We start from the raw sequence: 115343 nt of genomic DNA on the forward strand, positions 1-115343 counted from the left end.
CGTCGGCACCGGCGGGCCGGAGAACTGATCGGCGGCCCACAGCAGGAACGGGTTGCTCGCCAGTTCGGTGGTGGCGACCTCGTCGTAGTAGGCGCGCATCTCGGCCACGGTGGCCGGCACATCGGCAGCGTCACTGGGCAATCCGACATCGGCCATCGCACACACCGTGCGCCACACCACCTCGCGCTGCTCGTCGGAGAAGTGCTTGCCGTAGACCGCGGTGTATCCGGCGTAGAAGATGTTCAGCGAGGTGGTGCCGACCCACTTCCACAACGCAGGGTCCAGCGCACTGAACCGTTCACCGGCGAAATCCCCCTTGCCGACCCCGTGTACCGCGCCATGCTTGCTCTTCAGCCGTTCGGCGGTGGCGCGCCGGTCGGTCTCGTCGGCGAACGCGAGCGGTCCGTTCCACAGGTAGCTGTTGATCCCACGGTCGGTGAAGTTCGCCGCGAACCGACCGCTGGCGTCGACGGCGGCCGCGACCTTGCGGTAGGCCACCTGGTCCAGGGCGAGCCTGCCAAACAGACCGAAGGCCAGCGGTGTGCCCATCCACCAGCGCACGTCAGCGGCCAGTTCGTGGTGTGGTTGACCGGGATCCCAGGGTCTGGGCGAGGTGTCCGCCTCGACCCGTTGTGCCGTGCTCGTCATCGCCGGAACCCCCATCCGAGAAAACAGGAAACATCTGTGTGCAGATTGAGAAAAACAGCGTAGAGCCGCTGTGTCAAGATGGTCCGATGGCGGTCTCGCGGCGCTACGGCGGACAAACTGCCGTCGACCGGGTCGCCGAACGACGCGCCAAGTTGCTCGCCGCCGGCCTGGAGTTGATGGGAACGCGCGGTATCGCCGGCACCACGGTGCGCGGTGTCACGGAGGCCTCCGGTGTGGCCGCTCGGTACTTCTACGAGAGCTTCGCCGATATCGAGGCGCTGCACCTTGCCGTCTACACCGAGGTCATCGAGGAGGCGGCATGTCGGTCGGTCGCCGCGCTGGAGCAGGCACCCGATGATGCCCTGGCACGCACCAGGGCGGTGCTCGGCGAACTGGTCGACCTGATCCTCGGCGACCGGCGTAAGGGCCGGATCCTGGTGTTGGAGGCCACCGCCACACCGGCTTTGGGTCGGCGTAGCCTCGCCGAGTCGAGCCGGTTCGCCGGCATGCTGGCCGCCACCGCAGCCGGTGGTGACCCGGCTGCGGCGGCCGACGGGCTGCCGACCGATCTGCGGCTGGTGTCGCAGTTCCTGGTCGGCGGGGTCACCGCGTCCATCGGAGCGGTTCTGCTCGGTGATATCGACCTCGACCGCGAACACCTGGTCGACGTGCTGGTATCGCTGTTCGAGGCGATCCGCGCGGCCGCTCCCGGCTAACTGAGCTTGATGGCGGCGAGCTTCACTTCCCTTGCCGCCGTTTCCCATTGTGCGAGCGTGGGCAGTCGATCACCGGCGAACACCAGTCCCATCTGACGCTGCGCCTTCTTCGGCCCGTAGGAGGTGGCGATCCGTTCGGCCAACGCCGCCACCGCGGCGGGGTCGCTGATCAACTCGCCGCGCATCGTGGTGGTCTTGCCACTGTAGGACACCTGCGCGTCGGCACCGTCGCGGAAGTTGTACTTCCACTGCGCCTCCAGCAACACGTACAGCACACCGTCGAGGTGGTGCGCACTGACAGGCGTGGTGTACCGCCTGCCCGTCTTGCGGCCGGTGAAGGACACCAGCATGAAGTCGCCGATCAGCGCGCCCAGCGGGGTCTTGAGGGCGAATTTCAGCGTGGGATTGATGATCCGCAGCACCAGTTCGGGCGGGTGGGCGGCATCGACGGCCGGCTGGTCTGGCATCCACCCACGGTAGCCGGGAAGGGATCGGGCTGAGCTGGGATCCGGCCTACCAGCGCGGACTGGCGAGTGTGAAACTCGGATCGACGGTCTGCATGTAACCGGTGTCGTCCCGGTCGCGGATGCCGCAGGTGAGGTACTGCTCATGCAACGCGGCCAGCGCGTCCTCGTCGATCTCGACGCCCAGGCCCGGTCCGGTGGGTACCGGGACGGAGCCGTCGACGAACCGCAGCGCGCCGTCTTCGATGACGTCCTCGGTCTTCCACGGCCAGTGCGTGTCGCAGGCGTAGGTGAGGTTCGGTGTGGCACCTGCCAGGTGGACCATGGCCGCCAGGCTGATGCCCAGGTGCGAGTTGGAGTGCATGGACAAACCCAGCCCGAAGGTCTCGCAGATGCCGGCGAGCAACCGGGAGCGCTGTAGCCCACCCCAATAATGGTGATCGGAGAGAACGACTTTCACCGAATCCTTCGCAACGGCCGGTTTGAGCTGATCGAAGGCGACGACGCACATGTTGGTGGCCAGCGGCAGGGGGGACTCCCTGGCGACCTCGGCCATCCCGTCCAGTCCGGGTGTCGGATCCTCCAGGTACTCCAGAATGCCTGCCAGCCCGGCGGCGACCTTGATCGAGGTCTGCGGCGTCCACGCGGCATTGGGGTCAAGGCGCAGCGGGACACCGGGGAAGGCCTTGGCCAACGCCTCGATACCGGCCATCTCCTCTTCTGGAGCGAAAACCCCACCCTTGACCTTGATGGCCGTGAAACCGTATTCGTCGATGATGCGGCGCGCCTGGGCGACCAAGCCGTCGGGGTCCAGCGCCTCGCCGAACCGGTCTGGCTCGGCACCGGGATGGCCTGCCCACTTGTAGAACAGGTAGGCGCTGAACGGTACGGCGTCACGCACCTTGCCGCCCAACAGATCCGACACAGGTCTACCCAGTGCTCGACCCTGCACGTCCAGGCAGGCCACCTCGAACGGAGAGAGCACCTGGTCGACCGCGCTTGCGGTGGTGATCATGCCCGCGGTGCCCACCGCCGCATCATCTCCGGCCAACGCCACCGCGATCGCGGCACGGATCTGGTTGAGCGCGAACACGTCCAGACCGGTGATGGCCGCGGCTGCGGCGTTCAACCGGGCCAGATGGTGGGTGTCGGCATAGGTCTCGCCGAGACCGACCAGACCCGCATCGGTGTCCAGTTGGATGATTGCCCGCAGCGCGTAGGGCTGGTGCACCCCAACGGTGTTCAGCAGCGGGGGGTCGACGAAGGCGACCGGGGTGATCCGCGTGCCGGTGATGCGGATGGCGCTCACGAGTTACACGGCTCCGCTCAGCGCATCGGCCAGCACGGCGCGACCGGCTGCGACGATCGAGGCCAGTGTCGCGACATCCTCGGCGCTGGGCATCACCAGCGGCGGGCGCACCGATCCGGCGGGCACACCCTCCATCGTGACGCCGGCCTTGACCAGCGAGACGGCATATCCCGGGACCGTGTCGCGCAGTTGAACCAGCGGGATGAAGAACGCGTTGAGCAGCGCGCTCGTCAGCTCGATATTGCCCGACTCCAGTGAGTTGTAGAACGCCAGCGCAAGGTCCGGGGCGAACGCGAACGTCGCCGAGGAGTACAGCGGCACGCCGATGGCGCGGAACGCCAACTGGGTCGTCTCGGCGGTGGGAAGACCGTTGAAGAACAGGAAGTCCGGGTCGACCTGGGCCTTGACGGCGGCCACGATCCGCGCCACCTGGTCGAAATTACCGGTGCCGTCCTTGAATCCGACGACATTGTCGATCTTGGCGACGGCAACAGCGGATGCCTCGGTGAACTTCGCGTTGTTGCGGTTGTAGACGATGACCGGCAGTGTGGTGGCGCCGGCGACCGCGGCGACATAGTCCACCAGGCCGGGCTGGGGCACCTCGACCAGGTAGGGCGGTAGCAGCAGGATGCCGTCGGCCCCCTCTTCCTGTGCGGCCAGCGCGAAGGCCTTGGCCTGGGCCACCGACCCGCCGGCTCCGGCGTACACCGGAACACGTCCGGCGATCACCTCGACGGCGGTGCGCACCACGGTGCGGAACTCGCCGAGTTCGAGAGCGTGGAATTCACCTGTGCCACAAGCGATGAACACACCGCCCGGGCCGGCCTCGACACCCTTGGTCAGGTGCGCCGAGAGCGCGTCGACGTCGACCGCACCGGAGGGGGTGAAGGGGGTGACGGGAAAGAACAGCACGCCGTGGAACGTGGGACGCATAGTGGAAAGCTCCTCGAAATGGTGGTGGAGGGGTAGGTCAGTCCTGTGCGAGCCGGCCGTCGATGCGCCGCCACAGGTGATCGGGATTGTCGTCGGCAACAGCGCTGGGCAGCAGCGATTTCGGGACGTTCTGGTAGGCCACGGGACGCAGGAAGCGTTCGATCGCGCGGGCACCGACCGATGTGGTGCGCGAGTCCGAGGTTGCCGGGAACGGGCCGCCGTGCACCATCGCATGGCACACCTCGACACCGGTGGGCCAGCCGTTGAACAGGATTCGCCCCGCCTTGAGCTCGAGCAGCGGAAGCAGTTCACCGGCCGCGGCTTCGTCGGACGCATCGGCATGCACGGTCGCGGTGAGCTGCCCCTCGACGCCGGCGGCGACGGTGTGCATCTCGGAAGTGTCGGCGCATCGCACGATCAGGCTGGCCGAGCCGAACACCTCGGCCTGCAGCTCCTCGCTACCCAGGAAGCTCTGCGCATCGGTACTGAACAATGCCGCCTGCCCGCAGGTCTCGATGGCACCGGACTGACCGCGTGCAACCAGTTCTGCTTTCTTGCTGAGCATCTCGACACCGGATGCATAGTTTCCGGCGATGTTCGGGGTCAGCATCGGGGTGGCGGGCGCAGCGGAGATGGCCTCGCCGGCCGCGGCGACGAAGGCGTCGAGCCCTGGGCCGTCGACGGCGATGATCAGGCCCGGATTGGTGCAGAACTGCCCCGATCCCATGGTGAGCGAGCCGATGAAAGCCCTGCCCAGCTCCGCACCGCGGGTGGCCAGCGCGCCCTCGAGCACGAACACCGGATTGATGGAACTCATCTCGGCGTACACCGGGATGGGCTCGGGACGTGCGGCGGCGGCCGCCATCAACGCCGTTCCCCCGGAACGGGATCCGGTGAATCCGACGGCCTTGATATGCGGGTTGGTGACCAGCGCGACGCCGAGACCCGGTCCGCTGCCGAACAGCAACGAGAAGACGCCGGCGGGCAGGCCCGACTCGGTGACTGCCGCGGTGACCGCGCGCGCCACGATCTCCGAGGTGCCCGGATGGGCGTCGTGCCCCTTGACCACGACCGGGCATCCGGCGGCCAGCGCCGACGCGGTGTCACCACCGGCGACCGAGAACGCCAGCGGGAAGTTGGAGGCGCTGAACACCGCGACCGGGCCCAGTGGCACGAACCGCTGGCGGATGTCGGGACGTGGCAGCGGAGTGCGGTCGGGCTGGGCGGTGTCGATGCGGGCACCGTTCCAGCTGCCTTCGCGCAGCACCTCGGCGAACAGCCGCAGCTGGCCGGTGGTGCGGCCGACCTCGCCGGTGATTCGCGCGGTCGGCAGACCGCTCTCGGCGACGGCGCGGGCGATCAGCGACTCGGCGACCGCCTCGATATGGGCCGCGATCGATTCCAGGAACCGGGCGCGCTGTTCGGCGGTGGTGGCGCGGTAGGCCGGGAAGGCCTCAGCGGCGGCCGCCGCGGCGGCCTCGACATCGGTGGTGTCACCGTGGCGGTAGACCGGTTCCAGCGGCTGCCCCGCTGCCGGGTCGAAAGCCCGAACCTCCTGGCCGGTGCCCGTGACGGGTGTCCCGGCGATGATCATCTGTCCGGTCAGCTGGGTGGGAAGAGTCGCAGTCACACCAGCAACGGTATGGAGATAATCCATACATGTCCAAGACCGTTTCGGTGGGCACTAATGCAGAACTTGGATAGGTCTGCAGTCGTGGTTCAGGCGACGGCGCGGTGCCGCTGCGACAACAGATCCAACACGGTGCGGCCCAACTCGGCGAGATCGGGACCGACCCCGGACGCGTCGACCAATGTCACCCCGTCGGCGACCCCGGCGGACTCGATATCGGCGATCAGACCGGCCAGACCGTGCACCGTCCCGGCGTAGCGCACGCCGTCGACCGCGCCCAGCGACGCGTAAGCGGAGCGGATGTCGGGCGCGACCGCGACCTGGACATCGAGGATCACCGCCACGTCACCGTCGTCATGACGCAGTCGGGTCCGCGCCCGCTGCGCCTGCTGCAGGTCACGAGCCGATACCCGCACCACGGGGTCAGCCCCCGAGGTCAGCTCACTCCACGTCTCATCTGCCACGAATAACCGCACAAGGCCACGTTAGGAGCGACGCACACCGCCGGCCAATGGTTGCGATCAGCACGACCAGAACGCAACGTCCGGCAGCCGCGCGCCGCGTGTGGACGGGCCACCGGGCTTCAGTAGCTTTATAGCCGTGACAGCAGCGGAAGCCGGGCAGGCCATCCCTTCCCAGTACCTACTCGCAGAAGCCGCTGCTCCCCCGCGGACCCTGGTGGACATCCTCTACGACACGGCGCGCCGGTTCCCGGACGCGCCGGCGATCGACGACGGCGAGGTCCAGCTCACCTACGCCGAACTGATCGGCGATATCGAGGAGAGCGTGCAGTGGCTGGCCGCCCGCGGTATCGGCCGTGGCGACCGGATCGGTATCCGGATGCCGTCGGGCAGCTATGCCCTCTACACGGCCATCCTGGCCACCCTGGCCACCGGCGCCGCCTACGTTCCCGTCGATGCCGACGATCCCGAGGAGCGGGCCGCCCTGGTCTTCGGGGAGGCCCAGGTGGTCGCGATCATCACCGAGGCCGGCCTTGTGCGCGGTCCCGGTTCCTCGCGCGGTTGGCGCGCCGCTCCCCCGTTGACCCGCGATGACGCCTGGATCATCTTCACCTCCGGGTCCACCGGAACCCCGAAGGGCGTGGCGGTCACCCATCGCAATGCGGCCGCCTTCGTCGACGCCGAGGCACAGATGTTCCTGCGGTCGGCACCGATCGGCCCCGGTGACCGCGTGCTGGCCGGGCTCTCGGTGGCGTTCGACGCCTCCTGCGAGGAGATGTGGCTGGCCTGGCGCAACGGCGCCTGCCTGGTGCCCGCCCCGCGGTCGCTGGTGCGCAGCGGAATGGATCTGGGTCCGTGGCTGGTCAGCCGCGACGTGACGGTCGTCTCGACGGTCCCCACGCTGGCTGCGCTGTGGCCCGCCGAGGCGCTGGAGGCGGTCCGGCTGCTGATCTTCGGTGGCGAGGCGTGCCCGCCCGAACTGGCCGAACGTCTGGCCGTCGACGGCCGCGAGGTCTGGAACACCTACGGTCCCACCGAGGCCACCGTCGTGGCGTGCGCCGCCCCGCTGGACGGCCGCTCCGCGGTCAGCATCGGGTTGCCGCTGGCCGGGTGGGATCTGGCGGTCGTGGACAAGCAGGGCAACCCGGTCGGTCTCGGGGAAATCGGTGAACTGGTCATCGGCGGCGTCGGCCTGGCCCGCTACCTCGATCCCGAGAAGGACGCCGAGAAGTACGCCCCGATGGACACCCTGGGCTGGGCCCGGGCCTACCGCAGCGGTGACCTGGTGCGACTGGAGGCCGACGGGCTCTACTTCCAGGGCCGCGCCGACGATCAGGTCAAGGTCGGTGGGCGCCGGATCGAACTGGGCGAAGTCGACGCCGCGCTGGTCAACCTGCCCGGTGTCAGCGGCGGGGCGGCCGCGGTCCGCAGGACGACCAGCGGCACGCCGCTGCTGGTGGGTTACATCGCATCCGCGGATCCAGCCTTCGATCTCGGTGCTGCCCGCGCGGCGTTGGCCCAGGCGTTGCCCGCCGCCCTGATTCCGCGGCTGGTGCTCCTCGACGAACTGCCGACCCGCACCTCGGGGAAGGTCGACCGCAACGCGTTGCCCTGGCCGCCGCCGGGCGCCGCACCGGAGGACGAGCCCGACCTCGGCGGCACGATGGGCTGGTTGGCCGGGCTGTGGCGCGACGTGCTGGCCGCGCCCGTCGACGGGCCGGAGGCGGACTTCTTCGCCCTCGGCGGCGGCTCCCTGTCGGCGGCACAGCTGGTCACCGCAGTGCGCGGACGATATCCGCAGGTGACCGTCGCCGATCTGTACGACCATCCGAGGCTGGGGTCGCTGGCCGGTTACCTCGACGAGCTGGCTCCGCCACCGGAGGTGGTGCGCCGCGATGTGCGACCCACCCCGCTGGTGACCCAGATCGCTCAGATCGCCTTGTCGGTCCCGCTGGCCACGCTGACGGGGTTGCAGTGGGTCATCTGGCTGGCCGTCCTGAACAACATCGCCGCCGCGATCGACCTGGTGCCATGGGCGAACACACTGAACTGGTGGTGGCTGCTGGCCGGCTTCCTCATCTTCATCACCCCGCCGGGCCGGATGGGCATCGCGGTGCTCGGCGCACGGACCCTGCTGTCGAATCTGCAACCCGGCAGCTACCGCCGCGGCGGATCGGAGCACCTGCGGGTGTGGTTCGCCGAACGGCTCGCCGAGGCCAGCGGAGCGGAGAACCAGGCAGGCGCGCCATGGCTGGTGTATTACGGTCGCGCCCTTGGCAACTCGATCGGCAAGGGTGTCGACCTGCATTCGGCACCGCCGGTCACCGGCATGCTGACCATCGGGCACCGCGCTTCCGTCGAACCCGAGGTCGACCTGACCGGACATTGGATCGACGGGGACATCTTCCACGTCGGGCCCATCAGCATCGGCACCGATGCGACCATCGGCGCCCGCACCACACTGTTCCCCGGCGCGACGGTCGGCAAGAACGCCGACGTGGCTCCCGGCTCCGGTGTCGTCGGCAAGGTGAAGAACGGGCAGTACTGGAAGGGTTCGCCGGCCGCGAAATCCGGTAAGGCCCGTCACCCCTGGCCCGACGAGCGCCCCGGCCGCGCGCCGTTGTGGGTGGGCATCTACAGCGTGACATCGATGTTGCTCGGCGCTCTGCCGTTGACGGCGCTGGCAGCCGGCCTGGCGGTGCTGGCGTGGGCGGTGCGCGGCACCGCGAGCCCGACCGACGCGTTGGTGCCCGCGCTGGCATGGACTCCGGTGGCCGCGCTGGTCGCGTTCAGTGCCTACGCGGTGCTGACGGTATTGGGCGTCCGGCTGCTCTCGCTCGGCCTCACCGAGGGGTATCACCCGGTGCGCAGCCGGGTCGGCTGGCAGCTGTGGGCCACCGAACGACTGATGGATGCGGCGCGCAACTACCTGTTCCCGATGTATGCCAGCCTGCTCACGCCGTGGTGGCTGCGACTGCTGGGCGCGAAGGTCGGTAAGGGCACCGAGATCTCCACCGCATTGTTGACCCCGAAGTTCACCGAGGTGCAAGACGGGGCATTCCTGGCCGATGACACCATGGTGGCCTCCTACGAACTCGGCGGCGGCTGGATCCACGTCGCCAAGGCGACCATCGGCAAGCGCGCCTTCCTCGGCAACTCCGGTATCACCCAGCCCGGCCGGCGGGTTCCCGACGACGGCCTGGTGGCGGTGCTCTCGGCCGCCCCGCACAAGGCCAAGGCCGGGTCGTCCTGGCTGGGCAGCCCACCGGTCCGGCTGCGCCGCCAACCGACCGCGGCCGACGCGCTGCGCACGTTCAACCCGTCCACCGAGTTGAAGATCAAGCGTTCGGTGGTCGAAACCTGCAGGCTGATCCCGGTCATCGTGACGTTCCTCATCGGCGTCGCGGTGCTGGGCGCGCTACACGCCCTGGCAGGCACGATCGGCTACGGCTGGACGGCGGTGGCAGGCGGAGTGGTGCTGTTGGTCGCCGGGGCCGTCGCCGGGGCGATCGCGGTGGCGGCCAAGTGGCTCGTCATCGGCCGGATCACCGCCATCGAACATCCGCTGTGGTCGTCGTTCGTCTGGCGCAACGAGGTGGCGGACACGTTCGTCGAGACGGTCGCCGCGCCCTGGTTCGCCAGGGCCGCCACCGGCACGCCGATCATGAACATCTGGCTGCGCGGACTCGGCGCGAAGATCGGCCGCGGCGTCTGGTGCGAAACCTATTGGCTGCCCGAGGCCGACCTGATATCGCTGGGCGCGGGCAGCACCGTCAACCGCGGTTGTGTGGTGCAGACCCACCTGTTCCACGACCGGATCATGCGGATGGACACCGTGATCCTCGACGAGGGCGCCACGCTGGGTCCGCACTGTGTCGCGCTGCCCGCCTCACGCATCGGCGCGGGGGCCACCATCGGTCCCGCCTCGCTGGTGATGCGCGGTGACGAGGTCCCGCCGTGGACCCGCTGGCAGGGCAATCCCATTGCCCCCTGGACGAAGTCGAAAAAGAAGCGAGCCGAATGAGCAGTGCCAAGAAGGTCGCGAAGAAGACGGCACACAGTCCCCCGGTCATCGACCCGTACCTGCCTCGCAACGGCAACTTCGGCTACCGGGTGTCACGCTACGAACTCGACATCGAGTACAAGGTGGCGATCAACCGCCTCGGCGGCACAGTCACCGTCACCGCGGTGACCCTTGCCGCGCTGCGTGCCTTCACCCTCGACCTCTCCGATGCGCTGGGCGTGTCGAAGGTGACGGTGAACGGCCGCCGCCCCAACAACTTCCGATGTCATGGCGGAAAGCTGCACATCACCCTCGGTGAGACGTTGCCCGCCGGTGCGGCGATGACGATCGTGGTGCGCTACGGCGGCACACCCAGACCGCTGCGCACCGTCTGGGGCGAGGTCGGTTTCGAGGAACTGTCCAACGGTGCGCTGGTGGCCGGTCAGCCCAACGGTGCCGCCTCCTGGTTCCCGTGCGACGACCATCCCTCCGCGAAGGCCAGTTTCCGCATCCGGATCAGCACCGACAGCCCCTACTACGCGTTGGCCAACGGGGAACTGTTGTCCAAGCAGACCCGTGCGAGCCTCACCACGTGGACCTATGAACAGGCCGAACCGACCTCGACCTACCTGATCACGTTGCAGATCGGCGACTACACCAGGCACCGGCTGAACAAGAGCCCCGTCCCGATGCACGCGGTCCTACCGGATCGGTTGCGGCGCAACTTCGACCATGACTTCGGCCGGCAGACCCAGATGATGAAGTTGTTCATCCGCCAGTTCGGCCCCTACCCGTTGGAAACCGGTTACACCGTCGTCGTCACCGACGACGATCTGGAGATCCCGCTTGAGGCACAGGGGCTCTCCATCTTCGGTGCCAACCATTGCGACGGCCGGCGCAGTTCCGAGCGGTTGATCGCCCATGAGCTGGCCCACCAGTGGTTCGGCAATTCGGTGACCGCGCGCCGGTGGCGGGACATCTGGTTGCACGAGGGCTTCGCCTGTTACGCGGAGTGGCTGTGGTCCGAGGAGTCCGGCGGGCCCAGCGCCGACGAACGCGCCCGCAACTATCACCGCAAGCTGGCCGATTCACCGCAGGATCTGCTGCTGACCGATCCGGGACCGACCGACATGTTCGACGACCGGGTGTACAAACGCGGTGCGCTCACCCTGCACGCCGTGCGCAAGACCATCGGTGATGACAACTTCTTTGCGCTGCTGCAGGATTGGACCGCCCGCTACCGGCACAGCACGGCGGTGACCGATGATTTCACCGGCCTGGCGGCCAACCGTGCCGACATCTCGCTGCGCGGGCTGTGGGACCGCTGGCTGTACTCCACCGACCTCCCGGACCTGTGACCGACGGCGGCTCCGCACTGCCCGCACGCGGGCCGGTCACGCGGGCCAGCGTCACCACGGTCGGAATCGCCACCGCCTGCACCGCACTGTGCGGGTACGCGGTGCTGTATCTGGCCGCCCGCAGCCTGGAGCCCGCAGGCTTCTCCCTCTTCGGGGTGTTCTGGGGGGCATTCGGTCTCGTCAGTGGTGCGGCCAACGGGCTGCTGCAGGAGGCCACCCGCGAGGTGCGGGCCGCTCGCACGCCGAGCGCACCCGAAGCACCCCGGACCCGGCCGATGTGGCTGGCCGTCGGCGTGGGCATCGGCGCGGCCGCCCTGATAGGCGTGACCGCACCACTGTGGTCGGCCCGGGTCTTCACCGAGCACCAGTGGCTCAGCGTGGCGCTGCTCAGCATCGGGCTCGGCGGATTCTGCCTGCACGCAACGCTTCTGGGCATGCTGGCCGGCACCGATCGATGGACCCAGTACGGCTCGCTGATGGTGACCGACGCGGTGACCCGGGTGGCGGTCGCGGTGGCGGCGTTCGTCTTCGGCTGGGGGCTCGCCGGGTTCCTGTGGGCCACCGTCGCCGGCTGCCTGGCGTGGCTGATCATGCTGGTGTGCTCCCGAGGCGCCCGGGCGGCGGCCGCACTGACCTGTGCGGGCAGCGCGCGCACCTTCTTGGCGGGCGCCTCGCATTCGGTGGCGGCGGCCGGCGCCAGCGCCATCCTGGTGATGGGATTCCCGGTGCTGTTACAGGCCACCAGTTCCGAACTCGGCGCCGCGGGTGGAGTGGTGATCCTCGCGGTCACCCTCACCAGGGCTCCGCTGCTGGTGCCGCTGACGGCCATGCAGGGCAACCTGATAGCGCATTTCGTCGATCAGCGGGACCGCAAACTGGGTGCGCTGCTCACCCCCGCGCTGGTGGTCACCGCGATCGGCACGATCGGCGTCGCGGCGGCCGCGGTCGCCGGCCCCTGGTTGCTGCACACCGCATTCGGGCCCGAGTATCAGGCGAGCGGGGCGCTACTGGCCTGGCTGACCGCCGCGGCCACCGCCATCGCACTGCTCACCCTCACCGGCGCCGCGGCCGTCGCGGCCGCACTGCACCGCGCCTACGCCACCGGGTGGATCGGCGCCACCCTGGCCGCCGGCGCACTGCTGCTGCTGCCGGCGGCGCTGGAGACCAGGACCGTCATCGCGCTGCTGTGCGGGCCCGTGGTCGGCATCGCGGTGCACATGTACGCGCTCGCCCGATCCTGATCCATGACAGCATGAACCCGGCTTCGGGTCCCCACACGAGGAGAGATATGTCCTGGCTAGTGACCGGCGGCGCCGGGTACATCGGAGCGCATGTGGTGCGCGCACTGAAAGCCTCGGGCGCCGATGTCGTCGTGATCGACGATCTGTCCACCGGTATCGCCGGATTCGTGCCTGACGGCGTCGAGCTGGTCACCGCCAACCTGCTGGACCTCGACACCGTCACCGCGACGCTGGCCGACCACGCTGTCAGCGGGGTGATCCACGTCGCGGGTTACAAGTACGCGGGCGAATCGGTGAAGTACCCGTTGCACACCTACCGCCAGAACGTCACCGCGATGGCCACCCTGCTGGAGGCGATGGCGGCCACCGATATCGACCAGATCGTGTTCTCCAGCAGTGCCGCCACCTACGGCACCCCCGACGTCGAGATCGTCGACGAGCAGACGCCGACGGCGCCGGAGTCGCCGTACGGCGAGAGCAAGCTCATCGGCGAGTGGCTGCTGCGCGATGAGGCGCGGGCACGCCCACTGCGGCACACCAGCCTGCGCTATTTCAACGTCGTCGGTTCCGGCTCGGTCGACCTGTACGACCGCAGCCCGCACAATCTGTTCCCCAAGGTGCTCGACATGCTCTACGGCGGCCGCATCCCGCAGATCAACGGCGGCGACTACGCCACCCCGGACGGCACCTGCGTGCGCGACTACGTCCACGTCTCCGATCTGGCGGACGCCCATGTCGCGGCGGCGCGCAGGCTGGCCGCCGGTGAGCCCGTCGAGCCGGTGTACAACCTCGGCAGCGGATCGGGGACGTCGGTGCGCGAGATCATGACCGCGATCCGGGACGTCACCGGTATCGATTTCGAGCCCGCGGTCACCCCGCGCCGGCCGGGTGATCCGGCCCGCATCGTTGCCGCGGGCACCCTGGCGGCGCGCGATCTGGGCTGGCAGATGCGGCATTCGCTGACGGATATGGTCGCCTCGGCGTGGGCGGCCCGCCAGGCCGTCGGACAGGACTATCCGACCGCAGGCTGAGCGACTCGGCGGGCGTCCGTACAGTCGGCTGCGATGAAATGGGTCCCCAGGGTTGCCGCCGCGTTGATCGCGGCACAGCTGGCGATCCGGGCGGTGCTCGCCTTCGGTGGCTACTTCTACTGGGATGACCTGATCCTGATCGGCCGGGCGGGCACCCAGGGGCTGCTGTCCGTCGAGTATCTGTTCGACGATCACGACGGGCACGTGATGCCCGGGGCCTTCCTGGTGGCCGGGGCCATCACCCGATTGGCTCCGCTGGAATGGTTCTGGCCCGCGCTGAGCCTCGTGGTGCTGCAACTGCTGGCCTCGCTGGCCCTGCTGCGCGTACTGCACCTGATCCTCGGGTGGCGCCCGGTGCTGCTGGTCCCGTTGGTGTTCGCCCTGTTCACGCCGCTGACGGTGCCGGCATTCGCGTGGTGGGCCGCCGGGCTGAACTCGCTGCCGATGCTGGCCGCACTGGCCTGGGTGTGCGGGGATGCCATCCAGCTGGTGCGCACCGGCAACCGGCGTTACGCGGTGACCGGGGTGCTTGTCTACTGCGGGGGCCTGCTGTTCTTCGAGAAATCGGCGGTGATCCCGTTCGTCGCATTCACGGTGACCGCCCTGCTGGCGTGGGTGAGCCGGGAACCGCTTGCCGCCGTGTGGCATCGGGGAATCCGCCTGTGGGTCGGGTTGCTGGCGGCCACCGCCGGTTGGATCGGGGTCTACCTGCTGGTGGTCGACCAGAAACGGTGGACGCTGGATCTGGGCATGACCGCCGAACTGTGGTGGCGCTCGGTGACGCACGGGATCGTGCCGGGTCTGGCCGGTGGGCCGTGGGACTGGCAGCGCTGGGCCCCCGCCTCACCCTGGGCCACGCCGCCGGTCACGGTGATGGTGCTCGGCTGGATTGCGCTGGCGGCGGTGGTGGCGGTATCGCTGGCCCGGAAACAGCGGATCGCCGCGGTATGGGTGGCCGCGCTGGGCTACGCGCTGGCCTGCCAGGTGCCGATCTATCTGATGCGCTCCTCGCAGTTCACCGCGCTGGAACTGGCGCAGGCCCTGCGCTACCTGCCCGATCTCGTGGTGGTGGCGGCCATCCTGGCCGCCGTCGCGCTGAGCGCTCCCAACCGGCCGGGATCGGCATGGCTGGATACCTCCCGGGGGCGCACCGCGGTGGTCTGTGCCCTGGCCGTCGCGTTCGTCGGTAGCAGCCTGTACTCGACATCGACATTCCTGCGGGTGTGGCGGGACAGCCCGGTGCCGCAGTACCTGCACAACGCCGAGGCCGGCCTGGCCGACGCGCCGCGCGGGACGCCGCTGCTCGACCAGGAGGTCGATCCGCTGATCATGCAGCGGGTGGCCGCGCCGGAGAATCTGGCCAGCCTCATGTTCGCGCTGTTGCCGCAGCGCCCCGAGTTCAGCGGCACCACCACCGATCTGAGGGTGCTCGACAGCACCGGCAGGCTGCGCGAGGCGCTGGTCACCTGGGTGCGGTCCATCGTCGCAGGTCCGATCCCCAACTGCGGGTATCTGGTGCAGACCGATGCCGACGTCACGATGCCGCTGGACGGGCCGCTGCTGCCCGCCGACTGGACCGCCGAGATCAACTACCTGGCCAACAGCGAAGGCTCGCTGACGATGTCGCTGGCCGAGGGCACACCGGTGAAGGTGCCGACCCATCCCGGGTTGAACCGGGTCTTCGTGCGGTTGTCCGGCGCCGGTGACTCGATCACGGTCAGCGCGAACACCGCGGCGCTCTCGGTGTGCATCGCGTCGGGACCGGTGGGATTCGTCGCTGCCCGCTGACACCGGCGTGTGCTGCCCCCGACTTGTCGGTGCCCGCGCCTACGGTTGACTGATGATCTCCTCGGACTCGCGGCCCTCGACGGTGGCGCCGTGCAGACACTGCGGCATCGAGACCGTGTGGTTGCAGACCGTGTACGGCGGCTGGCACCTCTTCGACGCCGCCGAGTTCCCCACCGAGGACAGCGCGGCCGGTAACCGCTTCGCCATCCGGCGGCTGTCCCGGCAGGTGGTGGATCTCGACGATGTGTACGAGGGCAGGTGGCCGGCCACCTGCCTGCACCTGCACCGGTTCGAATGTCCGGCCAGCTATGACGACGCGCGCTTTCATCAGCGCAGGCCCCGGCAGGCCAATGAGATCGACCTCGATGATCTGTTCGGCCGCCTGGCCGAGCGGCGGGAGGCCCGGCGCCGGGCGGGTTAGGGACGCGGCGCGATGAGTCGGCGGGCCGCCTCGATGGCCACGCCGCGGCGACGCGCGGTCTCGACCGCGCCCTCGGCAACGGCGTCCGGGTGCGGTAGATGCGCCCAGGCCAGCCCCGCCGAGAACAGCAATACCAGCAGATCCGCGGGCCGCCAGCTCGGATCGACGTGACCGTCGGTCTGCGCCGTGCCGATGGCGGCCAGTGCCGCCTCCATGGGCGGCGCATCCTCGAACTCCGGTGCGCCCAGGTCGAATCCCTCCAGCCTCGCCCAGGTGACCATGCGCAGGTGCTCAGGCCGACGGCAGGCCAGGTCATAGACCTCGCCGACGAACTCGGCGACGTCGTCCGGACGTAGCGTGGCCGAACGGAAGAATTCGGCGCCATCGGTGAGGAACACCTCGCGGAACAGTGCCTCCTTGTTGCCGAAATGGGCATAGAGGCGCTCCTTGCTGGCATGGGCGGCCCGGGCGATTCGATCGATCCGGGCGCCTGCCAGACCGTACTGCGCGAACTCGGCGCGCGCCGCGGCGAGGATATCGTCGCGAAGCTCTGTCTTGCGTCTCACAGCCAAAGCATAACCAGACGAACCAGTTCGTTCGGTATTGTGTGGATATGTCCGTCATGACCGACACCGCCAATCTGATGAACCAGCCCGACCGCATCCGTGCAATACGGCGGGCCGTCGAGACCATTGCCGACGGTGCAGCACCACTGGTCGACTTGTGCCGCCCTTATGTCGATGGACTCGATAACCTCCCTCGCGATGGCCGATTCCTGCTGGTGGGCAACCACACTCAGTCCGGGACCGAAGGGCTGCTGATTCCGTATGCGGTGCGTCGCGAACTCGGCACGCTGGTCCGACCGCTCACCGACCGCGCCTTCGGCAGGATGCCCGGCCCGGCGGCAGATCTGCTGGCCGCCTGCGGCGCCACCGTCGGCGCACCCGAATCCGCGCGCGAACTGATGCGCCATGATCAGCCGATCCTGGTCTTCCCGGGCGGTGGCCGCGAGATCGGCAAGTTCAAGGGTGAGGAGAACACCCTCAACTGGCGGGGCCGCGCAGGGTTCGCCCGGATCGCCGCCGAGCACGACTATCCGATCGTTCCGGCCGGACTGATCGGTGGCGACGACGTATACCGGAGCTTCACCACCCGCGACGGGGCATGGGGCAGGTTCAGTGCGACCCTGTCGAGCCATCTGGCGGGCAAGCCCGATATGGCGATGCCGCTGGTGCGCGGGATCGGCCCGACAATGATCCCGCGGCCACAACGGATGTACCTGCGTTTCGCCGAGCCCATCGACTCGACCCGACCCGCCGGGGTCGCCGCTGCCGAGTGGGCCGAGACGGTCAAGACCCGTACCCAGGAATCCTTGGAAGCGGTGTTGGCCCAGCTTCTTCAGATTCGCGCAGCCGATCCGTACCGGCAACTGAACCCGCTGGCCTGGCGTGATGCCGTGCAGCCATGAAGACGTGTGGTCATCAAGACGTGTGGTCATCAAGACGTCGAGCGACCAAGACGTGGAGCCACCCAGGGGAATCGAACCCCTGACCTATTCATTACGAGTGAATTGCTCTACCGACTGAGCTAGGGTGGCGCGCCTGCCTGGGCAGGCCCGACGAGTCTACGACAGCCCCCGCCCGCGGCACGAATCAGTTGCCGTTCAGACGCGCAGCGCCTGTCCGACCGTCGCGACCATGGCATCGACGGCGAACTTGGGCTTCACGTTCACCGCGAGCGCCTCCCGGCACTCCAGGACAGCCTCTATGCAGCGCAGCAGCCGATCCGGTGGCACATGGGCGGCCATCGCGCCGACCCGCTCGGCCATGTCCGGGTGATTGGCCGTCACGGTTCCCGCACCCGCCGACACCACGAGCGCATCACGGAAATAGGTCGCCAGATCCATCAACGCCCGGTCGAGCGCGTCCCGCGAGGCGCGGGTCTGGCGTGATTTCTGCCGCTGCTCCAGCAGCTTCATCGCCCCTGCCGCACCGCGCATCGCCCCCGCGGTGCCCTTACCGGTGCCCCCGGCGCCCAGCGCGGTGCGCAGTTCCTCGGTCTCGACCTCGTTGCGGTCCACCGTCTGAGCCTTGGCCTCGGCATCGGCGGTGGTCACCAACTCCTCGGCGGCCGCGTACGCGCGGGTCGGCGTCGCCGCGTCCCGCGCCAGCCCGAGCGCTCGCTCGCGGCGCTGCCGGGACTCCGGATCGGTGGCCAGCCGGCGGGCCCGGCCCACGTGTCCACCGCTGACCGAGGCCGCCCAGGCCGCGACGTCGGCCGCGATCCCGTCGCGTTCGGTGAGCACATCGGCGATCGCATCGGTCGGTGGTGTCACCAGCGCGACGTGCCTGCACCGTGACCGCAGGGTCACCGCGATGTCCTCGGGATCCACCGACGGCGCACACAGCAGGAACACCGTGGACGCCGGCGGCTCCTCCACCACCTTCAGCAAGGCGTTGGCCGCCCCCTCGGTGAGTCGGTCGGCGTCCTCGACGACAACGATCTGCCAGCGTCCGGTTCCCGGCCTGCGCGAGGCGATCTGCACGATCTCCCGCATCTCCTTGACCGCGATCGACAGGCCCTCGGGGATGATGCGGCGGACATCGGCGTGCGTACCCGCCATCGTCGTGGTGCACGCGCGGCATTCCCCGCAGCCCGGAGCACCCTCGGAGGTGCACTGCAGGGCCGCAGCGAAGCACACCGCGGCCACCGAACGCCCCGATCCCGGCGGGCCGGTGATCAACCAGGCATGTGTCATCCCGCCGGCGGTGAGTGCACTGTGCGATCCGACGGCACGGGCCGCCGAAGCGGCCGCCACCAGCTCTTCCTCCACGTGGTGTTGGCCCACCAGAGACGAAAAAACACCGCTTCCCACACCTGCACCCTAGTGCCCCACAAGGACACGACACGGCGACAGCGGCGCCAGAGGTCGCAACCGACCGATACGGTAAACGGGTGAGTGCGGAGGCCATACCGATCGGGCGCATCAGTGCGTTCGTCCGATGGGTGGCCCGTACCCCCTGGCCGGTGTTCCTGCTGGGCATGGTCCAGGCCGACATCATCGGTGCGCTGATGGTGCTGGGGTTCCTGCGTTATGCGCTGCCCCCGGAGGATCGCGTGCAGCTCCAGGAGCTGCCCACCTTCAACCTCACCGTGTTCCTCGGCTTCCTGTTCGTATCGTTCAGCATCGCCGCCTACGTGACATTGCGGCTGCTGCTGCCGGTGATCCGCTGGCAGCGCCGGGACACCCTGATGGGCGATGTGGCTCCCATCAGCGAGGTCGCCCGCGCACGCGCGCTGAAGATGCCGTTCTATCGCTCGGTCATCAACGTCACCAACTGGCTGCTGGGCTCGGTGGTGTTCATCGTCGCGAGTTGGCCGGTGGCCAGCCGGTCGGCGCCGGTGGTCGCGGTGGCCTCCGCGCTGGGGGCCACGACGGTGGCCATCATCGGCTACCTGCAGTCCGAGCGGGTGCTGCGCCCGGTCGCGGTGGCCGCGCTGCGCACCGGTGTGCCGGAGAACTTCCGCGCGCCCGGGGTGATCCTGCGCCAGGTGCTCACCTGGGTGCTGTCCACCGGCGTGCCCATCCTGACGATCGTGCTGGCGGTGGTGGCCAGCAAGTTCGAGGTGCTCAAGGCGCCCGCGGACAAGCTGGCGACCCCGATCCTGTTGTTGGCCATCGCCGCACTGCTCATCGGGTTGGTCGGCACCGTGCTGGTGTCCATGTCGATCGCCGATCCGCTGCGCCAGCTGCGCTGGGCGCTCGGGGAAGTGCAGCGCGGAAATTACAACGCGCACATGCAGATCTACGATGCCAGCGAACTGGGCCTGCTGCAGGCCGGCTTCAACGACATGGTCCGCGACCTGGCCGAACGGCAGCGCCTGCGTGACCTGTTCGGCCGTTATGTCGGCGAAGACGTGGCCCGCCGGGCGCTGGAGCGCGGCACCGAGCTGGGCGGCCAGGAACGCGACGTGGCAGTGCTTTTCGTCGATCTGGTCGGTTCGACACAGCTGGCCTCCACGATCCCGGCCGCCGAGGTCGTCAACCTGCTCAACGAGTTCTTCCGGGTCATCGTGGACACCGTGAACAAACACGGCGGCTTCGTCAACAAGTTCCAGGGTGATGCCGCCCTGGCCATCTTCGGCGCGCCCATCGAACACCCGGACGCCTCCGGTGCCGCGCTGGCGGCGTCGCGTGAACTGCACGACGAGCTGATCAACGTGTTGGGCCAGACCGAATTCGGTATCGGGGTGTCGGCGGGCCGGGCCATTGCCGGGCACATCGGTGCGCAGGCCCGATTCGAGTACACCGTGATCGGCGACCCGGTCAACGAGGCCGCGCGCCTGACCGAGCTCGCCAAGCTCGAGGAGGGCCACGTGCTTGCCTCGGCGAATGCGGTCAGCAGCGCCGTCGATGCCGAAGCGCTGGCCTGGGACGTCGGCGAGATCGTCGAACTGCGGGGCCGGTCGGCGCCCACCCAGCTGGCCAGGCCCGCAGTGCGCGCCATCGCCCACGCGCCGCAGCCCGAGCCCAGCAGCTGAAGCCTTCCGGCTAGGCCTTCTTGGCGGCCTTCTTGGCCGGTGCTTTCTTGGCGGGAGCCTTCTTGACCGCCGCCTTCTTCGCGGTCGTCTTCTTGGCCGCAGCCTTCTTGGTGGCCTTCTTCACCGGACCGCGGGCACGCCGATCGGCCAGCAGCTCCGAGGCGCGTTCGTCGGTGATCGAGAGGACATCGTCACCCCTGCGCAGGCTGGCGTTGGTCTCCCCGTCGGTGACGTACGGTCCGAACCGGCCGTCCTTGATGACCATCGGCTTACCCGAGGCGGCATCGTTGCCCAGCTCACGCAGCGGCGGGGTGGCCGCACCCTGACGGCCGCGCCGCTTGGGTTCGGCGTAGATCGCCAGCGCCTCGTCGAGGGTGATGGTGAACATCTGCTCTTCGGTCGCCAGCGAACGAGAGTCGGTGCCGCGCTTGAGGTATGGCCCGTAACGGCCGTTCTGCGCGGTGATCTCCTCACCGTTGGCGGGGTCGACGCCGACCACGCGGGGCAGCGAGAGCAGTTTGAGCGCGTCGTCGAGGGTCACCGTCTCCAGATCCATGGAGCGCAGCAGTGAGCCGGTGCGCGGCTTGGGCCCGGTGGGCTTCTTGCCCTTCTTCGCCGGCGAGCCCGCGCTGCCGTCATCGGGATCCTCGGGTTCGGGCAGCACCTCGGTGACATAGGGCCCGAAACGTCCGTCCTTGGCCACGATCTCGTGCCCGGTTTCCGGATCGACGCCGAGCGAGCGACCCTCTTGCGGTGTCGCAAAAGCCTTTTCGGCGAGCTCGAGGGTGAGTTCGTCGGGTGTCAGCTCGTCCTTGAGATTGGCGCGCTGCGGCTTGAGTTCACCCGGGTTGTCCGGGTCTTCGATCATCCGCTCCAGGTAGGGGCCATTACGTCCGACGCGCACATTGATGGCACGACCCTGGTCATCGTCGAAGAGCTTGATGGAGTTGACCAGTCGCGCGTCGATCTCCTCGAGGTTGCCGCCGACCAGCTGCTTGAGCCCACCGGCCCGCGCGATCGAGCCGTCCACACCATGCTCGCCACCGAAGTAGAAGTTGTTGAGCCAGTTGGTGCGTCGCTCGTTACCGGAGGCGATCGCGTCGAGCTCGTCCTCCATCGCGGCGGTGAAGTCGTAATCCACCAGCCTGCCGAAATGCTGTTCCAGCAGGCCGATCACGGCGAAGGCGACCCAGGACGGCACCAGCGCACTGCCCTTCTTGTGCACGTAGCCGCGGTCCTGGATGGTCTTGATGATCGAGGAGTACGTCGACGGGCGACCGATGCCGAGTTCTTCGAGCGCCTTGATCAGCGAGGCCTCGGTATAGCGCGCGGGCGGGCTGGTGTTGTGCCCGTCGGCGGTCAGGTCCGCGGCATCCACCCGCTGCCCCTGGGTCAGATTGGGCAACCTGCTCTCGGCATCATCGGATTCACCGCCGGCCTGATCGTCGATGCTCTCGACATAGGCCTTCAGGAAGCCGGGGAAGGTCAGGGTGCGACCGGAGGCGTTGAAGACGACCTGCTCACCCGAACTGGCGGCGCCGGCGATGCGCAGGCTCAGCGTGGTACCGCGGGCATCGGCCATCTGCGAGGCCACGGTGCGCTGCCAGATCAGCTCGTAGAGCCGGAACTCGTCGGCCTCCAGTGCGCTGTGCAACTGGCCGGGGGTCTGGAACACGTCACCGGACGGGCGGATCGCCTCGTGCGCCTCCTGCGCGTTCTTGACCTTGCGGGTGTACTGACGCGGCGTCGGGTGGACGTACTCCGCGCCGTAGAGGTCCCGGGCCTGGTTACGGGCGGCATTGATCGCCGACTCCGACAGCGTCGTGGAGTCGGTACGCATATAGGTGATGTAGCCGTTCTCGTACAACCGCTGCGCGATGCTCATCGTGCGCTCGGAGGAGAACCGCAGCTTCCGGCCGGCCTCCTGCTGCAACGTCGACGTCATGAACGGTGCGTAGGGCTTACGGGTGTAGGGCTTCTGCTCCACCGAGGACACGGCAAGCTGCGCACCACGCAGGCCGTTGGCCAGGCTGGTCGCGCCCGCCTCGTCGAGGACGAGCACTTCATCGGGCTTGCGAACCGCACCGAGGGAGTCGAAATCACGTCCGGCCGCCACCCGGCGCCCGTCGACGGTATTGAGTTTCGCGGTGAACCGCGGCGGGGTGGCCTGCGGATCGGACACGCTGGCGTCCAGCTCTGCGGTGACATCCCAGTATCCGGCGCTGCGGAACGCCATGCGCTCACGCTCGCGCTGCACGATGATGCGGGTCGCCACCGACTGCACCCGACCTGCCGAGAGCTTGGGGGCGACCTTCTTCCACAGCACCGGGGACACCTCATAGCCGTAGAGGCGGTCGAGGATGCGGCGGGTCTCCTGGGCGTCGACAAGGTCGATGTCCAGGTCACGCGGGTTCTCGGCGGCGGCCCGGATGGCGGGCTCGGTGATCTCGTGGAAGACCATCCGCTTGACCGGGACACGCGGTTTCAGCGTCTCCAGCAGGTGCCAGGCGATGGCTTCACCCTCGCGGTCACCGTCGGTGGCGAGGTAGAGCTCGTCGACATCCTTGAGGAGTTCCTTGAGCTCGGTGACCGTGGCCTTCTTGTCCGGACTCACGATGTAGAGCGGTTCGAAGTCGGCGTCGACGTTCACCCCGAGCCGCGCCCACGGCTCGGACTTGTACTTGGCAGGGACATCGGCGGCCGCGCGTGGCAGGTCCCGGATGTGGCCGCGGGAGGATTCGACTATGTAGTTGGAGCCCAGATAGCCGGCGATCTTGCGCGCTTTGGTCGGCGACTCGACAATTACGAGACGCCGAACGGTACCGGTGCCTCCCCGGCTCCGGTCGTCGTCAGCCACCTTCTCCTACTCTCCACTTCTTTGTTGCCTGGCGGTATCTGTCACCGCAGGCAACTGACAATTTCGCATCCAGGACGGGCATGTGCAAACTGGCTCGCCCGTCGGACCGCCTCATATTCGCGGCCAATGTGCAAACGCGTCGGCATCACCGGGGGGTTCCCCGACGTTCTCGACCAGGCGCGACAGCCGTCGTCGACCGCTCACCCGCAACGCCGGACGCGACCCGCGGGTACCGATCAGTGTCGGTGCGATTCCAACCCGCATCAGCGCCGATGCCAGCGTGGCATGGGTGTCGGGCGCATGCGGGTCCAATCCCAGCAAGTACCGGTCGTCGGCCTCGGGAACCCCGGCGGCCAGCGTCCAGGCACGCAGCGCACGCGGGCCGGGCACCCAACTGCCCGGCACCGTCTTGACCGCGCCGCGCGTCCAGGCTCCGGCGATATCGACCACGCGGGCGTCCAGCGCGGTGCGCACCAGGGGGTTGTCCTCCTCGGTGCGGGTCAGCTCGGGGGTCAGCCCGGTTTCGGCAATCATCTCGGCAAGACCCTGGGCGCGCCACCACCGGTCGACCACCACCGACAGCCGCGCCTGCCCACCGACGGACACCACCTGTCCCTGGGCGGCCAGCAGGCCGGTCAGGTCAGCGATGGTCGGGGGCACCGACTCCGCCGAGAAGAAGGACAGTTGGCTCACATGTTCGACACTATCCGTGGTGGCCGAGACCTCGGTGCAATGGCACGGTCGGATACGAAAACACCCCCGGCCGGGCCGGGGGTGTCTTCGGTGTTGCGTTGGCTCAGACGGCGCGGACGCCGGTCGCCTGGGGGCCCTTGGGGCTCTGGCCGACCTCGAACTCAACCTTCTGGTTCTCCTCCAGGGTGCGGAAGCCCGACCCCTGGATCTCCGTGTAGTGGACAAAAACGTCAGCGGAGCCGTCCTCGGGGGCGATGAAGCCGAAGCCCTTCTCCGCGTTGAACCACTTCACAGTTCCCTGTGGCATCTTTCGTACTTTCCTTCTCTTACCGGGTGCGGTCCACCGACGTCCGGTGTACCGGGCCCGTTCCGACCGCTTACCAACGCGTGTGTCGTCGGAACTCGACCCGACCTACAACCCTCGCAGGAACCGCGATCGCAACGACGATCCTGCGGGTGCAAAAACACGAACACAGAAGCTGCGACCACGTCCAGTCAACCACGTTCAACGCGCCAGCAACAGTCTCGGCACGATCAAGTAGTCAACAATTCACCTGGGGATACATGCTGGTGAACAGCGAAGGGAGCGTCGTGTCTGGGTCAGTGCGCAATACCGGATCCGATTTCGGTCGTGAGCTGCTGTCCTGTGCGATGCGGGGCACTCCGGCCGACGAACATCCGATCCGTCATGTCGAAGACATCCCACCCCGGCGCGGCGCGACCCTGCCCTGGCCGGCGTGGGCCCAACCCGAGGTCGTGGCCGCCTTCACCGCACGCGGCGTGCACACCCCGTGGTCGCACCAGGTGGCCGCCGCCGACCTGGCCCACGACGGACGGCACGTGGTGCTGTCCACCGGTACGGCCTCGGGCAAGTCGCTGGCCTACCAGCTGCCGATCCTGACCACGCTGGCCGCCGAACCGTTGGCCCGCGCGCTCTACCTGTCCCCCACCAAGGCGCTCGGGCACGATCAGCTGCGCGCCGCGCACAGCCTGTGCGAAGAGGTGCCCGACCTGCGCGATGTCGCGCCTTGCGCCTACGACGGTGACGCGGGCACCGATCTGCGCCGCTTCGCCCGCGAACGCTCCCGGTGGATCTTCTCCAACCCGGACATGATCCACCTGTCGCTGCTGCGAAACCACGCCCGGTGGGCGGTCTTCCTGCGCCACCTCAAGTACATCGTCGTCGACGAATGCCACTACTACCGCGGCATTTTCGGCTCGAATGTGGCGTTGGTACTGCGCAGGCTGTTGCGACTGTGCGCGCGATACTCCGGGTCGCCGACGGTCATCTTCGCCAGCGCCACCACCGCGGCCCCCGCCGAGACCGCCGCCCAGCTGATCGGTGAGACCGTCACGGCGGTGACCGAGGACGGCTCCCCGCACGGCGGGCGGACGGTGGCACTGTGGGAGCCCGCGCTGCTCGAGGACCTGGTCGGGGAGAACGGCGCGCCGGTGCGGCGGTCGGCCGGGGCGGAATCGGCCCGGGTGATGGCCGACCTGATCGCCGAGGGTGCCCGCACCCTGACCTTCGTGCGGTCGCGGCGCGGGGCCGAACTGACCGCCCTGGCCGCGGCGAACCGGCTGGAGGAAATAGCCCCCGACCTCGCCGACCGGGTCGCCTCCTACCGGGCCGGCTATCTGGCCGAGGACCGCCGAGCGCTGGAACACGCGCTCAGCGAGGGCGACCTGCGCGGGGTGGCCACCACCAACGCCCTGGAACTTGGTGTCGACATCGCCGGGTTGGATGCGGTGGTGCTGGCCGGGTTCCCCGGCACCGTCACCTCGTTCTGGCAACAGGCCGGGCGGTCCGGCCGCCGCGGCCAGAGCGCACTGATCGTGCTGATCGCCCGCGACGACCCGCTGGACACCTACCTGGTGCACCATCCGCGCGCACTGCTGGCCAGACCGATCGAGAAGGTGGTGATCGACCCCGCCAACCCGTATGTGCTGGGGCCGCAGCTGCTGTGCGCGGCGACCGAACTCCCGCTGACCGACGCCGAGGTGCGGACCTGGGATGCCGAGGAGGTCGCGCGCACCCTGGTCGACGACGGATTGCTGCGCCGGCGTCCCAACGGCTGGTTCCCCGCGCCCGAGATCGATCCGCACCCTGCGGTCGACATCCGCGGCGCCTCCGGTGGACAGATCGCGATCCTGGAATCCGGTACCGGCCGCGTCCTCGGCACCACCGGAACCGGCCAGGCTCCGGCGTCGGTACATCCCGGCGCGGTGTATCTGCACCAGGGTGAGAGCTACGTCGTGGACAGCCTCGACTTCGAGGGCGGTATCGCGATCGTGCACGCCGAGGACCCCGGGTACACCACGGCTGCAAGGGAAGTCACCGATATCGCGGTGACCGGAGTCGGTGAGCGTCGCTCCGTGGGTCAGGTGACCGTCGGTGTCGTGCCGGTCTCGGTGTCGAACACCGTCACCGGATACCTGCGGCGCAGGCTCGATGGTGAGGTCATCGACTTCATCGAGTTGGACCTGCCGACCAGGACACTGGAGACCGTCGCGGTGATGTGCACGATCACTCCGGAAATGCTGTACGCCAACGGGATCGACCCATTGGCCGTGCCGGGTTCGCTGCACGCGGCCGAGCATGCCGCGATCGGGTTGTTGCCGCTGGTGGCCAGTTGCGATCGCGGCGATATCGGCGGGGTGTCCACGGCGTCCGGGCCGGAAGACGGTCTGCCGACCATCTTCGTCTACGACGGTTACCCGGGCGGCGCGGGATTCGCAGACCGTGGATACCGGCAGATGCAACTTTGGTGGGAGGCGACGGCGGCGGCCATCGAGGCCTGCGAATGCCCCGCCGGTTGCCCGTCGTGCGTGCAATCGCCGAAGTGCGGCAACGGTAACGATCCGCTGGACAAGGCCGGCGCGGTACGCGTTCTGCGCATGGTGCTCGGCGAGCTGGCGGCACACTGACACCGCGTTGCCCCCGGCAGAAGACCCACCCCGCGTCGGCCGTCTCGCCATGGTCCGCGGCGCCCCACCAGCAACGCCGATCACACTTCCCGCATGCTCAAAACGGTCGGACAACGCGATCCGTTTTCAGTCCCGGCGAACCAGGTGCAGTCGGAAATTACCTCGTCAACAGACCCCCTGCAACCCGTTTTGACGCCAGCGACATCGAGAAAGCGCGTCCGAATCAGTGCCCAGCAGCAAGTTCCGACGGATTCCGCAGCATGAGCAAACACCCGGCAGCGGTGCCGGGGCCGGTTAAACTCACGGGCATGGACCACGACTGGCTGCTCGTGGAGACACTGGGTGACGAACCCGCCATCGTCGCCCAGGGCTCGAGGACCAAGAACCTGGTCCCGATCAGTACGTTTCTCCGCCGCAACCCGCACCTGATGGCCATCCAATCAGCCATCGGCGAGACGGTGCGCGCCGGTCACGCACTGACCAGCATCACCCCCAAGAACGACCGCGTGATCCGCACCGAGGTGGTGCACATGTCCGACGGGGTGATCCACGGCGTGCACCTCTGGATCGGCGAACCCGGCGCCGATCCGCCGGACCGGCCGATACCCGGACCGCTGAAATGGGATCTGACGGCCGGAATCGCCACCGACACTGCGGAATCTCTGCACAACGCGGGTCGGGACGCCAGCGTCGAGGCGACCCAGGGCCGCGCCTTCGCCGAGGACCTACCCGCCAGGGCTCTCAATCCCAACGAGTCGAAGGTGCTGTCCATGGTGATCCGGGCCAAACCGGGCCATGTGCTGTGCAGCACGTGGAACATCACCGACTTCCGGGGTGAGCCGATCACCGTGGGTTTCGTGGCCAGGGCGATCTCCGAGGAGCAGAACGACGGCAGCCAACGGTTGATATGCCGAGCGATGAACTGGCGCAGCGTCGTCGAGGGACCGGTGGTGCGCCCCGATGATCTGGCGCAACGGATTCTCAACGGCCTTGCCGCGCCCGGTGTGCACCGGGCGATCGTCGACCTCAACCACTGGCGGCTGCTCAAATGGCTGGACAAGCCGTGCCCGTTCTTCGACTGGCGGGCCGGCGAACAGGGCGAAACCGTCCTGCACCCCGGCGACGAACGCCACGTCCTGGCCATGGCACAGGAATTCGTCGACGGGCCGACCGCCCGGGTACTGCGACTGCCCGCCCACGGCGGCGGGTTCACCCCCATCCACGTCACCGTGAACCGCATCGAACTCGACGACGACACCTACGCGGCGCTGATGTCGATGCGATTGCCCACCGACGAGGAGATCGCCGCCACCGAGCAGGAGGCGACCGCGGTGGAGGGTGCACAGTCCGGCACTCGCGCGGCACTCAAATCGCTTCTGCGCCTGCGCAAGATCACCGGCCAGACGGACTGAGAACAGAATCGGCCGGCCCCGCCCTGGCCTCCGCCCTGGCGCTGCGGCTGGGCAGCATGGTGGTGGCTGTGACGCTGACCGCCACATCCAGCCCGTCCACAATGCACTCGACCACCGCAACATGGTTCGATTCGGCGACGGCTTGTGCTGCCGCGCAGGCACTCTGGCGACCGGAAGGCACGGATGCGGCGCCCGCGAGGGCGGCCAGATCGGCCCCCGATTGCGCGCGGTGGCGCGCCACCACCGCCGAGCCGAGCACCAGCACCCCGACGGTCAACGTCAGCAGCACGACCATCAGCGCGCTCGCGATCAACGTCGCCGAGCCACCGTCCTCACCGGAACTGCTCGGCCATCGCCACTGCATCCCCGGAGATGACGATCCCTGGCAGCAGTGCCGTCGCGGTGCTGACGCGCACCACGACGAACGCACCGTCGCGCTGCGCCGAGATCGTCGACCCGCTCGGCCCGACCCGGCGCGCGGCGGCGACCCCGTCGTCGCCGCGGGCGAGCAGTCGCGCCGCCTCCCGCGCGGCGTCGACACACCGGATGTGCAGGACGGTCGCGTTGATACCGGCAAGGCACACCACCAACACCGCGACCAGGGCGGCGATCGCAAACGCCGCCTCCACCGTGACACCGCCGTGATCATCGCTCAGACACCGGTGTTCAGAGCGCGGGTGATGATGTTGGACAGCGCGGTCACGATTGAGTCGCCGGTCACCACGGTGTAGAGGATGGCACCGAAGGCGGCGGCGGCGATGGTGCCGATCGCGTACTCCACGGTGCTCATCCCGGACTCGTCGGCGGCGGCCACCATGACACGGGCCTGCATCCTTCGGATCATGTTCTGCAGCATGCTTTCTCCTTCTCATCGATTACAGGCCTGACATCAGGTCACCGGCCAGCCCGGCGACCACCGGGACGATTCCCAGGCAGACGAAGGCGGGCAGATAGCACAGCCCGAGCGGTCCCGCAATCAACACCGATGCGCGCTCGGCGGCGGCATCGGCGGCCGAACCCGCGTCGATGCGCACCTGGTCGGCCAGTTCGGCGATACCGTCGGCCAGTGCCGCACCCGATACCGCCGAGCGGCGAGCCAGCCTGGCCAGCACCGCCCCGTGCGGGTCGGCGGTACCACCGGGGTCTGCCCAGGCTCGCTCCGAACCCGCGCCAAGGACGAGTAGGTCGGCCGCGCGTATCAGCTGAGCACGCAGCAGAACCGGTGCCAGCGGTGCGGCCGCCGCAGCGGCGGTCGCGGTCGCCATACCCGCCGAAAGGCAGGCTGCCAGGACGTCCAGACACGATGCCGCGGCCAGCGGATCATCGGGCAGCTCCGGCACGCACCGCATCGGTGCCCGTATTCTGTGTGCGGGTCCGGCTCCGATCAGCACCGCCGCCGCGAGCAGCACCGCGGCCACGCTCATGACCCCACCGCCGTGATGATGCGGTCCGACCAGTAGAGCCCCAGGCAGGACAGTGCCACTCCGATCAGCAGGATGACCCCACCGGGCCCGCCGGCGACCAGGAACCGCACGGGCTCGGCTCCGATCAGCTGTCCCAGCAGGATTCCCAGCACCGGCATCCCGGCCAGCACCGCGGCGGTGGTGCGGGGTCCGGCCAGTCCGGCGTCAAGCCGCAGCCGGAACCTGTCGCGCTCGACGATGTCGTGCTGCGCGGCGCGAAGCAGCGTGGCGATCGCAAGGCCGTGATGGTGTGCCAGCTGCCAGCAGAGCGCCAGCCGTCGCCATTGCGCGGGGATGGCGGAGGTCGCGGCCACCGAACTCAACCCGATGGCGATATCGGCGCCAAGACGCCCGTGCGCCGAGACGGTCCTCAGGCGGTCCCCGACCTGACCACCGACCTCACCGGCCGCCGCGGTGAGCGCGGCCACGGGGTGCGCGCCGACCCTGAGCTCTCCGACCAGGATGTCCAGCGCATCGCGCAATTGCAGCGCCTCCGAGACGGCCGACCGGCGGCGCGCCGCGCGTCGACGACGGTGAGCCACCGTGGCCGCCACCAGCAGACAGGCCAGAACGCCCGTCGGCTCCCACCAGAGCATCGCGAGCACGGTTGCGGGCGCACCCAGCCACGCCGGCGAGATCTGCCGCCGTCGACGAGGTCTCGTCCGAGGCCCGAGTCGATGACCGGCCGGCGCCGGCAAGACGAGCAGCGCCGCCGCCAACAGCATCACCGCCACCGTCATCGGATGCCCGCATCATCGAGCCGGTGGCGCAGCGCGTCGATACCGTCGCCGAACCCGTGTCGCAGTTGCCAGGCGGTGCGCGCGCCGACCCAGCCATCGTGATCGCGTTCGACGACCGCGATCTCGCGCACCCGCCGGATCCCGTCGCGGTCGCGCCCGACGTGCACGACCACCTGGATCGCGGCGGCCAGCTGGCTGTGCAGCGCGGTGCGGTCCAGTCCACCGAGCCCGGCCAACGCCTCCAGCCGCGCGGGCACCTCGGCGGCGCTGTTGGCGTGCACGGTGCCCGCGCCTCCATCGTGACCGGTGTTCAGCGCGGTCAACAGGTCCACCACCTCGGCGCCGCGCACCTCGCCGACCACGATCCGGTCCGGCCGCATCCGCAGTGCCTGACGAACAAGGTCACGTACCGTCACCGCACCCACGCCCTCGACGTTGGGGCCGCGGGCGACCAGCTTCACCACGTGCGGGTGTTGGGGCGCGAGTTCGGCCGCGTCCTCCACGCAGACCAGACGTTCGGTGTCGGCCACCGTTCCCAGCAGCGCCGACAGCAGCGTGGTCTTCCCTGCGCCGGTCCCCCCACAGACCAGGAAGGCCAGGCGGGCCGCGATGATCCCGGCCAACAGGTCCGCGGCGGGCTCGGCGATCGCTCCGGCGGCGATCAGCGCAGCCAGATCCTGGCGGGCCGGTCGGAGCACCCGCAGCGAGATGCAGGTCCCCGCGGCCGCCACGGGCGGCAGCACCGCGTGCAACCGGACGGGATCGACCCCCATACAGCTCAAATGACCATCGACCCAGGGTTGGCTGTCGTCGAGTCTGCGTCCGGCGGCCAGGGCGAGACGCTGCGCGAGCCTGCGCACCGCGTCCTCATCGGGAAAGCGGATGCCGCTGCGCCGCAACCCGTTACCATCGTCCACCCAGACCGCGTCGGGCGCCGTGACAAGGACATCGGTGGTACCCGAGGCACGCAACAACGGATCGAGCAGGCCGGCGCCGGTCAGCTCGGTGGCCAAACTGCGCATGCTGCTGAGTACTTCGGTGTCACCGAGCAGGCCACCGGATTCCGCGCGGATGGCGTCGGCGACCACCGCCGGTCGCAACGCGGCCCCGTCATGGGCTAGGCGTTCCCGCACCCGCTCGATCAACTCGCTCATGCGGTGTCCTCGCAAGGGTCGCTCATAACCCTGCCCCCACCGGTTGTCTGCGCAGCACCTGCAACACCCGCGCGGCGGCGAGGGCCAACGGCGACCGAGCGGCGAGCCGGAGCCCACCGCGCTCCAGCGCGCCGGACAGTCCGGGCTGCGGACGCATCGCCGCAAGCAGCGGAAGACCGATACCGTCGGCCAGGTCCGCAGCCCGCAGCCCACCGGGTGCCGGCCCGCGCACCACCAGACCCAGATTCGGATTGATCTCCCTCGCCCACCGGGTGAGCGCGCCGGCGGCGGCCGCCGCGCGCACATCGGCGGGTGCGATCACGACCACCAGATCCGCCGTGCAGAGCACTGTTTCGGTCACCGGCGTAGCTCGGCGGGGGATGTCACAGACCACCGTGACCCCCGCGCGGCGACCGGCGTCGACGACCGCCGATATCGGCCCCGCCGCGATCTCCCCACCGCTGCGTCCGCCGGACAACACCGTCACCGTGCGCGACGTCGGCAACGCCCCGCGCAGCGCGTCGAAACTCAGCCTGCCCGCCCGCACCGCGAGATCCGGCCAGCGCAGACCGGGCACGCCCTCGGTGCCCATCGCAAGGTCTATGCCTCCGCCCCACGGATCCGCGTCGACGAGCAGTGCCGAATCCGCCGACTGCGCCACGGCAGTGGCGAACAGTGATGCGCCCGCTCCGCCGCACCCACCGATGACAGCGAGGACACCGCCGTCGCGACCGCCCGGGCCGGGGTCGGCGGCCGCCGCACCGAAGGCGCCGACAAGGTCCTCGTCTTGGTCGGGCAGCTTGAAGAAGTGTTGTGCGCCAACGGCTGCCGCGCCTCGCCACTCCCACACCCCGGCATCGTTCTCACCGACCAGCAGCACGCGATCCCGTCGCGGCAGATCCAACTCCGCGAGGCGATGTGCGGACCCGGCGTCGAGAACGACGGCGCGCGCGCCGAGCCAGGCCGCCCGCCCCGACGGACGTTCGGCATGCACCACCGGCAGGCCGGCGGCAGCGGCCACGCGGTCGATCTCCTCGCGCAGGGAGCCGCGCTCGACCACGGCCAGCAGGGTTGGGTTCGACGTCACCCCACCAGCCTGTGAGGACGCACCCGCACCGCACCAGTGCCACACGCACATCTGTGGATGAACCGGCGATTGTGGATAGACCAAAAGACTGAAAACGGCGTTCCGCAACCTCGCAGGAGGTTTCGGCGCCGAGGAGAGGACGGAAAAAGTCCGGAAAAAGGGACGACCCCCGCCAGGGGGGGAGGAGGCGGAGGTCGTCGTGTATCAGCCCCGGGGGGTCGGGCTGATCCACACTCGGCTAAGGCCGAGTGATTGCCACTATACACACGGATTCGCCGCGCAGTGCAAGTAGCGGACGACCGAATTCGCAGGTTGTGTCGAAAATCCTGCAGATTGCGACAGGTGTCGTGAGCTGTCACTTTCCCAGCATTGGGAAAGTACTGCCGCGCCGCGGGCGCCTATGCTGTGACCTGTGACGGTACCCGATGGTTCTGCTGATTTTGCCACCGCGCCCGATCCCCCAGTACAGGGCGGTCAGCCAGTTCGCACCGCGGCGTTCTTCGACCTCGACAAGACGGTCATCGCGAAATCCAGCACCTTGGCATTCAGCAAACCTTTTTTCGACCAGGGACTTTTGAACAGACGTGCGGTACTGAAATCCTCGTACGCCCAGTTCCTGTTCCTCATGTCCGGCGCCGACCATGACCAGATGGACCGGATGCGCACCTACCTCACCGATATGTGCAGCGGCTGGGACGTGGATCAGGTGCGATCCGTGGTCGGCGAAACCCTGCATGGGATCGTCGACCCGTTGGTCTTCGACGAGGCGGCCAACCTGATCGCCGACCACAAGCTCTGCGGGCGCGATGTCGTCGTGGTGTCGGCATCCGGCGAAGAGATCGTCGCGCCGATCGCCGCCGCCCTCGGCGCAACCCACGCCATGGCCACCCGCATGGTCGTCGAGGACGGCAAGTACACCGGAGAGGTGGCCTTCTACTGCTACGGCGAGGGCAAGGTCGAGGCCATCCGGGAACTGGCCGCGCGCGAGGGCTACGCGCTGGAGCACTGCTACGCCTACTCGGACTCGATCACCGACCTGCCGATGCTCGAGGCAGTCGGACATCCCTCGGTCGTCAATCCCGATCGCTCCCTGCGCAAGGAGGCCGGCCAGCGCGGTTGGCCGGTACTGGCCTTCACCCGGCCGGTATCGCTGCGCGACCGACTCCCGGCACCCTCCGGCGCAGCCGTGGCGACCACCCTCGCGGTGGGGCTGAGCGCGCTCGCAGGCGGTGCACTCACCTACACACTGCTCCGGAAGTTGTTGCCGGCCACCGTTACCCGTCGGTAGCTGAGAGCGTCCTCATAACGATCGAGATTCACCCCCGTTTGATACTTGATGTGACCGCGGTCACGGAGTACAAAGGAGTGCACGGAGCTCGACAAGGCCAAGGCCACACCGGAAGAGAAGGGGTGATCTCCCGAGTCGAAACTCCTAGCACGGATCACCGGAACCCACGCGGAGCTCAAGCCGCGATACAGGCAGAAGCGTTGTGGGCCTGCGGAATCACGAAAAGCGAATGACGCGACAACCCCTTGGGTGGGGTTGCGCCCATAGCGCAACGTGAGAACGCCGAGGCCACCCACACAACCCACCTCAGCACGCTTGGTAACCGGGAATCCGTGCTAGCGGGCGACGAGCCGTGACCGACGCAAGTGGGTCACGGAGCGTCGCCCGCTTCATTTGCTGGGTCGGTCGCGCGCGGATTCCGCAATCGACAGTGCCTCCCGCGCTCCGGCGTGCAGCGCCTGACTGCTCAACACCAGCCAGGCACCCAATCCGTTCGGCGTGCCCGAGGCGAATCCACGCGCGGCGGCCCGGTAGTTCCCGGACTGCTTCATCCAGAACATCTCCGGCACCCCGAGTCCGTGCGGATCCAGCCCGCTGGACATCGTGATCAGTCGCGACACCGCGCGCGCCACCACACCGTCGGCCGAACCGAAGGGCTCCAGGGTCAACAGTTCACCATGCGCGACGGCGGCCAGCACGAAGGCGGGCACCGATGTGCCGCCGGTGACCAGTTCGGCCAGCATCTCCAGCCGTGGACCCACCTCGGGCGCCGAGCGCGGCCTACCCAACCGGTCGTCGTCGACCAGGTCCGCCGCCGCCAGCGAGTGCAACCGGGCCAACGCCTGCAGCGGCGCCCGCTGCCACACCTGCGTCAACGCGGTCGCGCCGCCCTCCAACGCCTCGGACACCCGCAATGCCCCGGCCAACACCGCATCGGGTTCGCCGGACTCGGACAGATTCAGTGAGCCGCCGTCGAGCACCGAGCTCGCGCGCGCCGCGCGCAGGGCCGCCTCCGCCGCGGTCGCCGGCCAGCCCCGCAGATTGGTGCGGTGCCGATGGGCCCGGCCAAGCGCCTCGCGCGCCTCGTCACCGGCGGCGGCCACTCCTTCCAGAGCCACCAGCGGGGCGAGCGGATCGGTGTTGTTCGGCTCCTTGCGCGAGCGCTCGTCGGTCATCCGGACAACGCTAGCCGACCGCTGAGCCTGCAATCCCCGACGTTCGGCGCAGTTCGGCAGCCGTCCGCAGCGCATCTTGTGACGCTCCAACGCCGCTGCAACCTTCGGTGACTACGCTCACACCCATGAGCGAGACGACAGCGACGCAGACCGGCGTGCCCTCAGCCTATCCCCCGCCCGCCGAGTTCGCGGCCAATGCCAACGCCACGAGCGATCTCTACGATCAGGCCGAGGCCGACCGACTGGCGTTCTGGGCCACCCAGGCCGACCGACTGTCCTGGGGCACCCCGTTCACCGAGGTGCTGGACTGGTCGAACGCGCCGTTCGCAAAGTGGTTCGTCGGCGGCAAGCTCAACGTCGCCTACAACTGTGTGGACCGCCACGTCGAGGCCGGCAATGGTGACCGGGTCGCCATCCACTGGGAGGGCGAGCCCGTCGGCGACGCCCGCACCATCACCTACGCCCAGCTCCAGGACGAGGTCAACCAGGCCGCCAACACGCTCGCCGAACTCGGCCTGACCGCAGGCGACCGGGTGGCCATCTACATGCCGATGGTGCCCGAGGCGATCATCGCGATGCTGGCCTGCGCACGGCTGGGCGCGATGCATTCGGTCGTGTTCGCCGGCTTCTCCGCCTCCGCGCTCAAGGCCCGCATCGAGGATGCCCAGGCCAAGATCGTCATCACCTCCGACGGCCAGTACCGCCGGGGCAAGGCCGCACCGCTGAAGACGGGTGTCGACGAGGCATTGGAAGGCCTCGGCTCCGACAGCCCCGTCGAGCATGTTCTCGTGGTGCGCCGCACCGGGATCGACGTGCCGTGGACCCAGGGTCGCGACCTGTGGTGGGACGAGACGGTGCCCAAGGCATCGGTCGAGCACGCCCACGAGTCCTTCGACTCCGAGCACCCGCTGTTCCTGCTGTACACCTCCGGGACCACCGGCAAGCCCAAGGGCATCGTGCACACCTCGGGCGGGTACCTGACCCAGGCGTCCTACACGCACTCGGTCGTCTTCGACCTCAAGCCCGAGACCGACGTCTATTGGTGCACAGCCGATATCGGCTGGGTGACCGGCCACACCTACATCGTGTACGGACCGCTGTCCAACGGAGCCACGCAGGTGGTCTACGAGGGCACCCCGGCCTCCCCGGACGAGCACCGGCACTTCCAGGTCATCGAAAAGTACGGCGTATCCATCTATTACACCGCCCCCACGGTGGTCCGCACCTTCATGAAGTGGGGCCGCGAGCTCGCCTTCGAACACGACCTGTCCAGCATCCGTCTGCTGGGCTCGGTGGGTGAACCGATCAACCCCGAGGCGTGGCGGTGGTACCGGCTGGTGTTCGGCGCCGACAAGACCCCGATCGTGGACACCTGGTGGCAGACCGAGACCGGGGCGATCATGATCTCCCCGCTGCCCGGGGTCACCCACTGCAAGCCCGGTTCGGCCATGACACCGCTGCCCGGCATCTCGGCCAAGATCGTCGACGACGACGGCAACGATCTCGCCCGCGCCGTCGACGGGGCCGAGCAGACCACCGGATACCTGGTGCTGGACAAGCCGTGGCCGTCGATGCTGCGCGGCATCTGGGGCGACGACGAACGGTTCAAGGAAACGTACTGGTCGCGCTTCGCCGAGCAGGGCTGGTACTTCGCCGGTGACGGCGCGCGCTACGGCAGCGACGGTGAGATCTGGGTGCTGGGCCGCATCGACGACGTGATGAACGTGTCCGGACACCGCATCTCGACCGCCGAGGTGGAGTCCGCACTCGTCGGGCACGCCGGGGTGGCCGAGGCCGCCGTCGTCGGTGCCACCGACGAGCACACCGGCCAGGGCATCTGCGCGTTCGTCATCCTCAAGAGCCACGCCGCCGAACTGTCCCACGAGCAGATGGTCGACGAGCTGCGCGCCGAAGTCTCCAAGGAGATCTCCCCGATCGCCAAGCCACGGGAGATCCACGTCGTCCCGGAGCTTCCCAAGACCCGTAGCGGCAAGATCATGCGCCGACTGCTGCGCGATGTGGCCGAGGGCCGCGAACTCGGTGACACCTCGACCCTGGTGGACCCCAGCGTCTTCGAGGCGATCCGCGCCAGCAAGTAGCCGCCGGCAATCGGTCAGGCGATCGGCACGAAGCCGGCGCCTGGCCGATTCTTGGCGGTGATATCGGTGAGCACCGAGGACATCGACATGGTGACCGCCGGGGTGTGCAGCGGGATGTACTGCGTCACGCACGTCGGTAGATCCTCGGTGAACGCGCCGTGGATCATGCCGACCAGCCTGTTGTTGACCGTCACCGGCGCCCCGGAATCGCCGGGCTGGCCGCAGACCTGGTTGAGGATGGTGCCCGGATCCTGACCGGGACCCCATGTCACACCGCACGAGTAGCCGGTCGTGCGACCCAGCTTGCAGGCCACTTCACCGAACGACGGGTCCGGTCCCAGTCCGTCGATCCGGAATCCCTTGACCGTGTTCACCGGTTGCACCCGCTGCGGGTCGAATTCGATGACCGCATAGTCCAGGTTGTCGTTACCGGCGACCATGACGCCGAGCGTTCCCGCCGTCGGCACGCCTTCGGCGGCGACCACCGCGCCCGGCCCGCCGCAGTGCGCCGAGGTGAACCCGATCAACTTGCCCGCGGAGTCGTGGCCGATGGCGGTGAGTGTGCAGTAGGCGTGACCGTCGATGACGATCCCCGATCCGCCGCCGAGCGGAACCGGGCCGTCGGCGTGGGCGACCGGGCTCAGCGCGACCGCCAGGGGCGCCAGGACCGCAAGCGAAACAGTGCGCGCAATGGACTGCCAGCGGTGTCTCAACATCTCCCCGTTCCTCGGCTGGGCGCCATTCTATGTGGCGGAGCCGCCACCTCCTCGGACTGGAGCCCTCTCCCCGTCGCTTCGCTCGCCCTGAGATCTCTCCCCGTCGCTTCGCTCGCCTCAGAACATGGCAACATAGCCTCCTATGAGCACCAGCGACCGCAAGAACGGCGTACCTGCCACTGTGACGTCGATTCCGCTCGTCGACCCGCACGCCCCCAAGGCCGACCCCTCCATCGGAGATCTGGTCAAGGATGCGACCGCACAGGTGTCCACCCTGGTGCGCGCCGAGGTGGAGCTCGCCAAGGCCGAGATCACCCGCGATGTGAAGAAGGGCCTGACCGGCAGCCTGTTCTTCATCGCGGCCCTGGTCGTGCTGTTCTACTCGACCTTCTTCCTCTTTTTCTTCATCGCCGAGCTGCTGGATACCTGGCTGTGGCGCTGGGCCGCGTTCCTGATCGTGTTCGGCGTGATGGTGCTGGTCACCATCGCGCTGGCGCTGCTCGGCTATCTGAAGGTGCGGCGCATCCGCGGGCCGCGCGAAACCATCGCCTCGGTCAAGGAGACCAAGGAGGCGCTGACGCCGGGCGCGGACAAGCCCGCCGAGGCCGCCAAGCCGGCCATCACCACCGACCCCTCCGGCTGGTAGCCGCTTCGCCATGCAGGCGCGGCCGGACCCGTCGGTGGTGCGCATCGATGGGCCCTGGCGCCATTTTCAGGTCCACGCCAACGGTATTCGGTTCCACGTCGTAGAGGCCGAGGAATCCCCCGAGACCGAAGGCCGCGGGCGGGCCGATCGCCCACTTGTCATCCTGTTGCACGGTTTCGGCTCGTTCTGGTGGTCGTGGCGTCACCAGCTGCACGCTCGGACCGACCATCGGGTCGTCGCGGTCGACCTGCGTGGTTACGGCGACAGCGACAAGCCGCCGCGCGGTTACGACGGCTGGACACTGGCCGGGGACACCGCGGGTCTGATCCGCGCACTCGGCCACAACTCGGCCACCCTAGTCGGACATGCCGACGGCGGCCTGGTCTGTTGGGCGACGGCCCTGTTGCACCCGCGGATGGTCGACGCCGTCGCCCTGATCAGCTCACCGCACCCCGTCGCGCTGCGCTCGTCGGTGGTGGCCGACGCCGCCCAGCGCCGCGCGCTGCTGCCCTGGCTGCTGCGCTATCAGCTGCCGCGCTGGCCCGAACACAAGCTCACCCGGCACAACGCCGTCGAGCTGGAACGGATCATCCGCGACCGCGCCGGTCACGGCTGGGTCGCCACCGAGGACTTCGCCGTGACCATGCGCCATCTGCGGCAGGCGATCCAGATCCCGGGAGCGGTCCATTCGACCCTGGAGTATCAACGCTGGGCGATGCGCAGCCAGATCCGCGGCGAGGGCCGCAGGTTCATGCGCTCGATGGCCCAGCCGATAGATATCCCGCTGCTGCATCTGCGCGGCTCGGCCGACCCCTACGTCCTGGCAGATCCGGTGCGCCGGTCGCGGCCGTATGCACCCGATGGCCGATTCGAACACGTCGACGGCGCAGGGCATTTCGCACACGAGGAGAACCCGGGGGTGGTCAACACCGCGCTCGCCGACTTCCTGGCCGCGGTCTACCCGGCCTGACCGATGCAGACGCCGGTCGGCACCGGCGCGGTGTTACCCACCTGCATGCGCTGCGGCAGCACCTGCTCGGCGGTCAGCACGAAACCGGTGTCGGCGTCATCGACAGCCGCACCGAAGACGACGCCGAGGACCTTGCCGTCCTTGTCGACCATCGGACCACCCGAATTGCCCTGCTTCACCGTGCCGCGGATGGTGTACACCGTCCGGTTCACCGTCGTCGAGTTGTAGATGTCGGGACCGTTGAGTTCGATCGTCTCGCGCACCCGCGCCGGGGTTGCCGTGAAATCGCCGCCGCCGGGATACCCCATGACGATGGCATCGGTGCTCGGCGCGGCCTCGGAATCGTCGAAGACCAACGGCACCGACGGCAGCTCCGGCACCGCGAGGATCGAGATGTCCTGGTTCGGGTTGTAGGAGACCACGGTGGCGTCGTAGGTCTCACCGTTGACCTCGACGGTGACCGTCTCGGCGCCGGCGACCACGTGGGCATTGGACATCACCCGGTTGGGCGCGATGACGAATCCGCTGCCCTCCAACACCTTCTGGCAGCTGGGCGCGACACCGCGGATCTTGACCACACTGCCGCGGACGGACTGCACCACCGGCGAGGTCGCCAACGCCGCATCAGGTGCGTCGACCGCGACGACCGGGGTGCGGCTGAACGGCTCGAGCACCGCCGGAAGACCCGAGGTGTCCAGTAATCCGGCCAACCGGGCAGGCACCTTCTGCAGCCATTCCGGCGCCAGGTTGTTGACCTCGGTGAGCACCTTGGAACCGCGCACCGCGCCGGCCAGGGTGGGCTGGCTGGTCAGCGGCGAGGCCAGCAACCACGCCGCGATCAGCACCGTCACCAACTGCAACGCCGACCCGATGATCGAGTCGACGACGCGCAGCACCGGATTGCGCAATGCACCACGCACGGCCCTGCCGAGCACCACACCGGCGATCTCGCCGATCACGACCAGCGCCAGGATCAGGAAGAGGGTGGCGAACAGCTTGGTGCGGGGCCCGTCGATGTTGCCGACCAGATGAGGTGCCAACAACACACCGGCGACCGCGCCCAGGACGACGCCGATGAAGGACAACAGCGATCCGAGCGCGCCGGAGCGCCAGCCGGACACCGCGGCCACGAAGGCGACGGCAAGGATTGCGAGGTCAAGCCACTGTGCGGGAGTCATCGTTGGGCTTCACCGTACTGGCTTGGCGACGACACCTCGGCCATTGCCTCCTCCAGTTCGCGCACGTCGTCGGTATTCCACGGTTGTGCCCACCCCGCGACGTCCAGCAATGCCGAGATCACCTGGCCGGTGAAGCCCCACACCAGCATCTGGTTGAGCAGGAAGGCAGGTCCGGCGAAACGGCTGGTATTGGCCTGGCGGTAGACCATCAACCGGTTCTCCGGATTGATGAACGCCCGCAGCGGAACCCGCGCCACGATGGCGGCCTCGGCCGGATCGACAACGCGGACCGGACCGGGGTCAGGTGAGTACGCCAGCACCGGCACCACATGAAAGCCCGTCGGGGGAATGAACATCCGATCCAGGACGGCCAGCGGCGTCAGCCGGGTGGTGTCCACCCCGGTCTCCTCACGGGCCTCGCGCAGCGCGGTGGCCACCGGGCCGTCGTCCTCGGGGTCGGACACGCCGCCGGGGAAAGCGGCCTGCCCGGAATGGTTGCGCAGCGAGGATGCGCGGACGGTGACCAAGAGGTCGGTTTCCGGCGGCGGGCCGCCGATATCGCCACGCGGCGGGCCGCCGAGATCGCCACGCGGCGGGCCGCCGAGATCGCCACGCGGCGCATCGGCGGGTCCGGAGAACAGCACGAGCACGGCGGCGTCGCGTTTGGTCCCGGCCCGCGTCGCCGCGGCATTGGCGGTGTTGATCGCGGCCAGCACGTCGGCGGGTGTGCGGTTTCGGTAGGCGTCGGGCACGGCGGCGACGTTGTCGAGCAACGGACGTAGCCAGCCCGGCGCGGCGTCCGGGGAGAGCTCAACCAACGGGCACCCCTATCAACGGATTCACCGCCGCGGCGATCTCGTCGGCATCGGCGAACGGTCGCGGCAGAATTTCGGCCACGCTACCGTCCGTGCGCAGCACCACGGTGGCAGGCATCACGTTGGGCACCTTGAGCGCCGCGGCGACCAACCGGCGGCCGTCCTGCAGCGTCGGCAACCGCACCCCGAGCTCGGCCAACCGCAGCAGACCGGCGGATTCGTTCTCGTCCTGATGCACCGTCACCACCATCACCCGCTCACCCATCCGGCGTTGATACTCCTGCAATGCGGGCAGTTCGTCGGCGCACGGGCCGCACCAGTAGGCCCACAGATTGAGCACCACCGGACGGCCGGCCAGCGCCGCCGCGACATCGACGGATGTGCCGTCACCCGCGCATTCCAGGGTGATCCCGCGCAGCGGCTCGGGTCCGTCCCCGGTACCTGCCGGGCAGGGCGGCAGATCCGCCCGCTGCCGGGGCCCGGCCAGCGCCTCCGGGGTGTCGGCGGCCCGGTGATCACGCGCGGCGGGGGCCTGGGATGCGACGGATCCGGTGGGATCGGGTTCGGTGACGCCCAGCTCCCGCCACAGCGCGTAGCCGAGGGCGACGAAGACGATCAGGACCGCGACGGTCCACCGTGCCGAACGGCTCACAACCCGGCCAGTGCCAGCAGATGGTCGGTTTCCGGTCCCTTCACCAGGGCCGCCGCGGTCGCCTTGTCGGTCGGGCCCGCGCCATAGGAAGGACAGTCCTTGGCCAGCACGCACACCCCGCATGCGGGCCGTCTCGCGTGGCACACGCGGCGACCGTGAAAGATCACCCGGTGGCTGAGCAGGGTCCACTCGCGCCGTTCGATCAGCTCGCCGACGGCGTGCTCGACCTTCACCGGATCTTCCTCGGCGGTCCAGCGCCAGCGCCGCACCAACCGCCCGAAATGGGTGTCGACCGTGATCCCGGGGATATCGAACGCGTTGCCGAGCACCACATTGGCGGTCTTGCGCCCGATACCCGGCAGCGTGACCAGTTCCTCCAGCGTGCGCGGCACCTCACCGTCGAAACGCGCCTCCAGCTCGGTGCCCAGATTGATCAGCGAGGTGGCCTTGTTCCGGTAGAACCCGGTCGGCCGGATCAGTTCCTCGAGCTCGGCGCGGTCGGCCTGCGCGTAGTCCAGCGCGCTGCGGTACCGCGCGAACAACGCCGCGGTGGTCAGGTTGACCCGCTTGTCGGTGCACTGCGCGGAGAGGATGGTGGCGACCGTGAGTTCCAACGGGTTGGTGAAGTCCAGCTCGCAGTAGACGTGCGGGAAGGCCACCGCCAGCGTTCGGTTCATCCGGCGTGCGCGGCGCACCAGGCCGAGGTGGGTCTCTCGATCCCAGGCGGCCTGCGATTTGCTCCGGGCGGTGCTGGCGGTCACCCGGACAAGGGTACTGACGGTGCCTCTGACGAGCCCTGACGGGCCGGTGCCGACCGGTGACAAAACGTGATCCCACCGAGATGTTCAGCGTGTTTACTCTTCGATGTGTCGTGGTTGCTGGTGTGCTTCATCCCGGGGTTGCTCATGCTGGCGACCTTCGGGCTCGAGCGACTGGAGTCGGGCCTCGAGCGCGATACCGCGGCGGTTCGCCGCAGCGACGTTCGCGAGCGCACCCAACCGATCCGGCAGGTGCCGCTGGAATACGCCGGATTGCCGACTCGCCCCGCACCTGCGCGGCGGGCCAATCCGCAGTTTCCGGCGACCCGCCAGGCCAATCGTGTGTAGCGTTGGCTCGTCGCCGACATGCCAACCACTAGACTGAATGCGCTAACCAGCTAGTCGGTTGGCCTGTGCATGTCATATCACTGGATGAGCTTAAGAGGGGCAACGTGGACGAGATCCTGGCCAGGGCCGGAATCTTCCAAGGGGTAGAACCCACCGCGGTCGCTGCGCTGACCAAACAGCTGCAGCCCGTCGACTTTCCGCGCGGACATACGGTGTTCGCCGAGGGCGAGCCCGGTGACCGGCTTTACATCATCACCTCCGGCAAGGTGAAGATCGGCCGACGTTCCCCCGATGGCCGGGAGAACCTGCTGACGATCATGGGCCCGTCGGACATGTTCGGCGAGCTGTCGATCTTCGACCCGGGCCCCCGGACCTCCAGCGCCACCACCATCACCGAGGTGCGCGCGGTGTCGATGGACCGTGAGGCGCTGCGCGCCTGGATCGCCGACCGTCCCGAGATCGCCGAGCAGCTGTTGCGCGTGTTGGCCCGCCGCCTGCGGCGCACCAACAACAACCTCGCCGACCTGATCTTCACCGATGTGCCCGGCCGGGTGGCCAAGCAGCTGCTGCAGCTGGCCCAGCGCTTCGGCACCCAGGAAGGTGGCGCCCTGCGCGTCACCCACGACCTCACCCAGGAGGAGATCGCCCAGCTCGTCGGCGCCTCCCGCGAGACCGTGAACAAGGCCCTCGCCGATTTCGCCCACCGCGGGTGGATCCGGCTGGAGGGCAAGAGCGTGCTGATCAGCGACTCGGAGCGGTTGGCTCGGCGCGCGCGATAGTTCTTCACCCGATTTCGGCGCGGTTTCGTTCGCTCAGCGAGCGTTTCCGCGCCGAAATCAGTTTCTGAGGTAGTCCAGCTGCGCCTGCGTCGACTTCTCCGCGGCGGGCCACAGCTTCTCGTCCACATCGGTGTAGACATGCGCGACGATCTGCTTGGCCGTGGCGTCCTCCCCCAGCTCGCGCAAGGCCGCCCGGACCTGGTCGAGTCGGTCGTGCCGGTGCGCCAGATACTGCGCCGACACCTCGGCCAGGTCCGCCAGATCGGGGCCGTGTCCGGGCAGCACCCGCAGCTGACCCAGTCCCTGCAGCCGGCGCAGCGAATCCAGATACGCGCCAAGGCTGCCGTCCTCGTCGTCGATGACGGTGGTGCCGCGGCCCAGCACGGTGTCGGCTGTCAGCACCGCGCCCTCGACGAGGAATGACAGCGAATCGCTGGTGTGTCCCGGTGTCGCCAGCACGGTGATGCGCGTCCCCGCCGCGTCGATGACCTCGCCGTCGGTCAGCGGTCCGCCGAGTCCCCGCAGGAACCCACTGCCGATGGCGCGAACCACCGCGCCGGTGCGGTCGACCAGCTTGTCGATGCCGTCGGTGTGGTCGCCGTGCTTGTGACTGATGAGCACCAGCGAGATCGTGCCGAGCGCGGCGATCCGGTCGATGTGCTCGTCGTCATCGGGTCCCGGGTCGACGATCACCAGCTCGTCGCTGCCCGGCCCGCTCAGCACCCAGGTGTTGGTGCCCTCCAGCGTCATCATCCCGGGGTTGTTGCACAGCAGTACCGAGGCCGACACGGTGTCGGTCTGCCAGACCGGCCTCAGCTCGCCGTACGCGGGATGCTGCAACGACGCGACCTCTCACTCATGCTCGGCCGCTTACGCGACCTCTCAGTCATGCTCGGCCGCTTACGCGACCTCGACGATGATCTCGACCTCGACCGGTGAGTTGCGCGGCAGTTCCGACACCCCGACCGCCGAGCGTGCATGCGCGCCGCTGTCCCCGAACACCTCACCGAACAGTTCGGAGGCGCCGTTGATGACACCGGGCTGTCCGTCGAAATCCTTGGCCGACGCGACGAATCCGACCACCTTGACCACCCGCACCACCGCGTCGATGCCCACCAGCGCGTGCACCGCGGCCAGCGCGTTCAATCCGCAGAGCCGGGCCAGTTCCTTGGCGTCCTCGGCGCTGACCTCAGCGCCGACCTTGCCGGTGGCCTGCAGGACGCCGTCACGGATCGGCAGCTGCCCGGAGGTGTAGACCAGATTGCCGGTGCGCACCGCGGGCACGTAGGCCGCCAGCGGTGCCACGACCTCGGGCAGCTCGATACCGAGCTCGGCGAGTCGCTGCGAATGGCTCACTTCGGCCGCTTGAGGTACGCGACGTGCTGCTCACCGGTCGGACCGGGAAGCACCGACACCAGCTCCCAGCCGTCCGAGCCCCACTGGTCGAGAATCTGTTTGGTGGCGTGCGTCAGCAACGGCACGGTGGCGTACTCCCAACGGCTCACTTCAGTCATGACGCAGAGCTTATCCGCCGAGGCTCCCGTGATGGATAGCATGCAGGCGTGGAACATGCATCCGACGACCGCAGGCCGGTCGGCTGGCCGTCCCGCCTGACGAAGGCCCGTCTGCACTTCGTCACCGGTAAAGGTGGTACCGGCAAGTCGACCATCGCCGCGGCGCTGGCGCTCTCGCTGGCCGCCGGAGGCCGCAAGGTGTTGTTGGTGGAGGTCGAGGGACGCCAGGGCATCGCCCAACTCTTCGACGTGCCGCCGCTGCCCTATGAGGAGGTCAAGATCGCGACCGCCGAGGGCGGCGGCCAGGTCAACGCCCTGGCCATCGACACCGAGGCCGCGTTCCTCGAGTACCTCGACATGTTCTACAACCTGGGCATCGCCGGCCGCGCGATGCGCCGAATCGGGGCCGTCGAGTTCGCCACCACGATCGCCCCCGGCCTGCGTGATGTGCTGCTGACCGGAAAGATCAAGGAGCTCGTCGTCCGCTCCGACAATCCGGCCAAGACGGCCAAATCCGGCCAGAGCGCCTATGACGCGATCGTGGTCGACGCGCCACCGACCGGACGCATCTCCCGATTCCTCGATGTCACCAAGGCGGTGTCCGAACTGGCCAAGGGCGGACCGGTGCACTCCCAGGCGGAAGGCGTTGTCAAGATCCTGCATTCCGATCTGACCGCGATCCATCTGGTGACCCTGCTGGAGGCGCTGCCGGTCCAGGAGACCATCGAGGCGATCGCCGAACTGCGGGAGCTCGAGCTGCCGATCGGCAGCGTCATCGTCAACCGCAACATCCCGTCGTATCTGTCCCAGGACGACCTCACCAGGGCGGCCGAGGGAGATCTCGACGCCGAGACCATCCGGGCGGATCTGGATTCCGCCGGAATCACCTTGGCCGACGACGATTTCGCGGGCTTGCTGACCGAGTCCATCCAGCACGCCACCCGGATCGCCGCCCGCGCCGAGAGTGCGGAGTTGCTCGAAGAGCTCGACGTGTCCCGACTGCAGCTGCCGGCCATCGCCGACGGTGTCGATCTGGGCAGCCTCTATGAACTGGCCGAAGCACTTGCCGCCCAAGGAGTGCGATGAGCGCTCGCTCGAAGAGCCGAAGGAACAGCTGATATGAGCACTTCTCCTGCCGCCCTCGATCTGGGCGCCGTCCTCGGCGATACCAGCAACCGGGTCATCGTGTGCTGCGGCGCCGGTGGTGTCGGCAAGACGACGACGGCCGCTGCGATGGCGCTGCGCGCCGCCGAGATGGGGCGCACGGTCGTGGTGCTCACCATCGACCCGGCCAAGCGACTGGCCCAGGCACTGGGCATCGAGAGCCTCGGCAACAACCCGCAGCGGGTTCCGCTGGCCCCCGAGGTGACCGGTGAGTTGCACGCGATGATGCTCGACATGCGCCGCACCTTCGACGAGATGGTGGTGCAGTACTCGGGCCCCGGGGTCGCCGACTCGATTCTGGAGAACCAGTTCTACCAAACGGTCGCAACGTCTCTGGCCGGCACGCAGGAGTACATGGCCATGGAGAAACTCGGCCAGCTGTTGGCCGAGGACAAATGGGACCTGGTGGTGGTGGACACGCCGCCGTCACGCAACGCGCTGGACTTCCTGGACGCCCCGAAACGGCTGGGCAGCTTCATGGACAGCCGGCTCTGGCGGATGCTGCTGGCGCCGGGCCGCGGCATCGGGCGCATCGTCACCGGCGCGGTCGGCCTGGCCATGAAGGGCATGTCGACGGTGCTGGGCTCCCAGATGCTTTCCGACGCCGCAGGATTCGTACAGTCACTGGATGCGACGTTCGGCGGGTTCCGGGAGAAGGCCGACCGCACCTACGAATTGTTGAAGCGACGCGGTACCCAGTTCGTCGTCGTATCGGCCGCCGAGCCGGATGCTCTTCGCGAGGCGTCGTTCTTCGTCGACCGACTCTCCAGCGAGAACATGCCGCTGGCGGGTTTGATCCTCAACCGCACGCATCCGACGCTGTGCGATCTGGCTGCCGACAAGGCCACCGAGGCCGCCGCGGCGATCGACTCGACCAAGGGTGAGGGCAACGTCAGTTCGGCGGTGCTGCGGATTCACGCGGCGCGGGCGGCGACGGCCAAACGGGAGGTGCGACTGCTGTCGCGGTTCACCGGGGCCAACCCACACGTCGCGATCGTCGGCGTGCCGTCGCTACCGTTCGACGTGTCCGACCTGGAGGCGTTGCGCGCCATCGGTGATCAGCTGACGGGCAGCTGATCGATCCGACGGCGGTCGAACCCGCTCAGACCGCGCTGCGGTGCTTGCGCTGAGCGGCGAAGAAGTCGGCCCACGAGACGACCTCGGGGTGCTGCTTGAGCAGTGCGCGGCGCTGACGCTCGGTCATGCCACCCCAGACACCGAACTCGACGCGGTTGTCGAGCGCATCGGCGCCGCATTCCGCGATGACCGGGCAGTGCCGGCAGATGACCGCCGCTTTTCGCTGAGCGGCGCCCCGGACGAACAGTTCGTCGGGATCGGCCTGGCGGCAGCGGGCCTGCGAGACCCACGCGATGCGGGCCTCGGCCTCGGCTCCCGGAGTGGCCGTCGGGGCGTGCGTTGCTGCACTCCTATACGTGGCAGACGATGTAACCGACACCTGCATTCCCCTTTACTCCGACCCCTGTTAAGCGTGTGTAATCTGCGCCACATTGCGTCAGGAGTGTTACCTGAATCGCATTGTGTGTTCAAGCTAGGTGGTAGAGGGGCTTTTACGCAACAGTCAGATCACACTTTTTTGGGACGACCGTGCAGTCCGCCGCTCAGAACGCCTGAAATGGCAGCCCGAGGGGCCCGATTGGACCCGCTGGCTACGCTGTAACCCATGTCCGACCAGCCCCAGCGCCGACCACCGGTACCGGTGACGGTCATCAAGCTGATGTGGTGCTGCCTGCTGGCCGCCGTGATCGCCGCCGGGTTGATGTTCCCTGTCGTCGGCGGCATCGGTTTGATGTCCAACCGCGCCTCCGATGTGGTTGCCAACGGCTCGGCCCAACTGGTCGAGGGTGATATCCCCGCGGTGTCGACGATGACCGACTCGCAGGGCAACCCGATCGCCTGGCTCTACACCCAGCGCCGGTTCGAGGTGCCCAGCGAGCAGATCGCCAACACCATGAAGCTGGCCATCGTGTCCATCGAGGACAAGCGGTTCGCCGAGCACAACGGCGTGGACTGGCAGGGCACCCTGACGGGCCTGTCGGGTTACCTGTCCGGCAACCTGGACACCCGCGGTGGTTCGACCATCGAGCAGCAGTACGTGAAGAACTACCAGCTGCTGGTGGTCGCCCAGACCGATGCCGAGAAGCGCGCGGCCATCGAGACCACGCCGGCCCGCAAGCTGCGCGAGATCCGGATGGCCCTGACCCTGGACAAGACGCTGACCAAACCGGAGATCCTCACCAGGTATCTGAACCTGGTCTCCTTCGGTAACGGTGCCTTCGGCGTGCAGGACGCCGCCCAGACCTATTTCGGCGTCAACGCCAGCGAGCTGAACTGGCAGCAGGCCGCACTGCTGGCCGGCATGGTGCAGTCCACCAGCGTGCTCAACCCGTACACCAATCCCGAGGGCGCGCTGGCTCGCCGCAATATCGTGCTGGACACCATGATCGAGAATGTCCCGCAGGAGGCCGAGGCGCTGCGCGCGGCACGTGAGCAGCCCCTCGGAGTGCTCCCGCAGCCCAAGGAGCTGCCCCGTGGCTGCATCGCCGCCGGGGACCGCGCGTTCTTCTGCGACTACGCCCTGGACTACCTGGCGCGCGCCGGGTTGAGCAAGGATCAGGTCGCCAAGGGCGGATATCTGATCAAGACCACCCTCGACCCCAACGTGCAGGCCACGGTCAAGAACGCGGTCAACCAGTTCGCTCCCGCCGACACCGCCGGGGTGGCCAGCGTCATGAGCGTGATCCGGCCGGGCAAGGAAGCGCACCCGGTGCTCGCGATGGCCAGCAACCGCACCTACGGACTCAACACCGAGGCCGGCGAAACCATGCAGCCGCAACCCTTCTCGCTGGCCGGCAACGGCGCCGGGTCGGTGTTCAAGATCTTCACCGTCGCCGCCGCCATGGAGATGGGCATGGGCATCAACAGCCAGTTGCCCGTGCCCGCGGCGTTCCAGGCCAAGGGTCTGGGGAGCAGCAGCTCGCCGGGATGCCCGCCGGCCACCTGGTGCGTCCGCAACGCCGGTGGCTACCGCGACTCCATGAGCGTCACCGACGCGCTGGCCACCTCGCCGAACACCGCCTTCGCCAAGCTGATCTCCCAGATCGGCGTGCAGCGGGCCGTCGACATGGCGGTCCGGTTGGGCCTGCGCTCGTATGCGCTGCCGGGTACCGCCCGCGACTACGACCCGGAGAGCAACGAGAGCCTCGCCGATTTCGTGAAGCGGCAGAACATCGGATCGTTCACCCTCGGCCCGATCGAGGTCAACGGCCTCGAGCTGTCCAACGTCGCCGCGACGCTCGCCTCCGGCGGGGTGTGGTGCCCGCCGAACCCGATCGCCCAGGTCTTCGACCGGCACGGCAACGAGGTCGCGGTGACCACCGAGACCTGTGAGCAGGTCGTGCCCGAGGGGTTGGCCAACACCCTGGCCAATGCGATGAGCGAGGACGACAGGGGCTCGGGTACCGCGGCCGGGGCCGCCGGCTCGGCGGGGTGGAACCTGCCGATGTCGGGCAAGACCGGCACCACCGAGTCCAACCGCTCCTCGGCCTTCCTGGGGTTCACCAGCGAGTTCGCCGCCGCCAACTACATCTACGACGATTCGACCCAGCCCAGCGAGTTGTGCTCGTTCCCGTTGCGGCAGTGTGGTTCCGGAAACCTGTTCGGCGGTAACGAGCCCGCCCGCACCTGGTTCACCGCGATGAAACCGCTGACACCGGACACCGTTGCGCTGCCGCCCACGGATCCGCGTTATGTCGACGGTGGTCCGGGATCGCGGGTGCCCAGCGTCGCCGGGATGGATCTGAGCATGGCGCGGGACCGGCTGCGCGCCGCCGGTTTCCAGGTCGCCGATCAGCCGACCGAGGTGAATTCCGGTTCTCCGCGCGGTGCCGTGGTCGGCACCTCGCCGACCGGGCAGACCATTCCGGGCTCGATCATCACCATTCTCACCAGTAACGGCATCCCGCCGGCGCCCCCGCCACCACCGGCGGGCATCCCGGGACTGCCGCCGATGGTGGGGTCCACGGTGGTTCAGATTCCGGGTCTGCCACCGATCACCGTGCCGGTGCTCGGACCACCCCCGCCACCGGCACCGCCGCCGCCACCGTGATCTGGTGAGTAAACTGCTGCCATGTCGCACCTGAAGAACACCGCCGCTATCGCCGCAGGCAGCCTGGTCGCCGGCATCGGTTACGCGTCGTTGATCGAGCGCAACGCATTCGCTCTTCGGGAACTGACCATGCCGGTGCTCAGCCCCGGGTCGACCCCGCTGCGGGTACTGCACCTGTCGGATCTGCACATGCTGCCGCGTCAGCGCCGCAAGCAGGAGTGGCTGCGTGAGCTGGTGTCCCTGCAGCCGGACCTGGTGGTCAACACCGGCGACAACCTGTCCCATCAGAAGGCCGTACCGGCCGTGGTTCAGGCCCTCGGGGACCTGCTGTCGGTGCCGGGTGTCTTCGTCTTCGGCAGCAACGACTACTTCGCACCGAAGCCGAAGAATCCGACCAACTACCTGTTCAACAAGAAGCGACGCATCCACGGGGATCCGCTGCCGTGGCAGGATCTGCGCGCGGCGTTCACCGAGCGCGGCTGGCTGGACATGACCCATGTCCGCCGCGAGTTCGAGGTGGCCGGCCTGCAGATCGCTGCCGCGGGCGTCGACGATCCCCATCTCAAGCGAGATCGCTACGACACCATCGTCGGACCTGCCAGCCCGAAAGCCAACCTCACGCTCGGGGTCACGCACTCGCCCGAACCGTGGGTGTTGGACCGTTTCGCCGCCGACGGGTACCAGCTGGTGCTCGCCGGACACACCCACGGCGGGCAGCTGTGCCTGCCGTTCTACGGGGCCGTGGCCACCAACTGCGATCTGGACCGCTCACGCGCCAAGGGGGCGTCGCAGTGGGGTGCGGACATGAAGCTGCATGTCTCGGCCGGGCTCGGCACATCGCCGTACGCGCCGGTGCGGTTCTGCTGCCGCCCGGAGGCCACCCTGCTCACCTTGGTCGCCGCGCCGGCCAAGGGATCGGCCATCGGAAGCCATGCCGGACAGGCACATCCGACCGCATCGGTACGGTGAGCACCCGCGACTGGGTCGACAATGCGGTCCGGCTGATCGAGGCTGATGCCCATCGCAGCGCGGACACCCACCTGTTGCGTTATCCCCTGCCATCGGCATGGGCGGACCGCTTCGATGTGGCGTTGTATCTCAAGGACGAGACGACCCATATCACCGGCAGCCTCAAACACCGGCTCGCGCGTTCGCTGTTCCTGTACGCGCTGTGCAATGGCTGGATCGGGCCCGGCACCACGGTGATCGAGGCCTCCTCGGGATCCACGGCGGTCTCCGAGGCCTACTTCGCGGCGATGCTGGGGCTGCCCTTCATCGCGGTCATGCCGAGTTCGACGAGTGCCGCCAAGGTGGCGCTGATCGAATCCCAGGGCGGTCGTTGCCATTTCGTGGAGCGCTCGGCGCAGGTCTACGAGGAGGCCGAGCGGCTGGCCCGCGAGACCGGCGGCCACTATCTCGACCAGTTCACCAATGCCGAGCGGGCCACCGACTGGCGAGGGAACAACAACATCGCCGAATCGATCTTCGAGCAGATGGCCAGGGAGACCCATCCCGTACCCGACTGGATCGTCGTCGGCGCGGGCACCGGGGGCACCAGCGCGACCATCGGACGCTATCTGCGGTACCGGCGCCACCGCACAGCGCTATGTGTCGTCGACCCGGAGAACTCGGCCTTCTACCCGGCCTACGAGCAGGGCCGCCTCGATGTCGAGACCGGGGTGTCATCGCGGATCGAGGGAATCGGCCGTCCCCGGGTGGAGCCGTCTTTCATGCCGGGTGTGGTGGATCGGATGATGACCGTCCCGGACTGCGGGTCGGTGGCCGCGGCCCATCACGTCAGCACGGTGCTGGGCCGCCGGGTGGGACCATCGACCGGCACCAACGTCTGGGGCGCGTTCGCGCTGCTGGCCGAGATGATGGCGGCCGGGCGCAGCGGTTCGGTGGTGACACTGCTCGCCGACAGCGGCGACCGGTACCGCGATACCTACTTCGACGCGGAGTGGCTGACCAGCCAGGGGTTGGACTCCTCGACATCGGCGGCGAAGCTGGCCGAGTTCGAGTCCTCGGGGCGCTGGAACTGATCCTCGGCCACATCGGCGCCGCGGACCGGTCCACGGCCGGACAGGTACAGCCACAATGCCGCGACCCCGAAGAACGTGATGTAGACGAACGCTCCCAGGTCGGTCATATCGGCCTCGTTTCTGTGTTCGGACGCCCCCGATGGTGTCCTTCGGGTTGTACAACGCCGGCGGGGCCTCGGTTGCTTCCCGGTACCCGCTCCGGCGTGTGAGTGCCCCGTTCGGCACGCATCCGAAACCCCGCTTCGCGGCCCGGGGAGGCCGTTTGGCTTTCCGGCTGCCCGGTGCGATACGCTGTCGTGGCTTCACGCGGGGTGTGGCGCAGCTTGGTAGCGTGCTTCGTTCGGGACGAAGAGGTCGTGGGTTCGAATCCCGCCACCCCGACTCGCAGGAGTAGGCCCTGACCGGGAAATCGGTCAGGGCCTTTTTCATGTCACCCTGCTTTCATGTCACCCTGCTTTCATGCCACCCTGCGAAGGCATCCGGACGCGCATACCCTTGGCCTGTGTTGCGCACCGGTGACATCATCGCCGGCCCCGAACGCGCGGACGGGGTGTGTCGGCGCTACACCATCGACACGCTGCTCGGCCGGGGCTCCAGCGCCGATGTCTATCGCGCGCTCGGCCCGTCCGGACCTGTCGCACTGAAGGTGCTGCGCGCCGACCCTGCCGCCGCCGACCGTGCCAAGCAACGTTTTGCCAGAGAGTTCACACTGGCCGCCACGCTCACCCACCCGCATATCGTCGCCATGTACGAGATGGGCCGGCTGCCCACGGAACCCTCGACACCGTGGATGGCGATGCAGTACATCGACGGACCCGACTCCTCGGTGCTGGTCCCCACTCGCACCACCGACCCGGACACCACCGCCGTGTTGCGCGCCTGCAACCAGATCGCCGAAGCGCTGGACTACGCCCACTCGATGGACGTGTTGCACCGCGATGTAAAACCCACGAATGTCCTGCTCACCACGGACCGCCTCGACGCCTATCTCAGCGATTTCGGCATCGCGCAGATCATCGACGAGGTGTCAGCTCTGCCCCGCAACGGCCGCATCAGCGGATCGATATCGTACGCCGCGCCCGAGCTGCTCACCGGTGAACATCTCTCGCCCGCAACAGACTTGTACGCGTTCGCTGCCACGGTGCTCGAATGGCTCACCGGGTTGCCGCCGTACCCCCGATCCACCGCTTTCGCCATAACGTATGCGCACCTGAATGATTCACCCCCACGATTGAGTAGCCGGCGCCGGTGGCTGCCCCGCAGCCTCGATTCGGTTTTCGCCAAGGCATTGGCGAAAAGTCCTGCAGCCCGCTATGACTCGTGCACCGAATTCGCCGGCATCGTCGTCCACACGTTGCGCGATATCCCGACCGGTGGTGGCAGTTAGCACAATGTTTACACGCCGAAAGTTTCGGCGTCTGTTGACCGGGCATACGCTCTGGCCAGAACACCCCGCGCCCAACGGTGAGCGTCGAGACCGCTACATCCAGGGAGCGATATGTCGACCGATGCCACGTATGACAATTCGGCACTGGCACATGAGGAGCAGGGGTACCACAAATCCCTCAAGCCACGCCAGATCCAGATGATCGCCATCGGCGGGGCCATCGGCACCGGCCTCTTCATGGGGGCCGGTAGCCGATTACATGATGCCGGACCAGGACTGTTCCTGGTGTACGCGTTCTGCGGCGTTTTCGTCTTCTTCATCATGCGAGCCCTCGGTGAGCTGGTACTACATCGTCCCTCGTCGGGATCCTTCGTCTCCTACGCACGTGAGTTCTTCGGGGAGAAGACGGCATACGTGACCGGGTGGTTGTACTTCTTCAACTGGGCCGCGACCGCCATCGTCGACGTGACCGCGGTGGCGCTCTACGTGCACTTCTGGGGCATGTTCGAGGCGATACCGCAGTGGCTCATCGCCCTGATCGCGCTGGGGATCGTGCTCACCATGAACATCATCTCGGTGAAACTGTTCGGCGAGATGGAGTTCTGGGCGTCGATCATCAAGGTGGCGGCGCTGGTGACGTTCCTGGTCGTCGGGATAGTGTTCTTGGCCGGCCGTTTCGAAATCGAGGGATCGGCAACCGGTTTCAGCGTCATCAGCGATAACGGCGGATTGCTGCCCACCGGGATGTTCTCCCTGGTGATCGTCACGTCCGGCGTCATCTTCGCCTATGCCGCAGTCGAATTGGTCGGCATCGCGGCCGGCGAAACCGAGGAGCCGGCAAAGGTGATGCCGCGTGCCATCAACTCGGTGATCCTACGTATCGCCGTGTTCTACGTCGGCTCGCTGATCCTGCTGGCCTTACTGTTGCCGTACACCACCTATCGGGCCGGGGAAAGTCCGTTTGTCACCTTCTTCTCCAAGATCGGGGTGCCTGCCGCCGGCGGCATCATGAACCTCGTCGTCCTGACAGCGGCGATGTCCAGCCTCAATGCCGGCCTGTACTCCACCGGGCGCATCCTGCGCTCGATGGCCATGAATGGCTCCGCCCCCTCCTTCACCGGTCTCATGAATCGAAACGGCGTGCCCTTCGGCGGTATCGCATTGACCGGCGCGCTCACCCTGCTCGGCGTGGTGCTCAACCTGTTCGTCCCCGCGGAGGCCTTCAACATCGCCCTCGATCTGTCCGCCTTGGGCATCATCTCGACGTGGGCGATGATCATGGCCTGCCAGATTCAACTGTGGCGCTGGGAGCGCAAGGGCATCCTGACCCGACCGAAGTTCCGACTCCCGGGCACGCCGTACACCAGTTACGCGACACTGGTCTTCCTCGCCGCGGTGACCGCGCTCATGTGTTATGAGAACATCTGGAACCTGATCGCCATCCTGGTGATCGGACCGATGCTGGTGGCGGGCTGGTATGCGGTGCGCAGCAAGGTGATGACCATGGCCCAGCAGCGTCTCGGATACACCGGTGACTACCCGGTCGTCCCGCAACCCCCGATACCCGAACGCGGACATGGGGGCCACTAGTCACGTGGTGGCCTGACGCACTCCCTCCAACTCCCAACCAAGCGGTTGGTACAGTTCGATGATGACCGAACCGAGTTGGATGGCGGCCCTCCTCGATTTCGACCGTGACGATGACCGCTTCCTGGCCCCGCAGCTGGGTGTGCCCGGTATGCGACTGTTCGGTGGTCTCATCGCCGCCCAGGCGCTCGGCGCGGCCGGGGCGACCGTCGACCCGGGCAAACATCCTCAGTCGCTGCACGCGTACTTCGTCCGCGGCGGGGAGTTCGGAGTCGACGTCGAACTGGAGGTCGAACGAACCCGCGACGGCCGGTCCTTCGATACCCGCCGGGTCACCGCACGCCAGCACGGCAAGGTCATCCTGGAGATGATCGCGTCCTTCCAGATTCCCGAGGACGGCGCCGACTGGCACCCGGCCAGGCCGCCGAGCGTGCCGCTGGAATCCGCGATTGCGAAAACCCCGGACCTGGACTTCACCAACTGGCTGGAATTGCGCTGCGACCCCGCCGATACCACGCGATTCGTCCTGCCGCCCTTCTGGATTCGCAGTCGCAGCCCCATCGAGGACGATCCGCTGATCAGGGCATGCACCCTGACCTTCGTATCCGATATCGGCCCGGTCCCGGCCGCCCGGCCACCGGGAACCCCGTTCACACCGGGCGAGGGCACGGGCTTCGCGACCAGCCTTGACCACTCCGTGTGGTTCCACCGGCCGTTCGACCCCGACCGATGGCACTGCTACGAGATCGACTCACTGGGCAACAGTCACTCACGCGGATTGGTGGTCGGCGGGTTCTACGACACCACGGGTGCGCTCATCGCCAACACCAGCCAACAGGCCTTGTGGCGGTTGTGAGCAACGCCTCGGCACGTGCCGAGTCCGACACCTTGACCGTGCCGTCCACAGTCGAGAAAGATGATCGCCGTGCTGAAGTTGCCGGAGAGTGAACAAATTGCAGCGGTAGAGGATCGCCTGGTCAAACAGTTCACAGATGTCCCCGCCGACACCGTCCGCACCACGGTTGCCGCTGCACATCAGCATTTCATCCAGAGTGCCGTCCGCGACTACATCGCCCTGCTCGTCGAGCGGCGCGCCTTCGCAGCACTGAAGTCCGCCGCACCCGCTTCCTGACACCGCGCGCCCGCCCAGGCAGGATGGTTCCCATGACCGGCACCGCGGGCGGATACCAGCCGTACTACCATGCGCCACCTCAGTTCCATGCCTTCCAGCCCGGCATCATCCCGCTGCGACCGCTGAACCTCTCGGACATCTTCAACGGTGCCTTCGGCTACATCCGGGCGAACCCGAAAACCACACTCGGCCTCACCACCATCGTGGTGCTGGCATCCCAGCTGTTGTCCTTCGCACTGCAGGTGTGGCCGCTGGCGTCCGGTGGCGCTCTCGACCCCGCCGGCATCACCGGTCAGTACGACGATGCCGCGCTACTGGCCGGGTCCGTCATCGGCAGCCTCGCCGGTGCACTGGCGACCTGGATCGCCGCCATCCTGCTCAGCGGAATGCTCACCGTGATCATCGGTCGGGCGGTCTTCGGTGCAGGTATCACCGCGGGCGAGGCCTGGCAACGACTGCGCCCCCGACTGCTACCGCTCCTCGGCGTCACGGCGCTGGAGACCCTCGGTGTCGGGCTGCTGGTCGCCGCGGTCGCCGGCGTCATCGCCGTCGTCGCGATCGCCCTCAACGGCTGGATCGCATTCTTCGTCGGCATCCCGTTGGTCCTCGGCATGATCGTCGCGCTGGCCTTCGTGTTCACCAAACTCAGCTTCACGCCCACGCTGGTGGTGCTCGAGCGACTACCTGTCATCGTGGCGATCGAGCGGTCATTCGCCCTGGTACGCCACGACTTCTGGCGGGTCTTCGGCATCCGCCTGCTGGCCATGCTGGTGGCCGGGATGATCGCCGGTGCGGTGTCCGTCCCGTTCACCATCGGCGGGCAGATCCTCATCGGCATGGCCGGACCCGACGGTTCCGGGGCCATCTTCACCGGACTGGTGCTGACGACGGTCGGCGCCGCGATCGGGCAGATCCTCACCGCGCCCTTCACCGCCGGTGTGGTGGTGCTGCAGTACACCGACCGGCGCATCCGAGCCGAGGCCTTCGACCTGGTGTTGCAGACCGGGGCCGGTTACGCCCCTGCCGCCCCGGACAACTCGACCGACCACCTCTGGCTGACCCGGCACCCCTGACACCGTGACCGGCCTGAACATCGACGGCGATGCCGCGCATGACGCCGCACAGCGCGAGCTCACCAAACCGATCTATCCCAGACCATCGCTGACCGACCGCCTGACGAGCTGGATCGACGACCTGCTCTACAAGGCCTTCGCCAGCAGCGACTGGTTACCCGGCGGCTGGATCACCCTGGCACTGTTCGTGATCCTGTCCATCGTCGCCATGATCGTCATCATCCGAGTGGCCCGGCGGACCATGCGGTCGACCAGGGACGGCCACGACGCCGTGCTCTCCGACCGCACCCGCAGCGCCGCCCACCATCGCCGGGCCGCCGAGGCCGCCGCCGCGCAGGGCGACTGGACATCGGCGATCCGCGACCGACTGCGTGCGGTGGCACGTGAACTCGAAGAGAGCGGCGCTCTGGACCCTGTTCCGGGCCGCACCGCCACCGAACTGGCCGTCACCGCCGGCGCCGCGCGTCCCGAACTTCGGATCGAATTGTCCTCGGCGGCCGAGACATTCAACGGGGTCAGTTACGGTGACCGGCCGGGCAGCGCCGAACAGTACCACCAGATAGTCGAACTCGACGAGCACCTGCGCGGAGCCAGCACCCGATGACCAGGCGACGTTGGCGCACGGCGCGGATCATGGGGCTGGCAATCGTGTTGATCGTGGCGGTCTCCGCATTGGGCGCCTACCTGACCGCGCCGCGTGGGGGCGGACTGCTGGCGGCCGACTCGACCGCGCCCGACGGCGCGCACGCACTGGTGACGCTGCTGCGAGATCAGGGTATCGATGTCGTGGTGGCCGATGATGTCGACGAGGTCGCCGCGGCCGCCCGCCCCGACACGTTGATCGCCGTCGCCCAGACGTTCTTCCTGCTCGACGGCGACGTCCTGGACCGGTTGGCCGCCCTTCCCGGTGATCGGCTGCTCATCGCGCCGACCGGTGTGACCCGCGAAGACCTGGCACCGGGGATCGACGTGGACGGGACCGCCCAGTTCGGCGGCCGGCCGGACTGTGATCTCCGCGAGGCCGTCACCGCCGGTGATGTGCAACTCGGGTTCAGCGATACCTTCGCCAGGACCGACGACGGCGCGGCCACCCGCTGTTACGGCGGAGCCTTGTTGCGCTATCAGGACGGCGGGCGCACCGTGACCCTCGTCGGGAGCGGCGCCTTCATGACCAACGCCGGGCTTCTCGGACAGGGCAGCGCCGCGCTGGCGATGAATCTGTCCGGCACCCACCAACGCGTCATCTGGTATGCCCCGCAACGGATCGAAGGTGAGACGACCGGTTCGACATCGCTGGTCGATCTGATACCGGCCCAAGTCGTCTGGGCCGTACTGCAGATCGGTCTCGCCGTGCTGCTGGTCGCCTGGTGGCGCGCGCGCCGGCTCGGCCCGTTGGTCGCCGAGCGACTGCCCGTGGTGGTGCGGGCGTCGGAGACCGTCGAGGGCAGGGCCCGGTTGTATCGCTCCCGGCGGGCCCGTGACCGCGCCGCCGCGGCACTACGCAGCGCGGCACTGTCCCGATTGCGCCCGCGGCTGGGCCTGGACCTGCGCTCGTCGCCGGACGGAATCGTTCATGCGGTGGCCGGTCGCACCGGAGCAGACGCGCAGGCGCTGTCGCACACCCTGTTCGGACCCCCGCCCAGCACCGACGAGCAACTGCTCGCGCTGGCACGGCAGCTCGACGATATCGAAAGGCAGGTCGCACAGTCGTGACACAACCCGAGGCCGCACGGGAGGCGCTACTCGCCCTGCGCGCAGAAATCTCCAAGGCCGTCGTCGGACAGGACGCCGTGATCAGCGGGCTGGTGATCGCCCTGCTCTGCCGCGGGCACGTCCTGCTCGAGGGCGTACCCGGGGTGGCCAAGACGCTGCTGGTGCGCAGCCTTGCCGCGACCCTGCGGCTGGACTTCACGCGTGTTCAGTTCACCCCGGATCTGATGCCCGGCGATGTGACCGGTTCACTGGTCTACGACGCCCGCACCGCCGAGTTCGCTTTCCGCGCCGGCCCGGTGTTCACCAATCTGCTGCTGGCAGACGAGATCAACCGCACGCCGCCCAAGACCCAGGCAGCGCTGTTGGAGGCCATGGAGGAGCGGCAGGTCACCATCGACGGCGCGGCTCGCGCACTGCCCGACCCGTTCATCGTCGCGGCCACCCAGAATCCGATCGAGTACGAGGGCACCTATCAGCTGCCGGAGGCCCAACTGGACCGGTTCCTGTTGAAGCTCAACGTGCCGTTGCCACCACGTGATCAGGAGATCGCGATATTGCACCGGCATGCAACGGGTTTCGATCCCCGCAATCTCTCCGCGCTGACCGCGGTGGCCGGACCGGACGATCTGGCGGCCGGCCGTGCGGCCGTGCGCCAGGTGATGGCCGCCCCCGAGATCCTCGGATACATCGTCGACATCGCCGGCGCCACCAGGACATCACCGGCCCTTCAGCTCGGGGTGTCACCGCGCGGTGCGACCGCGCTGCTGGCCACCGCACGATCCTGGGCATGGCTGTCGGGTCGCAACTTCGTGACTCCCGACGATGTCAAGGCGATGGCACGGCCGACGTTGCGGCACCGGATCGCGCTGCGGCCGGAGGCCGAACTGGAGGGCGCCGATGCCGACGGCGTCCTGGACGGAATCCTGGCGTCGGTGCCGGTGCCGCGGTAATGGTTCTCACCGGGCGGGCCGGACTGCTGGCGCTGCTTGGCGTGCTGCCGGTGGTCGTCTCGCCATGGCCGGCAACGATGTTCGTGGTCGTGGCCGTGACGATCGGCGCACTGCTGATCGCCGATGCGCTGCTGGCCGCCGGCCTCGACCGGCTGGTGCTGCGGCGCACCGGGGACAGCACCGCCCGTCTGGGCCAACCGGTGCGCATCGAGCTCGAGGTGCACCATGGCGGAAAACGGCGGCTGCGCGGGCAGATCCGCGATGCCTGGGCACCCAGCGCGCGGGCCCGGCCCCGGGTCCAGCGGCTCGATATCCCCGCCGGCGGGCGCGCCAGGATCGCCACCGAGCTCGCGCCGGTGCGCCGTGGCGATCAGTACGCCGCGCATGTGACCGTGCGGGCGATCGGCCCGTTGGGGTTGGCCGGGCGGCAGCGCACGACGCACGCCGACTGGCAGGTACGCGTCCTACCGCCGTTCCTGTCCCGTAAGCACCTTCCGTCGCGGCTGGCCAAACTGCGCGAGCTCGACGGGATGGTCCCGGTCTTGATCCGCGGGCAGGGTACCGAGTTCGACACACTTCGCGAATACGTCGACGGCGACGACGTGCGGTCCATCGACTGGCGAGCCACCGCGCGGCGGGGTGATGTCGTGGTGCGGACCTGGCGCCCGGAGCGGGACCGGCGGGTGGTGATCGTGCTGGACACCGGCCGGACCTCGGCGGGCCGGATCGGGGTGGACCCGCTGTCGTCCGACCCGGCGGGGTGGCCTCGGCTGGATTGGTCGATGGATGCCGCGCTGTTGTTGGCCGCGCTGGCCTCGCGGGCCGGTGACCACGTCGACTTCCTGGCACACGACCGGGTCAGCCGGGCCGGTGTGTTCGGCGCCTCGCGACGGGAACTGTTGGCGCAGTTGGTCTCGGCGATGGCGCCCCTGGAGCCGGCTCTGCTCGAATCCGACGCGACGGCCATGGTGGCCGCCGTGCAGCGCCGCGTTCGCCGGCGTGCCCTGGTGGTGTTGCTGACCGATCTGAACGCCTCGGCTCTGGACGAGGGCCTGCTGCCGGTACTACCGCAGCTGTCGGCGCGCCACCAGGTGATGGTGGCCGCCGTGACCGATCCGCGGGTCGACGCGTTGGCCTCGGGGCGCTCCGATGCCGCGCAGGTCTACGACGCGGCGGCCGCCGAGCGGGCCCGCAACGATCGCCGCGATATCGCGGACCGGTTGCGGGGGTACGGTGTCGACGTCATCGACGCCGCACCGCAGGATCTGGCACCCGCACTGGCCGACCGCTATCTGGCGATGAAGGCCACCGGCCGGCTCTAGCCCGTCGGGACGACGTCCGGGGCGTCCTCGACATCGCCGCTCAGGCCCGCTCGACGGGCGGCTCTCCCGAAGTGCACGACATAGCCGAGGAACGCGATCTCGGCGGCCACCCCGATGGTGACGCGCGCCCAGGTCGGCAGCGACGACGGGGTGACCAGCGCCTCGATCAACCCGGAGATCAGCAGCACCACCACCAGCCCACCGGCCACTGCGACCACCGCGCGGCCGCGCTCGGCGAGCAGCTGTGACCGCGGCCGGTCACCGGGTGAGACGACCGACCAGCCCAGCCGCATCCCCGCGGCGGCCGCCAGGAACACCGCGGTCAGTTCGAGCAGGCCGTGCGGGGTGATCAACCCCAGGAACAGGTCTCCCTTTCCGGCGCCGAACATCAGACCGCCGGACACGCCGACGTTGGCGGCGTTCTGGAACAGCACCCACGGAATGGGCAGGCCGAGCAGGACCGCGAACGCGATGCACTGGGCGGCGACCCAGGCGTTGTTGACCCAGACCCGCAGCCCGAACGAACCGGCCGGGTTCTCGCTGTAATACGCCTCGAAGTCGTGGTTGATCAACTGCTGCAGTTCCGCGGGTGTGCCCAATGTCGCGCGCACCTCGGGATTGCCGGCCACCCAGAATCCGATGACGATCGCGACCACGAGGAAGCCCAGCGCAGACCCGAGCCACCACCGTCGACAGTCATAGGCCACCAGCGGGAAGGAGACCGTCCAGAACCGGATGAATTCGCGCCACAGCGGCGCCCGTACCCCGGTGACGGCCGATCGGGCCCGCGCCACCAGCCCGGACAGCTTCGCGACCAACACCGCATCCCCGGCGGAACTGCGCACCACCGAAAGATGGGTGGACACCCGCTGATACAGATCGACCAGCTCGTCGATCTCGGCCCCGGTCAGGTTGCGCCGCCGCTTCAGCAGCTGCTCCAGCCGGTTCCATGCCGGGGTGTGGGCGAGCACGAACGCATCGACATCCACGCTGGCGATCCTAGTAGCGTTCGGGGCATGGTCATGCAGCCAGAACCCGTGGTGACCGGCGACGCCGTGCAACTCGAGGTGTCGATCGCCCAGCTACCGGTGCGTGCGGCCGCGGCGTTGATCGACGTCATGGTGATGGGCTTCGGATACCTGATCCTGTCGATGTTGTGGGCGCTGACCCTGGCCGATTTCGATCCGGCGCTCTCGGCGGCGGTGCTGATCATCTTCCTCGTGCTGGTGCTGGTCGGCTATCCGGTGACGTTCGAGATGGCCTCCGGCGGACGCTCGCTGGGCAAGATGGCATTGGGTTTACGGGTCGTATCCGATGACGGCGGTCCGGAACGGCTGCGACAGGCGGTTTTTCGGGCGTTGTCCAGTGTGATCGAGATATGGATGCTGACCGGCGGACCCGCGGTGATCTGCAGCATGCTCTCCCCGAAGGGCAAACGTATCGGTGACGTGTTCGCAGGCACCATCGTGATCAGCGAGCGCGCGCCCAAGCTGAGCCCGCCGCCGCCGATGCCGCCGGGATTGGCGTGGTGGGCTGTGACATTGCAGCTGTCCGGGCTGGGCGCCGAGCAGGCGAACATGGCGCGGCAATTCCTCTCCCGGTCGGCGCAGCTACAGCCGCAGGTGCGCGCCGAGATGGGGCAGCGCATCGCCGGTCAGGTTGTGGCGAGAATCTCGCCCCCGCCGCCGCCCGGCGCCTCCGCCGAGGAGGTACTGGCGGCGGTCCTGGCCGAGCGGCACCGCCGCGAGCTGGTCCGCCTGCAGGTGCCGCAGTCTCCGGGGGTGCCTGGGCCGGGCCTGCCCCCGGCACCATCGTCGACGCCCCCGCCACCGCCGCAGCCACCGACCGCGGGGTTCTCGGCACCCACCTGAAAGCACATCCCCATAATGGGACACAGCTGTCTCATTATGGGAGTTTTATGCTAGCTTTAGCGTCATGAGTGTCCACGACATCGGTGAAACCGGAGCGCGCAATCGCACCCGGCGCGCCATCGTGGAGGCAGCCATCGGCGTCATGACCGACAACCCGACCGCGCCACTGTCCGAGATCGCCGATGCCGCCGGCGTCGGTCGCAGCACGCTGCACCGGTATTTCCCCGAGCGGATGGACCTGCTGCGCGCGGTCGCCCTCCAGGTGCATGCCGCCAGCAACGCGGCCATCGAGGCCGCCGACCCGGAGTGCGGTCCGATGATCCCGGCATTGCGCAGGGTCGTGGAGAGTCAGCTCGACCTCGGTCCGATCATGCAGTACGTCTACACCGAACCGCTGATCCAGTCCGACCGTGAGCTGGCGGCCTTCCTGGACACCGGCGATGAGGTCATCAGCGAAATCCTCTCGCGCATCACGGCAGAGGGCCCCGCATATCCCCCAGGGTGGTCACGGCGGGTCTTCTGGTCACTGCTTCTGACCGGCTACTCCGCCGTCCGGGACGACGGCATCCCCCGCCAACAGGTCGTCGACGCCATCATGAACAGCCTCACCCAGGGCACCATCACTTCCCCATAAGGACCCCTCATGACCACCCATTCCGATGCGACCGCATCGGTGACATCACCGGCGGCCACACCCCGGCGCGCCTGGCTGGCGCTGGCAGTTCTCACCCTTCCGGTGATGCTCATCGCCATCGACAACACCGTGCTGGCCTTCGCCTTGCCTGCCATCGCCGAGGATTTCCGGCCGCCGGCGGCCACCCAGCTGTGGATCGTCGATGTGTACTCCCTGGTGCTGGCGGCCCTACTGGTCGCCATGGGCAGCATCGGAGACCGGATCGGCCGGCGGCGTCTGCTGCTGATCGGCGGCGCCGGGTTCGCCGTCGTGTCGGCCGCGGCCGCCTTCGCACCCACTGCCGAGATGCTGGTGCTTGCCCGCGCGGTGCTCGGCTTCTTCGGCGCCATGCTGATGCCCTCGACGCTGTCGCTGATCCGCAACATCTTCACCGAGGCCTCGGCGCGCCGGCTCGCGATCGCCATCTGGGCCTCGTGCTTCACTGCCGGATCCACCCTGGGACCGATCGTCGGCGGCGCGCTGTTGGAGCATTTCCATTGGGGCGCAGTGTTCCTGATCGCGGTGCCGATCCTGTTACCGCTGCTGATCCTGGCGCCCAAGCTCGTCCCCGAGTCCAAGGACCCGAATCCGGGCCCGCTGGATCCGATCAGCGTCGCGCTGTCCTTCCTGGCGATGCTGCCCTTCGTCTGGGCCGTCAAGACCGTGGCGCATGACGGGCCCTCACCGGTCGTGGCGGCGGCGTTCGCACTCGGCATCGGTGCCGGCGTGCTGTTCGTCCGACGCCAGACCCGCAGTGCCACACCGATGCTCGACATGGCACTGTTCCGGTCCGGCCCGTTCACCTCGTCGATCCTGGCGAACTTCCTGTCCATCGTGGGGCTGATCGGATTCATCTTCTTCGTGTCCCAGCACCTGCAGCTGGTGCTCGGGCTGAGCCCGTTGATGGCCGGTCTGGTCACCTTGCCGGGTGCGGTGCTGTCGATGATCGCCGGCATCTCGGTGGTCAAGGCCGCCAAGCACTTCTCACCGCAGGCACTGATCGTGTTCGGTCTGGTGTTCGTCGCCGCGGGCTTCATCATGATCCTGCTGTTCCGCCACGACCTGTCGGTGACGGCGGTGATCGTGTCGTTCCTGGTCCTCGAGCTGGGTGTCGGTGTGTCGCAGACCATCTCCAACGACACCATCGTTGCGTCGGTGCCCGCAGCGAAAGCCGGTGCGGCATCGGCGGTCTCCGAGACCGCCTACGAGCTGGGCGCGGTGGTCGGTGCGGCCACCCTCGGCACCATCTTCACCGCGTTCTACCGCGCCAACGTCGAGGTGCCCGCGGGGCTGACAGCGGCCCAGACCGGCGATGCAGCCGAGAGCATCGGCGGGGCCACCTCGGTGGCGCGCGACCTGCCACCCGAGACCGCCCGGCAGCTGCTGGACTCGGCGCACGCGGCGTTCGACTCGGGTATCGCACCGACGGCGTCCATCGCCGCCGTACTGGCCCTGACCGCTGCGGCCGTCGTCATCGTCGCGTTCCGGCGCACACCGGAGGCGCCGCACCCGGCAGACCGGTGACCGTGCGGCCGTCGTTGCACGCGGTCAGGCCTGCCGATACGCAGAGAGTTTCCCCAGCCGAAAGCGACGGGGGAAACTTCTCTCCGGAGACGTGTCGGCTCAGGCCGCGGCCCGGGAACCCGAGTCGCTCGACCCCGAGTCCGAGATCGAGCCGGAATCACCCTTCTCGGAGTCCGTTTCGTTCCTGTCGGACTCACCATGGCCCGACTCACCCTTGGCGGACTCAGCCTTGGCGGACTCAGCCTTGTCTGAGTCGGTGTCGCCCTTCACATCATCGGTGGTGTCATTCTTCAGCTCGTCCTTGAGATCGTTCTTCAGGTCGGGCGTGGTGTCCTCGACATCGGTGTCCGTTTCTATCGACGCATCCTCGATGCCGCCGCCGGTATCGGACGCCGCCTCCTGATCGGTCTCAGCCGTCTCGGCGGGCTCTTGGGCCGCGGGCTCCGCACTCGCCGGCTCCTCGGCATTGACGACAGGTGTGACGGCCTGCGCACCGCCGTCACCGGTCGTCTCGGTACCGGGGATGGAGATCGTCACCGTGTCCGCGGTCGCCGCGGGAACACTGGCGACCTCGGCGGTACGGTTGACAGTCGTCGGTTGACCGGCCTTGAGTGCATCGACGATCACCCCGCGGATGTAGGGCACCGTCTGGACCATGAAATCGCTGATATGGGTGATCGTGTTGAGCAACACATCGGCCACACCGTTCTGGAGGGCATTGATCACGTTGATCGGATCCAGCGTGGCGATCGACTCGAGTATCGACTGGGTGACATTCACGAAGTTCTGCAGCACCGGGGTGGTACCGACCGGAAACCCGATCCCGATGAAGGTCTGAGCAAGGGCGACGGTGAGTGCGAGCCCGGACTCGAACGCCGCCCCGACCAGTTCCTGCCCGACCGCGAAGGGCCGTTCCAACGCCGCCTGCAGCGGCACGGTGACGCCGGTGATGAAGTTCAGGATCGGGTTCAGCCCGCTGGCGACCAAGCTGTCGATCGCGCCGTTGACATCGCCGGTGCGCAGGATCGCTCCGGCGGCCTGCAAGGCAGCCGGAAGTCCCTGAACCAATTCGGTGAGTGCGGCACCGCCGCCGTTGACCGCGGCCAGCAGCTGTCGGACGGTGTACTCCTGGTTGGCGAAGATCTGCCGCAGGATCGGGAACGGATCGGCGAATTCGGTCTGCAACGTCTCCCGAATCAGATCGCCGGCGGCATGGACGACCGGGGTGAAAACCGTGATCGGGTTGTCGATCGAGGCGGTGAGGTTGACGGTGGGCAGGTGCAGATCCGCGCGCGGCGCGATCGGCGCCACTGCGATCACGCTGGCCCCGACGAGTGCGACGCCGACCGTGACATACGGTTTCATCGTCAGTTGCATGGACATTCTTCTTTGCCATCCCTTCACGCAGATCCCCCGGACCGGACAGAACTTACCCGCAAGTAAGTTTCGATCAAGATGGATCTGTAAAGTTTCAGGGACGGACAAATTACGCGTGGCGTCAGCATGCGAATTCACAATGTTGCTGGTGAAGGCGCTTTTTGCCCGTCGTAGCAATATCAGCAATCAAAACCCTTTGACACGGCAATAATGCCATGTGGAATTTAATCCCTTCGCCCAGCAAGGTCACAGAGAGCCATAAACCCGTTTGCCGCACTAAGTTACTCACCGGTACTGACCTGCGTGATCTGTCACACATTCGCCGGTATCAGTGGTGTAGACCACTGATACCTCTGCAAACGGCCGCCGCCATTCCATCGGACACGAGCCGTACTCAGATGGCCGCTTTCAGCAACGGCGGCCGGCTGCGATACCGGCGTAGCCGCACCACCGCAACGGCCGGCAACTGCTACGGATCGCGTGTCTCACATGATGAGACGAACGTCAGGCCTCGATCCAGTTCCCGTGGAACCCGAAGGGCACCCGTTGCGGCAGCATGACGGTTGCGACCGGATCACCGGCGAAGTCGGAGGCGTCCAGGATCACCAGCTCACTGCCGTCTCGGGTCGGGTCGTACACGTAGCTGATGTACCAGCCGTTGCTCTCGTCGGCAGGCCCGGGACCGGGGACGAAAACGGCCTCACCGGACACCGACGATCCGAAGGAATGGGCCACGGCCGAACCGGTGCCGAGGTCATGGCGCACCAACTCGGCCTGGCCCACCGACACGGCGTAGCGGGCAGGCAGCCCGGACAATCGGTCGTCGATCCGTGGGAACTCGACGGCGCGGTCGTCGATCTGGCGCTCCGAGACCACCGACCGATCCAGGTCGATGCGCCACTCCCACAGCACCGCCTGCTCGGCGAAGCCACAGTCGGTGCGCCACAGCTCCGGATACCGGACCGCCTGCAGCACAATGCTGTTCGCGCTGTCGAAGGCGTTGGCGACATGGAACACGTAACACGGGTCGATCTCGAACCAGCGGATCTCACCGAACGGGTCGTCGCGGCGCAGCACACCGAGGCGCGCGCCGTACTCGTCACTCCAGCGGTAGGGCATCTGACCCTCACCCTTGGTGGCGATGTCGATATCGAATACCACCGGCAGATCCATGAAGATGATGTGCTCGGCGGTCATCGCGAAGTCGTGCATCATGGTGAGCGCACCGACCTCGACGGGGCGGTCGATGATCAGCTCGCCGTCCGCGGCGACCCGGTGGTAGGTGACATGCGGGGCGACGAGACTGCCGTATCCGAAGAAATGCATCTCCCCCGTCGTCGGACAGATCTTGGGATGGGCGGTCATCGAATCGGTGAGCTTTCCACCGAAATCGTAGGCGCCCAACGTCTCCAACTCCCTGCCGATCTCATAGGGGAATGACGACTCCACCAGGGCGAGGGTGCGGCCGGCGTGGTTGACCACGTGGGTGTTGGCGACGGCCGATCGGAGATTCCGCGTGCCGTCAGGGTTGTAGACCGGGATGTCGGCGTCGAAGCTGTCGGTGCGAACCCAGCGGTTGCGGTACCACTTCGCCGCGCCGTCCTCGATGCGCACGCCGTGGATCATGCCGTCACCGGTGAACCAGTGCCCCGCGGCTTCCCGCGGATTCGGCCCGTTGCGCAGGTACCAGCCGTTCAGTTCCGGCGGGATCGCCCCACGGGTCGGTAGGTCGTAGGCGGTCAGCTCGTCGGCTACGGGTGCGTAGTTGCCGCGCCGGAAGAAGTCGCCGGTCTCGGGTAGGGCGGAGCCTGAGGACATGAACACACCATCACATTCCACTAGTGACATGTCAATAGTGGAATGACGGAAGCTAAGCTCCTCCCATGAGTTTGCGAATGGCCGCCCTCGGCATGCTGGCACAACAACCTGGAAGCGGGTATGACCTGCTCAAACGGTTCGAGATGTCGATGTCCAATGTCTGGCCCGCCACCCAGAGCCAGCTCTACGCAGAGCTGAACCGACTGGCCGATCACGGTCTGATCGAGGTGGCCGAGATCGGCCCGCGGGGCCGCAAGCTCTATCGCGTCACGACGGCCGGGCAATCCGAATTACTGCGGTGGATCGCCAACCCCCAGGACGATCCGCCCTATCGCAGCCCCGAACTCCTTCGCATCTTCCTGCTCGGCGAACTGCCCCGCGCCGAGGCGGCCGAGCATGTCCGCGGCCTCGCCGAGCATGCCGAGTCCGAACTGACCAGGCTGACCGCGCTGCGAGACAGCCCGGACTGCACCGATATGCCCGCGAAGGACTTCTACGGATTCGCGGCCCTGCAGTACGGCCTGCGCTTCCAGGCGATGCAGGCCGAGTGGGCGCGCTGGCTCGAATCCGCCATCGTCGAATCAGACGTTGCATCTCGATAGTTTCCGATATATCGTCAACGTATCGAAGTACATCGAGTGCTTCCCTACCGAAACGGAAACCCACATGAACACGCCTTTCAACTCCCACCCTGGCGCCACACCCTTTGGCGCAGCACCCTTTGACGCAGCACACTTCGGGGCCGCCCCCGGTCGCTTCGGCTTCGACCGTCGACATGCCCGCCGCGAACTCCGCGAGCAGGTCCGCGGCCCGCAGGGACCGTTCGGTCCCGGCTTCGGCTTCGGCCCCTCGTTCGGTCCCGGCTTCGGCTTCGGCCCCGGTCCGCGCGGCGGACACCGCGGACGCGGTGGTCGCGGACGCGGCAGGCGCGGTGACGTCCGCGCGGCGATCCTCGCCCTGCTCACCGACCGGCCGATGCACGGTTACGAGATGACGCAGGAGATCGCCGCCCGCAGCAACGATCTGTGGAAGCCCAGCCCGGGCTCGGTCTACCCGACCCTGCAACTGCTCGTCGACGAGGGCCTGATCGTCCCCACCGAGAGTTCGGGTAGCAAGAAGACCTTCGAACTGACCGAGGAAGGCCGGGCCGCGGCCGAGAAGATCGAAACCCCGCCGTGGGAAGAGATCGCCGGCGATGCCGATCCGAACGAGATGAATCTGCGAGCGGCCCTCGGTCAGCTCTTCGGCGCCGTCGCGCAGGCGGCCCATGCCGCCAGCGACGACCAACAGCAGCGCATCCTCGATATCGTCAACAACGCCCGTCGCGAGGTCTACCAGATCCTCGGCGAGGAGTGACTCGCTAGCATCGGGTCACGATGAACACCGACACTCTCGTCAACTACTTGGTGCCCGTCGCGGCGGCGATCCTGACCGCAGCCGGTGGTGTCCTCGGCGTCAGCTTCCGCGACGCCGACGCCTACGAGCGCCGGCGCGCCATGTGGTTGTTCATGTTGGTGGTCGCCACCGGCATCGTGACCATGGCCGCCATGGACTCGGCCGCCGGTGTCGGTAAGCCGGTCGCCGCGGCAGGGCTGACAGTCTCAGCCTGCGCCGCGGCGATCGGCACCCACTTCCTCTGGCGGCGTGTCGTTCCCGACGCCGAACCCCGTACCGTGCGGCTGGCCAGGATCGCGATCGGCCTGGCCGTGGCCGTCATCGTCGCCTCGGTGGCGCTGACCTACGTGGCGGGCAAGGGGTGCCGGCAGGCCGAGCCGCTGATGACGACGGCGTGGGTGGAGTCGGGATATGCGCAGCCCGGCATCCCGGGCCGCGGTCCGACCTCTGGCGAGGTCGCCGATTGGGCCAAACGGATCCACGCCGACGCCGACAAGGTCACCGCGAACGGCATCCGCGACCGGGCCCAACGGCTGGCCGGGATCGCCGACGAGATCGCCGCCGCGGCGGCCGACGGCGATTGGGCCCGCCAGGCCTTGATCAGCACCGAGTACTTCGACGTGCTGGGGACCCTGCTGAAGGAATGCAAGCCCCAGTGACCGGGATCGACGGGATGCCGCGAGGGGGACCCGACGCATCGTGTCTGGACCGCCTGCTGTGGACCGACCGATCCGAATACCTGGACCGCAGCGATGTCGATCCCGGCGTGAGGCGCAGCGTCGTCGATGCGTTGAACTGGACCGGTCGCGTCTTCGGCAGCCATGAGCAGTTCGCGGCCATCGCGCTCGATGAGATCGCCGACATTCCCGACCCGCGCATCCTGGAACTCGGCGCGGGCCACGGTGCACTCGCGACGAAGCTGCTCGAATTCCATCCGAGCGCCCATGTCACCGTCACCGATGTCGCGGTCGACGCGGTGGCGACCATGGCCGCCGGTCCACTCGGCGAGCATCCGCGGGCGACGGTGCGGGTGGTGGACGCGACGTCGATCGACGCCCCGGATCGACAGTTCGCGCTCGCGGTCTTCGCATTGTCCTTCCACCATCTGCCCCCGGCCGCTGCCGCCGCCGTGCTGACCGAGGGCACCCGAGTTGCCGACAAACTGCTGATCATCGACCTGCCACGGCCGCCCGCCCCGGTGCATGTGTTGCGGTTGGCGACCATGCTGCCGCTGGCCCCGTTCGTCCCGTTCGTGCACGACGGTGTCATCAGTTCGCTGCGCAGCTACAGCCCGTCGGCCTTGCGCGCACTGGCCGATCACGCGGGTGTCGACATCGAGTTGCGCAACAGTCTGTTCGGACCACAGATCGCGGTGGCCACCCGGCGCTAGTCTCGACCTGTGGGCGAGGAGATCTCAGGCACGGAGTTCAGCCGCGAACAACGCCGGGAGTACCGGCGCAAGGTGCAACTGTGCCTGGACGTCTTCGAAACGATGCTGTCGCAATCCAGTTTCGAGTTCGACCGCCCGCTCACCGGCATGGAGATCGAGTGCAACCTGGTCGACGACGAGTACCAGCCCACGTTGCGCAACCGTGAGGTGCTCGCGGCCATCGCCGACCCCGCTTACCAAACCGAACTCGGCGCCTACAACATCGAATTCAATGTGCCGCCACGGCCGTTGCCCGGTCAGTCCGCGCTCGAGCTGGAGACCGAGGTGCGCGCCAGCCTCAACGCCGCCGAAGCCAAGGCAAACGCCCATGGCGCACACATCGTGATGATCGGCATCCTGCCGACGCTGCTGTCGGAGCATCTGCAATCCGGTTGGATGAGTGACTCGACGCGGTATCAGGCGCTCAACGACTCGATCTTCACCGCCCGCGGCGAGGATATCGACATCGATATCGCCGGCCCCGAGCGGCTGTGCCTGCAATCGGCCGATATCGCACCCGAATCCGCCTGCACGAGCATGCAATTGCATTTGCAGGTATCACCGGCCGATTTCGCCAAGAACTGGAATGCCGCACAGGTCCTCGCCGGGCCACAGCTTGCCCTCGGCGCCAATTCCCCGTACTTCTTCGGCCACGAGCTGTGGGCCGAGACCCGCGTCGAACTGTTCGGTCAGGCCACCGACACCCGTCCCGACGAGCTCAAGACCCAGGGCGTACGTCCCAGGGTGTGGTTCGGCGAACGCTGGATCACCTCGATCTTCGACCTCTTCGAGGAGAACGTGCGGTACTTCCCGTCGCTGCTGCCCGAGCTCTCCGATGAGGACCCGGTGGCCACCTTGGCCGCGGGCGGCACCCCGCAACTTGCGGAGCTGCGATTGCACAACGGCACCATCTACCGGTGGAACCGGCCGGTGTACGACATCGTCGGCGACGGTGCCGATGCCAAACCCCACCTGCGGGTCGAGAACCGGGTCCTGCCCGCGGGCCCGACGGTCATCGACATGCTGGCCAACTCGGCCTTCTACTACGGCACGTTGCGCGCACTCACCGATGACGAACGCCCACTGTGGACCAAGATGAGTTTCGCTGCCGCCGAACACAACTTCACCGCTGCGGCGCGCCACGGCATGGACGCCCGGCTGTACTGGCCGGGCCTGGGCGAGGTGACACCGGACGAGCTCGTCCTGCGTGAGCTGCTCCCCCTGGCCCACGAGGGATTGCGCCGGTGGGGCGTGTCGGCCGAGGTGCGCGACCGCTACCTCGGGGTCATCGAAGGTCGGGCCAAGAGCGGACGCAACGGTGCGACCTGGCAGACGAGCACCGTGCACGCGCTGCAGGAGCGCGGTCTGGCGCGCCCCGCCGCGCTGGCGGAAATGTTGCGGCTGTACTGCGAATCCATGCACTCCAACACCCCGGTCCACACCTGGGAGATACCGGCACCCTAGGTTCGAATACCAGGCACCTGGCCGATCGGGCAGGAAAGTCCGCCCACTCGGGGCGTGTGCGGGCACGCCGTTGTCAATAGCGTTGTCCACCATGACGGTTACGCTGCTCGGACCGGCGCAGGTCGAGCCACTGGCCCCCACTCCGGCCGGTTCGTGGAGCGCGAACGGAGTGCGCGTGGTCCGCGGCCGGCGGCCACACCGGGGCGGCGATCCGACGCTGCGCACGCCACGGTTCTGCGCATACCGCATCGGGGATCTGCTCACCGTCGAGCACGATCTGACCCCGGCGCAGTTGTCCGATGAGCTGGCGCTCTGGCTGACCGAAGAACTCGGCCCCAGCGGAATACTGCACTCGCAAGCCGATTTCGAGGCGGTGTTCACCGGAATCATCCGGTCGACCGTGCCCGGCGGTCTGGCGGCGTGGGTCCGCTTCTACCGAAACTCGCTGTACGCGCTGGAATCCGGCACCGCCACCTTCTCCCCGATCCATGCGCGCGCCGAGGAGCTGGTCGTCGGCCAGCGATTACTCGATCTCGGCTCGTGCTTCGGCTTCTTTCCACTGCGGATGCGCCGGTCCGGTCATCAGGTGGTGGCCACCGATCTGAGCGCACCGACCATGGGCCTGTTGGACAGCGTCGCCACCGCACTGGAACGCCCCGTGCAGACGCTGGTGTGCAATGCGGCACGAGTTCCGCTGCCCGACAGCACCGCCGATACCGTTACCGTTCTGCATCTGCTCGAACACCTCGACGCGGATGCCGGTGCGCACGTGCTCGACGAGGCGTTGCGGCTGGCCCGCCGGCGGGTCGTGATCGCCGTGCCCTTCGAGGAGGAGCCGCAGGCCTGCTACGGCCATGTCCGGCGCTTCGACGTGGCCGCGCTACACGCGCTGGCCGCCCGCCACCGGGATCTGCACGCCACGGTATCCGAGCACCACGGCGGATGGTTGGTGCTCGACCGCGCACCCGGACACCGACGCTAGATCAATCCGCGCTTGCTGGCGGCATAGACCGCCTCGGCCCGGCGGCTGACTCCGAGCTTACGCATGATGTTGCTGACGTGGAACTTGGCAGTCGTGGCCGAAATGAACAGCTGCTCACCGATCTTCGCGTTGGACAATCCCGCGGCGAGCAGCCTGAGCACCTCCACCTCGCGGTCGGTCAGGTGCTCCCGCGCCTCGGCCCGGCCGTTGAGTGAGCGCACCACCGCTGCGGCGCTGCGCGCATCGAAGGCACTCTCACCCGCGGATATCGCCCTGATGGCGCGCACCAGCTCGGTGGTGTCGACATCTTTGACGACGTATCCGCGGGCACCGGCGTGCACCGCACGCACCACCAGGTCCTCGTCGAGGAAGGTGGTGAGCACCAGCAGGCCGAGGTCGGGGTGGGCGGCGGATAACCTGGCGCACAACGACAGTCCCTCGAAATCGGAACCGGCGGACAACTTGAGGTCCAGCAGCACCACGTCGGGATGGACCGCGTCCACCATGGCGGCCGCCTCGGGTTCCGAGGACGCCTCACCCACCACCACCAGATCGTCCTCGCGTTCCAGCAGCGAACGCAGGCCCTGGCGCAGGATGGCGTGGTCGTCGACCAGCGCCAGTCTGATCACGCGCGTGAGCGTCATCGGGGATGTCCTTCCCTCGGGATGGTGGCGACCACGCGGACACCACCGATGCGGGACCGTTGCACCGCGAAGGAGCCGCCGTGTTCGCGGCAGCGGGCCAGCATGTTGGCCAGCCCGCGGTGATGTCCGTCGACATCGGCGGCATCGGCGAGTCGCAACATCAGCCGCAACTTGTCCGGGTCACCGGTGCCGTCGTCGGAGATCGACAGCTGCACCGAATCCGTCCGGTACCGCAACCGCACGATGGCCCTGGTGGCCGCACCGTGCATGGCGGTGTTGAACAGCGCCTCACCCGCCACCCGCAGCAGCGCATGCTCTATGCCACTGGGCAATTCGGCGACCGTGCCTTCGACTTTGAGGGTCACCCGAAGGTCTTCGGGCATGTGCACCGTGGCCAACTGCTCCAACATCTCCGGCAGCGTGGATCGGCCGGCATCCTCGGGGTGATTGAGCGCATAGATCGCCGATCGCAATTGCTCGGTGGCAGAGCGGGTCAGCGTCTTGGCGATATCGAGCCGCTCGACCAGATCACCGTCGCCCCCGCGCGTGCCGATCTCGCTGCGGCAGACCTCGATCTGCATACCGGCCGACAACACCGTCTGGGTCACGCTGTCGTGCAATTCGCGCGCGATGCGGTGACGTTCGTTGTCGAGCACCTGATGCCGTTGCACGGCACCGAGTTCGCGCTGGGTCGCCAGCAGTTCGGCATTGCGTGCCTCGGACTGGGCCAACAGTGCCTGGGATCGCTGGAACAACTCACAGTTGTGCAGCGCCACCGCGGTCTGGCTGGACAGGATGCGCATGACGGTTTCGTCGGTCCCGTCCAGTGTGCGGCTGGTCGGTGTCCATGCGGCGAAGGCACCGATGACACCGCCGTCGAGCTCGACCGGTACGTGGGCGTGGTGTAACTCGATGACCGGTAACCGGAACTGCGCCAACTGGCCGCGCAGAATATCGTTGAGCCGGTTGAGCACCGCGTCGGGCAGGTGCGGCACGGGATGCTTGGCCCCGGAAAGACCCTCGAACGAATAGGCGTTTCCGTCCGCATCCAGGATGAGATGCCGTGGCCGGGCCTCGGGAAGTGCGCCGTCGGCCAGGGCGAGCAGCACCCACTCCGCGCCCAGGTGCACCCGGGCGGCGTCGGCGGCGGCCCGCACGAGTTTCTCCGGCCCGTTGACGGTCTGCACCAGCGCCCGCGAGATGGTGTCGAGGGCGGCGATGACCCGCTCGGTGCGTTGGGCGGCGACCCGGAACTCCGGGTAGAAGGTGGGTTTCCCCGACCGTACCCCGGTGAGCCGTTCCAGGTCCGGGGCGCGTGCCCTCACAGTGCGGCCCGGAACAACGCCCGCAGCTGATCCTCGTCGGCCGCGCGCGGATTGGTGGTGATGCACGCGTCGGCCATGGCGTTGCGGGCGAGCACCGCCACATCCTCCTCACGCACGCCGAGGTCGGAAAGACCCCGGGGGACGCCGACCTGGCGGGCCAATTCCTGCAGGCGATCAGCAAGGGCCAGTGCCGATTCCAGGGCCGGAGCCCTGGTGTCGGCAATCCCGAGACAACCGGCGATGGTGGCGAACGGCGCGGGGTCGGCCTCGGCGTTGAACCGCACCACATGCGGGAGCAGCACACCGTTGATGACTCCGTGCGGCAGGTCCAGCAGCCCGCCGACCTGGTGGCTCATCGCATGCGCCGCACCCAGAATCGCGTTGGTGAACGCCAATCCGGCTTCCAGGGACGCCTGGGCCATCAGCACGCGGGCGCTCATATCGTCGGGTTTGTCGATGGTGGTGACCAGGTTCTCGGTCACCATCACCACCGAGCGCAGCGCGTGGTGGTCGGTCAGTTGGTTGTGCCCCAGCGAGACGAAGGCCTCGATACCGTGTGTCAGTGCGTCCAGACCCGTTGCTGCATTGAGCCATTCGGGCATCGTGGTCAGCAGCCGGGGGTCGATGATGGTGACATCGGGCACCAGCGCCCGGCCCAGGATGGTGATCTTGGTGTTGCGGGTGGTGTCGGTGACGATGCAGAACTGCGACACGTCGGCGCCGGTTCCCGAGGTCGACGGCAGCACCACCAGCGGCGGGATCGGCATCGTGGCCTTGTCGACACCTGCATAGTCCAGGATGTCCCCGCCGTTGGCCGACAGGATCGCGATGCCCTTGGCGGCATCGATGACCGAGCCGCCGCCGAGGGCGATCAGCACATCGCAGCCCTGGGAGCGGTAGAACTCGTGGCCCGCGGTGATCTCGTGGTCCTTGGGATTGGGGGTCAGCGCACTCCACACCTGGGGCTGCACACCCTGCGCGCGCAACTGCGCGACGAGTTCGTCGACCCAACCCGCCTCGATCAGACCGGGATCGGTCACCAACAGTGGCCGCACACCACCGAGGCGCAGCGCGGAGTGCGCGGCCTCGGCCATGGAGTCGATCCCGAAGACGATCTCGGGTGCGTGGAACTTGAGCAGCCGGGTGGGCACCCGGTCCGCCACCGTCGCACTGCCCTGTTGTGTGATCCACATAACACCACCAGCCTACGTCGCCGTTGCGACACAACCAATGTGCAGGTGGACAGGTACCGACCTACCCGATCGGGTAGGTACCGGGGCGAGCGAAGCGACGGGATCAAGACCCGGGGCGAGCGAAGCGACGGGATCAAGACCCGGGGCGAGCGGTCACGACAGCGCGTGGGCGAGCTCAGCGGCCTTGGCAACGAGCTGGTCGGCGTCGCTGGCCACCACGACCTGGTCGCACACCTGCGCGTAGTCGGGCATCGCGCAGGTCGCCTGGCGCCAGTATCGCTGCGGTTCCGGCGTGACCCAGGCCAGCCGGTGCACCCGTCGGCGCAGCGCCCGCAGCTGGTCCACGCCCGGGGCCAGGCCCCCGCTGCGGCCGTCGCCGACGATCAACACCGCGGTCCGGGAATCGAGGGCGTCGGCCTGGCCTGCGAGCATCTCGTCGAAGACCTGCCCGTAGTCGCTGCTGGCCTGCAGGTCCAGCCGACCGTCGGCCAACACGGCCGCCAGCGCATCGTCCCCACCGGCCCGCAACAGGATGTCGGTGACATCGACGGGTCGGTCGACGAACGCCATCACCCGGCACCGGTGCGCGCGCCGGTGCATGGCCTGGGCCAGTCGCAGGGTGAACGCGGTGACCGGGCGCACCGAGAGTGAGACGTCGGCGATCACCAGCAGCCTGATCCGATCCGGTAAGGGCGTCTTGGTCATCAGGCGGAACGGAACGCCGCCGGTACGCATGCTGGCCCGCACGGTGCGGCGCATGTCCAGGCGTCCGCGACCGCGTTCGCGCGGACGAGGCCGTGGCGCCCCGCGCATGCGGCGCAGCACCTCGTGGCAGGCGAGGTCGATATCGGCGGCAAGGCCGACCTCGGCTCCGTGATCGGGCTCGGCCGGCTCGGCGACCAGACCGGCCCGCTGCGCCAATGCGTCGACAAACCCTTCGACGGCCTTGGTCAGTTGCTGCAACTGTTCGGCGGTCAGTGGTTCGCCGGCGTCACCGCCGTAGGTGGCGGCGGGGTCGTAGGCATCCAGCCACGCCAGGATCGCATCGGGATCATCGAAGCTCAGGGTGCCCGCGACGATGGGCGCCACCGAGTCGGCCAGATCACCCGCCATCGCCGCGGCGGCGCGGTCGACCTCGACGGTGTACCGCATTCCGCGCCGGCCGCCGTCGGATTCGGCGGATACGGTCAGCTGATCGTCGGCGCCGGTCACGCTGAAGTCGTCATCGTCCTTGTGCGGGTTGAATCCCTTGGTGGCCTCGGGCGTGTCGAAGTGCTCACCGACCTCGGCGGCGCGTTCGTTGTACTCGGCGTATCTGCCGATCGAGGTGTCGTCATCGATTTCCAGCTGGTCGGGCAGGCCCGAACCGGTGTGTGCACGGCTCGGGCCCGCCACCGCATCGTGGGGTTCGACCGGGTGGGTGTCGAACATCGCGGCGAAGGCCCGCTCGAATCCGTGTTGTTCCCGATCGTATTTGGCACACGTTGACCGCAGTCCGGCACGTAGCGCGGTCCGGTCGGCGGCACCGAGCATGGCCAGCACCCTGCGTACCTCGATCACCTCGGCCGGGGAGGTCGCGACCCCGGCTCGGCGCAGCAGTTGCCCGAACACCGCGGCGACCCAGTCCAGGATCTGCGCCGGTGTCACCGTCGCCCACCCCTGCCCCGGAACGCCGAGGTGGTGGTGTTGGCGGGCCTGGCTGCCACGGTCGCCCGCTCGGCTGCCGATGCTGTCGGCGTCGAGTTCGGTGCCGGCTCACTGGCGAAGTGCCGCAACGCGATATCGCGGTCGCTGGTGAACTTGACCAGCGCCGAGAGCAGCACCTTGCGGTCGACGTCGGAGCCGAGCAGGGCCGCTGCCCTGGCACCGTCGATCACCTCGGAGATCGACGGACTCTTGCGCAACGGAAGCTCCCGAAGGGTCCTCGCCAGTTCGACGACATCGGCGACGACCTCGGATTCGACCTGCGGGGCCCGCACCGCGACGATCTCCCGTTCCCGTTGTGGCGTAGGGAAACCCAGATGGTAGTGCAGGCATCGGCGCTTCAGTGCCGCCGACAGTTCGCGGGTGTCGTTGGACGTGAGCACCACCCAGGGCACCGACCGTGCGGTGAAGGTGCCGATCTCGGGGATGGTGACCTGGCGTTCGGCGAGCACCTCGAGCAGCAGCGCCTCCATCGCCTCCTCGGTGCGGTCGACCTCGTCGATCAACAGCACCACCGGTTGTTCGGAGAGCACCGCCTCCAGCAGCGGCCGTCGCAACAGGAAGTCCTCGGTGTAGACGTCTCCACCGTTGCCCATCTGCACGTGCAGCAGCTGTTTGGCGTAATCCCATTCGTAGAGCACCCGGTTGTCATCGAGGCCCTCGTAGCACTGCAGGCGGATCAACCGCCTGCCACCGGCGGCGGCAAGCGCCTTGGCGAGCTCGGTCTTGCCGACCCCAGCAGGGCCCTCCAACAACAACGGCCGGTCCAGTGCGGTGGCCAGATGTACCACGGTGGCCAGGTCGTCGTCGATGACGTAATCCTGGTGGCGCAGCGCCTCGGCCAGTTCGGCCGCACCGGTGAATGTCATCGCGTCGTCGCACACGGGTTCTTCGGATCGGGATAGGGATGCGGTGGTCACGGCAACCTCCGGGTGAGGTGCACGGCAGGGGCGGACCCGAGGTGGACGGATCGGCCCCTGCCGTGGCACCGGGTCAGTAGGACGAGTTGATGGCGTGTCCGACAACAGGAACCATCGACTCGACGGTGACCTCGCGCGGATTGCCCGGCGTGCACCAGTCGTCCTGGATGTGCTCGGAGATGGCCAGCACGGTCTTGTCGTCGCCCTTGATGACTTCGCCGCGACCCGCGTACTTACCGGTGTTCATCCGGTTCTTGTCATAGGAGTCGGTGCGGACGGCGGCGAAGTTGTCCGGGATGCCGACATCCTGGGAGAGTCGGATCGCCGCTTCCACGGCGGCATCGGCGGCCTGCACCGTGGTCATGTTCCGGGTGTCGACGCCCATCGCCGTGGCCAACTGCGCGTAGCGCTCGTAGCGCGAGGGCAGGTTGTACTCCCACACCCGGGGCAGGGCGATGGCGTTGTTGAGGCCGTGGTGGCTGTCGAAGAACGCGCTGACGGCGTGGCTGATCGAGTGCACGATGCCGAGGCCACCGGAATTGAATGCCTGCCCGGCGATGTACTGCGCGTTCATCATGCCTTCGCGCGCCTTGAGGTTGCGCGGCTCGAAGACGGCCTCGCGCAGGTGCTTGGCGACGAGTTCCACCGAGTACAGGGCGTTTCCGAGCGACGGGGCGAAGTCCAGCCGGGACACGAAGGGCTCACTGCCGTGGGCGAGGACGTCGAACCCGCAGTAGGCGGTGAAGTGCTGGGGGCAGGTGTAGTAGAGCAGCGGGTCGTCGATGGCCAGGGTGACGATGGTGGCCTCGTCGAAGCCGACCCACTTGTGCGGGTGTTCCATATCGGAGGTATCGGTGATGACGTAGGCCCAGGAGGTCTCCGAACCCGTTCCCGCCGTGGTGGATACCGCGATATGCGGCGGGTTCTCCTTGTTGGTGGACTTGGCGAAGCCCTCGAACTCGTTGATGTTGCGGCCGTCGTGCGCGATGACGACGCGGGCGCCCTTGGCGGCGTCATGGCTGGAGCCACCGCCGATGGAGATGATGCTGTCGCACTTCTCCTGCTGGTAGAGCGCCGCGGCCTCCATGACGTTGTAGTCCTTGGGGTTGGATTCCACCTTGTCGTAGAGCACGACCTCGACGCCCTGGTACTCGATCTTGCCGGTCAGTTCCTCGATGATGCCCGAACCCCGCAGGCCGGTGGTCATCAGCAGGGTGCGCTTGAAGCCGAGGTTCTTGGCCTCCACACCGATGATGTCGTGGGCGCCCACACCGAGCAGGGCGCGGGGGAAGGGGTGGAACTCCTTGATCGGAAAATCCCAAATCTGGTTCAGCTCAATGGCCATCGGACGACTCCTCGCGGTATCGGACGGGTGGTGCACCCGGTAGATCTCACCGTGGCCCCGCGTGGTCCGCGTCACAATGGCTTCGGCTCAGGACCCGCCGTCCGGAACGCCGAAACCGTCCGATCGGGCAGGTAGGCCTGCCGTCAGAAGGGTGGGGGTTCGTAGTGGACGGCGATGCGGGCATGTTCCTGTCGTTCCTGTTCGTCGACTCGACACCGGTTCGCCGCACGTTCGGCGGTGATGCGGCGGGTGCGGTCTTCGGCGCGGGAGCGATCGCGGGTGGGCATTTTCAGGCAGCGCTTCGCGTTGACGGGCAGGCTGGGTTGCAGCGAAGGCTCGCCGGTGGGGTCGCCCAGGCCGGTGAACCAGTGTCCGCCCTCGGGTTCGGTGGTGTAGACGTGCCCGGTCGGCGAGGTCCATACGACGGTGCCGTTGGCCAGTTGTGTGTCGCGCCAGTCGTGGAACGTTTTCAACAGATGGTGCGCCCGGCACAGGCATTTCAGGTTCGAGGGGTGGGTGGGCCCGGCCGGGTACGGGACGGTGTGGTCGATATCGGTGTTCCAGGCCGGCACATCGCAGCCCGGGAAGCGGCACGTCAGGTCCCGGCAGCGGATGAACTCGCCCAGTGTCGTAGACGGGAAGCGGCCGGCCTCGACGGTGATGGCGGCCGGCTCGACCGTGCGGACCCTCGCGTTGCGTCGGGCCTCGTCGACGGCAGGCAGGCCGATGTGTCCGTAGCCGGGAACGATGCCCAGACCGCCGACCGAATCGGCGACCAGGTGCACGATCAGACTGGCGCACGGCACGCCACTGGACACCGTCAGCGGCTCTGCCGGGCAACCGGATTGACCGCACCGACACGTCAGGGGCTTACCGATGAACACCGCGAAGAAGGCGTCCGAGCGGCGTTGATCCCTGGTACGCGGATCGGTGGGACACACCGAATCGGCCATCGCATCGAGGACGGCGTTCATCGCGGCGAGCGCAGCGAGGTCGATGCGGCCCCAAATCTCAGCGGTGCCGTCGCCGTTGGGGCAACCCCCGATCTCACGGTCACGGCGGATCTGCTCGCGGATCCGTACCGCCTCGGGATCCTGGGCGGCGATGACGGCGTTGATGCGGGCCTCGATCTTCGGCTCGGACAGCCGCACCCAGGTGAGGGCCTTCTCTGCCAGTCGCTCATCGACACGAGCCACGATCTCGGGGTCCTGGATGAGTTCGGTGCGCGACACGATCGCCGCCAGCATCCGGTAATCGAGCAACCCGCTCTTGGCGGTCGCGAGCACCCGGGGCAGCCGGGTGTACAACGCGATCGCCATCCGAACCTGCGCAGCGGCCCGGCACCGGCTCAACGCCAATGCCGCAGCAACCTCGGCGACCAGGCTGCCGTGCCCGTCGATGGCCCAGCACAATTTCTCGGTGTCATCATCGGGAGCGCGCACGTCGTAGAGCTGGCCGATGGCGAACAACCGGCGTGCACCACACGCATTCTCCTCACGGGCCTCGGCACCGATGTTGTCCACCGCTTGCCAGGCCGCCCGCTCCTCGGCCTCGAAGGTCGCCATGGTGTTCTTCATGAATAGAACACTAGTTCGATGGTCTGACACGTTGCGGCTCGACAGAAGATGTCCACACCGATTAGGCGGACTAGCGAAACCCTTGCAGAGAGCCCAGTTTCAAGGACTCTCGATCCCCGGTGTCTAGCCACGCTAATCGACGGGGACCCAGTGGACCCTAGGGGCGTGCGGACCACCCGCGGACCGCGGCGACGAACTCCTCCGGTGCGTCGGACTCCACGTAGAGGCCGGCACCCTTGACGATCACGGTCTGGTGATCGGGGAACTCGCGCTCCAGCCGTTCGCGCTCCTGGGGGCGGAAGGCGATATCGCCATCACCCCAGATGATCAGCGTGGGTAGGTGCGCGATGGCCGGCAGCCCGGCCTCGACCGCTGCGAAGAACGCGCGGCCGGACAGCACCGCACCGGGGAGCACCGCGCTCGCCTGCCGGCGCGCCGGTGTGTCCAACGCTCGCCGGTAGTGCTCCATCTCGGAATCGGAGGGCTTGCGGCGCTTGTGCCCCACCGGGATGAAGGCGCTGACGAGAAGGTTGAATTGGCGGACCAGCAGACGGGTCAGCGGTCCGCCCATGATGTGCCCGAAAGCCTCGAAGTGCAGGATGCCGTTGACCGGCCACGCCCACGTGTTGGCCAGGACCAGACGCCGGAAAACCTCCGGGCGGCGCTGCGCGACGGCCAGCCCGATCATTCCACCCCAGTCCTGCCCGACCAGCGTCACATCGTCCAGAGCGAGCTCGTCGACGAAGGCGGTCACCACCTCCGCGTGGTCCTGCGGTGCGAACCGGTAACCGGACCGGGCCGTCGACAGCCCGAATCCCGGATAGTCCAGCGCTATGCAGCGGTAGTCGCGCCGCAGTTCCCGCACGACATCACGCCAGAGGAACGACCAGGTCGGATTGCCGTGCAGTAGAAGCAAGATGGGGCCGGAACCCTCGTCGATGTAGTGCACGGAGTGCCCGTCGATATCGACGAATCGACTCTCGAAGGGGAACAGTTCGTCGTCGACCCAATCCGGCCGGACGCGCTTCGCAGTATCGGTCATGCACTTGACGGTCTCATATACACTTTATTTTCTCAAGCGATTGGAGAATGTGCGATGCGCCGTTACGGCCAATACTGCGGGCTGGCCCGCTCACTGGAGATCGTGGGCGATCGATGGAATCTGCTCATCGTCCGCCAGCTGCTGATCGCGCCGGCCCGCTACCGTGATCTGGTCGCCGGGCTACCTGGGATCGCCACCAACCTGCTCGCCGACCGCCTGCGCGAACTGGAATCGGCGGGCGTCGTCGAGCGCCGGCTCGGCGACGGCAGCACAGTCGAATACGCCCTCACTGCCTGGGGCGCCGAGCTACGCGAGCCCATCGAGGGCTTGATCCGCTGGTCCACCCCGTTGATGGTGCGCGGACCCGAGGGCGACGCGTTCCGCCACGAGTGGCTGACCGTCGCGATCCCGGCCCTGCTGTCCGCCCGTGTGAAGGTCCGTGCCGCCGTGTCGATCGGTCTTGCCGGTGACGATATGGCCCTGCAGCTCAACGCTTCCCGCGCGGGTTTCACAGTGGGCACTCCCGACGGTCGCGAACTGGCCGGCACGCTGCACGGCGCCCCCGAGTACATCCTCGGTCTGGCCGCCGGGGCTCTGACCATCGACGATGCCCGCGCCCTCGGGGTGATCGAGATCGACGGTGACGAGGCGACCGTCCGATCGATCCTCGGCGCTACGAGCTGACCGCCACCAACGCCGCCGCGAATCGCTCCAGATCCGCTGCCGAGCCGTCGACATGCGGGGACACCCGCAGCACGGGCCCGTCCATCTCGTGGGGCGCCCGACCCGCCTCACAGGCGGTGGTGATGATCCCGTGCTCGGCGATCAGCCGCGACCGCACCACCGCCGGTTCGGCCCCGTCGAGCGGACGCAGCGTGGTGATCGCACTGGGCTCGGCGGCCGGCTCGACGACCTGCCAACCCGCGATATCGGCCAGCACACCGCGGGTCAGCGCACCGATCTCGGCCAGCCTGGCCTGCGTGGCCGCGGGGCCGTCGGCCAGATGCTCTCCCAGTGCCAGCGAAAAGCCCAGCCGGGAACCGATATTGGCCTCGTGCAGTTCCATCGGGGCCCACCGCGGCACCAACTGCGCATACAGTTCGGGCCGCACCGCCAGCGCTCCGACCCCTCGGGGCCCGGCCAGCCATTTACGCGACGACGTGTAGAGGACATCGGGACCCACCGCACAGTCGAGGTGTCCCAGTCCCTGCGCGGCATCCACCACCAACGGCAATCCGAGATCGCGGCAGACCTGCGCGAGCTCGGCCAGCGGCTGGACGATCCCGCGGTGGCTGCCCAGCACCGTCAGATGAACGAGCGCAGGCGGGTCCGCTCGCAGCACCGCGGCCGCAGCGTCGATGCGTAATCGGCCCGACTCGTCGACCGGCAATAGCCGGGCGTCGAATCCGTTGGCCGCCATGATCGTCAGGTTCGGGCCGTACTCACCGTGCAGGCAGGCCAGCGTCCGGGGACCCTGCCAGCTGCTCAACAGGAGGTCGAGTGCATGGTTCGATCCGGTGGTGAAAACGACCTGGGCCTCGGTCATACCGGCCAGTGCCCGGACCGCGGCCCGTCCGGCATCGAGGGCAGGAGCCGCGGCCTCGCCGGCGACGTAACCGCCGACCTCGGCCTCGTGCCGGGCATGTGCCGCGGCCACCTCGATCACGGCGTTGCTCTGCCGCGAACACGCCGCGCTGTCCAGGTGCACACCGGCCACCGGCACCCGGGCGGTGCGCCATTGCTCGGCCAGGCTCATTTGACCGCCAGTGAAACGCCGAAATCGCCGGCTGGATCAGTCCACCAATGGGTGCGGGTCAGACCGGCCGCCGCCAACTCGTCGGCGATACCGGCCGGCCGGAACTTGCACGAGACCTCGGTCAGCATTTCCTCACCGGCCTCGAAGTCCACCGTCAGATCCAGCTCGCTGACGTGAACCCGTTGCGCCAGAGTCGATCTCAACCACATCTCGATACGTTCTTCGGTGTCGTTCCACTTGGCGATGTGCGCGAACGCGGATGGGTCGAAGTCGGCGCCGAGTTCCCGGTTCACCACGGCGAGCACATTGCGGTTGAACGCCGCGGTCACCCCGGCGGCATCGTCATAGGCACGCACCAGCCGATCGACATCCTTGACCAGATCGGTGCCCAGCAGCAACGAGTCACCGGGCTGCATCGCATCGGCCACCGCGGCAAGGAAATCGGCGCGCGGCCCCGCGGTCAGATTGCCGATGGTCGAGCCGAGGAACACCACCATCCGTCTACCGATCTTCGGGATGGTCGGCAGATCCTGCTCGAAATCGCCGCACACGGTGTCGATATCGAGATCGGGATACTCGGTGTGCAGGGCGGCCGCGGCCGCGCCGAGCACCGACGGGTCGACATCGAAGGGGATGAACCGGTGCAGCGTGCCGCACGCGCGGAATGCGTCCAGCAGCAACCGCGTCTTCTCCGAGGTACCACTGCCCAGTTCGACGAGGGTGTCCGCACCGGACACCTCGGCGATGTCCGCGGCGTGCGCACCGAGGATCTTGGCCTCGGTGCGGGTCGGGTAGTACTCCGGCAGTCTGGTGATCTGATCGAACAGATCACTTCCGACACTGTCGTAGAACCACTTGGGCGGCAGCGACTTCGGGCTCCGACGCAGACCTTCGGACACATCGCGGCGCAGCGAGTTTTCCAGGCGGGTGGTCATCGAGATCCTTCCAGAGGGGTGAGCGTCAGACCCGTTGCCGCCACCTCGACGAGGTGGCGGTCGGGGATGTCGATCCAGTGCGGGTCGTCGTCATAGGGTTCGCTGGCCAACACGGTGCCGTCGGCCCGTTCCAATGCGAACAGGGTGTCGCCCCATGTCGTGGCGAGCAACCGGGAACCGTCGCCGGCAAGGATGTTCAGCCGCGCGCCGGGATCGCGGGCGCCGACCTCGGCGATGGTCTGCCCGAGGACCGCCACTCCGCGTTCGAAGATGTGCGCCGCCAGCAGCGCGCTGTCGACGGTCGATTCCGCATCCCGGGTCGCCGGAAGCACCGTGCGGTCGACGACACCGTTGTGCGACAGCAGCCAGCTGCCGTCGGTGAACGGCGCCGAAGCCGATGGTTCGATCGGCATGCCCACCGTGGCCGAACGCACCGCCGCCACGATGCATCCGCTGCGCAGCGTCGGTGCCACCGAAGCGAACGACGCGTCGCCCCACAACGGTTTGTCACTGCGCCACCGCCGCGGGCCCCCGTCGAAGAACCCGACACCCCACCCGTCGGCGTTGATGGTCCCGTGCTTCTGCCGCCGCGGCGCGTAGGACTGCACCAGCAGCCCGCTGGGCGGATCGAGTACCACCGAGGCCGCCGATATCGGTGCCCCCAGCCAGCCCAGATGTCTACACATCCCAGGCCAACCGCAGGCCGGAGAAGATCTGCCGCCGGACCGGGTGGTCCCAGTTGCGAAAGCTGGGCCGCAGGATGTCCCCGGCCACTGCCCACGCGCCGCCACGTAGCACGCGGTAGTCCCCTGTCGACGTGTCGCTCTCGAAGAAGGGGACGCTGTAGCGGTCATAGATCATCGGGCTGAATCCCGGCCACGGCCGCAATGGCGACGAGGTCCATTCCCAGACGTCACCGAGCATCTGCTCCACCCCGTAGGCGGACGCGCCGGCGGGGTAGGCCCCGGCCGGCGCCGGCCGCAATGACCGGCCGCCCAGGTTGGCCCGCTCGGCGTCGGGTTCGGCCGCGCCCCAGGGATATCGACGCCGCATCCCGGCCGTCGGATCCCAGGCGCACGCCTTCTCCCATTCGATCTCGGTCGGCAGCCGCGCACCGGCCCACGCGGCATACGCCTCGGCCTCGTAATAGGTGATGTGCTGCACCGGCTCGTCGTCGGGGATCTCCTCGCGGTGGCCGAAGCGGGTGCGGCTGCCGTCACTGTTCCAGAATCCCGGCGCCACCAGGGCGGCCCGTTTTCGGTGCGCCCAACCGGCCTCCGACCACCACTGCCGCGTCCGGTATCCGCCGTCAGCCATGAACGCACGCCATTCGGCATTGGTCACCGGAACGCGGCCGATGCGGAACGCCTCTACCTCGACGGTGTGCGCGGGGCGCTCGTTGTCCAACGAGTACGGTTCCTCGGCCGCGTCGACACCCAACGTGAACGGTCCGCCGGGGATCGGTACCGACGTGCCCACCACGCCGGCCCTGCCGACCGGTAGCGGAGATCCGGTGGGCAGGATCGGCGGCCCGGAGCGCAGATTCAGTGCCTGCAACATGGTCTCGTCGTGTTGGTTCTCGTGGGAGATGACCAGGCCGAACGGGAACAGCTCGGTGCTGTGTTCCAGGGTCTCCAGGACGCGGTTGCGCACATCGCGGCAGTAGGTCCTGGCGTCGGTGGGCGGCAGCAACGGCAGACCGACCCGGCTGGCCCGGGAATGCTCGAAGGCGTCGTAGAGCTTCTCCACGGCCGGCGTGAGCATGCCGGGGGCGGCGGAGTTCCCGCCACGCAACAACCAGAACTCCTCCTGCTGACCGATATGGGCCAGGTCCCACACCAACGGACTCATCAGCGGGTCGTACTGGCGCACCAGTTCGGCGTCATCGAAGTCGACAAGGGCCAGGGTGCGATCTCGCGCCCTGGTGAGCTCGGCGGCCAATAGGTCAGGTGTGCTCACTCATCGCCTTCCACACGTTCGGTGATCGCCGACGCAAGACCCCGGTGGTGTACCCGTTCGGTGAAGTCGTCGGCGGGGCTCCTGCCCTGGTGCACATTGGTCAGTAGCCGGTTCATCGCCGCGGCCAGTTCTGCGGGCGCATGGTCGGCCGCCGCACCCACGCAACGGCGGGCGGCGGCGTGCAACTGGGGGTCGGCGAGTCCGAACCGTGCGGCCCTGTCCCAGGCCGAGGCCACCGGTTGGGTTGCCGCCCTGGCGATCTCGGCCGCTTCGGGATTGTCCAGCAGGGTCGCCAGGGTGAAGGCCACCGCAGGCCAGACCGTGTCGGGAACGCTGTCCAGATAACGGATCTCCAGCCAGCGGCGCGGGCGCACCGGCGGGAACAGTGTGGTCAGGTGATAGGCGAGATCCTCGGCCGTCGGCGACCGCCCGCCCACCGCGACGCGCCCGTCCGCCCAGTCGGCGAAGGAGACGAACTCCGTCATCGGAACCGCCTCGGGGTTGCGCACGAGCATCACGGGCGCCCGCAGCGCATAGTTCGCCCAGTCAGCCGCCGGATCGTCACCGCGGTCGCCAAGGACCGGCCCGCAACGTGCCGCGTCGAGCTGTCCCCAGACGCGCTGCCGGGTGCTTCGCCAGCCGGTGAACTCGCCGTTCAGCAACGGCGAATTCGCCGACAGCGCGATCATGGTGGGCCCCAGGGCATGCGCCAGCCGGACCCGGTTCGCCCATCCCTCACGCGGGCCCGCCTCGACATTGAGCTGCATCGAGGCCGTCGAGGTCATCATCGCCGCGCCGGCCGCGCCGGTACCCGTCGCGGCGAAGAACTGCTCCATCGCCCGGTAGCGGGCACCGGGATTCACCCGCTGCGTCGGACGCAACGGGTCGGTGCCCAACAGCACCAATCCCAGTCCGTGCTCGGCGAAGTAGGTTCTCAACACGCCGCGGTCGGCCATCATGGCGCTGATCGCGGTGACCACGTCGGCACGCGGCGGGCCGGAGAGTTCGACGGCCCCGCCCGGCTCGACGGTGATGACGCTGCCCCCGGGTAGCGCGGGTGCCGTGGCGATGAGGGCGCTCAGTTCCTCCCATCCCGGTCTGCGCATCGGATCCGTCAGGTCGAAGCAGTGCGCCTCGACCTCCAAGCCGACCGTGCCGACCGGACCGTCGTGCAGACACGATGCGGCGATCGCGGCCGCGGTCTGTCCGGACGGACAATCCACGTCCCACGCAGTGGTGGCCGACATCGGAACCACCCCTCCCCGATCAGGACCCTGTCTCACTCAATCTTCCAGAGGGGTCTGACATATTCCCAGGGATTTGATCGACGCTATTGACCCAGGGTGTTCTGCATCGCTCCGGCCAGCACGTTCACCGCCGGTCCGCCGTTTCCGGGTTGGCAGACCTTCGCCTGCAGCAGAACGTTCTCCCGTAACCGGGTCTGGGTGAAGCACCGACGGTCAATACCCGCCTCCTGTTTGACCCAAACCGCATCGGTCGGCGTGGTCGTCCCCGCCGAGAACGTCCAGACCTGCGTCACGAAATTCTCCAGATGCATGGCCGTCGTCTGGCCCGCGCAGCCGACCGTCCGATCCGTGACGCGCCGATAGGCCCGTGTCGCGGCATCGGTGGTCGCGAAGACCCCGACGGCCTGCTTGACCAGATGGGTGGTGTCCGTCGCAGAGGTCTGGGCCAGCGCACTCTTGAACGACGCCAGGTCCGGGTCGGCGTACACATCGGGCAACCCGATATCAGCCCAGTTGTTGCAGACCGGGTTGTCGACGTAGAAGGCCTGACCCGGCGCGGTGAACTCGGCCTCCCAGGACAGCGGGGCGCCGACGATATTGCTCACCGAACCCTTCGGGAGCACGGCATAGCCGACCACCCCTGGATCGGACGGCCTGGCCCAGGCCGCGGGCGCCGCGGCGACGCTCGTCAGGATGGCTCCGGACATGACCGCCGACATGACCGATGCCATGGCCGCGACGGAGTACCTCAGGCGCATGGCACCGATCATGCCAGCGGATCAGAACAGCGTCTGCGTGCAGTACGTGCGGGCCGGCCGCGGGTAGGGCCAGGCATACGTGCCCGCGGCCGCCGGGCATGCCGACTGGTCACGGACGTCCAACCGCTGGGTGACCTGCACCAGCACACCTTGCCCACGGTCGCGGCAATCGGCCTTCTCGACCAGCCCTATCGGCATCTCCATCAGATAGCACTGATTGGCCACCAGGTTGGGCACCAGGCACAACCGCGCGGTCGACGGGTCGGCGTAACCGGTGGGCAGGTGCTGATACTCGGCGGTCGGGCACTCACCGGCGGCATCGGTGGTGGCGCCGACGGTGTAGCTGGGATCTGCCGCGCACGACGTCGCGGTGGCGCGGGCGGGATCCGGTGCGGGCGCCTGACCCGCGTCGATCTGGACGCAGTCACCCACGGCGAAGACGGTGGCGGCCGCGATATCGGGCTCGCGACCGCCACAGCCCACCAGCGTCACCGCTAGCACGAAAACTCCGATCAGCGCGGCAAGGCGCGAAGTTCGGCGTGTCATGGTTAGCGACACTCTCACGACTGAGCCGCGAGTGCCAAGAGTTACAGATGATTCTTAAGGTTTCAGCGCGGCACGGTCGTCGGCCCCGGCATCGGCCCCTGGCCCTGGCCCGCCCCTGGCGGCGGGCCGATCTCGAAGTCCGGACCGCCCTGGAAGCGCGGACCGCCGGGGAACAGCACATGCGGAGGACCCATCGGGGGCGGGCCGCCCCGGTGGAACATCTCGATATCGTCGCGCGGCGGCCCGTGGTGCCGGTCGCCGTCGGAACTCTTGCCGAGGATGAAACCGGAGAAGAAGATGACCGCGACCACGAATACCGTGCCCGCGACGATGCCCACCCAGGCAGCCACCTGGATCAGCCTGTTCGGACGCGCCCGATCCGGATGCACCGGCGGCGGAGACTGCACGGGTGGGGGCTGCACGGGTGGGGGCGGCGGTGATGCCGCCACCGCGGTCGGCGCGGTCGGGTTCTCGGCATGCTCACTTTCGGTCATGGATTCATGATGCCGAGGCCAGCCGATGCCCAGGCTTGTTGCCGCTTATGAATCCGCTGTGAGCGGCACCTCCACCAGCAGGCTCATACCGTGATGCGGCGGCATCTCGACCGGGAAGCTGTGCAGATCGTCGACGTGCGCGAGCGTCTTCCCGCTGAACATGTCCGTCACCACCGACTGCGGCGGCAGGAACTCCGACCGCACGGTGCCCGCGATCTCCTCATTGGCGAAGTTGAGCACCGTCAGCTGCAGCTGGCGCGGGTCGTCGAGCTGGTGGACCATGACCAGCATTCCGCGGTGGGACACCTCGGGAATGTCGATCTGCCGGCTGGTAGCGATGCCGAAGTGCGTCCGCACCCGCAGGATCGCCTGCAGCTGGCGCAGGAAGCTGGTCTCGTCGGCCAACTGTTCGGGAATCGACCCGTACAGACTGGTGCCGCGCGGCATCCCCTCGCTGGAGTGCGTGGCGTCCGGATTGACACCCATCAGATCGTGCGCGGCGCGGTGGATCCAGCGGGTGTCACCGCCGCGCAGCAGCTCGCTGACCTGGTCGGCCGGCAGCGTCAACATGCCACACAGATCCCACCCCGACAGCGCGAAGACACCGGGCTGCAAGGCGTTGAACATGGCCAACAGCAGATGGGCCCGCCTGATCCGGTCGATATCGACGATGTCGGCGAGATCCGAGTAGCCCAGCGTCGCGGCGATCACCGTCGCGGTCGTGCAGGCGATGCCGTTGGTGGTGAACACCAGGTTGTACGGGGCATCGGGACCGGTGAGGGTGTGGGTCAGATCATCGCGGATCGCCTGTCCCAGTTGCTCACCGGTGACGTCATGCCCCTTGTAGGTGTAATGGTCATCGCGGTGACCCGCCGACCAGTGCACCAGCTCGTAGGTCAGCTCGTCGTGGTTCTGCAACGCGTGCACCAGTGACGCCGGGTCGACATCGGTCTCCAGCGTGGTCCGCAGCGTCAGGCGCAGGAATTCGGTGTCCGCCGTCGCCAGCGCGTGGTGATATGCGGGCCGATTGATGAAGTCGTAGGACAGATCCGAGCCGGCGCGGCCGTTGTCGCGGATGTCGTCGATGGTGAGGTTGAGCTCCTGGAAGGTGAACCCGCCGAGCTTGCGCACCATGCTGCCGATGAACTGGTTGGCCGCCTGGGACAGCGGGTGCCCCTCCGACCAGCCGACATCGTCCTCGGCCGATTTCTCCGCACCCAGAAAACCGTTGGCGTCCAATCGCAGCCCGCCCGAGCCGAGATCGCTGAGCGAGTGCAACGCATCACCGATCACCAGCCGCATGCCGGCGAAACTGGGGTCCAGCCAGTTGATCGAGGGCTGCCCGTCCTTGAAGTAGTGCAGATACACCCAGCGCCGCTCGATACCGTCGACGCCGACGATGGGTCGGGTGACGCTCCAGTTGGTCTCCTTGATGCCCTCGGCGTAGAAGATGACGCGCTGCAGCTTGCCGATGATGTACCCGGCCTTGTCCAGCCAGTCCTCGGTGACGGAGTCGACGTTCACCGAGTCAGCGCCCGCGGGCACGGCGGGCAGGTGCTCCCAGTCCTGTTCGTCGATCTCCACCATGTGATAGATGCCGGGATAGTCGGCGTACTTCATCTCGGCGAGCCGGAAGTCGGCGCCCTTGCCGGTATGTCCGGGCACGATGTCGTCGATGATGGTGCCGCCGTACCAGTTGGCCGTGCCGCACATCTGCCGGAACTCGTCCTCGGTACCGAAGGCCGGGTCGATCTGCGTGCTGATCCGGTCGAAGTGCCCGTCCACGCTCGGGGTCTGCTGCCAGCCCGAAATGCCACCGGCCCGCTTGACCGGACCGGTGTGCACGGCCTGAATCCCGATCTCCGCGAAGGCCTTCCACATCTCCTCGTCGGCCATGGCATGAAGGAAGGATTCGTCCGGCCGGGTGATCAGCGACAGCGGGTAGGCGGTGAACCACACCGAGGCGGTGTCCACAGCGCCGCGCGGGTTGGGCCTGGCGAACGGGTTCTGCCACATCGAACCCTGTCCAGAGAACTGCTGACTGATCTCGTTGGCGTCCGAGAGCATCGACTGGGAGAGCAACCATGACACGTAGGCCGGGTTGTCACCGGTCGGCGAACCGTCCTGGGCCGGCGACCGGCGCACGAACGGGCTGCGGACCCGCGGCCGGGACCGCAGGGTTCGGGGGCGGGCCGGATGCAGGTGCTCGTCGAAGGTGATCTCGGCTGGCTCGTTGGCCTGTCCCTCGGCCGCAGAATCTGTCGGCTCGGCTGCCTGCGATGACATCTGTCTCCTCCCGGGCGCCCATACGCCACTGCCCCAGTATTGCCATACCTACCCGGCGCCGAAACGTTCTGCAGGTCGAAGCGGATTGACCGCGTACTGGAGCACCCGGTACGGAGTTCCGCCGCGCGGTGCGGTGTTCCACTGGCTGACGAATACCCGGAGCTCGTCGAGCGTCGATGCCGGCGAGATGTATCCACCGTACGGCTGGGCCAACCGGTTGTCGTCCCGGGCGGGCAGATCCTCGGGCCGCTGCGGCCACGGTGCCGCGAACACGACGGTGGTGACCGGCGCGGATCCCAGTTGGGTCGGATCGTTGGCGACTCGGACCTCCATGTTGCCGGTGCCGGCGTTGAAATAGGACAGCACCGTCCGCCCGTCGATCTGCCGGATGCTCATCTCACCCACGCGGTCGCCCCACAGCGGGGTGGGTTCGCCGCCCCATCCGCGCTCGGTCGACCAACCCTGCCATGCGGCGCGATCCGGGAAATGCTGCGGCGGAACGCGATACAAGGTGACCGGGGCGGTCCTGTCGAAGTTGTCGGCGACGATGTACACCCAGCCACGGTCGGATTCCGGTGTCGGCACCGGATCGTAGTAGCCGCTGATCTGTGACTGACCGCCACCGGCGTACCCGGCGGGGCGGTGCGAACCCGCGACGGTGGCCCAGGCGCCTTGTGCGGCATCGGCTTTCACCAGCCGCGACGATGCTGGCCGCAGCGCTTCAGTGGTGGTCACCAGCAGATAGTTCTCCCGGTTGATCGCCACCACGCCGGCGGGCAGCTGGGAGGCACCGGGCGGGGTCGGATCCGCCAGCAGCGGCGTGTCGACGCCGGACACGCCGGTGACACGCAGGACGCCGGTGATCGAATCGGGGTCGACATGCAACGCCACCGGCGAGTACCAGCCGCCGTAGCCGACACCCTGTCCGGCGAAACTGTCACCACACACCTGCAACAACCGGCTGGGGAACTCCATGAACTCACACAGGTCGGTGGCGCCGATACCGTAATCGGCTGTGGCGGTGCCGGTTCCGGCCACCGGGCCGAGCATGACGACCTGACCGGGCGCCAGCAGCACATCGGCGTGCGCGGGTGAGGCGAGCACCACGGCAGCCGCAAGGGCCGCCGCCGTGCCGCGGATCACAACTGAGCGGCCAGCAGTTCGGCGATCTGGATGGTGTTCAGCGCGGCACCCTTACGCAGGTTGTCGCCGGAGACGAACAAGGCCAGACCGCGTCCGTCGGGCACCCCGTGGTCCTGGCGGATCCGACCGACCAGCGAGTCGTCGGCACCGGCCGCGGCCAGCGGCGTCGGCACGTCGACCAGCGACACACCGGGGGCCCCGGCCAGCAATTCCTGAGCCCGCGCCACCGACAGCGGCTGGGCGAACTCGGCGTTGATCGACAGCGAGTGTCCGGTGAACACCGGCACCCGGACACAGGTGCCACTGACGGCCAGCTCCGGAATCCCGAGGATCTTGCGGCTCTCGTTGCGCAGCTTCTGATCCTCGTCGGTCTCACCGGAGCCGTCGTCGACCAGTGACCCGGCCAGCGGAACCACGTTGAAGGCAATGGGCGCAACGTATTTGACCGGCGCGGGGAAGTCCACGGCACGGCCGTCGTGCACCAGGCCCTCGACGCCGTCGATCACGGCGCGGGCCTGGGTGGCCAACTCCTCGACACCGGCCAATCCGGTACCCGAGACCGCCTGATAGCTCGACACGATCAGCCGGGTCAGACCCGCCTCGTCGTGCAGGGGCTTGAGCACCGGCATCGCGGCCATGGTGGTGCAGTTGGGGTTGGCGATGATCCCCTTCTTCAACCGGACGCCGCGTACGTCCCGGTCGAAGTTGACCTCGCTGACCACCAGCGGGACGTCCGCGTCCTTGCGCCAGGCCGAGGAATTGTCCACCACGACGGCGCCGGCGGCGGCGAACCGCGGCGCCTGCACCCGCGACATGGTCGCACCGGCGGAGAACAGCGCGATGTCCAGGCCGGACGGGTCGGCGGTCTCGGCGTTCTCGACCTCGATCTCCTGGCCGCGGAAGGTCAGCTTCTTACCCTCCGAGCGCGGCGAGGCGAAGAACCGCACCGAGCTCGCCGGGAAGTTGCGGTCCTCCAGCAGCTTGCGCATCACCTGGCCCACCTGGCCGGTGGCGCCGACCACACCGATGTTGACCATGATTACTAGATCCCCGATCCTGCGTAGACAACGGCTTCCTCGTCGCCACCGAGGCCGAACGCCTCGTGCAGCACGGCCACGGCCTTGTCCAGGTCGGTGTCGCGGACCAGCACCGAGATCCGGATCTCGGAGGTGGAGATCAGCTCGATGTTGATGCCGGCCTCGGCCAGGGTCTCGCAGAACGTGGCGGTGACGCCCGGGTGGGTGCGCATCCCCGCACCGACGAGGGACACCTTGCCGATGTGATCGTCGTAGAGCACCTGGGTGAAGCCGATCTCGCTCTGCAGTGACGTCAGCTTCTGCACCGCCGACGGGCCGTTCTCCCGCGAGCAGGTGAAGGTGATGTCGGTCTTGCCGTCCTCGATCTTGCTGATGTTCTGCAACACCATGTCGATGTTGACGTCGGCGTCGGCGACCGCGCGGAACACCTTGGCGGCGTATCCGGGCACATCGGGCAGGCCGACGACGGTGACCTTGGCCTCGCTGCGGTCGTGGGCGACTCCGGTCAGGATGGCGTCTTCCATGGGGATGTCCTCGATCGATCCGTTGACGATGGTTCCGGGCTTATCCGAGTACGACGAGCGGACGTGTATCGGAACGTTGTAGCGGCGCGCGTATTCCACGCAGCGAAGCATCAGCACCTTGGCCCCGCAGGCGGCCATCTCCAGCATCTCCTCGAAGGAGACGTGGTCCAGGTGGCGGGCGTTGGGCACGATACGCGGGTCGGCGGTGAAGATGCCGTCGACGTCGGTGTAGATCTCGCAGACGTCGGCATTCAGCGCGGCGGCAAGCGCGACGGCGGTGGTATCCGATCCGCCGCGGCCCATGGTGGTGACGTCCTTGCTGTCCTGGCTCACGCCCTGGAACCCGGCGACCAGCACGATGACGCCGTCGTCCAGCGCATCGCGCAGCCGGCCCGGGGTGACGTCGATGATCTTGGCGTTGCCGTGAGTGCCGGTGGTGACGATGCCGGCCTGGCTTCCGGTGAAGGACCGCGCCTGGGCGCCCATCGACTCGATGGCCATCGCGACGAGCGCATTGGAGATGCGCTCACCGGCGGTGAGCAGCATGTCCATCTCGCGGGCGGGCGGGGCCGGGGATACCTGGCGGGCCAGGTCCAGCAGGTCGTCGGTGGTGTCGCCCATCGCCGAACAGACCACCACGACGTCGTTGCCGGCCTTCTTGGTCTCGACGATGCGCTCGGCGACGCGCCGGATCCGGTCGGCATCTGCAACCGATGATCCGCCGTATTTCTGCACGACGAGCGCCACTGTGTACCTCTCGACCAGCCGGGGATGTCCTGACAAGGATAAGGGGTCGGCGCATCCCTTTTTCACCTCCACCGCCCTGGCCACACCCCCGGGGCTCGAAACCGTTTACCGGCGCGCAACGCGGCGATGCCGTTGACGTAACAGAAACGGAGGTTACTGCCAGTGGTCGGCCCGCTCGGGCCGCGCATTCCAGGAGATGTAGATGGATACAGGAACCACGGCCTTCATTCTGTGTTGCATCATCGGCCTGACGCTGATGATCCCCGGCCTCGCGCTGTTCTACGGGGGCATGGTCTCGGTCAAGAGCTCGACCAACATGATGATGATGACGTTCGGCGCCGTCGCGATCGTCGGCTTGCTCTGGGTGCTGTTCGGATTCTCGATGGTGTTCGGAACGTCCATCGGGGGCTTCGTCGGCAACATCACCGAGTTCGCAGGGATGACGAACCTGCTGGAGCCCATGACCACGCTGTCGGGGCTGCCGATCAGTTTGTTCGCGCTGTTTCAGGCGCTCTTCGCGGCCATCACGGTCGCGCTCATCTCCGGCGCGGTGGCCGACCGGATGAAGTTCGGCGCCTGGATGATCTTCGCGGCGGTCTGGGCGGTGCTGGTGTACTTCCCGGTCGCGCACTGGGTCTTCGCGTTCGACGGTGTCGTCACCGAGAACTCGGTGGGCGGCTGGATCGCCAACACCCTCGGTGCGGTCGACTTCGCCGGTGGCACCGCGGTGCACATCAACGCGGGCGCCGCGGCCCTGGCGCTGGCGATCGTGCTCGGCAAGTCCGCCATGTTCGGCCAGCTACGCAAGCCGCACAACGTCCCGCTGACCCTGCTGGGCGCCGGGATGCTGTGGGCCGGCTGGTACGCCTTCAACGGCGGTTCGGCACTGGCGGCGGGTAATTCGGCCGCCATCGTCATGGTCACGACCTTCGTGGCGACCTGTGCGGCCGTGCTGGCCTGGCTGGCGGTCGAGAAGATCAAGACCGGGCATGTCACCGGCGTCGGCGCGGCATCGGGCGCCATCACCGGTCTGGTCGCCATCACCCCGGCCTGTGGCGCGGTCACGCCCATCGGCGCCATCTTCGTCGGCGGTATCGCCGGAGCCATCTGCGTCTACGCGGTCGGATTGAAGGAGAAGTTCGGCTATGACGATTCCCTGGACGTGGTGGGCGTGCACCTGGTAGGCGGCGTCATCGGCACACTGCTGATCGGCCTGTTCGCCAGCGAGGGGATGCCCAACGGCGTCAACGGGTTGTTCTACGGCGGCGGTATCGACCTGCTCTGGAAGCAGGCCGTCGCGGCGGGCGCGGTGATGGCCTACTCGTTCGGCATCGCCTTCGTCATCGCCTTCGCCATCAAGAAGACCATGGGCATCCGCATCTCCCCCGACGAGGAGGAGAAGGGTATCGACGCCACCTTCCACCGCGATTCGGCCTACGAGTTCGAATTGGCCTGAGGTTCACGATGATTCCCCGGCGACCTCGGGTCGTCGGGGTTTCCTCGGCTTGCATGTGTTTCACGCAGTGATACTCTGTTTCTTACAAAGAGACGAGTCATAACAAGATGACGAAAGTTCTGGTAACCATGACCACCGATCTCGCCACCCTCGCCGAAGAACACGGCACCCGATTCATCCTCGCGCTGTTCGTCGATCTGCGCGGAAAGCCTTGCGCCAAACTGGTTCCCGTCCAAGCCGTTGACCAGCTGGCGACCGAGGGCGTCGGATTCGCGGGCTACGCCGTCGGCGCCATGGGCCAGGAACCCAAGGATCCCGACCTGATCGCCATCCCAGACCCGTCGTCGTTCACGCCGATCCCCTTCATCAAAGACGGGCTGGCCCTGGTGCACTGCGACCCCCATGTCAACGGTGCGCCGTGGCCGTACGCGCCACGGGTCATCCTGAAGAACCTGGTGGCCCAGGCCGCCGACGCCGGCTTCGAACCGTGGGTGGGCGCCGAGGTCGAATACTTCCTGCTGCGCCGCACCCCCGATGGCGGTCTTGTCACCGCCGACGCCGACGACACAGCGGCACAACCCTGTTACGACGCGCGCGGTGTCACCCGGATGTATGAGCACCTCACCGACATCTCGACGGCGATGAACAGCCTGGGGTGGTCCAACTACGCCAACGATCACGAGGACGGTAACGGGCAGTTCGAGCAGAACTTCGCCTTCGCCGAGGCGATGGTGACCGCTGACCGCGTCGTCACGCTGCGGTACCTGCTGTCCATGATCGCCGCCGAACGCGACATGATCGCCACCTTCATGCCCAAACCGTTCGGCGATCGCACCGGATCTGGCTTGCACTTCCACCTGTCGCTCACCAGTGGGGGCACGCCGGTGTTCCCGTGTGACACCGACGATAAGGGCTTGGGACTGTCGGCGACCGCCTACGGGTTCATCGCGGGCATCCTGGATCACGCCTGCGCCTTGCAGTCGGTCATCGCACCGACGGTCAACTCCTACAAGCGGACCGGGGCCACCAGCACCACCTCGGGCGCCTCCTGGGCACCGCGCAAACCCAGCTACGGCGGTAACGACCGCACCCACTACATCCGGGTCCCGGACAACCAGCGCATCGAGCTGCGCGGCGGAGACGGTTCGGCCAACCCCTATCTGGCGATCGCCGCCGCGCTGGGCGCCGGACTCGACGGCATCAAGCGCAGCCTCGATCCGGGCACCGTGGGCGCACAGGGGCCGGCAAACCTGCCGCCCACGCTGCTGCACGCCATCGACGAACTCGACGCCGACCCGGTGGTCGCCGGGGTGCTCGACGCCGCAGGCGAGGGCGTGTCCGGCTACTTCGCGAACATCAAGCGCGAGGAGTTCTTCACCTACCACGGCACCGTCACGCCGTGGGAGATCGACTCATATCTGACGGCATTCTGAGAAGACAAGGAAGACAACGTATGTGCGGGATAGTCGGGTTACACCTGCGCACTCCGGAGCTCTACCCACGGTTGGGGGAACTGCTCGCGGAGATGCTGGGCGAAATGGCCGATCGGGGCGCCGATTCCGCCGGAGTGGCGGTCTACGGCAATCCGGCGTGGTCACCGCCGGGGCGCGGATGCGTGTCGGTGACCGACCTGGACCAGGTGCCCGACCTCGGTCCCGATGTCGAGGTCGTCCAGGTCGATTCGACCTACCTGCTGGCGGCGGACACGCCGTCGGAGGACCTGCTGGAACGGGTGCGCACGGCATACCCGACGGCGCTGATCGCCGGCTTCGGAGCGGATCTGGCGGTCCTCAAGGGCGTCGGCCATCCGCGCGAACTCACCAAGGCGTGGGGGTTGTCCGCGGCGCACGGGTGGCAGGGAGTCGGGCATACCCGGATGGCCACGGAATCGGCGGTGACCCCCTCGGGTTGCCACCCATACACCGTCGGACCCCAACAATGCCTGGTGCACAACGGATCCTTCGCCAATCACGCCACGATCCGCCGGGAGCTGCGCCGCGCCGGCGTGGCATTCGACAGCGAGAACGACACCGAGGTGGGCGCCCGGTTCGTCGCACAACAGCTGGCCGCCGGCCGGGATGTCGAAACCGCGCTGAAGGAACTGTGCGCCACCTTCGACGGCTTCTACACGTTGCTGGTGTCCAACCACGATTCATTCGCCGTGGTGCGCGACGCCATCGCCTGTAAGCCGGCGGTGATCGCCGAGACGCCCGACTGGGTGGCCATGGCCAGCGAGTACCGCGCGCTGTCCGGGCTGCCCGGAGTCGAAGGCGCCAAGATCTGGGAACCGGAGCCGGAGGTGGTCTACGCATGGACGAGATGACAACCCAGTCAGTGCATTACGACCTGCGCACCACACCGTTGCGCGAGGTCAACAAGGCGCTGCACGACGCAGCAGCAGGCAGTGCCTACGTCATCGACAATCCCGACGGCGCACACAATGTCGCCGTGGGGCTGGATGCCCGGGCACGGGTGACCGTCAACGGACACGTCGGTTACTACGCGGCCGGGATGAACCAGCACGCCGAGATCGTCATCAACGGCAACGCGGGCACCGGTGTGGCCGAGAACATGATGAGCGGCCGCGTCCGGGTGACCGGCAACGCCTCACAGTCGGCCGGGGCCACCGCACACGGTGGTCTGCTCGTCATCGAGGGTGATGCCGCCGCCCGCTGCGGCATCTCGATGAAGGGCGTCGATATCGTGGTGGGCGGCAGCATCGGTCACATGAGCGCTTTCATGGCCCAGGCCGGCAGGCTTGTGGTGCGCGGCGATGCCGGTGAGGCACTGGGCGACTCGATCTACGAGGCGCACATCTACGTCCGAGGCGCGGTCGCTTCGCTCGGTGCGGACTGCATCAAGAAGGACATGCGTCCCGAGCACCACACCGAGCTGGCCGAATTGCTCTCCGCAGCCGGATTTTCCGATGACCCGTCCGAATACAGCCGGTACGGCTCGGCCCGAAATCTCTATCACTTCCACGTCGACAATGCGAGTGCCTACTGATGCGTGAATCCGCCACTTTCGATCGCAACACCATCGCCGATATCCAGCGTGCCGCCGAGACCGGCATCTACGACATCCGCGGCTGGGGTGCCAAACGCCCGCTACCGCATTTCGACGATCTGCTGTTCCTGGGTGCGTCGATGTCGCGGTACCCACTGGAGGGGTACCGCGAACGCTGCGGCACCGATGTGGTGCTCGGTTCCCGCCACGCCAAACACCCTCTGCACCTTGACATCCCGGTCACCATCGCCGGAATGAGCTTCGGCGCACTGTCCGGACGGGCCAAGGAGGCGCTCGGCCGCGGGGCCAGCGAGGCCGGCACCTCGACGACCACCGGTGACGGCGGGATGACACCCGAGGAACGCGGTCAGAGCAAGAACCTGGTCTACCAGTACCTGCCGTCGCGGTACGGGATGAATCCCGACGATCTACGCAAGGCCGATGCCATCGAGATCGTGCTTGGTCAGGGCGCCAAGCCCGGCGGCGGCGGAATGCTGCTGGGACAGAAGATCTCCGAGCGGGTCGCGGGTATGCGGACCCTCCCCGAAGGGATCGACCAGCGCAGTGCGTGCCGACATCCCGACTGGACCGGCCCTGATGATCTGACCATCAAGATCAACGAGCTGCGGGAGATCACCGACTGGGAGAAGCCCATCTACGTCAAGGTCGGTGCCACCCGCACCTACTACGACGTGAAGCTGGCCGTCCACGCCGGCGCCGATGTGGTCGTGGTCGACGGCATGCAGGGCGGTACCGCCGCAACCCAGGACGTGTTCATCGAGCACGTCGGCATCCCGACGTTGGCCGCTGTCCCCCAGGCCGTGCAGGCTCTGCAGGAACTCGACGTGCATCGGCACGGTGTGCAATTGATCGTCTCGGGCGGCATCCGCACCGGCGCGGACGTCGCCAAGGCGCTGGCACTCGGTGCCGACGCCGTCGCCATCGGCACCGCGGCGCTGATCGCGTTGGGCGACAACCACCCCCGCTACGAGGAGGAGTACCGCAAGCTGGGTAGCGCGGCCGGTTTCTACGACGACTTCCAGGACGGGCGCGACCCCGCGGGGATCACCACCCAGGATCCCGAGTTGGCCGCCCGGTTCGACCCGATCGAGGGCGGCCGGCGGCTGGCCAACTACCTGCGGGTGCTCACCATGGAGGCGCAGACCATCGCCCGGGCATGCGGCAAGGCCCACGTCACCCATCTGGAACCCGAGGACCTGGTGGCCATCACCATCGAGGCCGCCGCCATGGCCAGGGTGCCGTTGGCCGGAACGAACTGGATACCGGGCCAGTGAGTGACACCGCAGACGTCGTCATCGTCGGCGGCGGGTTGGAGGGTGCCGCGACGGCATGGGCGCTGAGCCAGCGTGGGGTCACCGATGTGTTCGTGGCCGAACGCAACACCGTCGGTTCGGGCATGACCGGCAAGTCCAGCGGGATCGTGCGCTGTCATTACGGGGTCAGCTCACTGGCGGCGATGGCGACCTCCAGCCTCGACGTCTTCGAGAAGCCCGAACAGTTCCTCGGTGAGCACGCGACCGACATCGGCTTCCGGCAGACCGGATACGTCGTCGGGGTCGGTGAACCCAATGTCCAGGCGCTGCGCAGCAGCCTGGCCGCGCAGCGCGCGGTCGGTGTGCAGACCGAGGAGATCGACGCCGACGAGGTAGCCGCGATGTGGCCGTCGGCGAACCTCGAACCGTTCGCCGCGTTCGGTTGGGAGGCCCGCGGCGGATACGGTGATGCCTACCAGACCGCGCAAGCCTTCGCCGTGTCCGCCCGCGCCACCGGCGTGCGAATCAGGCAGGGCGCCAACGTCACCGCGCTGCTGGTCGACGGTGACCGGGTCACCGGAATCCGGTTGGCCGACGGCACGGAGGTGTCCGCGGGCACCGTCGTGGTCGCCACCGGCGCGTGGACGCGACCGTTCCTGGCCGGTGTCGGTGTCGAGGTGCCGATCCGCGTGGTGCGCGAGCAGATCGTCACGATCTCCCCCGGGCTGGACCTGGGGCCGGTACCGGTGTTCTCGGATCTGGTATCCCTGCAGTATGTGCGGCCCGAGCTCGGCGGGGAGATCCTGTTCGGCAACAGCGATCTCGCACACTGCGAGGATGCCGATCCCGACGGTTACCTGAACCGGGCCACGGACAGCTTCGTCGAGATGACCGTGCAGAAGGTCGGTGATCGCTTCCCCGGCCTGGTCGACGCGTCGATCTCGGGGAGCTACGCCGGCTGTTATGACGTCACCCCGGACTGGAACCCGGTGATCTCCGCCGGCGGGCTGGACGGCCTGATCATTGCTGCCGGGTTCAGCGGGCACGGGTTCAAGATTGCACCCGCGGTGGGGCGGCTGGTGGCCGACCTGGTGACCGAGGGTGTCAGCTGCGACCCGCGCATTCCGGAGACCGACTTTGCACTGTCCCGGTTCGCCGGTGGCACACTGCTCAGGAGCCCGTATCCGTACGTCGGAGCCGGGGAGATGCGCTAGAGCACAGGGGGCCCACCGTGAGCGACGTTCCGCTCCTTCGCAACCAGTCCGGGACCGCCCGCGAGCGGGACCCGCAGGAGCCGGTCGAGGAGTTGGAATTCGAGGCCGCGATCGGTCGCAACGTGCGCCAACTGCGTCAGCAGCACGGTCTGACCGTCGCCGAGATGGCGGCGCGGGTGGGGATCTCCAAGGCCATGATGTCCAAGATCGAGAACGCGCAGACCTCGTGCAGCCTGTCCACGCTGGCCCTGTTGGCCCGCGGCCTGGACGTCCCGGTGACCAGCCTGTTCCGCGGGGCCGATGTGGAGCGACCGGCCGCGTTCGTCAAAGCCGGTACCGGAGCGGCGATCGTACGCAACGGCACCAAGCAGGGCCACGAGTACCAACTGCTGAGTTCGCTGCGCGGCGAACACAAACGACTGGAATGCCTGCACGTCACGCTGACCGAGAAGAGCCAGACCTACCCGTTGTTCCAGCATCCCGGCACCGAGTTCATCTACATGCTCGAGGGTGTCATGGACTACAGCCACAGCCGCTCGGTGTACACGCTGCACCCCGGCGACTCGCTGCAGATCGACGGCGAGGGTGCACACGGCCCGGTGGACCTGGTGGAGTTGCCGATCCGCTTCCTGTCGGTGATCGCGTTCCCGGACTCGCAGGTCTAGGAGCGGTTGCCGCTCGCAATGTTCCGCTGACAGCGCCGTCGTGGATATATAGGCGCGACGCCGCTGTCAGAGGAACATTGCGTGGCTAGTCAGCGTCGGCCCCGCCGTTCTGCGGTGGCTCCGGCAGGTCGTCGATGGTGCCTTGGCCCACGTACTCGCACTTGTCGAATGACAATCGCTCATCGCCGTAGAGGGTGTTGTCCACAACTACAGCCACCCTGACGGCAAAGCCGCGCATCCCCGAATGCACCTGTGTTCCGGCGAACAGGCTGCAGATGATAAGCCCGCGGACGACGAGGAAATGGCCGGCCTCGTCCACCCCGATGTATTCACGCTGCGCCCGCGTCCAATCGAATCCGGGCCGCGGATGAAACCTCAGCTCGCGCTCGGTGATACCGAAGAAGTAGTCATCGCGGTCCGACCCAGCCATCTGTCGCGTGACATTGGCGTTCAGCGGGAGTTGGCTCTGGAACTCAGGAATTGCGTAGGCCAGGCCGCCACCGGACTGGTCGTAATCGATACTGGTGAGGGTGAAGTAGGCCACGATCCTTCTCCAATCGGCCAGAATTTGCGTTCTTTCGCCGGTCTGCGCGTGCAAGCCGACACTCATTGGTCGGAAACCGCAGCGAACCTTCGCATTTCAATGACTGAAGGTAGCCGATACTCCCGTCTTCTTTCAGCTGACTAGTACGGCATCAAGGTCGGCAACCGCCGTACCTCTCCTTCATTCCCGCAAGAGCGACGTCGTAGAAGCGGTCGATGCGGTCTCCGACCCATTCGAGTGGGTTCGCAAAGCTTTCGAGCTCCAACCGTGCTTGTTCGGCGATCTCAACCAGCGGAAGGTCAGGCTTCTTGACGAATCTGGTCAAGAACTGCCACTTCTTGGACTTGCTTAGCAAGCCGAATTCGTTCGGCGCGTCAAGGAGAGCGATCATGCAATTCGTCTCAGCCTCGCGTGCCCAGTAGTAGATCTGAATCTTGCACTCGGAATTCGCGAAGTACGCGACCTTCAGCTCGCGCCCGCCACTGTCAGACCCCTCGAAGGTTTCAACAAGCACGAGTCCTCGATCGGACAGTACCCGGCCGATTGTTGCCTCGATCTCATCCACAAAGTCCGTCATCATTTTTCATCTTCCTGCGACCCCAGTGGCTTCGGAAAGATCTCGTCAGCTATTGTCAAGCACAAGCAGATTGTCGACGCCCCGCAGATTCACCAAGCGGTCAGCGCTGACCTCCAGTTCATAAACCGCTGACTCGACCAGTCCGGCCCCCACACTTTCGGCCACGTCCGGTTCGTCGGTGAGAAGCAGCACATCGGCACGGCCTCCGGTGTTTTGAAGCAACCGAACAGGCACACCGTCAAGTTCCGCTGTAATCACTCGCTCGAAAACCTCACAGTCGGCCAACGAAACAGTTGCTGACCAAACTCCGGGGTGAACAAGGTCGAAACCAGCGGGAGCTTCCTGGCCGAGACTCGTCAATAGAACCGAATCCGCGACCACGTCGGCGAAGAACTCGCCGTTCTGCCATTTGGCAAGAGTTCCCACGATGGGACTCGGCGGCCGCCATCGCTGGGCGCCTATCCACCCGCGCGCCGCACCTTCGTAGCGCGAAAGGACCTTCTGCTCCCCGTCGTGGCGAATCCTCCAGTACTCAGCGCCGTAGGAATAGCGCGTCCGACTCATCAGCCACACCGGCGCGAACGAGTCTCCGCGCAGAAATCCGGTCGGAAAGGTCGGCCATGGCCTTTCCCCCACTGGCGGAACGGTGAATTTCGTCAGGCGCGGTTGCTCGAATCGCACCACATCAACGAACTCCGGAGAGGCGTCGATACCGTGAGCCGCCAATATGTCAGCCGGGGTCCGCAAACCGGCCACCGCCGACGCTGCACTCACGTATCCGCCGACCTGGTCTGCCCCGGCCTGCACGATGGATGTGGCCTGAGTTGTGTTGAGCAGCTTTTGCAGAACCAATGATTCAGCCACGGCGCGTCTCTTCCACCTGGATGTCACTGAATTCATCCGGATCGAAAAACCCGATCCAACCCATATGTTGGTCACCCTCCAAGCCGAGCTTCTCTGCCGCCACCGGCGAGCCTACGAAACCCACTTGAATGCGCCCATCAGACAGCTGACTCTGTAGCGAGACTTTCTCGCCCCGGACGATGCCCTTGACGCGGATGTCCACGACTCCGTCAATCGCACTGATGGGGACCTTCGCCCACTGCTCGGTGCCCGCCGGCGGCAAACGTCGCTCACCACGTGCAATCGCATCCGGTATCTCGACATCGCGATCGACGCGCAGCGCAAACCACTCAGAGTTTCCGAACAGCACGCGGTACCGCGAGCCACGGTACTCAGCTACGGCACCGGTCACAGGCATACTCATCATTTGGGTTCAGCGAATCGTAACCAACTCGCGTTACCGTCTGCGTCCAGCTGCAGCACGGCTACGAGGCGCTGAGTTCCGTCATCGAGAATCTCCCACATTTCTGCACCTTCTCGCATTCTGATGTCGTTCGCACCGTACTCCGGTACTACGTCATCACCGGCTTTGGTGAACCCGTTGCCGGTGAACGGGTCACCCCATCCGTCATAATCTCCGCTGCCGCCCATGCTGGAGTGCCTCGGCACGTCGTACGAACCGGAAGAGGCGGGGTCCGTCTGGAATCGAATGACGTGGGCGTTGGCGTCATTCGGCGTGAACGCCGATTTGTCGTAATCAAGGCGCAGACCGTCGTGAATCATGCCCGGAGTGCCCAAGTGCGCGGTGTCGTCCGCAATCGTGACTGCGCCACGCATACCGTCTGGAGCGTACGCACCTCCGAGGTAGTTGTCGGCTCCCCCTGGCTTGAAGATGCCGTCGGCATCGAATTCACCTGGTGGTATTACTTTCTGCATCACAGTGTCGATTCCCGGCGCGGGCAGATCGTCGCGCACCGCGGTGATGAGATCCCGCTCCTCTGGTGACAGTGAGTCGATGGGTTGGTTGACGAGATCGATGAAGTCGTCCCGACTGACGCCGTTGCGCTCCAGAGCGTCACTCACGCGTTGGTTGTCTCCGAGTTGTTCTGGAGCGAAGGATGTTTGGTGGGAGCTCCCGTCGGACATCGTATAGGTGCGTCCGTCGTCACCCGGACCGGACGGACCATGCTCACCGTGGGTGGGCGGGTGCCCCTCCGCGCTGCCTGGACTCTGCGACATGCCCGGATCAGCACTCGACCCATCGCCGTTCGGACCCGATCCCACGCCGTTCGATGAATCGCCACCGGACTCCGACCCACCCGACGAGCCACCGCCCGGCCCGTCGCCGCTGCCCGAGTTCGACCCGTCGCCACCGGACACCGGGCCCGGCCCATCGCCACCGCCCGGCTTGCTCGGACCGTCCGAACCCGGCGAGTCGGCCGGGGAGCTGACCGGCGGCGACGGGTGCGTGCCATTCGACGGCCCATCACTGCCGCCATGGCTTGGGGACCCGCCTGTCGGTACAGGGCCACCCGATGCTGAACCGCCGGACCCCTCACCGCCACCGTGGGTCGGACTGCCACCGGTGGGTGCCGGCCCACCGGTCGACGGAGTGCCTGGGCCGGCGCCATCATGGTGTGGAGCAGCACCATCGGGCGACGGCACATTTCCCGCCCCCGGACCGGAGCCCGTCGACGACGGACCACCCGGTTCACCGGTCTGCGGTCGCACCGACGGACTGCTGTTCGGCGACCCCGGGCTTCCCCCCGGGGGATTCACCACCGACGGCGGAACTCCAGGCGGCGGGGTGAACTCCGGAACGTGAGGTGCGCCAGGATTGTCCGGCAGATCGGGAAGATCCGGAGTGCCGCGACCGCCCAATCCCGGTAGCCTGCCCAGCCGCCCGAGCTCGCCCTTCTCCAGCAGGTTGCGGGTTGCGGCCAGCCCCTTGGCCACCGCGCCTCCCTTGGCGAGCGCACCGCCGGGAATGAACAGGGTGGCAATGTTCCCCACGGCTTCGCCGAAGCCCCGGCCAGGATTCTCGCCCTTCCACTCGTCGAGTGCGATGAATTCGCTGCCCGACTGGATGAGGACGTCATCGATCTTGCTCGGATCCTTCGCGATCATGATCGCGGTGTCCGCCAGGTTCTTCCACGTGTCGAGATCGGCAAGCGCCACGGTGCCGGACACCAGACCGATGACCGCCACCGCGCCGCCGACCTGGATATCGGTGTAGAGGTCCATGACGTTGGCGATGGCATTACCCGCGCCTTCGCCGAAAGTCTCGACCAGAATCGGTCGTGCCCATCTGTTCAGTGCATCGGAAGCTTCTCCCAGCAACGTCCCCAGCTCATCGAGGAGACCGAGCACACCCTTGACCTGACTCTGGAAGTTCTCCAGCACGGTACTGACGTCGTCTGCGATTTCGCGCAGCACCTTGTCGCCGTCTCCGGACAGCAGGCCTGTGACGGTGTCCCACAAACCGTCCAGCGAGATCCGATTCAGCAGGTCACGGATCGCATCCTGGGTCTGCTGCACACTATTGGCGAAATCACTGACCGAAGTGGCGATTTCATCGGCAGCGCTCGCCAAATTGGTGGCCGAACTGCCAATCTGCGACAACGCATTCGCGATGTCCGCACCCTCGGGAATGTTCTGCGCACCGACGCTCGCCTTGGACGCATTGAGTGCCGGCTCGAAAACTCTCAACCCCCGTGCAATGTTGCGCCATTGCGCGGCAGTCACATTCATCATCCCGGAATTACCGGAGGGCCAGGTGAGTGCAACCCCCGCCGCAATGCCGATCACAGGAATCATCCGGATGAACGGCTGAATCACGTACCACTTCCCCGGTGGCGTGACCAGACTTCCGTTGGGGCCGTAGGGCGCGTCGGGCACCGCGGTCTTCTCGGGTTGTCCGCTGACATTTCCGGTCGGACCCGCGCCACCGGCGACCGAAGCCTGATCGGCATGTTGGTAGTTGAACCCCGTCGCCTCCAACATGACGCCGACATTGTTGAACGCATCGGTGATCTGCGCCAGAAGCTTGCCGAAGTCGTCCGCTTGGCGGCTGTACTTGATGCCGAAACTCAGTCCCGCCGGATCTCCGCCGGATGCAATCCCGCTGGAGAGCGCCTGACCCATCGCATCCGAGAGCGCCCCGAGTTGTGTCCCCAACGCACCGACGTTCTTGCCGGCGTCGATCAGGGTCTGTGGGTCTACCTCGATCCGCACCGAATCAGCCCGCCCACATCTTTCCGTTCTTGTCGACGGCGTCGGAGTAGTTCTTGCGCGCATTGTCGGCGACCTGGCGCAGCGACTCCAGCGATGTCTTCATCTGCTCGGCCCCGTCCTCCCACTGCTGCTGGGTCTGCGCCTGGGTGTCCGACGCCTGGCCCTCCCAGTTGGCGCGCAGCGCGGCGACCGCCTGGTCGATCTCTTCGAGCACCTCGGCGACCTCGCGGCCGAACTCCGCCATATGGTCGATGGCGCCCTGCAACTGCGGAAAGTCCACCACCAGCTTCGTCATCACAACCTCCTACCGGGCGCGGACTCGGGACCCGACGTGCCAGGATCCGCACGCTCGGGCTCCACCGGCGCTGCCGAACCCGGCTCGGCACCGGCCGACGCTCCCTCGTGCGCCTGCGCGTCGGGCTCTTTTTCCCCGCTCTGGGCTTCTTCCTGTGCCATCTCGGCAGCCTCGGCTTGCTGGGCGATCTCGATACCCGCCTGCACCGCCTGCTGGGCTGCTCCGGCTGCGAGCTGTCCGGCCTGCACCATGCCTGCGGTCAACTGGCCGGCCATCTGCGCCGGAATCGCTCCCAGCTGCGACAACGGCTGCATGACCTGGCCGAGATTCATCGAGTCGGCCAGGCTTGGGGCACTCGCACCAGCACCGCCGGCCTGTCCGCTCCCCGCGCCGGCCGCGGCAGCCGAGCCGCCGGCCGAGGACGCGGCCGCAGGCGCAGCGCCACCTGCCGGACTGCCGCTACCACCACTGCTGCCGGTACCGCCGCCGCCTCCGGTACCGCCGCCACCGCCCTGCATGGACGAGTCCAGCGCCCGACCGGCCTCTTCGTCCTGGGCCGCGTAGACCCGGCCCGCCTCATCAAGAGCATCCGACATGGTCTGCAGCGCGCGGACCACCTGTCCCGCCCCGTTGTGCCACTGATCCCAGTACTTCTCGAAAGCGGTGGCGGCCTCGCCCTTCCAACCCGATGACAGCAGGTTGCCGGTCTCCAGGTCGACCGACGACAGACCGTCCTGAAGGCGCTGAGCGGATGCGCGCAATCGATCAGCCGCGACGTGCAGTTCCGAGGTGACCACCTCGACCGACCCGCTCATCTCACCCCCAACTGGTTCGCCTCCCTTAGCACCCTAAGCCGGGTTCACAACCCTGGGTCGCACCAATTCGCGGGCGCCGTTTTGGCTGACGCGCCACCCGGAGTACAGTTGCCGACGTGCAGCGTGTGCTCCTTCTCGGACGCCGCGACGGGGTCTGATCCAGACTGGCTTCCCGTCGCGGGTTTTCGCGATGCGCCGGTCTGATAGCAACCACAAGACCCCGGAGCCACCACAATGACCAGCTTCAGCAAGTCCTCAGTAGATTCCCCCGACGCCTTCTCGTCGGTGCGCACCATCAACACCCCCGCGGGAGCCCCCAACCCCGGCCAGCCGGCGTGGAACACCCAGCGCGGCTCGTCGATGCCGGTGAACCGGTACCGATCCTTCGCCGAAGAGGTCGAACCGATCCGCCTGACCGACCGGACCTGGCCGGACAAGGTCATCGACACCGCTCCGTCCTGGTGCGCGGTGGATCTGCGTGACGGAAACCAGGCACTGATCGATCCGATGAGCCCGGCCCGCAAACGCCGCATGTTCGACCTGCTGGTGCGCATGGGTTACAAGGAGATCGAGGTCGGTTTCCCATCGGCCAGTCAGACCGATTTCGACTTCGTCCGCGAGATCATCGAGCAGGGCGCCATCCCCGAAGATGTCACCATCCAGGTGCTGACCCAATGCCGGCCGGAACTGATCACCCGCACCTTCGAAGCGTGCTCGGGCGCGCCGAAGGTGATCGTGCACTTCTACAACTCGACCTCGATCCTGCAGCGCCGCGTGGTGTTCCGCGCAGACCGTGACGCGGTCAAGGCGATCGCCACCGACGGCGCGCGGATGTGCGTCGAGGAGGCCAAGAAGTACCCGGACACCCAGTGGCGCTTCGAGTATTCGCCGGAGTCCTACACCGGCACCGAGCTGGAGTACGCCGTCGACGTCTGCAACGCCGTTGCCGAGATCGTCAAGCCCACACCCGATGTACCGCTGATCATCAACCTGCCCGCCACCGTCGAGATGGCGACCCCCAACGTGTACGCCGATTCGATCGAGTGGATGAACCGGCACCTGGCCCCTCGCGACTCCATCATCCTGAGCCTGCACCCGCACAATGACCGCGGAACCGCCGTTGCGGCAGCCGAATTGGGCTACCAGGCCGGGGCGGACCGGATCGAGGGATGCCTGTTCGGCAACGGTGAGCGCACCGGCAACGTCTGCCTGGTGACGCTGGGCCTGAACATGTTCAGCCGCGGCGTGGACCCCCAGATCGACTTCTCCAATATCGACGAGATCCGCCGCACGGTCGAGTACTGCAACCAGCTGCCGGTGCACGAGCGGCACCCCTACGGCGGCGATCTGGTGTACACCGCCTTCTCCGGCAGCCACCAGGACGCCATCAACAAGGGCCTGGACGCGATGAAAGTGTCTGCCGACGAACAGGATTCGGATGTCGACGATATCCTGTGGCAGGTTCCGTACCTGCCGATCGACCCCAAGGATGTCGGGCGTACCTACGAGGCCGTGATCCGGGTGAACTCGCAGTCCGGCAAGGGCGGCGTGGCCTACATCATGAAGGCCGATCACGGGCTGGCGCTGCCTCGTCGGCTGCAGATCGAGTTCAGCCAGGCCATCCAGCAGATCACCGACGGCGAGGGCGGTGAGGTCTCGCCCAAGGAGATCTGGGACGCGTTCTCACAGGAGTACCTGCAGCCGATCGTTCCGCTCGAACGCATCCGGCAGAAGGTGGACGCCGCCGAAGTGGACGGCGGAACCGACACCATCACTGCGACGGTGTTGGTCAACGGTGAGGAACGCGAGATCGTCGGTGCCGGCAACGGACCGCTGGCGGCGTTCGTGGACGCCGTGGGCGCCATCGGGTTCAACGTCAACGTGTTGGATTACTCCGAGCATGCGATGTCCTCCGGCGAGGAGGCCCAAGCCGCCGCCTACGTCGAGGCATCCATCGACGGCCGCACGGTATGGGGAGTCGGTATCGCCACCTCGATCACGACCGCGTCGCTGCGGGCGGTGGTCTCGGCGGTGAACCGGGCCGCGCGTCAGAACAACGCGAACTGATCGCCGTCGGCGGTGGCATCGACGAACGGCTCGATATCGGTACCGCCGGCCACACGGTCGATCATCGCCATGAACTCGGCATCGCCGACCAGCGGGATGCCGAGCTCGGTGGCTTGGAAGCCCTTACCCTGTTCCGGCTCCGTGGCGTTGCAGATGACCAGCGACGTCTGCTGATCGACGTTCTCGGCGTACGCCAGCCCCGCATCGAGGATCCGCTCGATGACCTCTTCGTGGGTGCGGGTCATCTCCGCGGACAACGCCACGCGCATGCCCTGCACCAACGGCCGGCCCGCGACATAGGGTCCCGGATTCTGGAAGGCGCAGGGCATCCTGGCGGCAAGCACCTTCAACGGGCGCAGCTCATCGTGGGTGACCCGGCCGTTGGGCCAGATGCGTCGACTCACCGGCCGGATCGGCAGCCACGAGCGACGTTCGCGTGCCTGCACCAACGCCGGTTTGAGGATCTGCGCGAGAACCAGGGCGTCATCGAGGGCGTCGTGCGGGCGCAACTGGGTGGCACCCCAATGTCTCGCCAACGTCTCCAGCCGCAGATTCTCGGTGCCCAGATTCAGCCTGCGGGCCAATTCGACGGTGCACATCACCGTATCGGTGGGCAGTTGCGCCCCGACCAATTCGGCCTCGGCAGCCAGGAAGGCGTAGTCGAAGGCCACGTTGTGCGCGACCATCGTGCGTCCGTGCAGGACCTCCATCAGCTGCGGGACGATATCGGCGAAGGTCGGTTGCCCCTCCAACATGTCGGAGGTCAGGCCGTGCACATGGGTGGGGCCGGGATCGACCCCCGGATTGAGCAGCGAGGACATGCTGTGCTCGACGCTGCCGTCGTCGCCGACCGCCAGCGCGGCGACGCTGACCACCCGAGCCTGGCCCGGCCGGAAACCCGTCGTCTCGACGTCGACGACGGCCCATCCGGCGCCCGCGTCGGCCGCCGGCCGGCCCCAGCACTGGCTCATGACCCCAGGGTTGCACGGTGGTCCGACAACACTGGATCGCACTGCCGCGTGTCGGGCACCTAAAATCCGCTTCATGGTCTCGACCGGCGAGCAGGAGCGCAGCCACCGGACAATCAGCCCCAGGGGCCGGTTGGCGCTGGGGGCGGGGGCGGCCGCCCGCTGGGCATCGCGAGTGACCGGCCGCGGCGCGGGCGCCATGATCGGCGGCCTGGTCGCCATGTCGATCGACAAGTCCATCCTCGGCCAACTCGGCGCTGGGCGCCGGAGCGTCGTCGTGACCGGCACGAACGGGAAGTCCACCACCACCAGGATGACCGCCGCGGCGCTGGCCACCATGGGTCCGGTGGCCACCAA

110 protein-coding genes and 2 tRNA genes (2 of these 112 running past the window's edge) are annotated in these 115343 nt (G+C 67.6%); 51 read left to right on the plus strand and 61 right to left on the minus strand.

Annotated features, from left to right (window positions below; all coding sequences use genetic code 11):
* On the minus strand, window positions 1-648 hold the 5' portion of the coding sequence (locus FBY28_RS10905) for an oxygenase MpaB family protein (RefSeq protein WP_216847619.1). The gene continues 306 nt to the left of window position 1, outside the view; the window shows 648 of its 954 coding nt (coding positions 1-648); it begins with the start codon at window positions 646-648; the stop codon falls past the left edge of the window.
* 86 nt (window positions 649-734) lie between these two features.
* Between FBY28_RS10905 and FBY28_RS10910 the strand changes: the two genes are divergently transcribed.
* Window positions 735-1364 carry a TetR/AcrR family transcriptional regulator gene (locus FBY28_RS10910; RefSeq protein ID WP_141866641.1) on the plus strand — a complete coding sequence of 210 codons (630 nt, stop codon included), beginning with the start codon at window positions 735-737 and terminating at the stop codon, window positions 1362-1364.
* Here the strand turns inward: FBY28_RS10910 and FBY28_RS10915 are convergent.
* The 5 genes from FBY28_RS10915 to FBY28_RS10935 form a co-directional block, all read right to left on the minus strand.
* The gene (locus FBY28_RS10915) at window positions 1361-1831 is read right to left on the minus strand and encodes a hypothetical protein (RefSeq protein WP_141866643.1); all 471 of its coding nucleotides are present in this window, start codon (window positions 1829-1831) and stop codon (window positions 1361-1363) included. The two genes, FBY28_RS10910 and FBY28_RS10915, sit on opposite strands and share 4 nt — an antisense overlap.
* A gap of 46 nt (window positions 1832-1877) precedes the next feature.
* Window positions 1878-3137: a glucarate dehydratase family protein gene (locus FBY28_RS10920; RefSeq protein WP_141866645.1), complete on the minus strand. Its 1260-nt coding sequence runs from the start codon at window positions 3135-3137 to the stop codon at window positions 1878-1880.
* A 3-nt stretch (window positions 3138-3140) separates the two neighbouring features.
* On the minus strand, window positions 3141-4070 hold the full coding sequence (locus tag FBY28_RS10925) for a 5-dehydro-4-deoxyglucarate dehydratase (protein ID WP_141866648.1): 930 nt from the start codon (window positions 4068-4070) through the stop codon (window positions 3141-3143).
* Window positions 4071-4107: 37 nt separating this feature from the next.
* The gene (locus FBY28_RS10930; protein ID WP_141866650.1) at window positions 4108-5700 is read right to left on the minus strand and encodes an aldehyde dehydrogenase (NADP(+)); all 1593 of its coding nucleotides are present in this window, start codon (window positions 5698-5700) and stop codon (window positions 4108-4110) included.
* A gap of 89 nt (window positions 5701-5789) precedes the next feature.
* On the minus strand, window positions 5790-6164 hold the full coding sequence (locus tag FBY28_RS10935; RefSeq protein WP_141866652.1) for a hypothetical protein: 375 nt from the start codon (window positions 6162-6164) through the stop codon (window positions 5790-5792).
* 130 nt (window positions 6165-6294) lie between these two features.
* On the opposite strand from FBY28_RS10935, the gene FBY28_RS10940 reads away from it, so the two are divergent.
* From FBY28_RS10940 to FBY28_RS10965, 6 genes are read left to right on the plus strand one after another with little or no spacing between them, the layout of a single operon-like run.
* A complete protein-coding gene (locus tag FBY28_RS10940) occupies window positions 6295-10185 on the plus strand; it encodes a Pls/PosA family non-ribosomal peptide synthetase (RefSeq protein ID WP_141870169.1) in 3891 nt (1296 codons plus the stop codon).
* Entirely contained in the window at window positions 10182-11522 is a 1341-nt protein-coding gene (locus FBY28_RS10945) for a M1 family metallopeptidase (RefSeq protein ID WP_141866655.1), read from the plus strand. The genes FBY28_RS10940 and FBY28_RS10945 overlap by 4 nt, the downstream gene beginning before the upstream one ends.
* Window positions 11519-12763, plus strand: coding sequence for a polysaccharide biosynthesis protein (locus FBY28_RS10950; RefSeq protein WP_141866657.1), 1245 nt, complete (start codon window positions 11519-11521; stop codon window positions 12761-12763). Before FBY28_RS10945 ends, FBY28_RS10950 begins: the two co-directional genes overlap by 4 nt.
* 47 nt (window positions 12764-12810) lie before the next feature.
* Complete coding sequence (gene galE / locus FBY28_RS10955) at window positions 12811-13794, plus strand: UDP-glucose 4-epimerase GalE (RefSeq protein ID WP_141866658.1); 984 nt, start codon at window positions 12811-12813, stop codon at window positions 13792-13794.
* A 33-nt stretch (window positions 13795-13827) separates the two neighbouring features.
* Window positions 13828-15582, plus strand: coding sequence for a hypothetical protein (locus FBY28_RS10960; RefSeq protein ID WP_141866660.1), 1755 nt, complete (start codon window positions 13828-13830; stop codon window positions 15580-15582).
* Window positions 15583-15634: 52 nt separating this feature from the next.
* Window positions 15635-16003 carry a hypothetical protein gene (locus FBY28_RS10965; RefSeq protein WP_030132837.1) on the plus strand — a complete coding sequence of 123 codons (369 nt, stop codon included), beginning with the start codon at window positions 15635-15637 and terminating at the stop codon, window positions 16001-16003.
* On the opposite strand, the gene FBY28_RS10970 is transcribed toward FBY28_RS10965, so the two are convergent.
* Entirely contained in the window at window positions 16000-16569 is a 570-nt protein-coding gene (locus FBY28_RS10970; protein ID WP_141866662.1) for a TetR/AcrR family transcriptional regulator, read from the minus strand. The two genes, FBY28_RS10965 and FBY28_RS10970, sit on opposite strands and share 4 nt — an antisense overlap.
* 47 nt (window positions 16570-16616) lie before the next feature.
* Between FBY28_RS10970 and FBY28_RS10975 the strand changes: the two genes are divergently transcribed.
* Window positions 16617-17471, plus strand: a complete 855-nt coding sequence (locus FBY28_RS10975) for a lysophospholipid acyltransferase family protein (RefSeq protein ID WP_216847622.1) — start codon at window positions 16617-16619, stop codon at window positions 17469-17471.
* 53 nt (window positions 17472-17524) lie between these two features.
* On the opposite strand, the gene FBY28_RS10980 is transcribed toward FBY28_RS10975, so the two are convergent.
* Both FBY28_RS10980 and FBY28_RS10985 read right to left on the minus strand, forming a co-directional pair.
* Window positions 17525-17600 (minus strand) — tRNA-Thr (locus FBY28_RS10980).
* Between the two features lie 66 nt (window positions 17601-17666).
* Entirely contained in the window at window positions 17667-18878 is a 1212-nt protein-coding gene (locus FBY28_RS10985) for a DNA polymerase III subunit delta' (protein ID WP_141866664.1), read from the minus strand.
* 80 nt (window positions 18879-18958) lie between these two features.
* Between FBY28_RS10985 and FBY28_RS10990 the strand changes: the two genes are divergently transcribed.
* Window positions 18959-20545 (plus strand): adenylate/guanylate cyclase domain-containing protein, encoded by a 1587-nt coding sequence (locus FBY28_RS10990; protein WP_019510773.1) that lies wholly within the window; start codon window positions 18959-18961, stop codon window positions 20543-20545.
* 10 nt (window positions 20546-20555) lie between these two features.
* Here the strand turns inward: FBY28_RS10990 and topA are convergent, their stop codons facing one another.
* From topA to FBY28_RS11005, 3 genes are all read right to left on the minus strand, one after another.
* Window positions 20556-23402, minus strand: coding sequence for a type I DNA topoisomerase (gene topA / locus FBY28_RS10995; protein WP_141866666.1), 2847 nt, complete (start codon window positions 23400-23402; stop codon window positions 20556-20558).
* 111 nt (window positions 23403-23513) lie between these two features.
* The gene (locus FBY28_RS11000) at window positions 23514-24095 is read right to left on the minus strand and encodes a hypothetical protein (protein ID WP_141866668.1); all 582 of its coding nucleotides are present in this window, start codon (window positions 24093-24095) and stop codon (window positions 23514-23516) included.
* Between the two features lie 103 nt (window positions 24096-24198).
* Window positions 24199-24402 (minus strand): cold-shock protein, encoded by a 204-nt coding sequence (locus FBY28_RS11005; protein WP_006243848.1) that lies wholly within the window; start codon window positions 24400-24402, stop codon window positions 24199-24201.
* A gap of 284 nt (window positions 24403-24686) precedes the next feature.
* Between FBY28_RS11005 and sftH the strand changes: the two genes are divergently transcribed.
* Both sftH and FBY28_RS11015 read left to right on the plus strand, forming a co-directional pair.
* Window positions 24687-27023, plus strand: coding sequence for a DNA 3'-5' helicase SftH (sftH, locus tag FBY28_RS11010; protein ID WP_353618513.1), 2337 nt, complete (start codon window positions 24687-24689; stop codon window positions 27021-27023).
* 308 nt (window positions 27024-27331) lie between these two features.
* Complete coding sequence (locus FBY28_RS11015) at window positions 27332-28435, plus strand: PAS domain-containing protein (RefSeq protein ID WP_141866670.1); 1104 nt, start codon at window positions 27332-27334, stop codon at window positions 28433-28435.
* Here the strand turns inward: FBY28_RS11015 and FBY28_RS11020 are convergent.
* Genes FBY28_RS11020 through ssd form a run of 7 tightly spaced genes read right to left on the minus strand, consistent with a single transcriptional unit; the run spans window position 28416 to window position 32879 of the window.
* Window positions 28416-28799 carry an Rv3654c family TadE-like protein gene (locus tag FBY28_RS11020; RefSeq protein WP_141866672.1) on the minus strand — a complete coding sequence of 128 codons (384 nt, stop codon included), beginning with the start codon at window positions 28797-28799 and terminating at the stop codon, window positions 28416-28418. The two genes, FBY28_RS11015 and FBY28_RS11020, sit on opposite strands and share 20 nt — an antisense overlap.
* Window positions 28768-29064 (minus strand): TadE family type IV pilus minor pilin, encoded by a 297-nt coding sequence (locus FBY28_RS11025; protein WP_141866674.1) that lies wholly within the window; start codon window positions 29062-29064, stop codon window positions 28768-28770. The genes FBY28_RS11020 and FBY28_RS11025 overlap by 32 nt, the downstream gene beginning before the upstream one ends.
* Window positions 29065-29087: 23 nt before the next feature.
* Window positions 29088-29291 (minus strand): DUF4244 domain-containing protein, encoded by a 204-nt coding sequence (locus FBY28_RS11030; RefSeq protein ID WP_141866676.1) that lies wholly within the window; start codon window positions 29289-29291, stop codon window positions 29088-29090.
* A 19-nt stretch (window positions 29292-29310) separates the two neighbouring features.
* Complete coding sequence (locus FBY28_RS11035) at window positions 29311-29859, minus strand: type II secretion system F family protein (protein ID WP_141866679.1); 549 nt, start codon at window positions 29857-29859, stop codon at window positions 29311-29313.
* Entirely contained in the window at window positions 29856-30638 is a 783-nt protein-coding gene (locus tag FBY28_RS11040; protein ID WP_141866681.1) for a type II secretion system F family protein, read from the minus strand. Before FBY28_RS11040 ends, FBY28_RS11035 begins: the two co-directional genes overlap by 4 nt.
* A complete protein-coding gene (locus FBY28_RS11045) occupies window positions 30635-31792 on the minus strand; it encodes a TadA family conjugal transfer-associated ATPase (protein WP_141866683.1) in 1158 nt (385 codons plus the stop codon). The genes FBY28_RS11040 and FBY28_RS11045 overlap by 4 nt, the downstream gene beginning before the upstream one ends.
* A gap of 22 nt (window positions 31793-31814) precedes the next feature.
* Complete coding sequence (gene ssd, locus FBY28_RS11050; RefSeq protein ID WP_141866685.1) at window positions 31815-32879, minus strand: septum site-determining protein Ssd; 1065 nt, start codon at window positions 32877-32879, stop codon at window positions 31815-31817.
* A gap of 412 nt (window positions 32880-33291) precedes the next feature.
* Here ssd and FBY28_RS11055 point away from each other — a divergent pair, with 412 nt between their 5' ends.
* Window positions 33292-34167, plus strand: coding sequence for an HAD-IB family hydrolase (locus FBY28_RS11055; protein ID WP_141866687.1), 876 nt, complete (start codon window positions 33292-33294; stop codon window positions 34165-34167).
* Between the two features lie 389 nt (window positions 34168-34556).
* Here the strand turns inward: FBY28_RS11055 and FBY28_RS11060 are convergent, their stop codons facing one another.
* Window positions 34557-35342, minus strand: a complete 786-nt coding sequence (locus FBY28_RS11060) for a Fic family protein (protein ID WP_141866689.1) — start codon at window positions 35340-35342, stop codon at window positions 34557-34559.
* 125 nt (window positions 35343-35467) lie between these two features.
* Between FBY28_RS11060 and acs the strand changes: the two genes are divergently transcribed.
* Entirely contained in the window at window positions 35468-37441 is a 1974-nt protein-coding gene (gene acs / locus FBY28_RS11065; protein ID WP_141866691.1) for an acetate--CoA ligase, read from the plus strand.
* A 14-nt stretch (window positions 37442-37455) separates the two neighbouring features.
* Here the strand turns inward: acs and FBY28_RS11070 are convergent, their stop codons facing one another.
* Window positions 37456-38157: a S1 family peptidase gene (locus FBY28_RS11070; RefSeq protein WP_216847624.1), complete on the minus strand. Its 702-nt coding sequence runs from the start codon at window positions 38155-38157 to the stop codon at window positions 37456-37458.
* A 142-nt stretch (window positions 38158-38299) separates the two neighbouring features.
* Here FBY28_RS11070 and FBY28_RS11075 point away from each other — a divergent pair, with 142 nt between their 5' ends.
* Together FBY28_RS11075 and FBY28_RS11080 are read left to right on the plus strand one after the other, a co-directional pair.
* Window positions 38300-38803: a phage holin family protein gene (locus tag FBY28_RS11075; RefSeq protein ID WP_019510757.1), complete on the plus strand. Its 504-nt coding sequence runs from the start codon at window positions 38300-38302 to the stop codon at window positions 38801-38803.
* Between the two features lie 10 nt (window positions 38804-38813).
* Window positions 38814-39773: an alpha/beta fold hydrolase gene (locus tag FBY28_RS11080; RefSeq protein WP_141866693.1), complete on the plus strand. Its 960-nt coding sequence runs from the start codon at window positions 38814-38816 to the stop codon at window positions 39771-39773.
* On the opposite strand, the gene marP is transcribed toward FBY28_RS11080, so the two are convergent.
* The 4 genes from marP to nth are packed head-to-tail and all read right to left on the minus strand — an operon-like array spanning window position 39761 to window position 43095.
* Window positions 39761-40951: an acid resistance serine protease MarP gene (gene marP / locus FBY28_RS11085; protein ID WP_141866695.1), complete on the minus strand. Its 1191-nt coding sequence runs from the start codon at window positions 40949-40951 to the stop codon at window positions 39761-39763. The two genes, FBY28_RS11080 and marP, sit on opposite strands and share 13 nt — an antisense overlap.
* Window positions 40948-41769: an NUDIX hydrolase gene (locus tag FBY28_RS11090; protein ID WP_141866697.1), complete on the minus strand. Its 822-nt coding sequence runs from the start codon at window positions 41767-41769 to the stop codon at window positions 40948-40950. Before FBY28_RS11090 ends, marP begins: the two co-directional genes overlap by 4 nt.
* Window positions 41762-42418, minus strand: coding sequence for a TlpA family protein disulfide reductase (locus tag FBY28_RS11095; protein ID WP_141866699.1), 657 nt, complete (start codon window positions 42416-42418; stop codon window positions 41762-41764). Before FBY28_RS11095 ends, FBY28_RS11090 begins: the two co-directional genes overlap by 8 nt.
* Complete coding sequence (gene nth / locus FBY28_RS11100) at window positions 42415-43095, minus strand: endonuclease III (protein ID WP_174241818.1); 681 nt, start codon at window positions 43093-43095, stop codon at window positions 42415-42417. The genes FBY28_RS11095 and nth overlap by 4 nt, the downstream gene beginning before the upstream one ends.
* 189 nt (window positions 43096-43284) lie before the next feature.
* Here nth and FBY28_RS11105 point away from each other — a divergent pair, with 189 nt between their 5' ends.
* Together FBY28_RS11105 and crp are read left to right on the plus strand one after the other, a co-directional pair.
* Window positions 43285-43524 (plus strand): hypothetical protein, encoded by a 240-nt coding sequence (locus FBY28_RS11105; protein ID WP_141866703.1) that lies wholly within the window; start codon window positions 43285-43287, stop codon window positions 43522-43524.
* A 104-nt stretch (window positions 43525-43628) separates the two neighbouring features.
* Window positions 43629-44303 (plus strand): cAMP-activated global transcriptional regulator CRP, encoded by a 675-nt coding sequence (crp, locus tag FBY28_RS11110; RefSeq protein ID WP_019510750.1) that lies wholly within the window; start codon window positions 43629-43631, stop codon window positions 44301-44303.
* Window positions 44304-44360: 57 nt separating this feature from the next.
* Here the strand turns inward: crp and FBY28_RS11115 are convergent, their stop codons facing one another.
* Genes FBY28_RS11115 through sp36 form a run of 3 tightly spaced genes read right to left on the minus strand, consistent with a single transcriptional unit; the run spans window position 44361 to window position 45817 of the window.
* Window positions 44361-45143 carry an MBL fold metallo-hydrolase gene (locus FBY28_RS11115; protein WP_141866705.1) on the minus strand — a complete coding sequence of 261 codons (783 nt, stop codon included), beginning with the start codon at window positions 45141-45143 and terminating at the stop codon, window positions 44361-44363.
* 60 nt (window positions 45144-45203) lie between these two features.
* A complete protein-coding gene (locus FBY28_RS11120; RefSeq protein WP_141866707.1) occupies window positions 45204-45659 on the minus strand; it encodes a RidA family protein in 456 nt (151 codons plus the stop codon).
* Window positions 45656-45817: a Sp36 family protein gene (gene sp36, locus FBY28_RS11125; RefSeq protein WP_023986385.1), complete on the minus strand. Its 162-nt coding sequence runs from the start codon at window positions 45815-45817 to the stop codon at window positions 45656-45658. The genes FBY28_RS11120 and sp36 overlap by 4 nt, the downstream gene beginning before the upstream one ends.
* Before the next feature lie 48 nt (window positions 45818-45865).
* Here sp36 and bagA point away from each other — a divergent pair, with 48 nt between their 5' ends.
* Together bagA and bagB are read left to right on the plus strand one after the other, a co-directional pair.
* Complete coding sequence (gene bagA / locus FBY28_RS11130; RefSeq protein WP_141866709.1) at window positions 45866-46903, plus strand: ATPase BagA; 1038 nt, start codon at window positions 45866-45868, stop codon at window positions 46901-46903.
* A gap of 33 nt (window positions 46904-46936) precedes the next feature.
* A complete protein-coding gene (bagB, locus tag FBY28_RS11135) occupies window positions 46937-48058 on the plus strand; it encodes an ArsA family ATPase (RefSeq protein ID WP_141866711.1) in 1122 nt (373 codons plus the stop codon).
* Window positions 48059-48083: 25 nt separating this feature from the next.
* On the opposite strand, the gene FBY28_RS11140 is transcribed toward bagB, so the two are convergent.
* Window positions 48084-48437, minus strand: coding sequence for a WhiB family transcriptional regulator (locus FBY28_RS11140; protein WP_023986386.1), 354 nt, complete (start codon window positions 48435-48437; stop codon window positions 48084-48086).
* A 225-nt stretch (window positions 48438-48662) separates the two neighbouring features.
* Between FBY28_RS11140 and ponA2 the strand changes: the two genes are divergently transcribed.
* Genes ponA2 through cds1 form a run of 3 tightly spaced genes read left to right on the plus strand, consistent with a single transcriptional unit; the run spans window position 48663 to window position 53149 of the window.
* Window positions 48663-51107, plus strand: coding sequence for a transglycosylase/D,D-transpeptidase PonA2 (gene ponA2, locus FBY28_RS11145; RefSeq protein WP_141866712.1), 2445 nt, complete (start codon window positions 48663-48665; stop codon window positions 51105-51107).
* Window positions 51108-51128: 21 nt separating this feature from the next.
* Complete coding sequence (locus tag FBY28_RS11150; RefSeq protein ID WP_141866714.1) at window positions 51129-52076, plus strand: metallophosphoesterase; 948 nt, start codon at window positions 51129-51131, stop codon at window positions 52074-52076.
* Window positions 52073-53149, plus strand: coding sequence for an L-cysteine desulfhydrase Cds1 (cds1, locus tag FBY28_RS11155; protein ID WP_286177952.1), 1077 nt, complete (start codon window positions 52073-52075; stop codon window positions 53147-53149). Before FBY28_RS11150 ends, cds1 begins: the two co-directional genes overlap by 4 nt.
* Here the strand turns inward: cds1 and FBY28_RS11160 are convergent.
* Window positions 53053-53256 (minus strand): hypothetical protein, encoded by a 204-nt coding sequence (locus tag FBY28_RS11160; protein WP_141866716.1) that lies wholly within the window; start codon window positions 53254-53256, stop codon window positions 53053-53055. The two genes, cds1 and FBY28_RS11160, sit on opposite strands and share 97 nt — an antisense overlap.
* Before the next feature lie 200 nt (window positions 53257-53456).
* On the opposite strand from FBY28_RS11160, the gene FBY28_RS11165 reads away from it, so the two are divergent.
* The 10 genes from FBY28_RS11165 (at window position 53457) to FBY28_RS11210 (ending at window position 62313) form a co-directional block, all read left to right on the plus strand.
* Window positions 53457-53530: transfer RNA gene (locus FBY28_RS11165), tRNA-Pro, on the plus strand.
* A 121-nt stretch (window positions 53531-53651) separates the two neighbouring features.
* On the plus strand, window positions 53652-54536 hold the full coding sequence (locus FBY28_RS11170; RefSeq protein ID WP_141866718.1) for a serine/threonine-protein kinase: 885 nt from the start codon (window positions 53652-53654) through the stop codon (window positions 54534-54536).
* Between the two features lie 111 nt (window positions 54537-54647).
* Window positions 54648-56126, plus strand: coding sequence for an amino acid permease (locus FBY28_RS11175; protein WP_141866720.1), 1479 nt, complete (start codon window positions 54648-54650; stop codon window positions 56124-56126).
* Between the two features lie 61 nt (window positions 56127-56187).
* A complete protein-coding gene (locus FBY28_RS11180) occupies window positions 56188-56979 on the plus strand; it encodes an acyl-CoA thioesterase (protein ID WP_141866722.1) in 792 nt (263 codons plus the stop codon).
* A 60-nt stretch (window positions 56980-57039) separates the two neighbouring features.
* On the plus strand, window positions 57040-57255 hold the full coding sequence (locus FBY28_RS11185; RefSeq protein ID WP_141866724.1) for a three-helix bundle dimerization domain-containing protein: 216 nt from the start codon (window positions 57040-57042) through the stop codon (window positions 57253-57255).
* Window positions 57256-57287: 32 nt separating this feature from the next.
* On the plus strand, window positions 57288-58328 hold the full coding sequence (locus FBY28_RS11190) for a DUF7847 domain-containing protein (RefSeq protein WP_141866726.1): 1041 nt from the start codon (window positions 57288-57290) through the stop codon (window positions 58326-58328).
* Between the two features lie 4 nt (window positions 58329-58332).
* On the plus strand, window positions 58333-58932 hold the full coding sequence (locus tag FBY28_RS11195; protein ID WP_141866728.1) for a DUF4129 domain-containing protein: 600 nt from the start codon (window positions 58333-58335) through the stop codon (window positions 58930-58932).
* Window positions 58929-60041 (plus strand): DUF4350 domain-containing protein, encoded by a 1113-nt coding sequence (locus FBY28_RS11200; protein WP_141866730.1) that lies wholly within the window; start codon window positions 58929-58931, stop codon window positions 60039-60041. The genes FBY28_RS11195 and FBY28_RS11200 overlap by 4 nt, the downstream gene beginning before the upstream one ends.
* The gene (locus FBY28_RS11205) at window positions 60038-60991 is read left to right on the plus strand and encodes an AAA family ATPase (RefSeq protein ID WP_141866732.1); all 954 of its coding nucleotides are present in this window, start codon (window positions 60038-60040) and stop codon (window positions 60989-60991) included. Before FBY28_RS11200 ends, FBY28_RS11205 begins: the two co-directional genes overlap by 4 nt.
* Window positions 60991-62313 (plus strand): DUF58 domain-containing protein, encoded by a 1323-nt coding sequence (locus tag FBY28_RS11210; protein ID WP_141866734.1) that lies wholly within the window; start codon window positions 60991-60993, stop codon window positions 62311-62313. The genes FBY28_RS11205 and FBY28_RS11210 overlap by 1 nt, the downstream gene beginning before the upstream one ends.
* On the opposite strand, the gene FBY28_RS11215 is transcribed toward FBY28_RS11210, so the two are convergent.
* Complete coding sequence (locus FBY28_RS11215; RefSeq protein WP_141866736.1) at window positions 62310-63302, minus strand: stage II sporulation protein M; 993 nt, start codon at window positions 63300-63302, stop codon at window positions 62310-62312. The genes FBY28_RS11210 and FBY28_RS11215 overlap by 4 nt on opposite strands.
* A gap of 27 nt (window positions 63303-63329) precedes the next feature.
* Between FBY28_RS11215 and FBY28_RS11220 the strand changes: the two genes are divergently transcribed.
* The 3 genes from FBY28_RS11220 to lfrA all read left to right on the plus strand — a co-directional run bounded on the left by FBY28_RS11220 (window position 63330) and on the right by lfrA (window position 66381).
* Entirely contained in the window at window positions 63330-64184 is an 855-nt protein-coding gene (locus FBY28_RS11220) for an RDD family protein (RefSeq protein ID WP_141866738.1), read from the plus strand.
* A gap of 64 nt (window positions 64185-64248) precedes the next feature.
* The gene (locus FBY28_RS11225) at window positions 64249-64818 is read left to right on the plus strand and encodes a TetR/AcrR family transcriptional regulator (protein WP_141866740.1); all 570 of its coding nucleotides are present in this window, start codon (window positions 64249-64251) and stop codon (window positions 64816-64818) included.
* Window positions 64819-64827: 9 nt separating this feature from the next.
* Window positions 64828-66381 (plus strand): efflux MFS transporter LfrA, encoded by a 1554-nt coding sequence (lfrA, locus tag FBY28_RS11230; RefSeq protein ID WP_141866742.1) that lies wholly within the window; start codon window positions 64828-64830, stop codon window positions 66379-66381.
* A gap of 99 nt (window positions 66382-66480) precedes the next feature.
* Here the strand turns inward: lfrA and FBY28_RS11235 are convergent, their stop codons facing one another.
* Together FBY28_RS11235 and FBY28_RS11240 are read right to left on the minus strand one after the other, a co-directional pair.
* The gene (locus tag FBY28_RS11235; protein WP_141866744.1) at window positions 66481-67758 is read right to left on the minus strand and encodes a midas domain-containing protein; all 1278 of its coding nucleotides are present in this window, start codon (window positions 67756-67758) and stop codon (window positions 66481-66483) included.
* Between the two features lie 504 nt (window positions 67759-68262).
* Complete coding sequence (locus FBY28_RS11240; protein ID WP_141866746.1) at window positions 68263-69576, minus strand: carotenoid oxygenase family protein; 1314 nt, start codon at window positions 69574-69576, stop codon at window positions 68263-68265.
* Window positions 69577-69641: 65 nt separating this feature from the next.
* Here FBY28_RS11240 and FBY28_RS11245 point away from each other — a divergent pair, with 65 nt between their 5' ends.
* The 6 genes from FBY28_RS11245 (at window position 69642) to mftM (ending at window position 74846) form a co-directional block, all read left to right on the plus strand.
* Window positions 69642-70178: a PadR family transcriptional regulator gene (locus FBY28_RS11245; RefSeq protein ID WP_141866747.1), complete on the plus strand. Its 537-nt coding sequence runs from the start codon at window positions 69642-69644 to the stop codon at window positions 70176-70178.
* Window positions 70179-70242: 64 nt separating this feature from the next.
* Entirely contained in the window at window positions 70243-70932 is a 690-nt protein-coding gene (locus FBY28_RS11250) for a PadR family transcriptional regulator (RefSeq protein WP_141866749.1), read from the plus strand.
* A gap of 20 nt (window positions 70933-70952) precedes the next feature.
* Window positions 70953-71630 carry a hypothetical protein gene (locus tag FBY28_RS11255; RefSeq protein ID WP_141866751.1) on the plus strand — a complete coding sequence of 226 codons (678 nt, stop codon included), beginning with the start codon at window positions 70953-70955 and terminating at the stop codon, window positions 71628-71630.
* Window positions 71627-72361: a class I SAM-dependent methyltransferase gene (locus FBY28_RS11260; protein ID WP_216847625.1), complete on the plus strand. Its 735-nt coding sequence runs from the start codon at window positions 71627-71629 to the stop codon at window positions 72359-72361. Before FBY28_RS11255 ends, FBY28_RS11260 begins: the two co-directional genes overlap by 4 nt.
* Before the next feature lie 9 nt (window positions 72362-72370).
* Window positions 72371-73864, plus strand: coding sequence for a glutamate-cysteine ligase family protein (locus tag FBY28_RS11265; protein WP_141866755.1), 1494 nt, complete (start codon window positions 72371-72373; stop codon window positions 73862-73864).
* A 91-nt stretch (window positions 73865-73955) separates the two neighbouring features.
* Window positions 73956-74846: a mycofactocin oligosaccharide methyltransferase MftM gene (gene mftM, locus FBY28_RS11270; RefSeq protein ID WP_174241608.1), complete on the plus strand. Its 891-nt coding sequence runs from the start codon at window positions 73956-73958 to the stop codon at window positions 74844-74846.
* Here mftM and FBY28_RS11275 read toward each other — a convergent pair.
* From FBY28_RS11275 to FBY28_RS11315, 8 genes are all read right to left on the minus strand, one after another.
* The gene (locus FBY28_RS11275; protein WP_141866756.1) at window positions 74843-75490 is read right to left on the minus strand and encodes a MadR family response regulator transcription factor; all 648 of its coding nucleotides are present in this window, start codon (window positions 75488-75490) and stop codon (window positions 74843-74845) included. The genes mftM and FBY28_RS11275 overlap by 4 nt on opposite strands.
* Entirely contained in the window at window positions 75487-76815 is a 1329-nt protein-coding gene (locus tag FBY28_RS11280) for a MadS family sensor histidine kinase (RefSeq protein WP_174241609.1), read from the minus strand. The genes FBY28_RS11275 and FBY28_RS11280 overlap by 4 nt, the downstream gene beginning before the upstream one ends.
* Window positions 76812-78008 (minus strand): iron-containing alcohol dehydrogenase, encoded by a 1197-nt coding sequence (locus tag FBY28_RS11285; protein ID WP_141866758.1) that lies wholly within the window; start codon window positions 78006-78008, stop codon window positions 76812-76814. Before FBY28_RS11285 ends, FBY28_RS11280 begins: the two co-directional genes overlap by 4 nt.
* Window positions 78009-78161: 153 nt before the next feature.
* Window positions 78162-79655, minus strand: a complete 1494-nt coding sequence (madC, locus tag FBY28_RS11295) for a MadC family VWA domain-containing protein (protein WP_141866760.1) — start codon at window positions 79653-79655, stop codon at window positions 78162-78164.
* Window positions 79652-80632, minus strand: coding sequence for an AAA family ATPase (locus FBY28_RS11300; RefSeq protein ID WP_141866762.1), 981 nt, complete (start codon window positions 80630-80632; stop codon window positions 79652-79654). Before FBY28_RS11300 ends, madC begins: the two co-directional genes overlap by 4 nt.
* Window positions 80633-80705: 73 nt before the next feature.
* Window positions 80706-81977, minus strand: coding sequence for an NDMA-dependent methanol dehydrogenase (gene mdo, locus FBY28_RS11305; RefSeq protein ID WP_141866764.1), 1272 nt, complete (start codon window positions 81975-81977; stop codon window positions 80706-80708).
* 143 nt (window positions 81978-82120) lie between these two features.
* On the minus strand, window positions 82121-83554 hold the full coding sequence (locus FBY28_RS11310) for an HNH endonuclease signature motif containing protein (protein ID WP_141866766.1): 1434 nt from the start codon (window positions 83552-83554) through the stop codon (window positions 82121-82123).
* A 157-nt stretch (window positions 83555-83711) separates the two neighbouring features.
* The gene (locus tag FBY28_RS11315) at window positions 83712-84596 is read right to left on the minus strand and encodes an alpha/beta fold hydrolase (RefSeq protein ID WP_141866768.1); all 885 of its coding nucleotides are present in this window, start codon (window positions 84594-84596) and stop codon (window positions 83712-83714) included.
* A gap of 54 nt (window positions 84597-84650) precedes the next feature.
* On the opposite strand from FBY28_RS11315, the gene FBY28_RS11320 reads away from it, so the two are divergent.
* Window positions 84651-85280 carry a winged helix-turn-helix transcriptional regulator gene (locus FBY28_RS11320; RefSeq protein ID WP_141866770.1) on the plus strand — a complete coding sequence of 210 codons (630 nt, stop codon included), beginning with the start codon at window positions 84651-84653 and terminating at the stop codon, window positions 85278-85280.
* Here FBY28_RS11320 and egtE read toward each other — a convergent pair.
* The 12 genes from egtE to FBY28_RS11380 form a co-directional block, all read right to left on the minus strand.
* A complete protein-coding gene (egtE, locus tag FBY28_RS11325; protein ID WP_141866772.1) occupies window positions 85270-86352 on the minus strand; it encodes an ergothioneine biosynthesis PLP-dependent enzyme EgtE in 1083 nt (360 codons plus the stop codon). The genes FBY28_RS11320 and egtE overlap by 11 nt on opposite strands.
* Window positions 86349-87287: an L-histidine N(alpha)-methyltransferase gene (gene egtD, locus FBY28_RS11330; protein WP_141866774.1), complete on the minus strand. Its 939-nt coding sequence runs from the start codon at window positions 87285-87287 to the stop codon at window positions 86349-86351. The genes egtE and egtD overlap by 4 nt, the downstream gene beginning before the upstream one ends.
* A complete protein-coding gene (gene egtC, locus FBY28_RS11335) occupies window positions 87284-87973 on the minus strand; it encodes an ergothioneine biosynthesis protein EgtC (protein ID WP_141866776.1) in 690 nt (229 codons plus the stop codon). The genes egtD and egtC overlap by 4 nt, the downstream gene beginning before the upstream one ends.
* Complete coding sequence (gene egtB / locus FBY28_RS11340; protein WP_141866778.1) at window positions 87966-89246, minus strand: ergothioneine biosynthesis protein EgtB; 1281 nt, start codon at window positions 89244-89246, stop codon at window positions 87966-87968. Before egtB ends, egtC begins: the two co-directional genes overlap by 8 nt.
* A complete protein-coding gene (gene egtA, locus FBY28_RS11345; RefSeq protein ID WP_141866780.1) occupies window positions 89243-90493 on the minus strand; it encodes an ergothioneine biosynthesis glutamate--cysteine ligase EgtA in 1251 nt (416 codons plus the stop codon). Before egtA ends, egtB begins: the two co-directional genes overlap by 4 nt.
* A gap of 83 nt (window positions 90494-90576) precedes the next feature.
* Window positions 90577-91251, minus strand: a complete 675-nt coding sequence (locus tag FBY28_RS11350) for a sensor domain-containing protein (protein WP_174241610.1) — start codon at window positions 91249-91251, stop codon at window positions 90577-90579.
* 21 nt (window positions 91252-91272) lie between these two features.
* Window positions 91273-91797, minus strand: coding sequence for a hypothetical protein (locus FBY28_RS11355; RefSeq protein ID WP_141866782.1), 525 nt, complete (start codon window positions 91795-91797; stop codon window positions 91273-91275).
* A gap of 62 nt (window positions 91798-91859) precedes the next feature.
* Complete coding sequence (locus FBY28_RS11360; RefSeq protein ID WP_141866784.1) at window positions 91860-92291, minus strand: hypothetical protein; 432 nt, start codon at window positions 92289-92291, stop codon at window positions 91860-91862.
* 45 nt (window positions 92292-92336) lie between these two features.
* A complete protein-coding gene (treS, locus tag FBY28_RS11365) occupies window positions 92337-94577 on the minus strand; it encodes a maltose alpha-D-glucosyltransferase (protein ID WP_141866786.1) in 2241 nt (746 codons plus the stop codon).
* 48 nt (window positions 94578-94625) lie between these two features.
* Complete coding sequence (locus FBY28_RS11370; RefSeq protein WP_141866788.1) at window positions 94626-95720, minus strand: DUF4185 domain-containing protein; 1095 nt, start codon at window positions 95718-95720, stop codon at window positions 94626-94628.
* A complete protein-coding gene (locus FBY28_RS11375; protein WP_141866790.1) occupies window positions 95717-96757 on the minus strand; it encodes an aspartate-semialdehyde dehydrogenase in 1041 nt (346 codons plus the stop codon). The genes FBY28_RS11370 and FBY28_RS11375 overlap by 4 nt, the downstream gene beginning before the upstream one ends.
* Window positions 96758-96762: 5 nt before the next feature.
* Complete coding sequence (locus FBY28_RS11380; RefSeq protein ID WP_141866792.1) at window positions 96763-98028, minus strand: aspartate kinase; 1266 nt, start codon at window positions 98026-98028, stop codon at window positions 96763-96765.
* Window positions 98029-98230: 202 nt separating this feature from the next.
* Here FBY28_RS11380 and FBY28_RS11385 point away from each other — a divergent pair, with 202 nt between their 5' ends.
* The 7 genes from FBY28_RS11385 (at window position 98231) to relB (ending at window position 105643) form a co-directional block, all read left to right on the plus strand.
* On the plus strand, window positions 98231-99484 hold the full coding sequence (locus FBY28_RS11385; RefSeq protein ID WP_141866793.1) for an ammonium transporter: 1254 nt from the start codon (window positions 98231-98233) through the stop codon (window positions 99482-99484).
* A gap of 128 nt (window positions 99485-99612) precedes the next feature.
* Window positions 99613-100917 (plus strand): type III glutamate--ammonia ligase, encoded by a 1305-nt coding sequence (glnT, locus tag FBY28_RS11390; RefSeq protein WP_141866795.1) that lies wholly within the window; start codon window positions 99613-99615, stop codon window positions 100915-100917.
* A gap of 20 nt (window positions 100918-100937) precedes the next feature.
* Window positions 100938-101807 carry a class II glutamine amidotransferase domain-containing protein gene (locus FBY28_RS11395; protein ID WP_141866797.1) on the plus strand — a complete coding sequence of 290 codons (870 nt, stop codon included), beginning with the start codon at window positions 100938-100940 and terminating at the stop codon, window positions 101805-101807.
* A complete protein-coding gene (locus FBY28_RS11400) occupies window positions 101795-102490 on the plus strand; it encodes a protein glxC (protein ID WP_141866799.1) in 696 nt (231 codons plus the stop codon). The genes FBY28_RS11395 and FBY28_RS11400 overlap by 13 nt, the downstream gene beginning before the upstream one ends.
* Window positions 102490-103785, plus strand: a complete 1296-nt coding sequence (locus FBY28_RS11405) for an FMN-binding glutamate synthase family protein (RefSeq protein ID WP_141866801.1) — start codon at window positions 102490-102492, stop codon at window positions 103783-103785. The genes FBY28_RS11400 and FBY28_RS11405 overlap by 1 nt, the downstream gene beginning before the upstream one ends.
* On the plus strand, window positions 103782-104978 hold the full coding sequence (locus FBY28_RS11410) for an NAD(P)/FAD-dependent oxidoreductase (protein ID WP_141866803.1): 1197 nt from the start codon (window positions 103782-103784) through the stop codon (window positions 104976-104978). The genes FBY28_RS11405 and FBY28_RS11410 overlap by 4 nt, the downstream gene beginning before the upstream one ends.
* A gap of 17 nt (window positions 104979-104995) precedes the next feature.
* Complete coding sequence (relB, locus tag FBY28_RS11415; protein ID WP_019510693.1) at window positions 104996-105643, plus strand: type II toxin-antitoxin system RelB family anti-toxin; 648 nt, start codon at window positions 104996-104998, stop codon at window positions 105641-105643.
* 85 nt (window positions 105644-105728) lie between these two features.
* On the opposite strand, the gene FBY28_RS11420 is transcribed toward relB, so the two are convergent.
* From FBY28_RS11420 to FBY28_RS11450, 7 genes are all read right to left on the minus strand, one after another.
* Window positions 105729-106253 (minus strand): hypothetical protein, encoded by a 525-nt coding sequence (locus FBY28_RS11420; protein ID WP_141866805.1) that lies wholly within the window; start codon window positions 106251-106253, stop codon window positions 105729-105731.
* A gap of 85 nt (window positions 106254-106338) precedes the next feature.
* Window positions 106339-106764: a hypothetical protein gene (locus FBY28_RS11425; protein WP_141866807.1), complete on the minus strand. Its 426-nt coding sequence runs from the start codon at window positions 106762-106764 to the stop codon at window positions 106339-106341.
* A 45-nt stretch (window positions 106765-106809) separates the two neighbouring features.
* Window positions 106810-107628, minus strand: coding sequence for a hypothetical protein (locus FBY28_RS11430; RefSeq protein WP_141866809.1), 819 nt, complete (start codon window positions 107626-107628; stop codon window positions 106810-106812).
* Entirely contained in the window at window positions 107621-108019 is a 399-nt protein-coding gene (locus FBY28_RS11435) for a hypothetical protein (protein ID WP_216847627.1), read from the minus strand. The genes FBY28_RS11430 and FBY28_RS11435 overlap by 8 nt, the downstream gene beginning before the upstream one ends.
* Window positions 108020-108030: 11 nt before the next feature.
* Entirely contained in the window at window positions 108031-110841 is a 2811-nt protein-coding gene (locus FBY28_RS26190; protein WP_141866813.1) for a WXG100-like domain-containing protein, read from the minus strand.
* 4 nt (window positions 110842-110845) lie between these two features.
* Window positions 110846-111136, minus strand: a complete 291-nt coding sequence (locus FBY28_RS11445; protein ID WP_141866815.1) for a WXG100 family type VII secretion target — start codon at window positions 111134-111136, stop codon at window positions 110846-110848.
* On the minus strand, window positions 111136-111951 hold the full coding sequence (locus FBY28_RS11450; protein ID WP_141866817.1) for a WXG100 family type VII secretion target: 816 nt from the start codon (window positions 111949-111951) through the stop codon (window positions 111136-111138). The genes FBY28_RS11445 and FBY28_RS11450 overlap by 1 nt, the downstream gene beginning before the upstream one ends.
* 234 nt (window positions 111952-112185) lie before the next feature.
* Here FBY28_RS11450 and leuA point away from each other — a divergent pair, with 234 nt between their 5' ends.
* Window positions 112186-114018, plus strand: coding sequence for a 2-isopropylmalate synthase (gene leuA, locus FBY28_RS11455; protein WP_141866819.1), 1833 nt, complete (start codon window positions 112186-112188; stop codon window positions 114016-114018).
* Here the strand turns inward: leuA and FBY28_RS11460 are convergent.
* Window positions 114000-114989, minus strand: a complete 990-nt coding sequence (locus FBY28_RS11460) for a DEDDh family exonuclease (protein WP_141866821.1) — start codon at window positions 114987-114989, stop codon at window positions 114000-114002. The two genes, leuA and FBY28_RS11460, sit on opposite strands and share 19 nt — an antisense overlap.
* Before the next feature lie 73 nt (window positions 114990-115062).
* Between FBY28_RS11460 and FBY28_RS11465 the strand changes: the two genes are divergently transcribed.
* Window positions 115063-115343, plus strand: partial view of a Mur ligase family protein gene (locus tag FBY28_RS11465; protein ID WP_141866823.1) — the beginning only. Its footprint extends 976 nt past the window's final position; only the first 281 of its 1257 coding nucleotides appear in the window; it begins with the start codon at window positions 115063-115065; its stop codon lies off the right edge, out of view.

This window comes from Arthrobacter sp. SLBN-53 (assembly GCF_006715585.1).
Classification (GTDB): Bacteria; Actinomycetota; Actinomycetes; order Mycobacteriales; family Mycobacteriaceae; genus Mycobacterium; species Mycobacterium neoaurum_A.

Bases quoted from the DNA above. Each gene is read 5' to 3' on its own strand.
- FBY28_RS10910 (WP_141866641.1), top strand. From the start codon at position 735: ATGGCGGTCTCGCGGCGCTACGGCGGACAAACTGCCGTCGACCGGGTC.
- FBY28_RS10915 (WP_141866643.1), bottom strand. From the start codon at position 1,831: ATGCCAGACCAGCCGGCCGTCGATGCCGCCCACCCGCCCGAACTGGTG.
- FBY28_RS10925 (WP_141866648.1), bottom strand. From the start codon at position 4,070: ATGCGTCCCACGTTCCACGGCGTGCTGTTCTTTCCCGTCACCCCCTTC.
- FBY28_RS10945 (WP_141866655.1), top strand. From the start codon at position 10,182: ATGAGCAGTGCCAAGAAGGTCGCGAAGAAGACGGCACACAGTCCCCCG.
- galE (WP_141866658.1), top strand. From the start codon at position 12,811: ATGTCCTGGCTAGTGACCGGCGGCGCCGGGTACATCGGAGCGCATGTG.
- FBY28_RS10960 (WP_141866660.1), top strand. From the start codon at position 13,828: ATGAAATGGGTCCCCAGGGTTGCCGCCGCGTTGATCGCGGCACAGCTG.
- FBY28_RS10965 (WP_030132837.1), top strand. From the start codon at position 15,635: ATGATCTCCTCGGACTCGCGGCCCTCGACGGTGGCGCCGTGCAGACAC.
- FBY28_RS10975 (WP_216847622.1), top strand. From the start codon at position 16,617: ATGTCCGTCATGACCGACACCGCCAATCTGATGAACCAGCCCGACCGC.
- FBY28_RS11005 (WP_006243848.1), bottom strand. From the start codon at position 24,402: ATGCCACAGGGAACTGTGAAGTGGTTCAACGCGGAGAAGGGCTTCGGC.
- FBY28_RS11015 (WP_141866670.1), top strand. From the start codon at position 27,332: ATGGACCACGACTGGCTGCTCGTGGAGACACTGGGTGACGAACCCGCC.
- FBY28_RS11020 (WP_141866672.1), bottom strand. From the start codon at position 28,799: ATGCAGTGGCGATGGCCGAGCAGTTCCGGTGAGGACGGTGGCTCGGCG.
- FBY28_RS11030 (WP_141866676.1), bottom strand. From the start codon at position 29,291: ATGCTGCAGAACATGATCCGAAGGATGCAGGCCCGTGTCATGGTGGCC.
- FBY28_RS11035 (WP_141866679.1), bottom strand. From the start codon at position 29,859: ATGAGCGTGGCCGCGGTGCTGCTCGCGGCGGCGGTGCTGATCGGAGCC.
- FBY28_RS11040 (WP_141866681.1), bottom strand. From the start codon at position 30,638: ATGACGGTGGCGGTGATGCTGTTGGCGGCGGCGCTGCTCGTCTTGCCG.
- FBY28_RS11045 (WP_141866683.1), bottom strand. From the start codon at position 31,792: ATGAGCGAGTTGATCGAGCGGGTGCGGGAACGCCTAGCCCATGACGGG.
- FBY28_RS11060 (WP_141866689.1), bottom strand. From the start codon at position 35,342: ATGACCGACGAGCGCTCGCGCAAGGAGCCGAACAACACCGATCCGCTC.
- acs (WP_141866691.1), top strand. From the start codon at position 35,468: ATGAGCGAGACGACAGCGACGCAGACCGGCGTGCCCTCAGCCTATCCC.
- FBY28_RS11070 (WP_216847624.1), bottom strand. From the start codon at position 38,157: ATGTTGAGACACCGCTGGCAGTCCATTGCGCGCACTGTTTCGCTTGCG.
- FBY28_RS11075 (WP_019510757.1), top strand. From the start codon at position 38,300: ATGAGCACCAGCGACCGCAAGAACGGCGTACCTGCCACTGTGACGTCG.
- FBY28_RS11080 (WP_141866693.1), top strand. From the start codon at position 38,814: ATGCAGGCGCGGCCGGACCCGTCGGTGGTGCGCATCGATGGGCCCTGG.
- marP (WP_141866695.1), bottom strand. From the start codon at position 40,951: ATGACTCCCGCACAGTGGCTTGACCTCGCAATCCTTGCCGTCGCCTTC.
- nth (WP_174241818.1), bottom strand. From the start codon at position 43,095: ATGAACCGAACGCTGGCGGTGGCCTTCCCGCACGTCTACTGCGAGCTG.
- sp36 (WP_023986385.1), bottom strand. From the start codon at position 45,817: ATGACTGAAGTGAGCCGTTGGGAGTACGCCACCGTGCCGTTGCTGACG.
- bagB (WP_141866711.1), top strand. From the start codon at position 46,937: ATGAGCACTTCTCCTGCCGCCCTCGATCTGGGCGCCGTCCTCGGCGAT.
- ponA2 (WP_141866712.1), top strand. From the start codon at position 48,663: ATGTCCGACCAGCCCCAGCGCCGACCACCGGTACCGGTGACGGTCATC.
- FBY28_RS11150 (WP_141866714.1), top strand. From the start codon at position 51,129: ATGTCGCACCTGAAGAACACCGCCGCTATCGCCGCAGGCAGCCTGGTC.
- FBY28_RS11160 (WP_141866716.1), bottom strand. From the start codon at position 53,256: ATGACCGACCTGGGAGCGTTCGTCTACATCACGTTCTTCGGGGTCGCG.
- FBY28_RS11175 (WP_141866720.1), top strand. From the start codon at position 54,648: ATGTCGACCGATGCCACGTATGACAATTCGGCACTGGCACATGAGGAG.
- FBY28_RS11180 (WP_141866722.1), top strand. From the start codon at position 56,188: ATGACCGAACCGAGTTGGATGGCGGCCCTCCTCGATTTCGACCGTGAC.
- FBY28_RS11185 (WP_141866724.1), top strand. From the start codon at position 57,040: ATGATCGCCGTGCTGAAGTTGCCGGAGAGTGAACAAATTGCAGCGGTA.
- FBY28_RS11190 (WP_141866726.1), top strand. From the start codon at position 57,288: ATGACCGGCACCGCGGGCGGATACCAGCCGTACTACCATGCGCCACCT.
- FBY28_RS11200 (WP_141866730.1), top strand. From the start codon at position 58,929: ATGACCAGGCGACGTTGGCGCACGGCGCGGATCATGGGGCTGGCAATC.
- FBY28_RS11210 (WP_141866734.1), top strand. From the start codon at position 60,991: ATGGTTCTCACCGGGCGGGCCGGACTGCTGGCGCTGCTTGGCGTGCTG.
- FBY28_RS11220 (WP_141866738.1), top strand. From the start codon at position 63,330: ATGGTCATGCAGCCAGAACCCGTGGTGACCGGCGACGCCGTGCAACTC.
- FBY28_RS11225 (WP_141866740.1), top strand. From the start codon at position 64,249: ATGAGTGTCCACGACATCGGTGAAACCGGAGCGCGCAATCGCACCCGG.
- lfrA (WP_141866742.1), top strand. From the start codon at position 64,828: ATGACCACCCATTCCGATGCGACCGCATCGGTGACATCACCGGCGGCC.
- FBY28_RS11235 (WP_141866744.1), bottom strand. From the start codon at position 67,758: ATGCAACTGACGATGAAACCGTATGTCACGGTCGGCGTCGCACTCGTC.
- FBY28_RS11240 (WP_141866746.1), bottom strand. From the start codon at position 69,576: ATGTCCTCAGGCTCCGCCCTACCCGAGACCGGCGACTTCTTCCGGCGC.
- FBY28_RS11245 (WP_141866747.1), top strand. From the start codon at position 69,642: ATGAGTTTGCGAATGGCCGCCCTCGGCATGCTGGCACAACAACCTGGA.
- FBY28_RS11250 (WP_141866749.1), top strand. From the start codon at position 70,243: ATGAACACGCCTTTCAACTCCCACCCTGGCGCCACACCCTTTGGCGCA.
- FBY28_RS11255 (WP_141866751.1), top strand. From the start codon at position 70,953: ATGAACACCGACACTCTCGTCAACTACTTGGTGCCCGTCGCGGCGGCG.
- mftM (WP_174241608.1), top strand. From the start codon at position 73,956: ATGACGGTTACGCTGCTCGGACCGGCGCAGGTCGAGCCACTGGCCCCC.
- FBY28_RS11275 (WP_141866756.1), bottom strand. From the start codon at position 75,490: ATGACGCTCACGCGCGTGATCAGACTGGCGCTGGTCGACGACCACGCC.
- FBY28_RS11285 (WP_141866758.1), bottom strand. From the start codon at position 78,008: ATGTGGATCACACAACAGGGCAGTGCGACGGTGGCGGACCGGGTGCCC.
- mdo (WP_141866764.1), bottom strand. From the start codon at position 81,977: ATGGCCATTGAGCTGAACCAGATTTGGGATTTTCCGATCAAGGAGTTC.
- FBY28_RS11310 (WP_141866766.1), bottom strand. From the start codon at position 83,554: ATGAAGAACACCATGGCGACCTTCGAGGCCGAGGAGCGGGCGGCCTGG.
- FBY28_RS11315 (WP_141866768.1), bottom strand. From the start codon at position 84,596: ATGACCGATACTGCGAAGCGCGTCCGGCCGGATTGGGTCGACGACGAA.
- FBY28_RS11320 (WP_141866770.1), top strand. From the start codon at position 84,651: ATGCGCCGTTACGGCCAATACTGCGGGCTGGCCCGCTCACTGGAGATC.
- egtE (WP_141866772.1), bottom strand. From the start codon at position 86,352: ATGAGCCTGGCCGAGCAATGGCGCACCGCCCGGGTGCCGGTGGCCGGT.
- egtD (WP_141866774.1), bottom strand. From the start codon at position 87,287: ATGACCACCCGCCTGGAAAACTCGCTGCGCCGCGATGTGTCCGAAGGT.
- egtC (WP_141866776.1), bottom strand. From the start codon at position 87,973: ATGTGTAGACATCTGGGCTGGCTGGGGGCACCGATATCGGCGGCCTCG.
- egtA (WP_141866780.1), bottom strand. From the start codon at position 90,493: ATGTCGGCCACCACTGCGTGGGACGTGGATTGTCCGTCCGGACAGACC.
- FBY28_RS11350 (WP_174241610.1), bottom strand. From the start codon at position 91,251: ATGCGCCTGAGGTACTCCGTCGCGGCCATGGCATCGGTCATGTCGGCG.
- FBY28_RS11355 (WP_141866782.1), bottom strand. From the start codon at position 91,797: ATGACACGCCGAACTTCGCGCCTTGCCGCGCTGATCGGAGTTTTCGTG.
- FBY28_RS11360 (WP_141866784.1), bottom strand. From the start codon at position 92,291: ATGACCGAAAGTGAGCATGCCGAGAACCCGACCGCGCCGACCGCGGTG.
- treS (WP_141866786.1), bottom strand. From the start codon at position 94,577: ATGTCATCGCAGGCAGCCGAGCCGACAGATTCTGCGGCCGAGGGACAG.
- FBY28_RS11375 (WP_141866790.1), bottom strand. From the start codon at position 96,757: ATGGTCAACATCGGTGTGGTCGGCGCCACCGGCCAGGTGGGCCAGGTG.
- FBY28_RS11385 (WP_141866793.1), top strand. From the start codon at position 98,231: ATGGATACAGGAACCACGGCCTTCATTCTGTGTTGCATCATCGGCCTG.
- glnT (WP_141866795.1), top strand. From the start codon at position 99,613: ATGACCACCGATCTCGCCACCCTCGCCGAAGAACACGGCACCCGATTC.
- FBY28_RS11395 (WP_141866797.1), top strand. From the start codon at position 100,938: ATGTGCGGGATAGTCGGGTTACACCTGCGCACTCCGGAGCTCTACCCA.
- FBY28_RS11400 (WP_141866799.1), top strand. From the start codon at position 101,795: ATGGACGAGATGACAACCCAGTCAGTGCATTACGACCTGCGCACCACA.
- FBY28_RS11405 (WP_141866801.1), top strand. From the start codon at position 102,490: ATGCGTGAATCCGCCACTTTCGATCGCAACACCATCGCCGATATCCAG.
- FBY28_RS11420 (WP_141866805.1), bottom strand. From the start codon at position 106,253: ATGAGTGTCGGCTTGCACGCGCAGACCGGCGAAAGAACGCAAATTCTG.
- FBY28_RS11425 (WP_141866807.1), bottom strand. From the start codon at position 106,764: ATGACGGACTTTGTGGATGAGATCGAGGCAACAATCGGCCGGGTACTG.
- FBY28_RS11445 (WP_141866815.1), bottom strand. From the start codon at position 111,136: ATGACGAAGCTGGTGGTGGACTTTCCGCAGTTGCAGGGCGCCATCGAC.
- FBY28_RS11450 (WP_141866817.1), bottom strand. From the start codon at position 111,951: ATGAGCGGGTCGGTCGAGGTGGTCACCTCGGAACTGCACGTCGCGGCT.
- leuA (WP_141866819.1), top strand. From the start codon at position 112,186: ATGACCAGCTTCAGCAAGTCCTCAGTAGATTCCCCCGACGCCTTCTCG.
- FBY28_RS11460 (WP_141866821.1), bottom strand. From the start codon at position 114,989: ATGAGCCAGTGCTGGGGCCGGCCGGCGGCCGACGCGGGCGCCGGATGG.